Here is a 110,248-nt window from a genome sequence, read left to right as displayed (position 1 = left end):
GGGCCCGGCCACCGCCGGCGTGGCCAGCGGCACCAGCATCGGCTCGCCGTCCGGCAAGTCACCGAGCAGGCCTTGCGGGCTGGGGAAGATCAGGCGCATGGCGATGACGAACAGGATGATACCGCCGGCAATCGCCGTTGCCTCCCGCGACAGCCCGAGGCTGCTGAGGAATTTGTCACCAAAGGTGAGGAACAACAGCAGCAGACCGAGGGCGAACAGCAGCTCGCGCGCGGCGATCCACAGCCGCCTGCGTGGCTCGACGTTCTTCAATGCAGCGATGTAGATGGCGATATTGCCGAAAGGATCGGTGACCAAAAAGATCAGCACGGCGATGCTGAAGATGTCCATGGGTATCTCCGCTGACGAGTCTGCATAGTCTAGGGCCTGGCGGGGTCGCCTCGCGAGTCGGCAAGGCGGTCAGACTCGAGCGACCTTGTCGAAACAGACAACTTTATGACTCGTACGCCTGTATCGGTTCTGAAAACTACCATCCGCAAAAATGTATACAAAGCAGTAGCCATAATGACAACAAAATGTCTAAATTGACCGCACAAGAACAACAGCGAGTAGTTTTCCCATGACTTCCAGCCCCAACAGCACGCCCGCCACCCAGCGTCCTGAGGATGAGAATCTCGGTATCAGCGCAAACGTTGCTTATGGTTTGCAGCATGTCCTGACCATGTACGGCGGAATCGTCGCGGTGCCCCTGATCATCGGCCAGGCTGCCGGCTTGCTGCCCGCCGACATCGGCTTGTTGATCGCCGCATCGCTGTTCGCCGGAGGCTTGGCCACCCTCCTGCAAACCCTCGGCCTGCCCTTCTTCGGCTGTCAGTTGCCGCTGGTACAGGGGGTTTCCTTCGCCGGGGTGGCGACCATGATCGCGATCATCGGCGGCGATGGTGCCGGAGGCATACCGGTGGTGCTCGGCTCGGTGATCGCCGCCGCCTTGATCGGGCTGCTGATCACGCCCGTGTTCTCCCGCATCATCCAGTTCTTCCCACCGCTGGTGACCGGTATCGTCATCACCACCATCGGCCTGACGCTGATGCCGGTAGCGGCGCGCTGGGCCATGGGCGGTAACAGCAGTGCCGCGGATTTCGGCAGCATGGCCAACATCGGCCTGGCCGCCTTCACCCTGGCCACCGTGTTGTTGCTGAGCAAGGTCGGCAGCGCCAGCATCTCACGCCTGTCGATCCTGCTGGCAATGATCATCGGCACCCTGGTTGCCGTGGCCTTGGGCATGGCGGACTTCTCCCAGGTGCTGAACGGGCCACTGCTGGCCATGCCCGAACCTCTGCACTTTGGCATGCCGGTGTTCAAGGTCGCGGCGATCCTGTCGATGGTTATCGTGGTGATCGTGACCCTGGTGGAAACCTCGGCAGATATCCTCGCGGTCGGCGAGATCATCGGCACCAAGGTGGACGCCAAGCGCCTGGGCAACGGCTTGCGCGCCGACATGATCTCCAGCATGTTCGCCCCGCTGTTCGGCTCCTTCACCCAGAGTGCCTTCGCCCAGAACGTTGGCCTGGTGGCAGTGACCGGTGTGAAGAGTCGCTACGTGGTCGCTACCGCCGGCCTGATTCTGGTCACTCTCGGGCTGCTGCCGGTGATGGGGCGCCTGATCGCCGCCGTGCCGACCGCCGTGCTTGGCGGTGCCGGGGTCGTGCTGTTCGGCACCGTGGCCGCCAGCGGTATCCGCACCCTGGCCAAGGTCGATTACCGCAACAACATGAACCTGATCATCGTCGCCACCTCAATTGGTTTCGGCATGATCCCGATCGCCATGCCGGGCTTCTACCACCACTTCCCGGCCTGGTTCGAAACCATCTTCCACTCGGGTATCAGCTCGGCGGCGATCATGGCGATCCTGCTCAACCTGTTGTTCAACCACTTCACCACCGGCAACTCGGATCAGCAGTCGGTGTTCGTCGCCGGCACCGAGCGCAGCCTGCGCTATCACGACATTGCCGCCCTGCACGACGGCGACCATTTCATCGACGGCAAGCTGTATGACGCGCAGGGCAACGAGGTTCCATTGCAAGATGAGGACGACCATGCACCACGGGCACGGTCTGCCTCAACGGCGAGCCAGCGCTCGGCAAAAGCGACGTCCTAGGGATGATGGCGAGCCGCGGCATAAGCTGCGGGCTCAGACGGCCTGCTCGACTCGATTACGCCCGGCGCCCTTGGCGCGGTAAAGCGCCTGATCGGCGCGCTCGAACGTGACCTCGGCAGCCTCGTCATTGCGAAACTCGGCGATACCGGCTGACAAGGTGATGGTGACCGGCTCGCCCTTGAAGTGAAACGGGCACGCCTCGATCGCGGCCCGCAGCGTCTCCAGGAGCTGAAGACCGCCTTCCATCGGCGTGGCGGGAATCAGCAGAACGAACTCCTCACCACCGAAACGGGCGATGAAGTCGGTCTTGCGCAGGCGCCTGTTGAGCTCGCCGGCGATGATCTTCAGCACCCGATCACCCGCCAGATGACCGTAGCCATCGTTGATCCGCTTGAAGTGGTCGATATCCAGCACGGCCAACAACAGCTGACCGCCGTAGCGCTGGCGACGGGCCACTTCCAGGTCGAGGCGCTCGCTCCAGGCGGCACGATTGGGCAGGCCGGTGAGCGGGTCCAGCAAGGATTTCTGGCGCTGCTCCTCGATATGCTGACGAAACTGCTGCGCTTCCGTCTCCATCTCGGCGACACGCTTGACCAAACCCTGCAGCCGTTCGGCCACATCTTCCTCGCTGGTGTCACGCTGACGCTGATGCTTGCTGACACTCTGTAGCAAACCTTCCAGGCGCTGTTCCAACGCCTGCTTGAGCGATTCCAGGTCGGCCGCTTCCTGCACGCTGTTCTGCAGATCGCTGACCTGATCACGCAACTGCTGGTTGAAGCTGCGCGCACTCTCGGCCGAGGCGCTGTAACCCTCATGCGCCTGGCTGAGGGTTTCGATGAAGGCGGCCAGGCGCTCGTTGAGTTGCTTGAGGTAACCGGCGAACTCGCGCTGACCGCTGTCGGTGACGGCCAGCACCAGCACCGCCAGATCGTCCAGCACCGGCACCAGTTCGTACCAGTTGAGGTTGCCCTGCAGACGCAGGCGCAGCGCTTCACCCTGCGGCTGATGACGCGCCGGGAGCTCCAGCTCATCGAGCAGATTGCGCAAGCTGCTGGCGATATGCGGCGCCACGGCGCTGTAACCGGGCTCACTGCTGGGCAGGGAGAAAGGACCGTCGCCAACCTCCTCCTGCGGCACCAGACCCGGCGGCAACGGCAGGCTGTCGAGCACAGGCGAGGCATCGTGGACCTGGTGCTGGCCAACTGCCGCGGCAACCCCAGGTGCACTGGGAGGCAGTTCACTCGCTGAAAGCAAGGGCGCAGTCACAGGTGCCGGCGTTGGCGTTGGCGTTGGCGTTGGCGTTGGCGTTGGCGTTGGCGTTGGCGTTGGCGTTGGCGCAGATGCTGGCGGGGGCGTCTCGTCGATGGTAGCGCTTTCGGCGACACGACCCGACGAATCGTCGCTGGCGTCGCTGCTATCTGCGCGCGAACCGAACAAACGCTGCAACAGGCCCGGCTGCTCCTGCACGGGCACCTGCAGAACCTGCAGCGCCTGGCCCTGCAGGTTACTCAGCTGGCTGAGCACTGCCGGCAACAGATACTGATGGCTGGTGGCGTCCTGTAGCTGCTTGCCCAGTGATTTGAGGGCCTTGCGCACCTCGCGCGGCGGCTGCAGGCGCTGCAGTTGTTCGATCAAGGCCGCCAGCGCGGCGGCCGCTTCATCGGCACGCTGCTGGCGGCGCTGCTCGGAATCCAGCACGGCCCTTTCCAAACGCGGAATCAGGCCGTCCAGAGCGACGTCCATATCGTCACGCCGAAGGATCTCGCGCATCTCCTGCATGCACTGATCGACTGCCTTGTCGGCACCTTCGGCCGCCAGACTGCTGCGAACCAGGCCACGACGCAGCAGGTCCAGGCGCGATTCCCAACGGCGGTCGAGCTTTTCCTGCTGCTCCAGACGGCTCAGGTACTTGTCTTTCCAGCGTTGCGCGTCATCACTCATACGGCTTACTCGGGAAATGGCGTCTTCAGCATAGGCATTCGCGCGCCATTCTGTGCTTCCGGCAAGCGGATTTCCACGGCCACGGGAAGGTGGTCGGAAATCGGCTGACTGAGGACGTGGACGCGCCCCAGCTCGAGCTCGGAGCTGAGCAGAATATGATCGAGACAGCGTTGCGGGCGCCAGCTGGGAAAGGTCGCCTCGACCTGTGGAGCGAGCAGACCCAGATCGCGTAGCGGGGAATTCTCCAGCAGGTCGACTGCATGAGTGTTCATGTCGCCCATCAGCACCAGATGGCGAAACTCGCTGACGCGCTCGCGAATGTATGCCAGTTGCCGAGTACGAGTGCGGGCGCCCAGCGCCAGATGCATCATCACTACCCCCAGGGCATGTTCTCCCTCGCCCAGGCGCAGGATAATCGCACCCCGCCCAGGCGGCCCTGGCAGTGGATGATCTTCCAGCAAACTGGGACGCAAACGACTGAGGACGCCGTTGCTGTGCTGGGCCAAGCGCCCGAGGTTGCGGTTGAGCTGTTGATACCAGAAGGGAAAGGCGCCCTGCTGGGCCAGGTATTCGACCTGATTGACGTAGCCCGAACGCAGGCTGCCGCCATCGACCTCCTGCAAGGCCACCAGATCGAAATCGGCGAGCAGATCACCGATGCGCTGCAGATTGCCGGCGCGGCCGGCGTGGGGCAACAGGTGCTGCCAGCTGCGAGTCAGGTAGTGGTGATAGCGCTGGGTATTGATGCCGACCTGGACGTTGAAACTGAGCAGACGCAGCAAGCCGTCGGCTGGCCAGTCGGTATGGGGCGAACAGTGCGGGTTGATCTGTGGATCGCACAGACCAACCGCACGTGTCTTTCGCCAGCGGCGCAGCATGCTTGGCGCCTACTGCCGCCTAGAGCGCCTCGCGTTCCTTGCCGATCAGGTAGTCAGCAACCTGAAGGGCCTGCTGCGGGCCACCAGCCGAACCCAGGTCGAAGCGATACTTGCCACCGACGATCATGACCGGTACGCCAGTGACCTGGTAGGCCATGGCCAGCTTCTTGGCCTTTTCCATCTGGCCTTTGACGGCGAAGGAATTGAAGGTCTTGAGGAAGGCATCACGATCGACACCCTGAGTGGCGACGAAGTCGGCGAACTCTTCAGCCGAGGCCAGCTTCTTCCTCTCCTGGTGGATGGCGTTGAACACGGCGTCATGCACCTTGTCTTCGACCTTCATCATTTCCAGGGTAATGAACGCCTGGCCATGTACGTTCCAGATACCCCCGAACAGCGCCGGTACGCGAACGAAATTGACGTCTTCCGGCAGCTTCTCGACCCAGGGATTGAGGGTCGCCTCGAACTGATAGCAGTGCGGGCAGCCATACCAGAACAGCTCGACCACTTCGACCTTGCCAGGCTTGGACACCGGTACCGGGCTCTTCAGCTCGACGTACTGCTGGCCGGCCACCGGTTCGGCATGGGCAGTTAGGCCGAACAGGCTGCTGATCGCCAGAGCGGCGCCGAAAATCAGGTTACGCATGGGGGTACTCCTTGACTGGATAAGCGTCGCCCTAGTGGCGATTCGAAACTATGACCTGCTAGCGCTGGGCCGGTTCCGCCCATTGTAGCCATGACGCATATGAAAAAGGGCGGCCGAAGCCACCCTTTGTCTTGCCAAAAGCAACGGCGGTCTATCAGTGCAGACCCTGGATGAAGCTGGACACAGCTTCGATATCCTTGTTGCTCAGCTTGGCAGCGATGGAGCGCATGATCATTGCGTCACCGTCGTTGGTGCGGTTGCCTTCGCGGAAGTCGGTCAACTGCTTGGCCACGTACTGGGCATGCTGACCACCCAGGTGCGGGAAGCCTGCGGCAGCCAGGCCAGCGCCGTTGGGCGAGTGGCAACCGATGCAGGACGGCATGCCTTCTTCCAGCTTGCCACCGCGGAACAGCTCTTCACCGCGCTTGACCAGCTTGGGATCGGCAGCGCCGACGCTCATCTTCTGGCTAGCGAAATAGGCGGCGATATCGGCCATATCCTGATCACTGAGGTTGTCCAGAAGGCCGGTCATCTCGACGACCTGGCGATTGCCGGACTTGATGTCGTGCAGCTGCTTGAGCAAGTAACGCTCGCCCTGACCGGCCAGCTTGGGGAAGTTTGGCGCGGGGCTGTTGCCATCGGCACCATGGCAGGCACCACAGACAGCGACTTTGCCCTGACCGGCTTCGGCATCGCCCGCGGCCTGAGCCACGCCGGTGAGGCCCAGGGTCAACAGCAGACTCACGAGTACTTTGTTCATCAGCTAATCCAACTACGGCTAAGAGAGAAAGGGTTATCGGCCGGGCTTACTCATTCGGACATCAGTTTGATGACCGCCTGGTAATCCTCTGGCGTGCAGTCCATGCACATACCGCGCGGCGGCATGGCATTCAAACCATTGGTGACGCTCTGCACCAGTGTATCCATGCCCTTGGCCAGGCGCGGCTCCCATGCGGCTTTGTCGCCTTTCTTGGGTGCCATGGGAAGCTGGCCATTGTGGCAAACACCACAGGTGCGGTCGAATACAGCTTGCGCATCCTGAGCAGCATAGCCGTTGAAAGACAGGGCCATAACGGCAGCAGCGAGCAGCATTTTCTTCATCAGATCAACCTCATCAGGGGAGGAACGTCCTGCTTTCTATCGAGCAGAGATGTAATCGCTCCTGGCAATCGGGTCCTGCGGGTGGGACAAAGCGCACACAAAATCTGCGGCATTATATACTGGCAATGCTGAAACGGAAACGACGCCGCTTGCCGCGCCACCTGGCGTGCAGCAGGTGCGCGGAAATGTCGCAAGTCCTCGAACCACTGAACGGGATTCGAGGCTTCCACCGGATACCCCCATGCTCCCGAAGAATCCCATCATCGGTCTGTGCCAGCAGGCCAGCTTCCTCATCAGTGCCGCCAAGGTCGATCAGTGCCCCGAGGACAGCGGCCTGGAAGTCGCCTTCGCCGGCCGTTCCAACGCCGGCAAGTCGAGTGCGCTCAACACCCTGACCCACGCCAGCCTGGCACGCACCTCGAAGACGCCGGGACGCACGCAGCTGCTCAACTTCTTCCGCCTGGATGACGAGCGTCGCCTGGTCGACCTGCCCGGTTACGGCTATGCCAAGGTGCCCATCCCGCTCAAGCAGCACTGGCAGAAACATCTGGAAGCCTATCTGGGCAGCCGCGAGAGCCTGTGCGGCCTGGTGCTGATGATGGACATCCGCCATCCGCTGACCGAGTTCGACTGCATGATGCTGGACTGGTCGGTGGCCAGCGGCATGCCGCTGCATATCCTGCTGACCAAGGCCGACAAGCTGGCGTTCGGCGCGGCGAAGAACGCGCTGCTCAAGGTGCGTCAGGACATTCGCAAGCAGTGGGGCGAGGGCATCAGCATCCAGTTGTTCTCGGCGCCCAAACGCATGGGCGTGGAAGAGGCGCAGATGGTGCTGGCCGGCTGGCTGGATCTGTTGCCGGAAGAGGATGAGGAAGCCGCAGAGGAATAAGTCGTAGGGTGTGTTGTGCGCACAATGACCATTGGGAATAGTCGGTGCGCGCGCACCCTACGGAATCACAGCCATGTAGCCGGTGCAATCCGCCCCTCTCCCGCCCTTCGGGCACCCTCTCCCTGAGGGAGAGGGTCATCAGAATGCCGCTAGCGGCAGTTTTCTATAGGCAAAAAAAACCCCGAGCTTCGTATGGGGAGGGAGAAGTTCGGGGTTCAAGGTCTGAACCGCTAGGGCGGGGTTCAGATGTCTGCCAACACTTAACACAACAAAGGAGCATTGAAGGGCTTAACGGCCATTCATGAACTCTGACCGGGTGGATTTGCGGAAAGTTCATCGCCTTCTTAAAAACTATTTGCAATAAGAAAGCGCCGTTTGATTACCTGAAAACCCGACGCTAGAGCGGCCGCGGCTTTGCGCCGCGGCACAGGGCATCAGTGTGCCTCGTCCCAATTGGCACCAACGCCCACTTCCACCAGCAGTGGCACCTCCAGATCGGCAGCGCCGCTCATCAGGCTCTTGAGTTTGGCGCTGACCTCGTCGATCAGTTCCTCACGCACCTCCAGCACCAGTTCGTCGTGCACCTGCAGGATGATGCGCGCATCGATGCCGCTATCCTGCAACCAGCCATCCACGGCGATCATGGCGCGCTTGATGATGTCCGCTGCGGTGCCCTGCATCGGCGCGTTGATCGCCGCGCGCTCGGCGCCTTTGCGCATGGCCTGGTTCTGCGCATGGATCTCGGGCAGGTACAGGCGACGGCCGTAGACCGTCTCCACATAACCCTGCTCGGCGGCCTGGGCACGGGTGCGCTCCATGTAGGTCAGCACGCCCGGATAGCGGGCGAAGTAACGGTCGATGTAGGCCTGCGCCTCCTTGCGTTCGACATCGATCTGCTTGGCCAGGCCAAAGGCACTCATGCCGTAGATCAGGCCGAAGTTGATCGCCTTGGCCTTGCGCCGCTGATCGCTGCTCACCTCGTCCAGTGCCACGCCGAAGACCTCGGCGGCCGTGGCCTTGTGCACGTCCAGGTCATGGCGGAAAGCGTCCAGCAGACCTTCATCCTTGGCCAGGTGGGCCATGATCCGCAGCTCGATCTGCGAGTAGTCCGCCGCCATCAGCTTGTACCCCTTGGGCGCGACGAAGGCCTGGCGGATGCGTCGGCCTTCGGCGGTGCGGATCGGGATGTTCTGCAGGTTCGGGTCGCTCGACGACAGGCGGCCAGTGGCGGCCACAGCCTGGTGGTAGCTGGTGTGGATACGCCCGGTACGAGGGTTGATCTGCTCCGGCAGCTTGTCGGTGTAGGTACTCTTGAGCTTGCTCAGGGAGCGGTACTGCATCAGCACCTTGGGCAGTTCGAAGTCCTGCTCGGCCAGTTCAGCGAGCACCGCCTCGGCGGTGGAAGGCTGGCCCTTGGCGGTCTTGCTGATCACCGGGTAACCGAGTTTTTCGTAGAGGATCACGCCCAGTTGCTTGGGCGACGCCAGGTTGAACTCCTCGCCGGCGATCTCGAACGCCTTGCGCTCCAGCTCCACCAGCTTGTCGCCCAGCTCGACGCTCTGCTCGCCGAGCAGTTTGGCATCGACAAATGCGCCGTTGCGCTCGATACGCGCCAGCACCGGCACCAGAGGAATTTCGATGTCGCGCAGCACCTTCGCCAGTGACGGCACGGCTTCGAGCCGGCGCCACAGCTCCTGATGCAGACGCAGGGTCACGTCGGCGTCTTCGGCGGCGTAGGGGCCGGCCTGCTCCAGGGCAATCTGGTCGAAGGTCAGCTGCTTGGCGCCCTTGCCGGCGATATCCTCGAAGCGAATGGTGCTGTGGTTCAGGTACTTCAGCGCCAGGCTGTCCATGTCGTGGCGGGTGGCGGTCGAGTCCAGCACGTAGGATTCGAGCATGGTGTCGAAGGCCACGCCCTGCACGGCGATGGGCGTGCTGGCATTGGCCAGGACATTGATGTCGTACTTGGCATGCTGGCCGACCTTGGCCTTGGCCGGATCTTCGAGGATCGGCTTGAGCGCCTTGAGCACGGCATCACGGTCAAGCTGTTGCGGTACGCCCATATAGCTGTGGGCCAGCGGCACGTAGGCGGCCTCGCCGGCCTTGACCGCGAAGGACAGACCGACCAGTTGCGCCTGCTGCGCATCGACGCTGGTGGTCTCGCTGTCGAAGGCGATCAGCTCGGCCTGCTCCAGCTTCTTCAGCCAGGCGTCGAACTGCGCCTGCTCCAGCACCAGCTGATAGTCACCGGCGCTTGCCGGCGCAGGCTCAGGCGCCTCCTCGGCGGCTTCGCCAGCCGGCTCGGCGAACAGATCACCGGCCGGCGCAGCAGCCTTGGCTGCCAGCGATTTGTTCTGGCGCAGCAGATCGTCCAGCCAGTTCTTGAACTCCAGCAGGCCGTACAGCTCGACCAACGCTGCCTGATCCGGCTCACCCGGGTGCAGCGAGTCGATCTCGATATTCAGCGGCACGTCGGTCTTGATGGTCGCCAGCTGATAGGACAGGTAGGCCATCTCGCGATGTTCCTCGAGCTTGGCCGGCAAACCCTTGGCACCGCGGATCGGCAGCTCGGGCACCTTGTCGAGGTTGGCGTACAGCACATCGAGGCCGCCGCCGATGCCGACCAGCAGGCCGAGCGCGGTTTTTTCGCCGACGCCAGGCACGCCCGGGATGTTGTCGACCTTGTCCCCCATCAGGGCCAGGTAATCGATGATCAGCTCGGGACCGACACCGAATTTCTCCTTTACGCCACCTTCGTCATAGACGCTTCCGGTCATGGTGTTGACCAGCGTAACGTGCGGGCAGACCAGCTGCGCCATGTCCTTGTCGCCGGTAGAGATGACCACGTCGCGTTTTTCCGCGGCCGCCTGGCGTGCCAGGGTGCCGATCACGTCATCGGCCTCAACACCCTCCACACACAGCAGCGGCAGCCCCAGGGCGCGCACGCTGGCGTGCAGCGGCTCGACCTGAACACGCAACTCGTCCGGCATGGACGGGCGATTGGCCTTGTACTCGGCGAACAGCTCGTCACGGAAGGTGCCACCCTTGGCGTCGAAGACCACGGCAAAGGGGCTGTTCGGGTACTGCTTGCGCAGGCTCTTGAGCATGTTCAGCACACCCTTTACCGCTCCAGTGGGCAGGCCCTTGGAGGTGGTCAGCGGCGGCAGGGCGTGGAAGGCGCGGTACAGGTACGAGGAACCGTCGACCAGAACGAGGGGGGCTTGGCTCATGCGCGAGATCAACCTTTTCGGCGGGTGCAGCGGTAGAATGGCTGCATCGGTGAATATCAAGGAGCAAGGTTATCATGGGTACATTGAATCGCCTTTTGCTGGTCGGTCTGTTGGCCTGCGTCCCACTTGCCAGTCACGCCGAGGATCCGGTGTCCGCCGATCCAGACGTGACCATCCGCCAGGACGGCGATCGCACCATCCAGGAATACCGGGTCAATGGCTTTCTCTACGCCATCAAGGTCACTCCGAAGAACGGCAAACCCTATTTTCTGGTTCGCGCCGATGGCAGCGACGGCAACTTCATACGTTCGGACGATCCGGATATGTTGATCCCCTCATGGGAAATCTTTAGCTGGTAAGGCAATTAAGGTCTGATATGTCGGTATTCACCCCCCTGGAGCGTCATCAGCTCGAAGTTTTCCTGGCGCCTTATGGACTTGGCCGGTTGCGTGACTTCCAGGGCATTGCTGCAGGTAGCGAAAACAGCAACTTCTTCGTCAGCCTGGAGCAGGGCGAATACGTTCTGACCCTGGTCGAGCGCGGTCCGGTGGCCGACCTGCCATTCTTCATCGAGCTACTCGATGTGCTGCACGATGCCGGCCTGCCGGTGCCGTACGCCCTGCGCACGCAGGACGGCGAGGCACTGCGCAGCCTGGCCGAGAAACCGGCGCTGCTGCAGCCGCGGCTGTCCGGCAAGCATGTGCATGAAGCCAACGCACATCACTGCCAGGAGGTCGGCAATCTGCTGGCCCGCATCCACCTGGCGACGCGCGAACGACCAGTAGAGCGTCGCAGCGACCGTGGCCTGGAGTGGATGCTGGCCGAAGGTGCAAAGCAGGCACTGAAACTCGCGGACGAGGCATCGCCACTGCTACGCGCAGCCCTGGACGAGATTGCCGAGCTGAAGCCGCGCATCCTCGCCCTGCCACGCGCCAACCTGCATGCGGATCTGTTCCGTGACAACGTCCTGTTCGACGGCAATCACCTGGCCGGGGTGATCGATTTCTACAACGCGTGCTCCGGGCCGATGCTCTATGACCTGGCCATCACCCTGAACGACTGGTGCTCGCATGAAGACGGCAGCCTCGACGGCGCGCGCGCGCGCGCACTGCTCGGCGCCTATGCCGCGCAACGCCCCTTCAGTGCCGCCGAAGCCGAGTTGTGGCCGGCCATGCTGCGCGTGGCTTGCGTGCGCTTCTGGCTGTCGCGACTGATCGCTGCCGAATCCTTCGCCGGGCAGGAAGTGCTGATTCATGATCCGGGTGAATTCCAGCGACGCCTGGCACAGCGCCAGCAGGTCAACCTGCCCCTGCCGTTCGCACTGTAGGCTGGGCCACGCGTCACCGGTCCAGCGTGGCGTGCGCTGCGGTGGATGAAAAGAGCGTCATCCACCCTATGCAGCCTGAGGCTTACCGTTAGCGGCGAGGACCCGACCTCGCCGTCAGCTCCCCGAAACCAACCCCGGCAATTGCTCGGCCAGTTTGGCGTTGTTGATTGGCGCGCGGATGAAACCACGCTGCGTGCCATCCGGGCCAATGATCACCAGGTTGCCGCTGTGATCGACGGTGTAGTTTTCCTTGCTGGTATCGGCAGGGATGTAGGGGATGCTCACCGAATTGGCGAATTTCTGCAGGGTTTCCTCTTCGCCGGTCAGCCCCTTGAAGCCCGCACTGAAGAAGCCCAGGTACTTGCTCAGTTGCTCCGGGGTGTCGCGGTGCGGGTCGACGCTGACCATCACCACCTGCAGCCGCGCGCGGGTTTCCTCGGGCAGTTGAGTCTGCAACTGGCGCAACTGGGCGAGGGTGGCAGGGCAAATGTCCGGGCAGAAGGTATAGCCGAAGAACAGCAGCTTCCAGTCGCCCTTGAGCTGATCCACCGCGACTTCCTTGCCATCCTGGTCGATCAGGCTCAGCGCCGGCAGGCTGCGGCTTTGCGGCAGCAGGACGATGCCGGCATCGAGCAACGCCGCCGGGTCGCCCTGGCTCTTGCTGCTGAGCACCTTGTTGACGGTTAGCCCCAGCACGAGGGCCACGATAGCGACAAGAACGAAAACCGTTGTGTGGGTACGCGTCATGAAAAACCTTAGATATTCAGCAGCAGGTAGTGATCCGCCAGCAGCGCGATGAACAACAGGAACAGGTACCAGATACTGTACTTGAAGGTGTTGATCGCGGCGTGCGGTTTGCTGTCACGGTACAGCACCCAGGCCCAGTGCAGGAAGCGTCCGCCCAGCAACAGGGCACAGACCAGATACAACGGCCCGCTCATGTGAATGGCATAGGGCAGCAAGGTCACCGCAAACATGGCCAGGGTATAGAGCAGGATATGTACCTTGGTGTAGTGCTCACCGTGGGTCACCGGCAGCATGGGGATGTCGGCCTTGGCGTATTCCTCCTTGCGGTGAATGGCCAGGGCCCAGAAGTGTGGCGGCGTCCAGGCGAAGATGATCAACACCAGCAGCAGTGGCTCGGCACTCATGTGGCCGGTAACGGCTACCCAGCCCAGCAGCGGCGGAGCGGCGCCCGCCAGGCCACCGATCACGATGTTCTGCGGCGTGGCACGCTTGAGAAAGCCGGTGTAGATCACCGCATAACCGAGCAGCGAAGCGAGAGTCAGCCAGGCGGCCAACTGATTGGTGAACAGCAGCAGCAGGCTCATCCCGGCGATGGCCAGCAGCAGGGCAAAGGCCAGCGCCGCCACTGGCGAGACGCGCCCGGCAGTGACCGGACGCTTGTGCGTACGCGCCATGATCGAGTCGATACGACGGTCCACCACATGGTTCACCGCAGCCGCGGCGCCTGCGCACAAGCCGATGCCCAGGTTGCCGAACAGCAGCACGGTCCAGGGCACGCCAGCACGCGTGGCGAGGAACATGCCGACCAGCGAGGTGATCAGCATCAGCATCACCACCCGCGGCTTGGTCAGTTCCAGATAGTCACGCCAGGAGGCGTGTTCGGAGTGAGCTCGTAGCATGGTCGCCATGGCGTTTCTCCTTGATAAGTTATTTGCCGGCCTGCAGCAGCGCGTGGGTAGCGGTCACCGCACGCGTACCGATGCGATCGGATGCATCACGTGTCACCGCAGATACGGCCCTGAGCCGATAGTTGACCAGTACCATGGTCAGCAGCAGAGCCGCCCCACCAGCGTTGTGCGCCACCGCCACCAGCAGCGGCAGATGGAAGACCACGTTGCTGATGCCCAGGCTGACCTGCAGCGCCAGCGCCAGCACAAGCAGCCCGGCCAGACGCGGCAGCTTGGCGACGCGCAGCTGCCAGGCCAGCGCCAGCAATGCCACTGTGACCAGCAGCGCACCGAGGCGATGGCTCATGTGAATGGCCGTGCGCGCATCGCTGTCGAGCTGCCCGCCGAGGTAATTGGGGCCGATATGCTGGGTCAGATGAAAACCCTTGCCGAAATCCATGGCCGGCCACCATTCACCGTGGCAGGTGGGCAGGTCGACGCAGGCGACAGCGGCGTAATTGGAACTGACCCAGCCGCCGAGCACGATCTGCCCGATCACCAGCAGCAGGCAGGCGACTGCCAGCGCCCGCAGACGCCCCGGCAGCTGTAGCGGGGCGAAGCGTCCGGAGAGGCGCAAGGTGAGCAGGGTCAGCAAGCTCAGCGTGGCGAAGCCGCCGAGCAGGTGTGCGGTGACCACCTGCGGCCACAACTGCAGGGTGACCGTCCACATGCCGAACGCCCCTTGCAGGATCACCAGCGCGAGGATCGCCAACGGCAGCTTCAGCGGTTGCGCCGGGTCTTCGCGGCGACGCACGGCCTGGACGGCGATGGCCAGGATTACCAAGCCCAGAGCGCCGGCGAAGTAGCGATGGATCATCTCGTACCAGCCCTTGGCAACCTCAACGGGTGCCTCGGGAAAGCGCGCCTCGGCGATGGCCTGCTTGTGCTCGCTCATCGGCACACCGAGAAAGCCGTAGCAGCCTGGCCAGTCCGGGCAGCCCAGGCCGGCATGGGTCAGCCGGGTGTAGGCGCCCAGCAGCACCACCACCACGGTCAGGAGGGTCGCGAACAACGCTAGACGGTAACCAGGCTTGTGCATGTCGACTCCTTGGGCACGGGGCTTGACGCCCTGTCGTTATGGACAGGGCGCACGCTCAACCGATCAGGGAAATTTTCAGCAGGTAGCGCAGATCATCGAGAATGGCCTTGCCGTCGCTGCCGGCCGGATACCGCAGCACCAGATTGCCGTGCGGATCGACCAGCCACAGCTGCGCGCCCGGCACCGCCTCGGCGGCCTTGGCGTAGGCCTGAACATCCAGCTGGTAACGACCAAGCTGCGGGTACTCGCGCTTGAGCGTGGCGTCGTACTCGGCGCTCAGCGGCTCGGCCAGGGCCAGGCCATGGCTGGCCCGCGAGGTCTCGCGATTGAGGCCGATCTGGATCTGCCGCGCCAGGTAAACCAGTTGCTGACAGTCCGCCTCGCACGCGCCGGGAGTCGTCACCAGAATCTGCCACTGCGGCTCCACTTCGCCCTGCACGCCGAGATCGGCCAGGGTGCGACCATCGCCGATCAGCACACCGTGGTAATTGCGCGTCTCCGGCACCCAGAAGCGCCACTGGTACATAGCACTGGCCAGGAACATCGGGCCGATGGTGATGGCCAGAATCAGCAGAAGCTGCAAACGCCCCCGGCCCTTGCGGGGCGCCTCAGGCATGGCGATGGCTGGGTTCATGACGATGCTCCCGTGCATTGTGAATTCCGAGATAGATGAACAGACCGAGCAGTGCGCCAGCCAAGGCGAACCACTGCACGGCATAACCCAGATGCTTGCTGGGGCTCATGGCCACGATCGGCCAATCGACGCGATAGCTGGCAGGCCCCGGCTCCAGGCGTGTCTCGAAGGGTAGGCCGCCACGGCCCAACTGGTGCCACAGGCTATCGGCCTCGACCTGGGTAATCAGCCGCGGCCAGCCCTCCGAAGCCGCACCGGATCTCAGGTTCAGGCCGCCGGATGGCGGCACGTAGATCCAGGCATTGAGCTGCAACACGCCATCGGGTGTATCGAACTGCACAGGCGTGCGCCGATCCGGCCAGGGCAGCCAGCCACGATTGAGCAACACCCAGAGACCGCTGGCCTGATCGTAGAAGGGCTGCAGCAGCTCGACGCCGGCATGGCCGTCGCGGATGCGGCTATCCAGCAGCAGGCTGTGTTCGGGGTCGAACTGCCCGCGCAGGTGAACGCGGCGGTAGCCGGGGTCACGCAGCGGCTCGAGCTGTTCGAGGCTGATCGGCTCGGCCTGGCGCCGTGCCTCGAAACTGGCCAGCAGCTGGCGCTTTTCCTCGCCCCGCTGCAGCTGCCAGAAGCCCAGGCTCAGCAAGCCAGGCGTCAGCAGCAACACCAGAATGCTGGGCAGCCAGCCGGGACGAAAGCCGCTCATTGCGCGCCTCCGCGAACCACAGACGGGCTGGCTATACTGCGATGCATACCCACTCCCCCGGAGTCTCGCATGCTCAAGGCCGCGATCGTCCTCATGTTGCTGGCTACCATCGCCAGTCTGTTCAGCGGCCTGTTCTTCCTGGTCAAGGACGACAGCCGCAGTACCCGCGTGGTCAATGCACTGACAGTCCGTGTCGTGCTGACCACCATCACCGTCGCCCTGATCGCCTGGGGCTTCTACTCAGGGCAACTGGTGTCTCACGCCACCTGGTGAGGCTGCGCTACAGGACGTAAACGAAGACGAACAACCCCAGCCAGACCACGTCGACGAAGTGCCAGTACCAGGACGCGGCCTCGAAACCGAAGTGTTTCTCCGAATCGAAGTGGCCGCGCATGATGCGCACCAGCATCACCGTCAGAATCAGCGCCCCCATGGTCACGTGGGCACCGTGAAAGCCGGTGAGCATGAAGAAGGTTGCACCGTAGATGCCCGAGCCCAGGGTCAGACCCAGCTCGCTGTAGGCCTCGATATATTCCTCGACCTGGAAGAACAGGAACGCCACACCAAGCAAAATGGTGGCCGCCAGCCAGGCCTTGAGCGGGCCGCGCTTGTTCTTCTTCAGGGCATGGTGAGCGAAGGTCACGGTGACGCTCGATGACACCAGCAGGATGGTGTTGAGCAACGGCAGATGCCAGGGGTCGATCACCCCGCTGGGCGGCGGAAACAGCTTGGAGTCGGGGTTCTGCAACAGCGGCCAGCTGTATTCGAAACCTTCCCAGAGCATGTTGGCCACGCCCTTGTCGCCCTCGCCACCCAGCCAGGGGCCAGCCCAGGTACGGACGTAGAAGAGGGCGCCGAAGAAGGCTGCGAAGAACATCACCTCGGAGAAGATGAACCAGCTCATGCCCCAGCGGAACGAGCGATCCATCTGCGGGCTGTATAGGCCGCCGCGACTCTCCTTGATCACATTGCCGAACCAGCCGAACAGCATGTAGGCGAGGATCAGGCCGCCGACGAAGAAGATCAGCGGGCCATTGGAGTCCGCGCGATTGGCCGAGAGGTCATTGAACCAGGTACCGACGCCGAAGACGCTGACCAGCATCCCGAGGGTGGCGATGATCGGCCATTTGCTCTGGGCCGGAACGTAATAGTGCTCGTGACTCGACATTGTTGTTCTCCTTATGGAGCCTGTGCCACCGGCGGTTTGCGCGCGGTGATATCGAACAGCGTGTAGCCCAGTGTCAGATGCTTCACGTCTTGCGGCAGGTCGCGGTCGACGATGAAGCGCACCGGCATCTCGATGCGCTCACCCGGCTGCAGCACCTGCTGGGTAAAGCAGAAGCACTCGGTCTTGTGAAAGAACGCCGCTGCCTTCGAAGGCGAGATGCTGGGAATCGCCTGCGCGGTCATCGGGTGGTCGCTGGGGTTGTAGGCGACAAACAACATGTCGCGGGTCTCCCCTGGGTGAACCAACAACTCGTCGGCCTTGGGCGCGAACTCCCAGACCATCTCGGCAGAGTTGGTGGCGAGGAACTGCACGCGCACCTGGCGCACCTCGTCGATCACCTGCTCGCCCTGATAGGGCCCTGCGGTCTTGCCGTTGATCCCGAATACCCGGCACATGGCGTCATAGAACGGCGGCAGAACGAAGACGCCGAAACAGAACATCACCGCCACCACGATCAGCAGACGGGTAACCAGGCGACGCGTCGCGATGACCTCGCTCACGGCAGACCTCCTATTTCACTTCCGGCGGCGTGCTGAAGGTGTGATAGGGCGCCGGTGACGGCACCGTCCACTCCAGGCCTTCGGCACCGTCCCAGGGCTTGGCCGGAGCCGGTTTGCCGCCGCGGATGCACTTGATGACGATGAACAGGAACAGCAGCTGGGTCGCCCCGAACATGAAGGCGCCAATGCTGGAGACCATGTTGAAGTTGGCGAACATCAGGTTGTAGTCGGGAATACGCCGCGGCATGCCGGCCAGGCCGACGAAGTGCATCGGGAAGAACGCCAGGTTCATGCCGATGAAGCTCATCCAGAAATGCAGCTTGGCCAGGGTTTCGTCGTACATGTGCCCGGTCCACTTCGGCAGCCAGTAGTAGGCCGAGGCGAAGATGCCGAAGATCGCACCGGGCACCAGCACGTAGTGGAAGTGCGCCACCACGAAGTAGGTGTCGTGGTACTGGAAGTCCGACGGGGCGATGGCCAGCATCAACCCGGAAAATCCGCCAATGGTGAAGAGGATGACGAAGGCCACCGAGAACAGCATCGGCGCCTCGAAGGTCATCGAGCCCTGCCACATGGTGCTGGCCCAGTTGAACACCTTCACCCCGGTGGGCACGGCGATCAGCATGGTGGCGTACATGAAGAACAGCTCGCCGGTCAGCGGGATACCGACGGTGAACATGTGGTGCGCCCAGACGATGAACGACAGGAAAGCGATGGACGCGGTGGCATAGACCATCGAGGTGTAGCCGAACAGCGGCTTGCGCGCGAAGGCCGGGATAATCGAGCTGACCGCACCGAAGGCGGGCAGGATCATGATGTACACCTCGGGGTGGCCGAAGAACCAGAACACATGCTGGAACAGGACCGGATCACCACCACCAGCAGCATTGAAGAAGCTGGTGCCGAAGTGGATGTCCATCAGCATCATGGTCACGCAGCCAGCCAGTACCGGCATCACCGCGATCAGCAGGAAGGCGGTGATCAGCCAGGTCCAGACGAACAGCGGCATCTTCATCAGGGTCATGCCCGGGGCACGCAGGTTGAGGATGGTGGCGATCACGTTGATCGCCCCCATGATCGAACTGATGCCCATCAGGTGAATGGCGAAGATGAAGAAGGTAGTGCTCTCCGGCGCATAGGTCGTCGACAGCGGCGCATAGAAGGTCCAGCCGAAGTTCGGCCCGCCGCCCTCCATGAACAAGGTGCTGATCAACAGGCCGAAGGCCGCCGGCAGCAGCCAGAAGCTGAAGTTGTTCATGCGCGGTAGGGCCATGTCGGGCGCGCCGATCATCAGCGGGATCATCCAGTTGGCCAGGCCGACGAAGGCCGGCATCACCGCACCGAAGACCATGATCAGGCCGTGCATGGTGGTCATCTGGTTGAAGAATTCCGGCTGCACGATCTGCAGGCCCGGCTGGAACAGCTCGGCGCGGATGACCATGGCCATCGAGCCGCCCAGCAGGAACATGCAGAAGCTGAACCACAGGTACATCGTGCCGATGTCCTTGTGGTTGGTGGTCAGCACCCAGCGCATCAGGCCCTTGGCCGGGCCATGGTGGTGGTCAGTATGACCGTGGTCGATCACTGCACTCATGTCCTTACTCCTGCGCCTTGGAGAAATCGAGAATGTCCTTGGGCGTGACCATGTCACCGACACTGTTGCCCCAGGCGTTGCGCTCGTAGGTGATGATGGCGGCCAGGTCGACCGGCGACAGTTGCTTGCCGAACGCCGCCATGGAGGTGCCCGGCTTGCCGTGGAAGACGATGTTGATATGGCCTTCGGCCGGCCCGGTGGCGATGGACGAGCCCTTGAGTGCCGGGAACATCGGCGGCAGGCCCTCACCGGTGGGCTGGTGGCAGGCGGCGCAGGTGGTGTTGTAGGCCTTCTCGCCACGCGCCATCAGCTCTTCCATGGTCCATTCCTTGCTGGTCAGCTCGCGCTCGGCGGCAGCCGCCTGCTTGCGTTCGGCCAGCCAGGCAGCGAAGTCTTCCTTGGACTTGGCTTCTACCACCACGGGCATGAAGCCGTGATCCTTGCCGCACAATTCGGTGCACTGGCCGCGGTAGATGCCGGGCTCCTCGATGCGCGTCCAGGACTCGTTGATGAAACCGGGGATGGCATCCTTCTTCACCGCCAGCGCCGGCACCCACCAGGAGTGGATCACGTCGGCAGCGGTGATCAGAAAACGCACCTTGGTGCCCACCGGCACCACCAGCGGCTCATCCACTTCGAGCAGGTAATGTTCGCCCTTGGCTTCGCGGTTGTTGATCTGCGCGCGTGGCGTGGTCAGGTTGCTGAAGAACTCGACATCCTGACCCAGGTACTTGTAGTGCCACTTCCACTGATAGCCGGTGATCTGGATATCCAGCTCGGACTCGGTGGTGTCGTAGATATCGATCAGCGTCTTCGTTGCCGGAATCGCCATCACCACCAGAATCGCCAGCGGCACGACGGTCCAGAGAATCTCGACGGTGGTGCTTTCGTGAAAGTGCGCGGGTTTCTGGCCGGTGGAACGGCGGTGCAGGAGCATCGACCAGAACATGGCGCCGAAGACCAATATGCCGATCACGACACAGATCCAGAAAATGGTCATGTGCAGGTCGAACACGGAACGGCTGACGTCGGTTACACCGGGCGCCATGTTGACCGTCCATTGGGCATGCGCCGAGCCCATTGCCAGCCACAGCAGGAGGCCCATCCAGACTCGTGGATGTCGCATCATTGCGGGTTCCCCTTGATTGTTCTTGTTATCCCGCCGGCTGAGCCTGCGGCTAAGGGATCGACTGCCTCTTGGAGCTGGGTGCTGGCGCACGCTGCCTGAACATCCACTCCTGACTGCTGGCGACTACATGTCGAACCTTTCCGTGCCAAAGCTCGTCCGGTTCCATCAGGTACTGCCTTTCGAAATCGAGTATAGACGGCCACTTTCAGCCCGCAATGTGAGCAGGGCAGTCGTCAAGCCGGTTCGACGCCGATGGCAAAGGCCGCGCGCGGCGCGGGGTGTAGCCGTTCTGATACAGGTAGATATAGCGGACTCGCATAAGTACGAAAAAGTTATGACAATCGCGTCTTAGCCAGCCCGATCGGCCGGCTAAGGTTCACGTCCATGTCCTGATAGGTAGGAGCAGTCATGAACACCGCCGCGCTTCGTCAACTCATCGCTCAGGCTCGCCAGCAGGAAAGTGGCAGCCAGGCACTTACTCGCTTCCTGCAGACCCAACTGGATCGCCTGCACCCGTCCATTCGCCTGCCCGAGGCCGACGCGCCAGGGGCGCTGACCGCCTTCGTCATCGCCTATATCGAAGAAGTGCCGGACGTGCTCGACGCCGCCGCCGAAGTAGCACGCGAAGCGGGAATCGAGGCTGCGGTGAAACCCGTGCTGCAGATCGCCGAGTATTTCTTCCTGCAACCACCGGCCCTGATGGAGGGCCATGAAGGCCTCGAAGGCCTGCTCGATGAGGCCTATCTGGCGCATCGCCTGGTGGAGGAGGTCAACGACCGCTACATCGCTCACCTCGGCCAGCCACTGATCCCGCTGGATACCACCCGCGCCAACCTGATCGCGCACCAGTTGATCGGTGAACCCTTCGCCAACCAGCTCGACGAGGCGGTGCACCACGCACTGGCCGGTATGCTTGATGACGCCAGCTTCGACCAGCCCTCGGTGCAGGCCTATCGTGAGCACCTGGCCGCACCGGATACCGCATCTGCCTGGCAGCGCTGGCCCTGCCTGTCGCAACAGCTGGGCGTGGAGCTGCAGCTCAAGGCGTGATCAGCAGCAGGATCAGAGTCAAGGTCAGCAGCGAGCCGAGAGTGGAAAACAGGATCGCCCGCGAAACCAGCGCCGCCTGGCGCTGGTAATACTCGGCAAGCATGAATGGCCCGGTGCCGGTCGGCAGGGCGCTGAGCAGCAATGCGGCGTGCGCCCAGAACAGCGGCAGGTCGAGCAGCACGAAAGCGATGAACCAGGTCACCAGTGGCTGCAAAACCAGCTTGAGCGCCACCAATGGCCAGGCACCTTCGCTCGGCCCGCTCTGGCGCTGCGCCAGGAACAGCCCCAGCGACACCAGCGCACAGGGCACCGTGGCGGCGCCCAGCAAGCGGAGAAACTCGTCCAGCGCCGCCGGCATCTGCACGCCACCCACGGCCCAGGCGGCACCGAGCAACGGCGCGACCACCAACGGATTCTTCAGCAGCGCCATGACCACCTGAACGATGGCGCCGCCCAGACCCTTCTTGCTCTGCAGGCCTACCTCGATGCACACCACCGCCAGGCCGAACAGCACGCAAACCACCATCAGCGAGGCGATCAGGGCCGGCGCCATGCCGTCCTCGCCGAGCACCAGGACACACAACGGAATGCCGATGTAACCGGTATTGGCGTAACCGGCGCTGAGGCCATCGATGCTGGCGTCGACCAGGCTGCCGGTACTGCGCCAGCGATACACCAGCGTGACCAGAAACACCGCGAGCATGCCGCCGGTGAAGGCGAGCAGGAAACCGGGCTGCCAGATCTGCGCCCAGTCGGCCTTGGCCGTAAGGCTGAACAGCAAGGCCGGCAAACCGAGCCAGACCACGAAGCGGTTCATCTCCGATGCCGCAGTCGGCCCCAGGCGATTGCTTCGCCGGCATATGAAACCAACCAGAATCAGGCCGAAGATGGGTAGCAGGACATTGAGAACCGTGGACATCGAACCAGGCCAACGACAGGGGAGGACCGAGCCTAGGGGCGCTGGCCGCCGAGGGCAAGTCATGGGCTGTGATTCCGGCGTATCCAGCGGCGTCTAGCACTGACATGCTGGGTGAACCTAGCGCCGCCGAGAGCCTGACAGCCAGCCCAGACTCTGCTGCGCGTAGGCCATGCCGCGTTAAAAACAGACTGAGCGCCAGCCCAGGCTAGGCCCCGTCAAAAATGCTCATTTACAGCTCGTAAAGTCGAGCGCGACTCCGACCGATCCTCGCCTGCTTGATTCGCTGGCGCTCACCCTTCGGGCCAGCCCTTGGCTGTCACTCCCGCTGGTCGTTGCGCCTTGTATGGCTCCAGCTCGCGAGACTTTGAACAGGCTCTACGCATGCAAGCGCTGTTGAACGAAATTCTCGATGAAGTCCGCCCGCTGATCGGCCAGGGCAGGGTGGCCGATTACATCCCCGCACTGGCCAGTGTGGTGCCCGATCAGCTGGGCATCGCCGTGTATGGCAACGATGGTCAGTTACACGTTGCCGGCGATGCGCGCACGCCCTTCTCCATCCAGAGCGTTTCCAAGGTGTTCAGCCTGGTCCAGGCCATCGGTCACAGCGGCGAGAGCATCTGGCAACGGCTGGGACACGAACCGTCCGGGCAGCCGTTCAACTCGCTGGTGCAGCTCGAATTCGAGCGGGGCAAGCCGCGTAACCCGTTCATCAACGCCGGTGCCCTGGTGATCTGTGACATCAACCAGTCGCGTTACGCCGCGCCGGCACTGTCGATGCGCGATTTCGTCCGGCGCCTGTCGGGCAACCCCGAAGTGACGGTGGACAATCACGTTGCCGAATCCGAGTACCAGCACCGCGCCCGCAATGCCGCAGCGGCCTACCTGATGCAGTCGTTCGGAAATTTCCACAACGAGGTCGAGGCCGTGCTGCGCAGCTACTTCAGCTGCTGCGCGCTGCGCATGAGTTGCGTCGACCTGGCGCGCGCCTTCGGTTTCCTGGCCAACGAGGGTTTCTGCCAGCACAGCGGCGAACAGGTGCTGTCGCCGCGCCAGACCAAGCAGATCAACGCGATCATGGCCACCAGCGGGCTGTACGACGAAGCCGGCAACTTCGCCTATCGCGTCGGCCTGCCAGGCAAGAGCGGCGTCGGCGGCGGTATTGTCGCCGTAGTACCGGGGCAGTTCAGCGTCTGCGTGTGGTCTCCGGAGCTCAATGCGGCGGGTAACTCCCTGGCCGGCATCAAGGCACTGGAGCTGCTCAGCGAACGCATCGGCTGGTCGGTATTCTGATCCGATAGGGTATGGTCGCAGCAGGCCGTTGAAAAACGTAGGTGAGGCCGTTTTTGACGCAGTATTGCCAACGCAGGTAGTTGTTCAACAGCCAGCTAACCTGAAGACCAGGAGTGCCCATGTCGATGCCCGAATACCACATGTTCGCCGCTGCGCCCGCACCGGTCGCGCCGTTCTCCCATGCCTGCGAAGCCGATGGCTGGGTGTTCATCACCGGCCAGTTGCCCATCGACCCGGGCAACGAAGCGGCGCCGCTGCCCGAAGGCATCGAGGCGCAGACGCACAAGACCTTCGACAACCTGCTGGTGGTGCTCAGCGGCCTCGGCCTGGGCCTGGAAAACGTGGTGTCGGCGCGCGCGTTTCTCACCGATTTCCACGGCGATTACGCGCGTTTCAACGCGGTGTATGCCAGCTACTTCCCCGAAGACAAGCGCCCGGCGCGCACCTGCATCGGCACCACGGGCCTGGCACGCCATGCGCTGGTGGAGATCGACTTTATCGCGCGTCGGCCCTGAGGCCGACTACAGGATTTTGCGGTACTGCACGAAGCCCGAGCGCTCGCCGATGCGCTCGTACAGCAGCTTGGCCTGGCTGTTGCTCTCGTGAGTCAGCCAGTGCACCCGCGAACAGCCTGCGGCGTGTGCCTGCTCAAACACGTGCTGGATCAATTTGCGCCCGACACCGCCGCTACGCTCGCCCTTGGCGACGAACAGATCCTGCAGGTAGCAGTAGTCGCCACTGGTCCAGGTCGAGCGGTGGATGACCCAGTGCACCAGGCCGATGGCGCGGTCACCCTGCCAGGCCAAGGCAGCACCCATGGGTTCGCTAGGGTCGAGAAACCGCTGCCAGGTGGTGGCGCTGGCGTCGGCGGGGATTTCGGTCATGTAGAAGCGCTGGTAGCCCTGCCATAGCGGCAACCAGGCTTCGTGATCGGCAGCGACTACAGGGCGAATGTCGATACTCATCGTCCTTCCTCTGTTTGGGCAGGTGGATCAGTCGCTCATCTCACCACAGAGATCGCGCGCCAGCCAGTGCTCGACCTGTGCCTGCGGCAAACCGGCGCCGAGCAGGGCGAACAGCTTGCCCAGCGCAGCCTCACGGGTCATGCCACCGCAGGACACCAGACCGACCTCGGCCAGACGGCTGCCGGCCGCGTAGACGCCGAACTGCACATGTCCCTGCGCGCACTGGCTGATCGCCGCCAGCACCACGCCGCGCTGGTGCGCCTGGCGCAGCGCGCTCATCAACTGCGCATCGCCGGCCGGACCGGTGCCACTGCCATAGCACTCCAGCAGCAGGCCCTGCACACCGCTGTCGAACAGGGCTTGCAGATGCCCGGCCTGCACGGCCGGATGCAGCGGCAGCACCGCGAGATTGACCGCCTGACGCAGCTGGCGGAAGTCGATTTGTGCATCGACCGTGGCACGTTCCGCCTGGCGCTGACGCGGCAGTACCTGGAAGGCATCGAAGGCGTCGCTGCGCAACTTAGAACAGCGCGCGCCATGCAACAGCTGGCCGTTGAAGTAGAGGTGCACGCCTGGCGCCACACCGCGATACAAGGCGCGCATCGCGCCGAACAGGTTGGGCCAGGCATCGCCGCCAGCGACACCTGCCGGCTGCATGGCCCCTGTGAAGACTACCGGCACCTCGAGGCCGAGCAGCAGGAAACTCAGTGCTGCAGCGCTGTAGGCCAGGGTGTCGGTGCCATGCAGCACCAGCACGGCGTCGTGACCATGCGTCTGCACGGCGGTGACGATCTCGTCACGCAGCGTCAGCCAGTGGCCGGTGTTCATGTTGGCACTGTCGATCAGCGGCAGCAGCTCGCGAAAGTGCCACTGCGGCAGCTCGCTGGCATTCTCCTGGGCCTGTTGTGCGCGCATGCGCGCCTCGAAACCCGAAGCCGGCGCCAGGCCGTCTGCGCTCATCTGCATGCCGATGGTGCCGCCTGTGTACAGCACCAGGAGTTTTTCTGGGGTCGCCATGGACTCTCCTCGCATATCGCGGGCAAACGGGACGTTTGCAACGTCGCTTACGACTGCCCGAAGGATGGCCGCCAGAGATGGCAGGCCAAGAAAAAGGGGGCATCGCCCCCTCTTCCCATCTGAGTCAAATCAACGCTGGTAGGCGCGATCACCGATTTCTGCCGGATTGTCGGCGCTGCCTGGCTGGCTGCCCCATACGGCAGGGTCCAGGTCCAGGTCAGCGAACTGCTTGGCGTCGAACACCGGCGACTTCACACCCGCCTTGATCTGGTTATCGTAGTCGCGCATCAGGCGCACGCCCACCTTGAACAGCAGGGCCAGGGCAATCAGGTTGCAGATCGCCAGCAGACCCATGGTCACGTCCGCGAAGGCGAACACGGTGCCCAGGTCCTGCACCGAACCCCACAGCACCAGGCCAACCACCAGCACGCGGTAGATCATCACCGGGCCACGCTTCTGGCTGAAGAAGCCCAGGGCGTTCTCACCCAGGTAGTAGTTGTAGATCAGGGTGGTGAAGACGAACAGCAGCAGCGCCAGGCTGATGAACACGCGGCCCCACTCGCCGACCACGGCGGCAACGGCGCTCTGGGTCAGGACCACACCGGCCTGCTCCATGCCCGGCTGATAGACGCCCGACAGCAGGATGATCAGTGCGGTGCAGCTGCACAGGATCAGGGTGTCGATGAACACGCTGAGCGACTGCACTATGCCCTGCGCGGCCGGGTGCTTGACCTCGGCGACCGCGGCCACGTTCGGCGCGCTGCCCAGACCGGCTTCGTTGGAGAACAGACCGCGCTTGACGCCCATGATGATGGCCGCGCCGATACCGCCGGCGAAGGCCGGCTCGAGGCCGAACGCGCTGTTGAAGATCAGGCCGAAGGTAGCCGGTACTTCGCTGATGTTCATGCCGATCACCAGCAGCGCCATGGCGATGTAGGAGAACGCCATGACCGGTACCAGTACGTCGGCGAACTGGGCGATACGCTTGATGCCACCGAAGATGATCAGGCCGATCACCACGGTCAGGGCAATGCCACTGGCCAGGGTCGGGATACCGAAGGTGTCATGCAGGGAGCTGGCGACGGTGAACGACTGCACGGCGTTGAAACCGAAGCCGAAGGTCACCAGCAGCAGGATCGACACGACGATGCCCAGCCAACGCTGGCCAAGACCGTGCTGGATGTAGAAAGCCGGGCCACCACGGTAGCCGCCATCGGCTTCGCGACGCTTGTACAGCTGCGCCAGCGAGCACTCGAAGTAGCTGGTGGCCATGCCGACCAGGGCCACGACCCACATCCAGAAGATGGCGCCTGGGCCACCGAGCATGATCGCGACCGATACGCCGGCGATGTTACCGGCGCCGACGCGGCCGGCGACCGACAGCATCAGGGCCTGGAACGAGCTGAGCTGGCCCGGCTGGCGCTGGAAGGCTTCGCTGAAGATGCGGAACATGCTGCTGAAGTAGCGGAACTGAACGAAGCGCGAAGCGATGGTGAAGTACAGGCCGAGACCGATCAGCATCACGATCAGCAGCTTGCTCCAGATGAGGTCATTGAGAAGATCTAGCATGGAGGCTTTCTCTCTTGTTGTTCTGAATGGGAATGCGCCCCGAGGGCGGGTGGCGCAATCTTTGGTGAAGGCTCGGCGCGGGACAATTTCGCAGGTCGCGGCGATCTGATGCGAGTTGATGCTAGAATCGCGTCATTCGCATCAGCTGGAGCGGCCATATGTCCGATTCCCTCGGCGCCAACCTGAAACTGCTCTGCAGCCACTACCGCTCGATTGCCGAGGTCTGCCGCAAGCTGTCGATCAACCGCGCGCAGTTCAATCGCTACCTGGCCGGGCAGAGCCGACCGACCACGCACAACCTCAAACGCATCGGTGACTTCTTCGGTGTCGAGCCGTTCGAGCTGGCGATGCCCGCCGAGCAGTTCGCCCGCCTGATCGGCGCGCGCAGCGGCGATGCCCAGCAGCACAGTGGCAACGATCCACTGCTGGAGCTGTTCGCGCCGCTGCGCCGGCAGGCCAGCCCGATGGAGCGCTATTGCGGCTACTACTTCGAATACTCCAACTGCATGTCGGTACCGGGGCACGTGCTGCTGTCGCTGGTGCACCTGCGCGAGGAGCGCGGCAACTACCTGTTCGAGCGCCAGGAACGTCAGGAGCGCCAGGAAACCGCGCGCGGCGGCAGCGAGGACTGGGTACGCTGCCGCTACCTGGGTACAGCGTTTTTCCTGCAGGACCGCCTGTTTCTGGTGGACTACGAGTCGCTCACCGGCAACGAGATGAGCCAGACCATTCTGATCCCCAGCTTCAAGAGCCGCATCATTCGCCTCAACGGCATCAAGACCGGCGTCTCCAGCGGCGACCGCCGCACGCCGGCCTGCACCCGCGTGGTCTGGCAGTACCTGGGCAGCGAGATCAACCGGGTCAACGCCTATCGCCAGCTGATGCTCTACGCCCCCGACGACCCGCGCATCGACGACGACATCCGCGAACGCCTGGGCGGTGCACAGCTGCGTGATGGTCTGTTCGAGATGGAGTGAGTGCTTTCAGGTCGTTGAAAACGGCCTGCGTTCATCAAGAACAGCCTCGAAAAGCTCACATGCAACTCGCCAGCTCCGTTTTCTCGGCGCAGTGATTCACGCTTCTGGCCGTCACTGCCGCCGATCGCTGCGCCTGGTGTGGCCGGTTTTCCACCCATCTTTCATTCGCGCAGCGCCTCAAGGCGCTGCCGCTGCTGGCCTCGCTCGTCGAAGTTGTCCACAGCCAGCCAGTGCTCGAAGGCTGCACGGCAGGCCGGCCATTCACCGTCGATGATGGAGAACCAGGCGGTGTCTCGGTTACGCCCCTTGCGCACCATGTGCTGGCGGAACAGCCCCTCGTACGTAAAGCCGAAGCGTTCGGCGGCGCGCATGGAGCGGGCATTGGCCGCGTCGCACTTCCACTCCAGACGCCGGTAGCCAAGGTCGTCGAAGGCATGGCGCGCCAGCAGGTAGATCGCTTCGGTCGCACCCGCCGTGCGCTGCATGGGCGCACCGAAGGCGACATGACCAATCTCGATGCTGCCATCGGCCGCGGTGATGCGCAGGTAGCTGAACAGCCCCAGGGCGCGGCCCTCAGCCTGATCGATGACGGCATAGAACAGCGGATCGCGACTGTCGGCGTTGCCGCTCAGCCAGGCGTCGAAATCGCTACGCTCGATGAATGGGCCGTAGGGCAGATAATTCCACAGCGCCGGGTCCGGCCCCTGCAACGCGCGCCACAGATCATCGGCATGGCGCTCGACATCCAGCGCCTCGAGGCGCACGAAACGCCCCTGCAGCATGCGCTGGTCCGGTTGCGGACGGGGTTGCCATTGAGCGAGATCGGTGGTCATCAGAAGAGCTTCCTGTACTGGATGAAACCGGAGCGATCGCCGATGCGGTCATAGAGCATGCGGCCCCGGTAGTTGGTTTCCTGGGTCAACCAGTGCACGCGGCTGGCACCGGCTGCACGCGCCTCGCTGTACACGTGCTCGATCAGGGCACGACCGATGCCGCTACCGCGAATCTGCTCGGCGACATAGAGATCCTGCAGGTAACAGTAGTCGCCGGTGGTCCAGCAGCTGCGGTGGTAGATGAAGTGCACCAGGCCGACGGCCTCGCCATCCTGCCAGGCCAGCGCAGCGTGCATCGGCTCGGCCGGATCGAGAAAGCGCTGCCAGGTCACGGCGCTGGTTTCAGCCGGGATGTCAGCCTGATAGAAGCGCTGGTAAGCCTGCCAGAGCGGCAGCCAGACAGCATGGTCGTCGGCAGTTACAGGGCGAATGTCGAGCATTGGGCACTCCTCGTGTCTCAGTCGGTTGGATTCATCTGCTGGGCCAGCTCGCGGTCGCTGGCACGGGCCGACTCCGCCAGGCCCATACGCACGCTGGCCTGGTCACTGGCCGAACGGTTCTGGCTGAGCTTCCACTTGCCCTCGATGCGGCGGATCGGCAGGGCAAAGCCGACGATCGCGCGCAGCATGGCGTCGATGTAGTCGCCTGGTGCATCGCTGACCGCCCAGGGCTTGATGCGGCCCCGTTCATGGCGCTCGCTAAGACGGCTGACCAGTTGCAGCAGGCGCTCGGGGTCGTCGAACACCTCGGCCTGGCCCCAGGCATGCACGGCGATGTAGTTCCAGGTCGGCACCACCTTGCCGTGCTCGGCCTTGGCCGCGTACCAGCCGGGATGCACGTAGGCATCCGCACCGCTGAACACCACCAGGGCCTCGGCGCCGCTCGCCAGATCGCGCCAATGCGGATTGGCACGCGCGAAGTGGCCGTACAGGGTGCCGAACTCGCCCTCACCCGGCTCGAGCAGCAGTGGCAGATGGCTGGCGTGCAGGCCCTGTTCGCCACTGCTGGTCAGGACGCCCAGACCCGTGGCCTGAATCTGCGCCTGCAGGGTGAGCAGGTCGTCCTGACGGAAGGCGGCGGGGCAGTACATAGCGGTATCTCCTGGCGTGATGGGCTCATGCTAGGCAGGATATTGGCCTGATGTAAGATCCATTCCTGACGACTTTCATAGAGCCAATCCTTCGATCATGAACCGCTCGCCCGCCTTGCCATTCGATCTTTCCGGCATTCATCTGCAGCCCGGTCGGGGCCTGGCGCGCCAGCTCTACCAGGCACTGCGCGAGCGCATCCTCGACGGCCGCCTGGCGGGTGGCACACGCCTGCCTGCGAGCCGTGAGCTGGCCGCGCGGCTTGGCATCTCGCGCAACACCGTGACCCGTGCACTGGACCAGCTGTATGCCGAGGGCTACGTAGCCGGGCGGGTCGGCGATGGCACCTACGTCGCCGAACTGCCGCGCAGCCAGCCCGTGGTCAACGCCGCAGCCACGCCTACTGCCACCAGCCCGGCACTGCAGCTGGTGCACAGCCACCACCTGGCCACCCCCGCCGCGGGCGCACCGCGCGCCTTTCGCATCGGCGTACCCGCCTTCGATCTGTTCCCCTTTGAAACCTGGGCACGGCTGCAGGCGCGCTTCTGGCGCAAACCATCGCCAGCACGACTGGGCTACGGCGATCCAGCCGGTGACATGCAGCTGCGCGAGCTAATCGCCGCTTACCTGCGCAACAGCCGTGGCCTGACCTGCACGGCGCAGCAGGTACTGATTACCTGCGGCTCGCAGCAGGCCATCAGCCTCTGCGCCCAGTTGCTGGTGCAGCCCGGAGCGCGGGTGGCGCTGGAAAATCCTGGCTACCGCGCTGCCGGCCATGCCTTCGCGGTGGCGGGCGCGCAGCTGTGCGGCATCGCGGTGGATGGCGAAGGCCTGGATGTCGCCGCCCTGCAGCGTCTCAACGATTGCCGGCTGGCCTATGTCACGCCCGCGCACCAGTACCCCACCGGCGTGACCCTGTCGTTGCCGCGACGCCTGGCTCTGCTGGAGTGGGCCAAGCGCGTGGATGGCTGGATCATCGAGGACGACTACGACGGCGAGTACCGCTACAGCGGCACGCCGCTCGCGCCGCTGGCAGCGCTGGACGATCAGCAGCGGGTGATCTACGTCGGCACCTTCGGCAAGCTTGCCTTTCCGGCGCTACGCCTGGGCTATCTGGTGCTGCCGCCAGCGCTGGCCGAGCCCTTCGCCCGGCGCCAGGCACTGGAGCTGCGCCACCTGGAGGTCGGCACCCAGGCGGTGATGGCCGAATTCATTGCCGCCGGGCACTTCCAGCGCCATGTACGGCGCATGCGCCAGGTCGCTCGCAGTCGCCGCGATGCCTTGCTCAAGGCCTGGCCGCAGTCCATTCCAGGCTGCTCGCCGTTGCCGGCTGTGGAAGCGGGCCTGCACCTGAGCATCAAGGTCGCGACTCGCGCGCGTGAACATGAGCTGATCGCCGCAGCCCGTGCAGCCGACATCGAGATGAACCCCTTGAGCGACTATTGGCTGCCCGGTAGCGAAACGCCCGAGGATGCCCGCGCCGGATTGGTGCTGGGCTTTGCCGCAGTGCCGGAGGCGCAGATCGTCGAAGCGCTACAGCGGCTCCGACGCGCCTGGCGCTTGTAGCGCCTGGCCAAATCACGCGCAAAAAAAGGGATGGCCGAGGCCATCCCTGAAGGTCGAGGCTGGTGAAGGCCTCCTATGAAATTCGCTGCGCCAGGCTGTGGATAACCTGGCGCGGGAGACTCAGGCCGCGTTGTCGCTGTTGAACACATCGCGATCGAGTTCGTTCTCGCTACGCGCGATCAGCGTGGTGGTCATCAGGTCACCGGTGACGTTCACCGTGGTGCGTGCCATGTCGAGGATGCGGTCGATACCGGCGATCAGCGCCACACCTTCCAGCGGCAGGCCGACCGAGCTCAGCACCAGCCCCAGCATGATCAGGCCCGCGCCCGGGATGCCGGCAGTGCCTACCGACGCCAGCGTGGCGGTGAGGATGATGGTCAGGTACTGACCGGCACTCAGGTCGACGCCGAAGGCCTGGGCAATGAACAGCGCCAGCACGCCCTGGTAGATGGCGGTGCCGTCCATGTTGATGGTCGCGCCGACCGGCAGCACGAACCCGGCCACGCCTTGCGACACGCCGAGGTTCTTGCGCGCGCACTCGATGGACACCGGCAGCGTGCCGGAACTGCTCGAGGTGCTGAAGGCCACCGCCAGCGCCGGCGCGATACCGCGGAAGAAACGCAGCGGGCTGAGGCGCGCCAGGCCGCCGATCAGGCCACCGTAGATCACCAGCATGTGGGCGATGCTGGCCAGGTAGATCACCCCGATCACACCGGCCAGGGGCAACAGCACCTCGATGCCATGGGACGCCACCACCCCGGCAATCAGCGCGAACACGCCGATGGGCGCGAAGCGCATCACCAGGTCGGTGAGTTTGTAGAGCACCTCGGCCAGGCTGTCGAACAGGCGAATCGCCGGTGCCGCCTTCTCGCCGACCAGATTCATGCTCACGCCCAGGGCGATGGCAAAGACGATGATCTGCAGGATGTTGCCTTCGGCGAAGGCGGTTACCGGATTGGTCGGCACCAGACCCACCAGAATCTGTACCAGCGACGGCGCCTGCTTGGCCTCTTCGCTGCCGCTGGCGACCATGTGCATGCTCTCGCCGGGGCTGAACAGGGTGCCGAACGCCAGGCCGATGCTGACCGCGAAGGCGGTGGTGACCAGGTAGATGGCGATGGTCTTGACGCTGATGCGGCCGAGCTTGGCGCTGTCGCTCATGGCGGTGATGCCCGCTACCAGCGAGATGAACACCAGCGGCACGATAAGCATCTTGATCGCGTTGAGAAACAGCGCACCAACCGGCGCCAGCGCCTGGGCTGCGCCCTTGAACAGCATGCCGACGACAACACCGAGTACCAGGCCGGCGATGATCTGCTGCCAGAGGGGCACGCGCGCAAGGAAAGAAGGAGAAGGGGTGTTGCTCTGACTCATGTGGTTATCACCCGAATTGTCATTGTTGTGGGGTCCTCTACCCGACCTCGAGCACTACCACGCGGCCGGCCACAGGGCGTAAACAAAGGCGCCGCACTCGAATGAGGGCGGCGCCGATATAGCGGATTGAATCAGCTATGCAGCGGTACCAGGCGCGGAGCGATCATGTTTTCCGGGCGCAGGATGTCGGCCAGGGTGGCCTCATCCAGCAACTGCTCCTCGCGCACCAGCTCCAGCACACCACGACCACTTTCCAGTGCGACCTTGGCGATACGCGTGGCGTTCTCGTAGCCGATGTAGGGGTTGAGCGCGGTGATCAGGCCGATGGAGTTCTCCATCAGTGCGCGGCAATGCGCCTCGTTGGCCGTGATGCCGTCGATGCACAGCTCGCGCAGCATATCCATGGCGCGGGTCAGCAGGCGGATCGAGTCGAAGATCTTGTAGGCGATCAGCGGCTCCATGACGTTCAGCTGCAGTTGGCCACCTTCGGCCGCCATGGTCAGCGCCAGGTCGTTGCCGATCACTTCGAAGGCCACCTGATTGACCGCCTCGGGGATCACCGGGTTGACCTTGCCCGGCATGATCGAGCTGCCCGGCTGACGCGCCGGCAGGTTGATCTCGTTGATGCCGGTACGCGGGCCGCTGGAGAGCAGGCGCAGGTCGTTGCAGATCTTCGACAGCTTCACCGCGGTGCGCTTGAGCATGCCGGAGAACAGCACGAAGGCGCCCATGTCACTGGTGGCCTCGATCAGGTCGGCAGCCGGTTTGACCGGGTGACCGCTGATCACACCCAGGCGCTTGACCGCCAGGGCCTGGTATTTCGGGTCGGCGTTGATGCCAGTACCGATCGCGGTGCCGCCCAGGTTGACCTCGTGCAGCAGGGTCGGCGCGAGCATCTTCAGGTGCTGCAGGTCTTCACCGAGGGTCGTGGAGAAGGCCTGGAACTCCTGACCGAGGGTCATCGGCACGGCATCCTGCAGCTGGGTGCGGCCCATCTTCAGCACGTGGCCGAACTCCAGGCCCTTGGCTGCCAGCGACTGGATCAGCTTGTCCAGCGCGCTGAGCAGGCTCTCGTGGCCCAGCAGCAGGCCCAGGCGGATGGCGGTCGGGTAGGCGTCGTTGGTCGACTGCGCCATGTTCACGTCGTTGTTCGGGTGCAGGTGCTGGTACTGGCCCTTCTCATGCCCCATGGCCTCCAACGCAATATTCGCGATGACTTCATTCGCGTTCATATTGGTCGAGGTGCCGGCGCCGCCCTGGATCATGTCGACCACGAACTGATCGTGGAACTCGCCCTGGATGATGCGCGCACAGGCAGTGCTGATCGCCGTGTGCTTGGCCGCACTCAGGTGGCCCAGCTCGCGGTTGGCATCAGCCGAGGCCTGCTTGACCATGGCCAGGCCGATCACCAGTTTCGGGTAGTGCGACAGGGTCACACCGGACAGACGGAAGTTCTGCACCGCACGCAGGGTCTGAATACCGTAATAGGCTTCAGCCGGGATTTCGAGGGTGCCGAGCAGGTCTTTTTCGACGCGAACAGATGCAGCAGAGGACATGATGGCGATAGCTCTTGGGAAATACGGCGAGTGCCGCGATGCCCATAGAATATGGCCTCGTCCCGCTTTGCGACCAATGCCGTTACTTGCTGCCCCATGCACAATCGGCATAATGTGGATGTGACGCCCACTGCGCTCACAACGTATGAGGGTGGGTGGATGACGCTTCTTTGATCCACCGCGCCTGCGCAACCTTGCCCGGCCACGGAGACTCGATGAATCTGGAAACCAAATGGCTGGAAGACTTCATCGTCCTGGCCGCCACCCGCAGTTTCTCCCAGGCCGCCGACAAGCGCTTCGTCACGCAGCCGGCGTTCAGCCGGCGCATCCGCAGCCTGGAAGCCATGCTCGGGCTGACCCTGGTGGACCGCTCCTGCACCCCTGTCGAGCTGACCGAGTCGGGCCGGCTGTTCCTGGTCACGGCGCGCAGCATGGTGGAACAGCTCGGCGAGGTGGTGCGTCATCTGCACAACCTGGAGGGGCAGCGCGGCGAGGTGCTGTCGATCGCCGCTGCCCACTCGCTGACCCTGGGTTTCTTTCCCGAGTGGATCGCCCGCCTGCGCCGCGAGGGCTTGCCGCTGACCACCCGGCTGGTGGCCACCAACGTCGGCGAAGCGGTGCACTCGCTGCGTGAAGGCGCTTGCGACCTGATCCTCGCCTACTACGACCCCGATGCGGCCCTGCAGATGGACCCAGAGATCTTTCCCTCGCTGCACCTGGGCGCCACCTCGATGCTGCCGGTTTGCGCGGTGAGCGAGGCGGGCGCGCCGCTGTTCGATCTCGACGCCGGGCAGAGCGTGCCGCTGCTGGCCTACAGTGCTGGCGCCTTCCTCGGCCGCTCGGTCAACCTGCTGCTGCGCCAGCGTGCTCTGCGCTCGACCACCGTTTACGAAACCGCCATGGCCGACAGCCTCAAGAGCATGGCCCTGCAAGGCATGGGCGTGGCCTGGGTGCCGCGCCTGTCGGTCACCGCCGAGCTGGCGCGCGGCGAACTGGCAATCTGCGGTGGCGAACACTGGCAGATCCCACTGGAGATTCGCCTGTACCGCTGCGCCCTGGTGCGAAAGGCGGCGGTACGGCTACTGTGGCGCAAGCTGGAAGCGGGAAAATAGGCAGCAAAGAATCAGGGCCGTGTCCCGCCCCCGCTCACAGCTGACCTGCCGACAAGCCTGCGTCACAAGGCCGTCACTAGGGCGGCCCCACTACCACCTCGCTGATCTGCATGATCGGGCTCAGGTCGGTGTAATGGGCGATATCCGCAAGAATCTCCTGCGCATGGGGCGCGAAGCCGGCTTGAAAGGCCTCGATGGAGTCCGCATAGATATGACACATGCCGACGTAGGCGGGTGGATCGCCGGGCGAGCCACCGGCCAGCCCCCTGTCGACGGTGTAGAACAAGCACGCTTCACCCATTCTGGCCTTGACCAGCGGCATGTGCGTGTCGCGGTAATAGTCGTGGTCGAAACGCGACCCCGGCTGGTTGGGATACATCACACTGACCTTGATCATTCATCTCTCCTGAGTGCCCGTGTCACGCCTTGACTGCGTTTGCCTGGCGCGCCAGAAAAGATAGCTGAAGCGAGGAGGAGGCAGACTCATTTATCCACCACTGCGGCTCCGCTTGAGCAACTGCGCCGCGTGACTCAGCATGTCCAACCCGAGGCGGCCTTCACCCCGACGCCTGGCACTCTAGAGAAGACGATGGCATCAACAACAAGCGGTCTTCGGATCATTGCGGCAATAGAGGCCTTCAAAGGCCTTATTTCACTTGCAGTGGCGCTTGGTCTGCATGAGCTGGCCGGTCGCAATCTGCAGCAACTGGCCGAAACACTGGTCAGCCATGCGCACCTGAACCCGGCCAGCCACCTGCCCGGTATCTTCATGCACGCCGTGAGTTCGCTACCCGATATCGACCTGTCGCTACTGGCCATAGGCGCAGTCGCCTACGCCATCATTCGCCTGGTCGAAGCCTACGGGCTATGGAAAGGACTGGTCTGGACGGAGTGGTTCGCCTTGGCCAGCGGGGCGATCTATTTGCCGTTCGAGATCTATGAAATGGTGGTCCACACCAGCGCGCTGAGCGCTGCCGTGTTCGCACTCAACGTCATCGTGGTTGGCTATATGGCCTTTGTGTTGCGTAGCGAGCGGCAGGTACACCATACGGAGGACGCGACGACTTTGGCCGGAGCAGGCAAGGCCAACGAGCCGAGCGAGAATCGCTAGCCAGGCGTGTCGATGGCAAAGACCTGTAGGAGCGAATTCATTCGCGATAGGGTTTGGCTACGTGCTCGCCCCTGATCGCCAATGCAGGCTAGGCGCCCTCTTCGCTCCAGCCTGCTACCTGCTTCTGTAATCAAGGCGTCTTGCCGGGCTCTTGGGCATAGGCTTTCCAGAGGCTGGCATGGGGCGCGTTCTGTGCATCCCAGCGCACATGTGCCTGGATGATCTGTTGCGCCTGGGCGTCGTTGCCGGCCAGCTTGAGAATCTCCTCGGGTGTGCTGTCTCCCATGCCACTGAGAATGTGGCGCGTGGCACCACCGCTCTTGCTGCTGATGGACTCGGGTGGGTCGGTGAAGAAGAAGTCGACATGGGCGTCGAGCCAGCGCGGCGCACCGAGAACGCGCGGTTCTTCCTCGGCGGCATTGCCATATGAGGCTGTCCAGACAACCAGAGGGCTGGCGCCGGCAACGTTGTAGACGTAATGCAGCCCCGGGTTGCCCAGGTTGGGGGTGAAAGTCTCGATCAACTGTCCATCGGAGGTGCGGGCGCTCACCTGAGTGTCACGGGTGAACTCGGTCTTGAGCTCGGTGGACGAGTAGGGCCCGACAACCGCGCTCTGCTTGCCAATGTGTACCTGTACGCTAGTGCCCAGACCGTTGTAGACCGCGACCCTGGTATCCACGCCGGTCAAACTGCCAAAGCCGAGCACGGCGCCGACAATCAGCGCTGCAACCAGCAAACGCATGGTGGTGGCCAAGGCACCATCGGCGATCTGAAAGCGATCCCACCAATCCAGCTTCAACTGGCGCTTGCGCTCCTGCCCGGGCAGGAGCACGGCGTAGCGTTGCGGGGTGCGCGTAGGTGTTGGCGCCGCTTCGGGCTGGCTGTTCTGCCGCAGATGGCGCGCCAGTTCGGCTTCGCTGTGCAGCAACTGCTCCAGGGTGGCGCTGCACAGCCCTGACAACTGGGCGGCGAGGCTGTTGCCCCAGCCATCGATCACCTGCATCCATTCGTTGACGTTGTCGGTGCTCGCCTGGGGCAGGGTGAAGTCTTCCAGCGAGGCCGCCCAGGATTCGATACCCAGGCGCACCAGCAGGGGCTGATCGAGCAGCACGAGCTGTTTGTCCTGGTGGATGGTGGACATCACCCGATGCAGCTCGTTGGCCGTCTGCAGCAGGCGCTTGAGCTCGCGGGAGCTGACCTTGCCGTCGGCCAGCACCATCGAGGTCACATTGGCGAGCAAGCCCTGAGCATCGCGTAGATCGGCCAGACTGTGCTCCGCGTAATGCAGCACTTCGATCAGGCCGATCAAGTAGGTCGGCCAGCCATTGCCGAACTGCTCGGCTATGGCCAGATGGGTGGCCCGGCAGCGTCGATCATGACCGAGAATCGCCTGGCGCAGGGCTTCGGCCTCGTCGTTGACCTGCTCGATCAGGTGCGGCAGATCGCGGCGTGCAACGCTGTTGCCGCGAAACACTATGCTGCCGCCGGCCGCCTTGTAGACTTTGTCCCGCAGCGCCTGCAGCATGCCGCGCTCTTCTTCCAGGGCGCGCAGCTGGTTGAGCTGCTGGCTGAGGCTGAGCGGGTACAGTGCCTGCAGCGCGCCGTGTAGCTCGGTAATGGACGTCGAATCCTGATAGAGCTCGGCGGCTTGCTCGGCATGACGCGTCAGGCTGCGACCCAGATAGGCTCCCTGGTAGTCGGGGGCGTATTGCAGCATGTCGTAGCGGTCGGCCAGGTTGCGCAGGGATTCTTCCAGAGTAACGGGCTCAAGCTGCGCGCCGTGGAAGAAGTCACTGGTCAGGCGCTGGCGCAGCGCTGTCGGCTCGTCAAACAACACCCAGGCGCTACGCGCGTCGTGAGGAGCGGGCAGATACAGGCGCTTGGCATTTTCTTCGCGGTCGCTGTTGGCCGGGTGAGTCGACCACATCTGCGGCGGCTGGGCAAAACCAGAAACGAAGACGCGGTGCTGTTCCGGGGAAGGGCAGGAACGAGGTGGAACCTTGCCATAGCAGGGGTCGTTGAGAATCTGCGTGACCCGCTCGAGAACCTGGGTCTGGATGCTGAACAGATCCTGCACCGAGCGGCCCCGCTGGTATTCGCTGTTGGCGAAGGCCAGGGTGCGATCCCATGCCTCGTCGGCGGCTTGCAGCTTGTGCAGGGCATGCACCAGTTCGTCGCTGCCGGTCAGGGAAACCGCGACCAGGTCGGCCTGGAACTCCATCTGCCGTGACAAGGCGCGTTGCGCCAGCACCACTAGGCGGAACACGGTATCGAGCAGCGAACGAATCGACCAGACGATCAACGACAGCAGCCAGCCGATCCAGGCAACACGCAGGTCGAACTTCGACAGCACGCGCAGCAGCTTATCCAGCGCGTCACGTTTGGCGATGATGTGGGACGCGATCTGCTGGGCGATGTAGACCCAACTGCCGATGGCCATGGAGCGCTGAGCGAAGTGACCAAACTCGTGGGCCAGCACTGCTTTGAACTCACTCAAGGTGAGGATATTGACCAGGGGCAGGCCAATCTCCAGGTTCTTGCGCGAGGGAAACAGGAGGTTGAGGATCGACAGGTCATAGAACACAGCCGCATTGACCCGCGCCGATAGATACACGCGATGCGGCCGCGGTGCACCGGCCTCGTCAGCCAGCCGGTAGAGAAAGGCGAAGAGCTGTGGCTGCTCTTCAGGGCGCAGTTCGACGTGATTCGACGCACCACCGCGCTCCACGAAGAACAAGGCCTTGAGCATGAACACACAGAGAAAGGCGGAGCAGCCACCAACCAGAAAATGCACGATCGCGTCTTCACTGCCGGCCAGGCCGCTGCTGATCAGGCGCCAGGCGGTCCAGCCGAACCAGCCTGCCAAAGCAAAATACAGCGCGACGAACAAGGCCAGACTGCCGACGGCGAGCCAGGCTTGGCGTTTGTAGACGGAACTGGGGCGGGTCAGCGTTGCGGGCACATCGCTGGGCCCGGCGGGGTAGAGATCTTCCATATCGTGTCCTTGTCTCGAAGCCTGTTCGGCATTCAAGGGCGTCCATTGCACAGGGGGTTGCAGGGCGAGAGTTTTTACCAGTCGGATGCGATTCGTCCAGGGCCTGGTGTGACGCTCGACTTATTTTTGCATGGCCATTCATCGGCTGGCAGCTGAAGCACAGCGCAAAGCCAGAGGGTGAGCACAACGAAAAACGCGCACCTGCAGGTGCGCGCTCCGCTTCGGCCGAGTGCTTTTTCGAAGGCACCCACGCAGAGCGTGGGCACCATCGGTATGCTCGTGCTGGGTCTGTAGGAGCCGCTTCAGCCGCGAGCCGTTAGTGACGAATCACTTGCCCGACTTGATCGACGTCCACGCACGCGTACGTACGCGCTCGATCTTCTGCGGCAGCGGCTGCACTACATACAGCGATTTCTGCATCTCCGGGGTCGGAGTCAGATCGGGGTCGGCGGCGATTTCCTTGCTCACCAGTTCCATACCCGGCACGTTGGGGTTGGGGTAGCCGAGAAAATCGCTGATCGGCGCGATGACCTTGGGTTCGAGCAGGTGGTTGATGAAGGCAAGCGCCTCATCCTTGTTCTGCGCGCTCTTGGGGATGGCCCAGGTGTCGAACCAGATCGGCGCGCCTTCTTTCGGCAGGCGCCAGTTGATTTTCACGCCGTTACCGGCTTCCTTGGCGCGGTTGGCGAACTGGTAGAAGCTGCCCGAATAACCGATGGCCACGCAGATGTCGCCGTTGGCGATGTCGGTCATGTACTTGGCGGAGTGGAAATAGGCCACGTACGGACGCACTTTCAGCAGCAGTTCGGTGACCTTGTCATAGTCGGCCGGGTTGCTGCTGTTGGGGTCCAGGCCCAGGTAGTGCAGGGCGATGGGGATGATCTCGGTAGGCGAGTCGAGCATGGCCACGCCGCAGGATTTCAGCTTCTCCATGTACTCGGGCTTGAACACCAGGTCCCAGCTGTTGACCGGGGCGTCGTCGCCGAGTGCAGCCTTGACCTTGTCCGGGTTGTAGCCGATCAGCACGGTGCCGTACATGTAGGGCACGCCGTACTGGTTGCCCGGGTCGTTCTTCTCCAGCAGCTTGAGCAGCGCCGGATCGAGGTTCTTCCAGTTGGGAATCTTGGACTTGTCCAGCTTGGCGAAGACGCCGGCCTTGATCTGGGTTTCGAGGAACTGGTTGGAGGGGATCACCAGGTCATAGCCGGAGTTGCCGGTGAGCAACTTGGCCTCCAGCGCCTCGTTGGTCTCGAAGGTGTCCCAGGTGATCTGGATGCCGGACTCCTTCTGAAAGTCCTTGGGCACCGACGGCAGGATGTAGTCGGCCCAGTTGTACACACGCAGTTCCTTGGCCTGCACCGCAGCGCTGAGCAGGGTGGCGCCGCACAAGGCGGCGCCGAGCATCTGTTTGATGGCTTTCATCGTTTCACCCCTAAAGTGTCGTTGTTGGTCTTTGGGTTGGGTGGCCCGGAGCGCGTAGCTGACGCTCATCCGTCTACCGTGCGCATGACGGTGGACGAAACAAGCGTCGTCCACCCTACGCGCCGATCAGGCGCCTTCGAAGCCTTCCAGTACGTTGACCGCGTTGACGCCGATGGCCTCCACCGCGTAGCCGCCTTCCATGATGAACAGCGTTGGCAGGCACAGCGCGGCGATGCGCCGACCCATAGTCAGGTAGTCCGGGCTGTCGAGCTTGAACTGCGAGATCGGGTCTTCCATGTAGGTGTCCACACCCAGCGACACCACCACCACCTCGGCGCCGTATTCGACGATGCGTTGGCAGGCCCGCTCCAGCGCGGCGTTCCAGGTGTCCCAGGTGCTGCCCATGGGCAGTGGGTAATTGAAGTTGTAGCCCTCGCCCGCGCCTTCACCCAGTTCGTCGGCATAACCGAGGAAGAACGGGAATTCCTCGGTGGGGTCGCCGTGGATCGAGGCGAACAGCACGTCGCTACGCTGGTAGAAGATGTCCTGGGTGCCGTTGCCGTGGTGGTAGTCGACATCGAGGATGGCCACCTTCTTGCGCCCCTGGTCGAGGAAGGCCTGGGCGGCGATGGCAGCGTTGTTCAGGTAGCAATAGCCGCCCATCACGTCGCCAGCGGCGTGGTGGCCTGGCGGACGGCACAGGGCGAAGGCGCTGTGCGCGCCATTGGCGATCTCCTGCTGGGCGCTGAGCGCCACCTGTGCGGCGCTGTAGGCGGCCTGCCAGGTGCCAGCGGTGATCGGCGCTCCGCCGTCGAAGCTGTAGTAGCCGAGCTGGCCGTGCAGGTCATTGGGGATCATCCGCCGCAGGGTGCGCGCCGGCCAGGTGAACGGCAGCAGGTCGCCCTTGCCACCCTGTTCCTGCCAGCGCGCCCAGGCACTCTTGAAGAATTCCAGATAGGCCTTGCTGTGGATGCGTTCGATGGGCGCCAGGCCGAAATCCCTGGGCGCAAGGACGTCGCCGAGCTGGCGATCCTTGACCCGTTGCAGGATGTGGTCGGCGCGCTGCGGCTTCTCGAAGCAGGGCATCAGTTGCCCGTCGATCAGCTCGCATTTGCCGTGGTGCAGGTGGTGGTCGTCGCTGTAGTAGGTGAGCATGCAAAGCGCTCCAGGCTCGTTGTTGTGCCTGCATTGTTCGCTTGCTGCAGCTCACGGGAGAACGCTGACAACGGCCAAAAGGGGATCGAAATGGCCAAATTGCCCTGCCACCCCGATGCCCGACGGCAAGATGTAACGGGGTGTGAGCCTTAAGTTTTCGTTAAGCCAGCACGCTGAAGGTGACGGCACCGAACCCCATCAGGAGCCTCACCATGCGTCGTCTACTGCTCGTTCCCGCCCTGCTCGCCTGCGCCGCGCCGGCCTTCGCCAAGACCGAATGCACCACGGCCGACCGCTCCACCTGGCAAGACCCCGAGCAGTTCCAGGCCAAGCTGGTGGCCGATGGTTACAAGATCAACAAGTTCAAGGTCACCGACGGCAACTGCTACGAGATCTACGGCTTCGACAAGGAAGGCCGCAAGGTCGAGATCTATCACGACCCGGTCAGCGGCAAGGCCGTGAAGAGCGAGATCGAAGACTGATCGCAGCCCAGCGCCGGCCCTGGCGGCCGGCGCCTCGTGACGAGAGCGCCTCCATGCCCCTTTTTGCCCGAATCACGCTGGGCGGCCTGCTGCTGCTCGGCGCCGCGCCGCTGCTGGCAGACACCGACTGCGCCCGTCCCGACCGCAGCGCCTGGATGCCGGAGTCGCAGTTTCGCGAGCAGATGAAGCGCCAGGGCGTGCAGATCACCAAGTTCCGCATCACCCCCGGCCACTGCTACGAGATCTACGGCTTCGACGCCGCTGGGCACAAGCTGGAGGTCTACTACGACCCGGTCGACGCCCACCCGGTAGAAGAAGTCGCCACCTCGCGCCTGGCGCATCCCTGACGCACCGACCATGACCTCGACCTTCAAGACCTGCGCCCTGTTGCTGGGCGCGGCCACGCTGTTCGCCTGCGCCTGGTTCGGCGCCGCGCCCCATGCCCTGGCACCATTCGCCAACCAGCCGGCGCCACCTGCGAGCGATGCGACTCCGACCCTGGCCGCGCACTTCGCCTCCTCCGACCTGGAGGATTTCGTCCACTCCGCCTCGATCACTGGCCTGCCCGGCGGCGACCTGATGGCCGCCTGGTTCGCCGGCAGCCGTGAAGGCGCGGCTGACGTGCAGATCCGCGCCGCGCGCTACGATGCCGCCAGCGGCCAGTGGAGCGCCGAACGCGTACTGGCCAGCCGCGAGTCGACCCAGCGCGCGGTCGGCAAGCACATCCGCAAGCTGGGCAACCCGGTGATCAGCCTGGCGCCGGACAACCGCCTGTGGCTGTTCTACGTTTCGGTATCGCTCGGCGGCTGGGCCGGTAGCGCGGTCAACGCCATGGTCTCCGATGACCTCGGCAAGACCTGGTCGGCCCCCCGGCAGCTCGTCACCAGCCCCTTTCTCAACATCAGCACCCTGGTGCGCGCCGCGCCGGTGTTCCACGCCGACGGCAGCATCGGCCTGCCGGTGTACCACGAGTTCCTCGGCAAGTTTCCCGAGTACCTGCACCTGAGCGCGAGCGGCGAGGTACTGGGCAAGTACCGCATCGGCAAGGGCCGCTATTCCCTGCAGCCGACCGTGGTGGCGCTGGACGAGCGCCGGGCCGTGGCCCTGCTGCGCTATGCCGGCGAGCAGCACCATCGCGTGCTGGCCAGCTACAGCGAGGACGCCGGGCGTAGCTGGAGCCGGCCAGAGCCGGTGGAGCCGAGCAACCCCAACTCGTCCCTGGCGGCGGTCGGACGCCCCGACGGCAGCCTGCTGGTGGCGATGAACGACCTGGAGGACGGGCGCTTTCGCCTGACCCTCTACGCCACCGACGCCAAGCTGGGCAACTGGCGCACCCTCGGCGAGCTGGACGAGAGCCCCAATCCCTGGGGCGAGCCGATCGCGCCAGGCGACTTCCCCGCCGTGGTCAGCGAGAAGTTCCGCGCCAGCGGCGGCAAGCCCGAGCAGCAGGCGCAGTTCCTCGAACGGGTGACCGCGCGCATGTGTAGCGCCGAGGGCTGCACCTTCGACTACGAGTACCCCTACTTCGCCCGCGACCGTGAGGGCACCTATCACCTCGTTTATTCGTGGAACGACATGTTCATCAAGCACCTGGCCTTCAACGAAGCCTGGCTGTCGGAGCGCCGCCCGCATGACTGACTTCTGGCTGCCGCATCTGGCCTTCACCCTGCTCGCCTTCCTCGTGCTGGCCCCCTTTGGCCGCGGCCGCCCGCAGCAAGTGGTCAAGCTACTGACCTGCCTGCTGCTCAGCCTGGTGCCAGTGCAGGGCATCAGCCTGGCGCTGCAGTTGCGCACCTATATCGGCGACCTGTCGGTGCCCAGCCTGGTGCTGCTCGGCTGGGCGACCCTGTGCCGCTTCGGCGTGGCACCTGGCGGCGCCCGTGATCGTCTGGCCAGCCTGGCACTGTTCGCCGGCATGGCCGTGCTGCTCTACCCGGCGGCACTGGGCCTGAGCTACGCCGACCCCTACCAGCTCGGCTTCGAGCCACGGCCCATGCTGCTGGTGCTGGGCCTGCTGTGCGCGGTGCTGATCGTTCAGCGCAGTTGGCTCGGCGCCCTGGCGCTGGTGCTGGCGACCCTGGCCTTTGCCCTGCGCCTGGGCGCCTCGGAAAACTACTGGGATTACCTGATCGACCCCTACCTGGCCCTCTATAGCCTCGGCGCGCTGCTTCTGGCAGGCGGACGCTGGCTGCTGCTTCGTACAAGGAACCTCGCATGAGCTGGCTGAAATCGCGCCGCCTGCATTACCTGGCAGGCCTGACGGCGCTGCTGTTCGCGCTCTTCGCCGCCTTGCGTGGGGTGTTTCTGCTGGCCTTCTCCGCTGTCGACAGCATCGGCGACCCGGACGTGCTGCACACCCTTGGTATTGGCCTGCGCTTCGACCTGCGCCTGGCCCTGTTGCTGATGCTGCCGGCGGGCATCCTGCTGGCGCTGCCCAAACTGCGCCTCGCGCGCTTTCGCGCCGTGCGCTGGCTGCTGCGCGGCTACCTGCTGCTGGCCGTGGCGGCGCTGGGTCTGCTGTACATCCTCGACTTCGGCCACTACGCCTATCTGGGCGTGCGCCTCAACGCCACAGTGCTGCGCTTTGCCGACGATGCGCAGATATCCGCCGGCATGCTCTGGCAAACCTACCCGGTGCTGTGGATAACCCTCGCCTGGCTGGCCGGTGTGGTGCTGTGGGCCTGGGCGCTGCTGCGCCTGGAACGCGCCACCCTGGATCGAGCGCAGGTGCAACGGGTCGGCGTGCTGCCGGCCCTTGGCGGCGCGGCGCTGGTGAGCGTGCTGGTGTTCTTCGGTCTGCTCGGTCGCGCCAGCGCGCTGAATCTGGAGAACCCGGTGCCGCTGCGCTGGAGCGATGCCTTCTACAGCGGCAACAGCCAGGTGGGCGCACTCGGGATCAACCCGGCGCTGTTTCTCTTCGACACCCTCAAGCTCGAACCCGCCGCCTTCGACGAGGCCGCCACGCGTGAGCACTACGAGGTGGTCGCCGATTACCTGAGTGTCAGCGAACGTGATGCGCAAGGGCTGAACTTCTTCCGCCAGCAGCCGCTACAGCCCCACCGCATCCAGGCCGAGCGCCAGCCCAATGTGATTTTCGTCATGCTCGAATCCCTCGGCACCAGCGCCGTGGGTGCCTACGGCAATCCGCTGAACCCGACGCCGAATCTCGATCGTCTGGCCAAGGAGAGCTGGTTCTTCCGCCACTTCTACGTGCCGGTGACCGGCACCGCCAAAACAGTGTGGGCGAGCATCACCGGCATCCCCGACGTGTCGCGCCAGGAGACGGCCACGCGCAACCCGCTGATCGCCCGCCAACGCACGCTGATCAACGCGCTCGACGGCTACGAGAAGTTCTACATGATTGGCGGCAACGCCGGCTGGGCCAATATCAATGCGCTGATCCGCCAGAGCATCGACGACGTACAGCTCTATGAGGAACGCCACTGGCAGTCGCCGCAGGTGGACGTGTGGGGCATCTCCGACCTGGATTTCTTCAAGGAAAGCACGCGCATCTTGGGCGCCTTGCCCAAGGACAAACCCTTCTTCGCCTACCTTCAGACCTCCGGCAACCACCGCCCCTTCACCATCCCCAAAGACAACGACGGCTTCGAGGCGCTCGACCTGCCACTGGAACAGGTGCAGCAGGCCGGCTCGCGCAGCGTCGAGCAGTACAACGCCGTGCGTCTGCTGGACTTCAATATCGGTCGGCTGATGGAGCTGGCCAAGGAGCAGGGCTTCTACGACGACAGCATTTTTGTCTTCTTCGGCGACCACAACACCCGTATCAGCCAGATCCCGCACATGGCGCCGGCCTTCGAGCAACTGGGGCTGGAGAGCAACAACGTGCCGCTGTTGATTCACGCACCGAAATGGCTGGCGCCGCGCGAGTTCGATGAGGCCGTGGGCCTGGCCGACCTGCTGCCAAGCGTGGCCGGACTGGTCGGCGTGCCCTTCGACAACGGCGGCCTCGGTCGTGATCTGCAACTGCCCTCGCCGGAAGGCGAGCGTGTGGTACCGCTGGTGCTGCAGGAAGGCACCTTCCCGGTGATCGGCGCAGTGACCCGTGATTTCCTCGTGCAGATGCAACACGACGGCAGCGCGCCGACCCTGCACGACCTGCGCTCACCGACGCCGCGCGACAACGTCGCCGAACGTCACCCCGAGGAATTCCAGCGCCTGCTGGCGCTGAGCCGCGGCCTGCATGAAGCCGCACGCTTGCAGATGTACCGCAACGTACAGCCAGAGGAGTGAGCCCGCCTGTGGGAGGCGCTTCAGCGGCGAGCCTTTATCGCGGCTGAAGCCGCTCCCACGGTAATCGTCCGTAGCCCGAATACATCCGGGCTACGGACAGCAGTATCGCAACGTACAAGCGGAGAAATGAGCCCGACCTGTGGGAGGCGCTTCAGCGGCGAGCCTTTATCGCGGCTGAAGCCGCTCCTACGATGATCGTCCGTAATCCGAATACATCCGGGCTACGGGCAGCAGATGTACCGCAACGTGCAAGCAGAGAAATGAACCCGACCTGAAGGAGACACTTCAGCGGCGAGCTTTTATCGCGGCTGAAGCCGCTCCCACAGTGATCGCCGGTAACCCGGACTAAACCAGGGGAAAAGGTGTCGGATAGTCCCGGATTGCATCCGGGCTACGCGCGAAAGCGACTTGGCGGCACGCCGCTCCAGCGCTGGAAGGCATGACGGAAGCTGGCCGTCTCGCTGAAGCCAAGTACCTCGGCGATGCGACATACCGGCCATTGCTCCTCGCCGAGCAGCGTCTTGGCGCGCTCGAAGCGCAATTCGTCGAGCAGGCCCTGATAGCTGGTGCCCAGCTCCTGCAGGTGGCGACGCAGGGTACGCGGTGAGCAGTGCATCTGCTGCGCCAGATTCTCCAGTCCCGGCGGCTCGGCCATCTGCGCGGCGAGCAGCTGTCGCACGCGCTCCAGCCAGGCCTGACGGCTGCTGAATTCGGCATTCAGGCGGCGGCAACGCTCCACCATGTCGGCATGGGTGACGCTGTCGGCCAGCGGCAGGCGGCGCTCCAACAAGGCGGCGGGAAAGGCGAACGCATTGCGCGGCGCCTCGAAGTGCAGCGGACAGGGAAAGCTCTCGGTATAGCGCGCCGCATAACCTGGACGTAGGTGACGAAAGCAGGCCAGGCTCACGGGTAGCGGCTGGCCAAGCAACTCATCGCAGGTGAGCCTCATGGAGGCCAGGCACATTTCCACGTTGAAAGCTTCCAGCGCTGCGTGATCGCTGTAGTCGCTGGCACTTATCCAGGCCAGCTCCCCGTCTACCAACAGTTCCAGACGAAAATAGGTGCCGAGTAACGCCGGGTACCGCAACAGCAGACGCAGGGCGTCACCAAGGGTATCAGCGGACAGCGCGGCGTAACCGAGCAGCCCATAGGAGGAAACATGCAGGCTGCGCCCCAGCTCCAGCCCCATGTCTGCACGCAGGGCCAGGGCATTGGCGCAGACCTGCTGCTCCTGCACCCGAGTGATGCGTACGTCGGCATTGTCCAGATCAGCCGCACCAATCCCGCTCCCGGCCAGCAATCGCAGGCGCAGCTCGGGCTGGTCGGCGAAGCGTTGCAGGATCAGGGAAACCACGTGCAGGGTGGTCAGCGAGGCGTGCAGCATGATGCGTTCCATGGGTGCAAACGAGGAAAGGAACGCAAAAAATATGCCGCTGCCTTTAACAGGCAGCGTACAGAGCAGCTATCAGCAACGTCCGGCTGCCTTCAGCAAGGCATTGCAGGAGTTGCTGACTGGCTGGGCGGGCTGATCGTTGCCACCCATGGTGTTGCACAAGGCGTCCGATACTACCGGCCCCAGAACGGAGACGCTGCCTGTCACGTAGCAGGCATAGTTCTTACCGTCACGGGTTTTCACGTTGTAGTCAGTGCGAACACCGCCGTCGACGCGATTGCTGATGGTGAACTGATCCGGCGTCAGGCCCAAGGCCAGCGAAGTGCGCTGGCTCAGCACATTGTCGCTGACCGCCACCGAAGCACAACCGCTGACCAAGCCGGCGAGAAGGATGGGAGCGAACAGTTTGGTGTATTTCATAGTGACCCGTTGGTTTGCTAGTTGCAGGATAGGTTCAGCGCGGCCGGGGCCAATCTCGCCCCGGCGTCAGGCTCAGCGGTTACGCAGGATGGCGTTGATGAAGTCGCCCTGGTTGGCTTCATCCGAGCGAGTGGTGAACTGCAGTTGCCCATCCTGCTCGCGCAGTTTCATCGCCTCGCCGAAGCGGCAGTCGACGCCCTTGAGGGTCTTGGCCTCGGCCTTGTAGCGATCATCCTTGCCGCACAGGTAGGCCATCTGGTTGACCACCTCGCCACAGAAGCTCGGCACGCTGAGGCTCATCAGCTGCTCATCGCTGAGCGCGCTCCAGTCCACCTTGGTCGCCAGCGGGGTGCCGCAAGCCTTGCTGGCTTCGCCATCCGCTTCCTGCAGACGTGCGCTGTAGTCCGCCACACGCTGTTTGCGATCGAAGGCAGCCAGGCGCGCCTGCACGCCATCCTTTTCCTGCTTCTGGTAACTCGCGAGCAGCTCGGCCGGCTTGAGCGCCTTGCTCTTCTCTTCGTCGTAGCTGAGTTCGAAGCCCTGGGTGTTGGGCAGGTTGAGCTGGTAGCTCTCACCACCCCAGGCGCGGCGTTTGTTCAGCAGGTTGTAGTCGCGGCCATCGAGACGGATGCCGTAGTCGCGCTGCTCGTTGCCCAGCTCGCGGACCTCGGTGAGAAACACCACCTCGTCGAGCGGGTGGTTGATGCCGCGTACCTGCACCAGGGCCTGCTTGCCGTCGGCAGAAGGGGCCAGCGCCAGGCTGACGCCCTGGCCGGCATCGAAGACCTGCGGATGCTTGGCCAGATCCAGCGCAGCGGCTTGAAGGGAGAGCAGGGAAAGGGCAACGAGCGAAACGTACTGTTTCATGACGACACTTCCTTGTACGGATGAAGGGCGCACAGTATAGCCAGCGACCTGGCATCGATCTGTGCGCCCGTCCGCGTCCGTTCTGTAGGAAATCGGCTCGTCCGAGGCCCTTTTCGAATCAGAACTGCAGCACCACGCGCCCCTCGATCTGACCGCCACGCATCTGCTCGAAGATGCCGTTGATGTTATCGAGCGTGTCGCTGTGCACCGTGGCCTTGACCAGGCCTTCACCGGCGAAGTCCAGCGCTTCCTGCAGATCGGCACGGGTACCGACGATGGAGCCGGTAATCGTGATGGCCTTGAGCACCACGTCGAAGATCGGCGTCGGAAAGTCGCCCGGCGGCAAGCCGACCAGCGTCACGGTGCCATGCCGGCGCGCCATGCCGATGGCCTGGCCGAAGGCGGCGTTGGACACTGCGGTGACCAGCACGCCATGGGCGCCGCCGATATCGCGCTGCACCACCTCGGCCGGGTCTTCCTTGCGCGCGTTGATGGTCAGGCTGGCGCCGAGCTTGCGCGCCAGCTCCAGCTTGGCGTCGTCGACGTCCACTGCGATCACGTGCAGCCCCATGGCGCGGGCGTATTGCACGGCAACGTGGCCAAGGCCACCGATACCGGAGATGGCCACCCACTGGCCAGGGCGCGCCTGGGTTTGCTTGAGGCCCTTGTACACCGTCACCCCGGCGCAGAGGATCGGCGCGATCTCGAGGAAGTCGACATTTTTCGGCAGGATGCCGACGTAATTGGGGTCCGCCAATACGTATTCGGCATAGCCGCCATTGATCGAATAGCCGGTGTTCTGCTGGCTTGCGCAGAGGGTTTCCCAACCGGTCAGGCAGTGTTCGCAGCAGCCGCAGGCGGTATAGAGCCAGGGCACGCCGACGCGATCGCCTTCCTTCACACGGGTCACGCCGCTGCCGACCGCCGCCACGTAGCCAACCCCTTCGTGGCCTGGAATGAAGGGCAGGCTCGGTTTCACCGGCCAGTCGCCCTCAGCCGCGTGGAGGTCGGTATGGCATACCCCCGAGGCTTCGATCTTCACCAGAATCTGGCCGTGGCCTGGCAGAGGGACTTTTACCTCTTCGATACGCAGGGGTTCGCCGAAGGCGTGGACCACTGCAGCTTTCATGGTCTGGTTCATCACTGTTCCTCTTCCATGCGAGTGTCCGCCCAGTGTGTGCGCACAGCCCATGTGAGCATTGCTCCAGAGCAAGGTTTGCGCGGTTTTGCCTCACTGCCAGCGCCTGCATGACGAACGGTCATCGCCACTGCCCGACACCGCTGGCTTTGCGTTATACTGCGCGGCCTTCGGCCGGCAGCACCCGGCCAACGAATCATGACAAGCCACGCTGGCCCGCCCGCGTGGCTTGTTGGTTTTTGACGCGCCGCGAGGCGCCCGAGAGAAGAGGCACGACGATGAGCGCACTGGTTGGCGTGATCATGGGCTCCAAGTCCGATTGGTCCACCCTTAGCCACACCGCCGAAATGCTGGACAAGCTGGGCATTCCCCACGAGGTCAAGGTGGTCTCCGCCCACCGCACCCCGGACCTGCTGTTCCAGTACGCCGAAGAGGCAGAAGCACGCGGCATCCAGGTGATCATCGCCGGTGCTGGTGGTGCAGCCCACCTGCCGGGCATGTGCGCGGCCAAGACCCACCTGCCGGTGCTCGGCGTGCCGGTACAGTCGTCCATGCTCTCGGGCGTCGACTCGCTGCTGTCGATCGTGCAGATGCCGGCCGGTGTTCCGGTCGCCACCCTGGCCATCGGCAAGGCGGGCGCGGTCAACGCGGCGCTGCTGGCGGCCAGCATCCTCGGTCACCAGCACCCGCAGTTCCACGCGGCGCTGAAGCAGTTCCGCCAGGAGCAGACCGATACCGTGCTGAGCAACCCGGATCCGCGCGAGGCCTGAAGCCCATTCCATCAAGGGCTGCGACACGGCGCATTTGCACCCTGTCCGCTGCTCGGAATGCTCATTTACCGGCGTAAACTCCGCTTCCTGCGCTGCGGGCAGCGTTCAACTGCTTGGTCTCGCCACCTGCTGAAAAGGGGCTTTGTTATGAAAATCGGTGTGATCGGTGGCGGCCAGCTGGGCCGCATGATGGCCCTGGCGGGCACCCCGCTGGGCATGAACTTCGCTTTTCTCGACCCGGCGCCGGACGCCTGCGCGCAGGCGCTGGGCGAACATATCCGCGCCGACTACGGCGATCAGGATCACCTGCGCCAACTGGCCGATGAGGTCGACCTGGTGACCTTCGAGTTCGAGAGCGTGCCGGCGGAAACCGTGGCCTTCCTCTCGCAGTTCGTGCCGGTCTACCCGAGCGCTGAAGCCCTGCGCGTCGCCCGTGACCGCTGGTTCGAAAAATCCATGTTCCGCGAGCTGGGCATTCCCACTCCTGAGTTCGCCGACATTCAGTCGCAGGCCGATCTCGATGCCGCCGTGGCCAGTATCGGCCTGCCGGCGGTGATGAAGACCCGCACCCTGGGCTATGACGGCAAGGGTCAGAAGGTTCTGCGCAGGGCCGAAGACGTGACCGGTGCCTTCGCCGAACTGGGCAGCGTGCCGTGCATTCTCGAAGGCTTCGTGCCCTTCACCGGCGAAGTATCGCTGGTCGCCGTGCGCGCCCGTGACGGCGAAACACGCTTCTACCCGCTGGTACACAACACCCACGACAACGGCATCCTCGCCCTGTCCATCGCCAGCACCGATCACCCGCTGCAGGCGCTGGCCGAGGACTACGTCGGCCGCGTGCTGGACAAGCTCGACTACGTCGGCGTGCTGGCCTTCGAATTCTTCGAAGTCGACGGCGGCCTCAAGGCCAACGAGATCGCCCCGCGCGTACACAACTCCGGGCACTGGACCATCGAAGGTGCCGAGTGCAGCCAGTTCGAGAACCACCTGCGCGCCGTCGCCGGCCTGCCGCTGGGCTCGACGGCCAAGCTGGGCGAGAGCGCCATGCTCAACTTCATTGGCGAAGTACCGCCGGTAGACAAGGTGATCAGCATCGCCGATTGCCACCTGCACCACTACGGCAAAGCCTTCAAGGCCGGGCGCAAGGTCGGTCATGCCACCCTGCGCAGTGCCGATCGCGCCAGCCTCGATAGCGGCATCGCAGCCGTTCAGGCACTGATAGCAAAAGGCTAACCGGACAATTCGCAGCTAGACTCTTGAACGACGGTGGTCGCTCAAGAGCCTGGCCATGAAACTGCTCCTTTCCTTGCTGTCCTTGCTGTTCGCACTGACCTGCGTTGGCGATGATGTGCTGCGTGTCGACTTCCGTGAGCGGCCACCGGAAATGCGCGCAGTCGATGGCCTGCCCAGCGGCCCATTGATCAGCGTGCTGGAGACCGCGGCACACCGCATTGGCATAGACCTGCACTGGCGCGAAGCCCCCTTCCTGCGTAGCCTCGACGACCTGCGTTCAGGTCGCGTCGACCTGGTACCACGCGTTCTGCTCACCGAGCCACGCCGCCAGTACATTCACTTCCTGCCCAGTATCGGCAGCCAGCCGCTCAACGTACGCTTCATCGTGCACCCAGGCGAAGAGGCCAGACTGAGCCGCTACGACGATCTGTATGACTTGTCACTCGGCGTGAAGCGCGGCACGGCCTATTTCGAGCCGTTCGATAGCGATGACATGCTGGGCCGCGTCTATGCCAGCGACGATGCGCAACTGGCAGCGATGTTCCGCGCCGGGCGCCTGGACACCATCGCCGTGCTCGACATCGCGCCGATGGAGGCACAGTTCCAGGCGATGGATTTTCGCGACTACAGCTACGCTCACTACACCCACCAGCAGGTACTGGGTAATCACTTCGGTGCATCGCTCAAACGCTACCAGCGTGACCGCCGTAAACTCTACGACCGCCTGGGCGCGGAGCTCGAGCGCATGCGCGAGAATGGCGAGATCACCCTGATCTATCAGCGCTATGGGGTCAAACCACCGGACGAGGCGAACTGACACCTCACCGGCCTGTCCCATGCAGAGCCTGCCGCACAAGCGGCACTCATCAAGGAGACACGCCAATGGGCATAATCGGCACCATCTTCATCGGCCTGATCGTCGGTCTGATCGCACGTTTTCTCAAACCTGGGGATGACAGCATGGGCTGGATCATGACCATCCTGCTCGGCATCGGCGGCTCCATCGCGGCCACCTACGGCGGCCAGGCGCTGGGCATCTACCAGGCTGGTCAGGCTGCCGGTTTTATCGGCGCGGTGATCGGCGCCATCGTTCTGCTGGTAATCTACGGGGCAATCAAGAAGGGCTGACAGGCCCGGATCAGGAGCCGAAAGTTCGGCTCCTCGCTAACGCCGCCACGAGATGTCATACCCCATGCGCCACCTGCTGCTCGCCCTGCTCCTTTGTACCGGCCTGGCCCACGCCGAACTGCCGGAAACCGACTGGCTCGCCCTGATGCCCCCCGAGGATCGCAAAGCCCTGGAGGAGATGCCCGAGATCAGCCATGACAGCCCGGAAGGCGACAGCACCTTCTACAGCGAAGGCGGCCTGCGCCAGCAGGACAAGAACCTGCCGGCGGTGATGTACTCGGCCAAGACCGTCGCTGCACTCGACGGCAAGGCCATCCGCCTGGGTGGCTACCCGGTACCGCTGGAGAACGACGAGAAAGGCAACAGCACGCTGTTCTTCCTGGTGCCCTACCCGGGTGCCTGCATCCACGTTCCACCACCGCCACCGAACCAGCTGGTACTCGTGCGCTACCCCAAGGGCATCGTGCTCGACGACATCTACGCGCCCATCTGGGTCAGCGGCAAACTCAAGGTGGAAGCGATCAGCAACGACCTGGCCGACGCCGCCTATGCCATGGACGCCGGCGAAGTACGCCTGGTGACCGACGAAGACCTCTAACCGCCTCCATCCCCCCGCTAGGAGTTCCAGCATGAAAGCTGCTGCCCTGATGTTGCTGTGCCTGCTGTCCACCGCTGCACTGGCCATGGAGCCCGGCGAACGCCTGGCACCCTGGACGCTGCTGGATCAGTTCGACGCGCCCTACACCCTGAATGACGAAACCCGCATCCTGCTGGTCGCCCGCGACATGGACGGCGCCAAGCTGGTCAACGCTGCGCTGGAAGGCCAGCCAAAGGGTTATCTGGAGCAGCGTCAGGCGGTCTTCCTCGCCGATGTCAGCCGCATGCCCCGCATCATCGCCAGCCTCTTCGCCCTACCGAAGATGCGCGACTACAACTACCGCATCCTCCTCGATCGCGACGCCCGCATCGCCCCGCGCTACCCGGCGGGTGAGGGCGAGGTGCTGTGGTTGCAGCTGGAGGATGGCAGGCTGGCCCAGCAGCGCACCTATCGCGATGCGCAGGCGCTGCGCCAGGCACTGCAACAGGCAGACTAGCTCAGCGACTCGCTGGACAGACGCAACTCCAGGCTGTGCCGTTGCCTGGCCTGCAACTGCACGACGTCCTCCAGCAGGTTGGCCGTCTCGATGCACAGCATGTTCTGCCAGGCATCGTCAGGGAACTGCGACAGGCGTTTGGCCTTGTCGATCCAGGGATTCCACAACACCGCAGAACGTGAGCCACGGGCATCCAGGTGGATGCGCCGCTGCCAGGTAGGATCGATGATGCTCAGGCGCGCCGCCGTGTCGCGGTAGATGCGGTCGGTCTCGCCGGTGAACCCGACAGCCCCTTCCTGACGCAGCTCGCGCCAATCCTGCAGGGTGTCGATATAGCGGCAGCTCTGCAGGCCTTGCACCTCAACCTGGCGCACATCGCTGACGGCGAAGTAGGTGTGCAGGGCCTGGCTCAGCACCAGCGGGTGATCGCTGCGGTTCTCAGTCTCCAGGCGCAGCTGCAGATCGTCGCCCAGGCCGATTTCGAAGTGCACGCAGGCATCGCGCGGCCAACCCGGCAATGGTCGTTCGCGTGCGTCGAAGGCAAAGCGCAGCCTGACCCCGTCCTCCTCTTCGGCAATGCTCAGCAACTGCCAGTCCAGATTGCGTACCAGGCCATGGGCGGGGGCCTCGTCCAGCTGATAGTGCGCCTGCACCGCCTGCGGGTTGCGCCGCAGATCGCCGAACCAGGGCCAGCAGATGGGCACACCGCCACGCACGCTCTGGCCACGTCGATAGGCCGCATCGGGGCTCAACCAGATCAACGGCGGCTGGCCATCTTGCTGATAGCTGAGAATCTGCGCGCCTTGTTGGGCGACCAGCAGCTCGCTGTGCTGCGCCCGTATGCGCCAGCAGGTGAGCTGATCGAGCTCCACGCGTTCGACTTGGGTTTTGCTCATGAGGGCCTCTCGCTCCGTTGAGTAACGTCTATTTGAAGCATGCCATGCACATAAAGCAAAACGCCCGTCACAGGGACGGGCGTCTGCTCACTGCATGTTATGACCTATGGACCATAGACCTGTTCCGGCAGCCAAGTGATAAGCCCAGGGAAGATATAGGCGATCACCAGCAGCAGAATCTGGATCAGGATGAACGGCAACACACCCTTGTAGATGGTGCTGGTGGGAATGCTCGGGGGCGTCACGCCACGCAGGTAGAACAGCGCGAAACCGAATGGCGGCGTGAGGAAGGACGTCTGCAGGTTCAGCGCGATCATCACACCCAGCCAGATCGGGTCGAGCCCCATCGCCAGCAGCACCGGACCGACGATCGGCACCACCACGAAGGTGATCTCGATGAAGTCGAGGATGAAGCCGAGCAGGAAAATCACCAGCATCACCAGGAAGAATGCACCGAGCACACCGCCTGGCAACTGGGCGAACACGTCCTCGATCAGCACCTCACCACCGAAGCCGCGGAACACCAGGGAGAACAGCGAGGCACCGATCAGGATCATGAAGACCATGGCACTGATTTCGGTGGTGCCATAGGCCACTTCCTTGAGCTGACCGAAGTTCAGCTTGCTCTTGCTCAGCGCCAGCAGCATGGCACCCACAGCGCCCAGCGCGGCAGCTTCGGTCGGTGTGGCGTAGCCGGCGAGGATGGAGCCGAGTACCGCACCGATCAGGATCAGCGGCGGAATCAGCGCCTTGGCCAGCTTGCCCCATTCGATCGGACCGAGCTCTTCCTGCGGCAAAGCCGGCAGTTTCTTCGGCTGGAAGATCGCCACGAAGATGATGTAGGTGATGTACAGGCCGACCAGCAGCAGGCCGGGCAGCAGCGCCCCGACGAACAGGTCACCGACCGAAACGGTCTTCGGCGAGAAGATACCCATCTTCAGCTGCGCCTGCTGATAGGCGCTGGACATCACGTCCCCCAGCAGCACCAGCACGATCGACGGCGGAATGATCTGCCCCAGGGTACCGGTGGCCGCCAGGGTGCCGGTGGAGATGGCCGGATCGTAGCCGCGACGCAACATGGTCGGCAGCGCCAGCAGGCCCATGGTCACCACGGTGGCACCGACGATGCCGGTGGACGCGGCCAGCAACGCACCGACCACGCACACGGAAATCGCCAGGCCGCCACGCAGGGTGCCGAACAGACGCGACATGGACTCGAGCAGGTCCTCGGCCACCCGTGAACGTTCCAGCATCACCCCCATGAACACAAACAGCGGCACGGCGAGCATGGTCTGGTTGTTCATGATGCCGAACAGACGGTTCGGCAGGGCGCTCAGGTAGCCCGGGTCGAAGGTGCCGGTAACCACGCCGAGCGCGGCAAACAGCAGGGAAACGCCGGCCAGGGTGAACGCCACCGGAAAGCCGGCCATCAGGGCCGCACAGATGCTGATGAACAGCAGAATCGCCATCAACTCAGCCATGCTTCACCTCCGGAGCCGGCAGGCGACCGCTGAAGACGTAGAGTGCCTTGATCAGATTGGAAATACCTTGCATTACCAGGCTCACGACCAGCACCAGAATGATGCTTTTCTGCAGATAGACGAACTTGAGGCCGCCGGATTCGCTGGACGCTTCGAACGTCGACCAGGCGTTGCTGACGTAGTCCCAGCTGGCCCAGCCGAGAAACAGTGCCACCGGCAGGAGGAACAGCAGGTTACCGAGAATCTCGACCAGCGCCTGACGGCGGCCGCTGAACTTCTGGTAGAAAATGTCCACGCGCACGTGACCATTGCGCTGCAGCACCCAGGCCGCGGCGCCCATGAAGACCAGCGCGTGAGCGTAGAGCACCGCCTCCTGCAGGGCGGTCGCGCCGATACCGAAACCGTAACGCAGCACCACGACGATGGCGGTGCCGATGACCAGGAACACGGTCAGCCAGGCGCAAGCCTTACCAAACCAGGCGTTGATGGCATCGATCAGATATGCAAGAGCAAGGGGAAGTGAAGGCTTGTCGGACATAGTGAGTCCTTATCGTTATGAGTAGGAGACAGGACGGCAAACCGGTTGGCTACACGTCACGCCGCCCGCGTCCTTGTGGGCCGCAGGCCGGCGATTCTAGGCAGGCTACCGGTAATGCAGCAATGCCCGTACAACTTTAGTCGTAATAGCTAGGCTTGTAGGTCACGACACCCTATGTTATTCACGCCCGGTCTACCTTCGGCGATCCCGTGGTAAGACCAATACAACAAGAAGGAGCATTGCATGAAACGTCGCGACATACTCGCCGCAGCGGGCGTAGGCCTTGCAGCAACCGCACTGGCTGGCTGCAAAGAAGATTCCAAGAGCGCCGCCGCACCCCAAGAGGGTTCGAGTTCCCAGACCTTCACCTGGAAAATGGTTACCTCCTGGCCGAAGAACTTCCCGGGCGTCGGCGTGGGGGCCGAACGCTTCGCCAAGCTGGTCGATGAAATGAGTAACGGCCGCCTGAAGGTCAAGGTGTACGCAGCCGGCGAACTGGTACCAGCGCTGGAAGTGTTCGATGCAGTCTCTCGCGGCACCGCCGAGATGGGTCACGGCGCACCGTATTACTGGAAGGGCAAGGTACCGGCCGCACAGTTCTTCTGCGCTCTGCCGTTCGGCCCGAATGCTCAGGAAATGAACGCCTGGCTGCATTACGGTGGCGGCCAAGCCCTCTGGGAAGAGGTCTACAAGCCGTTCGGCGTGCTGCCGATGGCCTGCGGCAACACCGGCGTGCAGACTGCCGGCTGGTTCAACAAGGAAATGAACTCGGTCGACGACTTCAAGGGCCTGAAGATGCGTACCCCGGGCCTGGGCGGCGAAGTGCTGACCAAGATGGGCGGTACCGTGGTCAACATGCCGGCCGGCGAGATCTTCACCGCCATGCAGACCGGCGCCATCGACGCCACCGAGTGGATCGGTCCATACAACGACCTGGCCCTGGGCCTGCACAAAGCCGCCAAGTACTACTACACCCCGGGCTGGCAGGAGCCGAGCGTTCTGTTCGAACTGGACGTCAACCTCAAGGCCTGGGAAACCCTGCCGGCCGATCTCAAGGCCATCGTTCGCGCCGCCGCGCGTGACGTCAACGGCGACATGCTCGACGACTACAACGCGAAGAACATGGAAGCCCTGGAGCAGCTCAAGGCCGACGGTGTAGAAGTTCGCCGCCTGCCGGACGACGTGCTGGCGCGCCTCAAGGAAGTATCTGCTGAAGTGGTCGAGGCCAGCGCCGCAGCCGATCCGGCCGCAGCCAAGGTCTGGGAGCACCAGAAGGCCTATCTCGATCGTCTGTACGCCTACGCGGAAGTCGCCGACAAGGATATCTACAACATCCGCGGCTAAACCCGCAGCGCGCAAAGCAAAACGCCGGCTCTAAGCCGGCGTTTTCGTTGCTGCGCAGCCTGTCAGCCGCGACGCGGTGGTACCGGACGGGTACGACCGCTGCCATCGATGGCGACGAAGACGAAGACCGCCTCGGTGACCTTGCGCCATTCGTTGGACAATGGGTCGTCGCTCCACACTTCCACCATCATCTGAATCGAGCTGCGCCCCACTTCCAGCGTCTGGGTATAGAACGACAGCTGCGCTCCCACCGCCACCGGCACCAGGAAGGCCATGCGATCGATGGCCACGGTCGCCACGCGGCCAGCGGCAACCTTGTTGGCCATGGCCGTGCCGGCGAGATCCATCTGCGACACCAGCCAGCCGCCGTAGATATCACCGAAACCATTGGTCTCACGCGGCAACGCGGTGATCTGCAGAGCGAGGTCACCTTGGGGAATCGGGTCTTCCTGTTCGTAGTCGTTCATCGGTTCGAGACTCGCGGCGCGGTTGTTGTTCTGGGCGCGGAACCCGCAGGGCACACGGGTGCAGCGAGTATACCGACTGCGCGGTCGAGGGGCGACCACTGTGGTGGGCCGCAAAGCCCCGCGCTAGCTGCGTCCGTCGGGCAAAACGCACGACCGCGCAAGCCCCATTCGGGCAGTATGCCTGCCCCAGAATGCCATCAAAATAATGTAAGCCAATGATTTTAATGGCTTTTACATAAAGCAAAAGTCTGGCACGGGCGCTGCAATGTTCTCAGTGGGCAACCGGTCATGCGCCGGTCGCGATGCAAGAAAAGCAACAGACGGATATGCCAGCGACACGCGCCATCCGTCCTGCACGCAACAGGAGAACCGCCATGTGGACAGTCGCTCTGGTGCTCGCCACCTTGCCACTTCTGCTCAGCCTGACGCTCGCCAGCGTCGCGCTGCCAGGCCAGGCCCTGTGTGCAAACCGCAATACCGCAAAGCTGGAGCTGCCCACGGGCACCACGCCCCGGCCTGCGAACCCGAGCAACGCGCAAAACCCCTGGCCTGCCTGGGCCACTACCCACTGATCCACCAAGGAGAAACACCATGCTTAGTTGGGCAGTCACTTTCCTGATCATCGCCATCATCGCCGCTGTACTGGGCTTCGGTGGTATCGCCGGCACCGCTGCAGGTATCGCCAAGATTCTATTCGTGGTGTTCCTGGTGCTGTTCATCGTCTCGTTCATCATGGGCCGTCGCCCACGCATGTAGGGAGCCATAGATGCAGTCGATACACGCCATTGCCGCCGCCCTGCTGATGGGCGGCGCCCTGGTGGCTCAGGCCGCCGACCGTGACGCCAGCTTCCATCCAGGCGAATTGCTCACCAGCAATGCCGAGTACCGCGAAGCCTGGCAGGATCTGGTAGAGGATGAAGAACGCCTGCCGGAGTGGCTGATCAATCTCAGTGGATTGTCCACCCCCATGCAGGCCGTGGAGGCCGACAGTGATCGCTACCTGGTTGGCCAGATATGCGAAGCGCAGCGGTGTTTCGGGCAACGCGCCTATGTCGCTTTCGAATGGGAAGACGACGACGCCTATGCGCTATACGTGCAGGTACCGGATGGCCTGCCCGAGGATCGCGCCCCCAGTGAACACGCCAGCCTGCGCTGGCTGGGCGAGCCGGACGAGGAAGTCCAGCAGATGCTGATGGAACAGCTGCGCAGCGACCCGAACTGGTACTAGGGACGGAACCCGCTGCTCGAGGCAGCGAAGCGACCTGACCGCCGCACCGCCGGCTGACGGCAGTGTGCCAGGCGTCCCATGCGAAGGGACGACGCGTTATCATCCCCCGCCAGAACGACGAGGGGGTGCGGCATGCTCAATGGCCTGTGGCTGAGTTTTTTCCTGGTAGCAGCAGTCGCGGGTTTCTCCCGCTGGCTGATCGGCGACGACCCGGCAGTGTTCGCGGCCATGGTCGAGAGCCTGTTCGCCATGGCCAAGCTGTCGGTGGAAGTGATGGTGCTGCTGTTCGGCACCATGACCCTGTGGCTCGGCCTGCTGCGCATCGCCGAACGGGCCGGCCTGGTGGATGCCCTGGCACGCGCGCTGGGCCCATTGTTCGCGCGGCTGATGCCGGAAGTGCCACGCGGCCATCCGGCGCTGGGCCTGATCACCATGAACTTCGCCGCCAACGGCCTGGGCCTGGACAACGCGGCCACCCCCATCGGCCTCAAGGCCATGCGCAGCTTGCAGGAGCTCAACCCCAACAAGCTGGTGGCGAGCAATGCGCAGATTCTCTTTCTGGTACTCAACGCCTCATCGCTGACGCTGCTGCCGGTATCGATCTTCATGTACCGCGTGCAGCAGGGGGCGGAGGATCCGACCCTGATATTCCTGCCAATCCTGCTGGCCACCAGCGCCTCCAGCCTGGTCGGCCTGCTGTCGGTCGCGCTGATGCAGCGCCTGCGCCTGTGGGACCCGGTGGTGCTGGCGTACCTGATCCCCGGGGCGCTGCTGCTCGGCGGGTTCATGGCCCTGCTCGCCGGCCTCAGCGCCACCGCCCTGGCCGCGCTGTCCTCGCTGCTCGGCAACCTGACCTTGTTCGGCGTGATCCTGGCGTTCCTGGTGGTCGGCGCACTGCGCAAGGTCCAGGTCTACGAGCAGTTCATCGAAGGCGCGCGCGAGGGCTTTGATATCGCCAAGAGCCTGCTGCCGTATCTGGTGGCCATGCTCTGCGCCATCGGTGTGCTACGCGCGTCCGGGGCCCTGGAATTTGGCCTAGACGGCATCCGCTGGTTGGTGGAAACCTTCGGCTGGGACACGCGTTTCGTCGATGCCCTGCCCACCGCCCTGGTCAAGCCATTTTCCGGCAGCGCGGCACGCGCCATGCTGATCGAAACCATGCAGACCCATGGCGTGGACAGCTTCCCGGCGCTGGCCGCGGCAATCGTCCAGGGCAGCACGGAAACCACCTTCTACGTACTGGCCGTGTACTTCGGCGCGGTGGGTATCCAGCGTGCTCGCCACGCGGTCGGTTGTGCCCTGCTGGCGGAGCTGGCGGGGGTCATCGCCGCGATCAGCGTCACCTACTGGTTCTTCGGCTGAGCACTGGAGCTCAGTCAGCGCCGAAACCGAGCTTGTCGCCGGCCCAGGCCAGCACCGGATCGGTGTGCTGGTACGCTCGCAGTTGCCGCAGCTTGGGCGCGATGAACGCCTCAAAATCCTCGGCCTGCTCGAAGTACACCCCGGTGAAGATGGTGAACATCGACTTATTGCCCACCGTGGCATAGAACAGGTTGCCCACCGGCTCGCCGTCCTGGGTCAGCAGCTTGAGGCTGACGCGACTGGCCAACTCGGTCTCCAGCGGCAGATCCTGCTGCGCCAAGCCACTCTCACGCAGGCCGAACGAGGCGCCGAAGGTTTCGGCGTAGCTGGTCATCAAGGCATCACCGGCGCGCGGGTAGAGCGAGACGCCGCTGTACAGGTAGAACCAGTCGCTATCGCTACTCTCGAAACTGAGGTCGATGCTGCGCGCAGCGTAGGTCACCAGCTTTTCGTAGCGGCCATCCTGCGGTGCCTCGTAGGCGGCGAAATCCTCGCCACTGAGCAGCAGACGGCGCTCTTCGGCGACTGGCGGCCCGTTGTCGATACAGCCTGCGAGCGATAGCAGGCTGATCAGCAGCATGAGTCTGAACATGACATTCCTCCCTGAACTGGCGCATGCAGCTTGCCCGAATGCGCCGCACCCCGCCAGCGACAGCCATCGTCGCTGTGCGCGGTACCACAGCCTCGCTCAGTGCATCGACGCCTCAGCTACCGCTCAGGCGAAAACCGACCTTGAGCGTGACCTGGTAGTGCGCCACCTTGCCGTTCTCGATATGGCCGCGGGTGTCGACTACCTCGAACCAGTCCATGTTGTGTACGCTCTTGGCGCATTCGGCCAGGGCATTTTCGATGGCCTCCTCGATGCTGGTGGGGGACGAGCCGACGATCTCGATCTTCTTGTAAGTGTGGTGGCTGGACATGGAAGACTCCTGTGTCTTGAAGGTTCTTGTTCAGACTAGCCCGCCGCGCATAAGTGTCATCTGTATTGCCCTCACCCGAACGCCGATGGCGCGTGCTGGAAACCACAACGCAGGCTCCAGCACGCACGCTGACCTCAGAAGTCCAGCTGATAGCCAAGGGTGAAGGTGCGACCCCGCCCCTTGAAGTTGTAGTCATCGGCGATGCGCGCCGACTGCGAGTAGTAGCTGAAATAGTCCTCGTCGAGCAGGTTGTCGATGCCCAGCGACAGGCTGCCCACTGGCAGACGGCGGCTGACGCTGGCCGAGAGCAGGGCGTAGCCGTCGAAGTCCAGGCGCGGATCGTCGAAGCTGCGGCTGACGTAGTAGTTGTATTGCAGGTAGCTCGACCAGTCGTCGTTCCAGTTGGCCTGCCAGCCCAGGCTGTACTGATCCGGCGCGATGTTCAGGCCGGTCAGGCGCGTGTCCACCTTGCCGTCGTCATCCGTGTCGGACTTGCCCTGGCTGTGGGCGTAGCTGCCGCGCAGGCTGTGACGCTCGTTCAGGTGCCAGTTTCCGGTCAGCTCGTAGCCCTGGATCTCGACCCGTTCGCGGTTGGCGATGTAGTTGCCGTCGACGCTCACCGACAGGCGCTCGCCAAGATTGGAGAAGGACTCGTAGTAGCTCAGCTCCATGTCCACCCGCTCGAAGTTCAGGCGCAGACCTACTTCACGCGAGCGGGTGATGATCGGCTCCAGCTCCAACAGGCTCTCCACGTCCTGCCCCGGCTCGTCGAGGCCACGCAGCACACGGCCGATGTCGGGCATGCCGAAGCCTTCGGAGTAGCCGCCGTAGAGCTGCGCCCAGTCAGTGGCCTGGTAGGTGAAGCCATAGTTGCTCAGGGTCTTGCCGAACGACACCTTGCCGCCGCTGACGCTCACCCCACCGGCGTTGTTGGTGCCCCATACGGTATGAAAGTCATCCACATCCAGCTCGGCATGCTCGCGGCGCACACCGGCCATCAGGGTCAGCTTGTCGGTCAGGTGCAGGTCGCCCTGGAGGAAGCCGGCCTGGTTATCGTAGGTGGACGGCGGCACATAGCTGCGGCCGGTTTGCACCAGCACCTGCTCGCCCTTGTCGCGCAACAGGTCGACGCCACCACTCAGGTCCAGCAGCCCGTCGAACAGGCCTTTGCGGCGCAGGGTCAGCTTGCCGCCCCACTTTTCCGAATCGCTGCGACTTTGCTCCCACAGGGTGCCGACCGGGGCGATGTTCGGATCCTGGAACGAGCCCGAAAGCAGCGCGCCGAACTGACCGCGATAGCGCTGGTGATAAAGCTGCAGGTCGAGCACGTTGCCGTACAGGTCCTGGTTGCTGTAGCTGAAGCTGTACTGGCGGTTCTCGTTGAACGCCGGGTCGCCCTGCGGATCACCCTTGCGCGCCGTGGAGGGGATGCCTGCGGCGCGGTCGCCGAGCACCGGTACGTAGTCGTTGTTGCCCCGGAGCTCATAGTGGTTGGCGCTGAACTGCAGGTGCTGGACATCGTCGAGCCAGTAGCCGAGCTTGAACATCAGGTCGTGGTCGCGGGTGTCCTGAATCTCGCCGGGGTAGGCGACGCCGATCAGCTCGTCATTGGCGTCGTAGAAGGCGCCACGCTCCTGCCAGGTGGCGCCGAGCAGGGTTTCCCAGTCGCCCTGCTGGGCGCTGAGCCGGTAGTTCAGCTTGTAGCCCAGGCCGTCCTTGCTGAAACGATCATCGCTCTCCAGGCTGACCCCGGCGTGCTGGCTGATGCCGTTGCCTTCGGGGCGACGACTGATGAAGTTGACGATACCGCCAGTGGCGCCGCCGCCATGCTCGGCCGAGGCACCATGGATCACCTCGATGCGCTCGATCTGCGCCAGATCGATGGTGTAGCTGCTGCGCCCGTCGTTACGAATCGAACTGGCCTGCGGCACGCCGTCGACGAGAAACTGCGGGGTACGGCCACGCAGCGTTTCACCGGCGTTGGACATCTTCTGCCGGCTCGGCGAGTAGGACGGAATCAGGTTGCTCAGCACCTGGCCCGGATCGCTGCTCAGGGCCAGCTGCTGTTCGATCTGCTGGCGGTCGATGACCGTCACACGCTGGCTGGTCTCGCCCACGGCACTGTCACTGCGCAGGGTGCTGACGGTCATCGCGTCCAGCTGCAGCACATCGCTGCCCGTCTTACGCTGCGCCGGCAGCGCCTCGAGGCCATAGACCCCCTGCGCCTGACGCACCACGCGCAAGCCACTGCCTTGCAGCAGACGGGCGAAGCCTTCCTCGAGCGGATAGCTGCCCTGCAGGCCCGGGCTGCTGTGCCCCTGCAGCAGCCCGGCATCGAACGAGAGGGCGACGCCGGCCGCGCTGGCATACTGGTTGAGCGCCTCGGCCAGGGAGCCAGCGGGAATGTCGAAGGACTGCTGCTGTACGGCGGGCTCTGCTGATGCGGCACTGGCCACCGGCACCAGCAGTGACAGGGAGGAACAAAGCAGCACGGCCTGAATGGCGGCGCTCAGCGAATGCAGTTTGCAGCAAGGATGACGCATGGATTTCCCCTGAAGGTTGAAGGCCTGTAGCCGGTTTTTCAGGAGGGCCGCGCCAGTCGAGAAAAAAGTGCAAACAACACTGAATATATTTACCAGCTAGACCTTTGGCACCAGCGTCACCCAGTAATCGCTGCGCCGCACCACACGTAGCGGCAGGTTGTGTTCCAGCGCCGCCAGGGCACGATCGGTATCGGCCAAGGGGAAGCTGCCGGACACCTTCAACCCGGCCAGAGCCGGGTCGAGGCGCAGCACACCGTGGCGATAGCGCGCCAGTTCAGCGATTACCTCGCCCAGCGGCCGATCCAGCGCGAGCAGGCTGCCCTGCGTCCAGGCCGTCGTGGCAGCATCGTTGGCGCGTGGCGCTCCGAGTCGTTCGGCATCGAAGCGCAGCTGCTGCCCGGCGGCCAGCGTGTGCATGTCGTGCAGATGGTGCAAAGGCGCAACCTCCACGCGCTGCTGCAACACCGCGACCTGGCAATGGTGCGCGTCGCTGCGCACGCAGAAGCGCGCGCCATGGCTGCGCACCACGCCGTAGCGGGTTTCCAGCAGCAGCGGTCGCGCCTCATCGACGCTATCAAGCAGCGCCTCGCCACTGAGCAGACGCAACACCCGTCGCTGCCCGTCGGCATGCCACTGCGCGGCGCTGGCCGTGCCCAGCATCAGCCGGCTGCCGTCGCTCAGTTGCCACTGGCGGCGCTCGCCCACACCACTGCGGTAGTCGGCCAGCCAGTAGCGGCGGGTATCGCTGTGCCAGGCGAACCAGCCCAGCGGCAACGCCATTGCCACCAGAGCCAGGCTGCCGAGCAGGCGCCGACGGCCATGGTCGACGCCGCGCAGGGTGGATGATGCGATGGGGCCGGGCAGCAGCCCCAGCTGCTCGCGCAGTTTCTCGATCTGTTGCCAGGCCTGGCGATGCTGTTCGTCGGCGTCATACCAGCGCTGCCAGGCCTGCTGCTCGTCGGCATCGCTGGCGCCGGAGCACAGTCGCGCGTACCAGCCACTGGCGGCCTTGAGAGCGGCGCGCTGGGCCTCGGTCACGACTGCCAGCCCGCCTGCAGCAGACAGCAATGCTCCACGGCACGGGCCATGTAGTTGTTCACGCTGCGCAGGGAAACACCCAGGCGAGTGGCGATCTGCGCATAGGTCAGGCCGTCGAGCTGGGACAGTATGAACACCTCGCGCACCTTGTGGCCGAGGCCGGCGAGCATGCGATCGACCTCCATCAGCGCTTCCAGCAGCAGCGCCTGCTGCTCGGCGCTGGGCTGCTCGGCCTGTGGCTGGCTGACCAGTACCTCGAGGTAGGCCTGCTCCAGCGAGCGCCGGCGCAGAAAGTCGACCATCAAGCCGCGCGCCACGGTGGCCAGGTAATCACGCGGTTCGCGGATGCTTGCGGCATTGCCAGCACGCAGCAGGCGCACGAAGGTGTCCTGTGCCAGATCGGCGGCATCGCAACGGTTGCCCAGGCGCCGCCGCAGCCAGCCTTGCAGCCAGGGGTGATGATCACGGTAAAGGGTATGCAGCACCTGGGCTTCGGCAGGCATGGCGCGACTTCATATCAAATGACAATGAATTGCATTGTCATCTTTGCCGGGCCAATTTGGCAATCTTCCCGCCGCTTAACAGGCCGTTGCAAACCCAGACGACGACTGCATGGAGGCAGAGTGATGCAGGAAGCCAAAGCCGAGCTCGTTCTTCAACAGCCTGTTAGCGCCTCGACTCGTCCAGGCCGCCCAAACGGGCATTGATCCAGTTGACGCCATCCTCGACCCCGCCAAAGGGATACAGGTGCCAGCCGATGCGGCCCAGTTGCCGGCCACCCAGCCCAGCCTGCAACTGATCCCAGTAGCGCTCGGCGCCCACGCGCTGCATCAGGTTGGTCATCGACAATCCGTAGCGGCGCAGGATGGACGCGGAGGTCGCCACCCCGAACTGACGGGCGAAGCGCAGCAGCTTGCCGACATCCGCCGGGCCAGGTACGCCGATACGCACCGGGGTGTCGATGCCCTGCTGGCGCAGCTGCTCGATCCAGCGCACCACCGCCTCGGCATCGAAGCCGAACTGCGTGGTGATCTCCACCGCGCAGCCGGTTTCACGGAGAAAATCCAGCTTCCACTTCAGCGCGCGCATCAGCTCGCCGCTGTCGACCTTCGGGTGCCCTTCCGGGTAACCGGTGATCACCACCTGCTCGATGCCGTGGCGCTCCAGTACGCCGCTGGCCAGCAACGCCAGGGAATCCTGATACGGCCCGGCCGGCGTGGCCGGATCGCCGCCAACGAACATGAAGCGCTTCGGCGCGGCCTGAGCGACCAGCGCGCCGAGCAGTTCATCGCGGTCCGCCTCGGAGCGCAGTCGGCGTGAGGAAATGATCGGCACCGGCTCGGCGCCACAGGCCCGGATGACCTGCGCCGCACGGATGCGCTGGGCATGGTCCTCATTGCCGAGAAAGGCAATGTTGATCGGCGTGCCCGCCGGTATGGCCGCCCGCGCCTGCTCGACTTCGTGGATACCCTTGCCAGTGACCTCCAGCGTATAGGGGGCGAAACCGACTGAACTGTTGCACAGGTTGGACATTGGCGCCTCGTCTGAACCGGCCAGGCCGCTAAGCGGATGAAAGTCGCGTGATGCTAGCAAGCGACCTCGCACGCCACGTCGCTGGTAGCGTCGTGGCGTGCCGCAGAGGCGACCTGGCCGGTCAGTTCGGAGTTGGCGCCAGCTCCTTGGTCAACCAGTGCGCCAGGCGCTCGCTACGCGGGTCGGCGCGGCGCGTCCACAGCGCCAGGCAGCCGCTGGTCTCGACGAAGCCCCAGGGCGCGACCAGGCGAACGGCACGCAGGTCGTCGGCCACCAGCGTCTGCGGCGCGATGGCCACGCCGAGCCCGGCAGCTGCCGCCTCCAGCAGATAGTAGAGATGCTCGAAACCCTGGCCTTGCTGCAGCCGCTCGGCCGCCAGCCCCTGTGCCTGCGCCCACTGCGGCCAGGCCTGCGGGCGCGAGGTGGTGTGCAGCAGTGGCTCGGCATACAGCGCCTCGACACTGGCCGCGCGCAGTTGCCCATGGTTGGCGTAGCGCGGGCTGAGCACCGGGCCGATGCGCTCCGGCGCCAGCTCGAACACCTGCATGTCACTCGGCCAGGGCGGGTCGGCGAACAGCAGGGTGGCATCCACTTCGGCGCTGCGCGGATCCAATTCGCCCTGACTGGCCGACAGCTGCAAGCGCAGATCCGGCAGCTCGCGCTGCAGGCGATCCAGGCGCGGGATGAACCAGCGCGCCAGCAGGCTGCCCGAGCAGCCGAGGACGAAAGGGCGCTCCTGGGTTTCGCGGCGCAGCTCGGCGCAGACGCCATTCAGGCGCTCGAAACTCTCGGAGGTGACATCACGCAAGCGCAACCCGGCATCGGTGAGTTTCACGCCGCGCCCGTCCTTGTCGAACAGACTCAGGCCAAGGTGTTCTTCCAGCGCACGAATCTGCCGGCTGATGGCACCGTGGGTGACGTGCAACTCTTCACCCGCCTTGCTGATGCTCTGTAGGCGGGCTGAGGCCTCGAAGGCGCGCAGGGCGTTGAGCGGGGGCAGTTCTCGACTCATCAATACGTGACTTTTCCTGACATGTCTCTGCAATCTAATCGCTTTTCCCCGAATCGGCCAGAGGTAGAATGGCCCCATCACTCACTCGCCCTGCCAGCTACGCGCTGTCGACAAGGAGCACGCCATGACCTCATTTCGCACCGGCCCCGACGCCCGCGGCCTGTTCGGCCGCTTCGGCGGTCAGTTCGTCGCCGAAACCCTGATGCCGCTGATCAATTCGCTGGCCGCCGAATACGAGAAGGCCAAGGACGATCCGGCCTTCCTCGAAGAGCTGGCCTATTTCCAGCGCGACTACATCGGCCGCGCCAGCCCGCTGTATTACGCCGAACGTCTCTCCGAGCACTTCGGCGGAGCGAAGATCTACCTCAAGCGCGAAGACCTGAACCACACCGGCGCGCACAAGATCAACAACTGCATCGGCCAGATCCTCCTGGCCAAGCGCATGGGCAAGCAGCGCATCATCGCCGAGACCGGCGCTGGCATGCACGGTGTGGCCACTGCCACCGTGGCCGCGCGCTTCGGCATGCAGTGCGTGGTGTACATGGGCACCACCGACATCGATCGCCAGCAAGCCAACGTCTTCCGCATGAAGCTGCTCGGCGCCGAGGTGATCCCGGTCACCGCCGGCACCGGCACGCTCAAGGATGCGATGAACGAGGCCCTGCGCGACTGGGTGACCAACGTCCACAACACCTTCTACCTGATCGGCACTGCCGCAGGCCCGCATCCGTACCCGGCCATGGTGCGCGACTTCCAGTCGGTGATCGGCAATGAGGTGCGTGAGCAGATCCTGGCGAAGGAAGGGCGCCTGCCCGACTCGCTGGTGGCCTGCATCGGCGGCGGCTCCAATGCCATCGGCCTGTTCCACCCCTTCCTCGATGACAAAGACGTGCAGATCGTTGGCGTCGAGGCGGCCGGCCACGGCATCGACACCGGCAAGCATGCGGCGAGCATGGCCGGCGGCGCGCCGGGCGTGCTGCACGGCAACCGCACCTTCCTGCTGCAGGACGCGGACGGCCAGATCACCGATGCCCACTCGATTTCCGCCGGCCTCGACTACCCTGGCGTCGGCCCCGAGCACGCCTGGTTGCATGAGATCAAGCGTGTCGAGTACGTACCGATCAGCGATGACGAAGCGCTCGAAGCCTTCCACCACTGCTGCCGCCTGGAAGGCATTATCCCAGCCCTGGAAAGCGCCCATGCACTGGCCGAAGCCTTCAAACGCGCACCCAAGCTGCCCAAGGATCACCTGATGGTGGTCAACCTGTCCGGTCGTGGCGACAAGGACATGCAAACCGTGATGCACCACATGGGCGAACAGGAGAAACACGCATGAGCCGCCTGCACAACCGCTTCGCCGAACTCAAGGCGGAAAACCGCGCCGCGCTGGTCACCTTCATCACCGCCGGTGATCCCGACTACGCCACCTCGCTGGAAATCCTCAAGGGCCTGCCCGAAGCCGGCGCCGACGTGATCGAGCTGGGCATGCCCTTCACCGATCCGATGGCCGACGGCCCGGCCATCCAGCTCGCCAACATCCGCGCGCTGGACGGCAAGCAGAACATGCTGAAGACCCTGCAGATGGTTCGCGAATTTCGCGCCGGCAACCAGAGCACGCCGCTGGTGCTGATGGGCTACTACAACCCGATCTTCTGCTACGGCGTCGAGCGTTTCATCAGTGACGCCAAGGAAGCTGGCGTCGACGGCCTGATCGTGGTCGACCTGCCGCCGGAGCACAACGACGAGCTGTGCGAGCCGGCGCAGAGTGCAGGCATCGACTTCATCCGCCTGACCACGCCGACCACCGACGACGACCGCCTGCCCACCGTACTGGCCGGCAGCTCCGGTTTCGTCTACTACGTGTCGGTGGCCGGCGTCACCGGTGCCGGCGCGGCGACCATGGATCACGTCGAGCAAGCCGTGGCGCGCCTGCGTCGCCACACCGACCTGCCCGTGTGCATCGGCTTCGGCATCCGCACCCCCGAGCACGCCGCCGAAGTGGCCAAGCGCGCCGAGGGCGCGGTGGTCGGCTCGGCGCTGATCGACAAGATCGCCGAGGCGCAAAGCCCGCAGCAGGCCATCGACGGCGTACTCGGCCTGTGCCGCGAGCTGGCCGAGGGTGTGCGCAACGCGCGCCGCTGAGCAACGCAGGCCATACAAAAACCGCTGATGGCCTGGGCTGTCAGCGGTTTTTTGTTGCCCGACATCAGCCTCGGGCAGAAACAAAAACGCCCGCGTTGAAGCGGGCGTTTGCAGGCGAACCGGCGTTACTCCTGGCCGTACTGCTCCAGTTCGCTGTCGTCGTCCAGACCGTTCATACCTGGGCCACTGCCCATGGCGAAGGCCATGAACTCGGCGACGCTCATGGCCTTGCCGTTGAAGGTCACCTGGTCGTCCGCATAGGTCAGCGAGCCACGCAGGGCATTGCCGTCTTCCACCACCCACTGCGACGCCAGCGCCATGCCACTGAACATCTCGGTCATCATTTCCGCTTGCTGGGCGAGGGCTTGCGGGTCAACAGCGCCGCTGGCCGCGCCTTCCAGCGTGCCCTGCACCCTGGCCAGATCGCCGATCACCGCCTTGTCCAGCTTGAAATCGGCCTTCAGAGCGGCCAGCGCGCTTTGCGCCAGCTCCTGCGGGCTGCTGGCATCGTCTGCGGGTTTGCGCAGGTTGAACGACAGCGCGGCCTTACCCTGGCCGTTGGCAGTGTTCAGCGAGAACTCGTCCAGGGCCAGCACCGGGGCGCCTTCCAACAGGGCCAGGGTGAGGCCTTTGAATTCTTCCCCGATGTCGCTACCAGGCTCCTGCCCTTCCAGGCTGCTCAGCATCAGCTGGTTATAGGCGTCCTCGAGCGCCTTGAGCGCGGTCTCGTCGAGATGACGGGCGCTGAGGGCCAGCTTCACGCCGCCGACCTCTTGCTCCTGCACCAACACCCGGTCAATGCGATAGCCCATGCTCTGATCCAGGCTGCCACCGTTCTGGGTCAGGGCTTCCTCGATCACCGCGTCCTGCAGTTCGATCTGCATCTCTGGAGATGACTGGATCGTCATGCTCCTGATCGTGACTGAACTCGGGCCCAAGGCAAAGCCGCTGGCGTTTTTCTGCTTTTCAGCCTGCAGACTCAGGTCACGCATCTTCAGGCTGACCGGCCGGTCGTTGCTGCTCTCGGCAATGTCGAAATCGAATTCGGCCAGTTGCCCGCTGAGGCTGACGCGTTTTCTGTCAGCGGAAACGCTGATGTCCAGGCCCGCCGGGGAGGTACGCAGGGTGCCCTTGCTGTCGCTGTATTGCAGCGCAGCCAAGTCGATGCGGCCACTCTGGCTCTGGTCATAATTCAGCGCGACTTCACCCGTTAACGGCAATTTACCGCCGGCCGCTGCGAACAGCGGCGCGGTCAGCTCATTCTGCTCCAGGCTGAAGTGGCTCTGCGCCATGACCGGAGCGAGCTTGCCGGCAGCCAGCCGCGAGGGCGGAAACGGGCCATGCTCGAGTTTGTCGCTGAAGGCCAGGATCAGCGGCTCCTCATTGGGCCCGGTGGCAAAGCTGAAAGTGTAACGAGCACGGCTGGAAAAGACGCCCTGCTCGAATTCGACCATCTGAACCTGGGCCTTGAGGTGCGGCACCTCCTCGGCCAGCGAGGCATTGGCCTGGCTGACGGCGGCCTGCAGTTGCTGTTCGACCAGAGTGCCGGTGTACCAGGCGCCGGCAACGGAGACGCCGACGATAGCGAGGGGAATGGCAACGGCCAGGGTAGTCTTTTTCATGCTGAGTCCTTGCGTGTGTGGCCGTACGGGCGCGTCCTGTCGACCGATTATGCGTTGGGCGGCGGATGCTAGCAGGCGTATTGCTACCATTCCACAGGGCAGGGTGACGGTGATCACAGTTGCCGGCAATTGTCCCCGGGCGAGGCCGGCGCTACCTGGCAGACCAGGCGTCGGCCAGCGGCCGCGCCCGGCTGCTTTGCGACTCAGTGGTCCGAGCCAGCGCGCTTGAGCAGCTGCTTGCAGCGCTCGGACAGGTGGGTCACGCGCAGGTGCTTGCCGGCGCGCTCGTAGCGTTCACGCAGGGTCTTCAGCGCGGCGATGGCCGAGTAGTCGACGAAGCTCAGGTGACGACAGTCCAGGGTCACCTGCTGCGGATCGTCGGCCGGTTCGAACTGCGCCAGGAAGGTGGTGCAGGAGGCGAAGAACAAGGTGCCGTGCACGCGGTACAGCTTGCTGCCGTCGGCCTGCATATCGCTGTCGGCATACAGCTCGCGGGCGTGCTGCCAGGCGAAGTTGAGCGCGGCGATGACGATGCCGCAGAGCACGGCCGTGGCCAGGTCGGTGGCCACGGTGATGGCGGTCACCGCGATGATCACCAGCACGTCGTTGGCCGGCACCTTGCCGGCCACGCGCAGCGAGCCCCAGGCGAAGGTCTGCTGCGCCACCACGAACATCACCCCCACCAGCGCCGCCAGTGGAATACGCTCGATCAGCGGCGAGAGGAACAGCACGAAGAGCAGGATCATCACCCCGGCGACGACGCCAGACAGCCGCCCGCGCCCGCCAGAGCTGAGGTTGATCACGGTCTGGCCGATCATCGCGCAGCCGCCCATGCCGCCGAACAGGCCGGAGGTCATGTTGGCCACGCCGAGCGCCACGCACTCACGATCCGGGTGGCCGCGCGTGGCGGTGATCTCGTCGGTGAGGTTCAGCGTCAGCAGGGTTTCCAGCAGACCGACCATAGCCATCAGCACGGCGTAAGGGGCGATGATGACGAGGGTGTCCAGCGTCCAGGGAATGTCCGGCAGTACCAGGCTCGGCAGGCCGCCGGCGATATGCGCCATATCGCCGAGGGTGTGCGTCGGCAGATCCAGCAGGTAGACCATCGCGCCGATGCCAAGAATCGCCACCAGCGCCGGTGGCACCGCACGGGTCACACGCGGCAGCAGGTAGACGATGCACATGGTCAGCGCCACCAGACCGAGCATCAGGTACAGCGCCTTGCCCTGCAGCCAGTGGCCGTCGTGCTGGAAGTGCTCGAACTGGGCCAGGGCGATGATGATCGCCAGGCCGTTGACGAAGCCGAGCATCACCGAATGCGGCACCATGCGGATCAACTTGCCCAGGCGTAGCAGGCCGAACGCGAGCATGATCAGGCCACCGAGCAGCACCGTGGCCAGCAGGTACCGCACGCCGTGCTGCACCACCAGGGCGACGATCACCACCGCCATCGAGCCGGCGGCGCCGGAAATCATGCCGGGGCGGCCACCGAACAGGGCGGTGAGGGTACAGATGATGAAGGCGCCGTACAGGCCCATCAGCGGGTTGACCTGGGCCACCAGAGCGAAGGCGATGCACTCCGGTACCAGAGCGAAGGACGAGGTCAGGCCGGCCAGCAGGTCGGCGCGCAGGCGTGCAGGTTTCATGAGCAGGTGCAGATCGCTAAAGGGGCGCGCATGGTAACCCCCGTGTCCGCTGGCGGCCACCCGTCCTGCCCACTGGTCCCCGGTGAGCCTCTGCCGTAGGGTGGGCAACGCTGTTTTTGTCCACCTTCTGGCTCGCCAAGTGGTGGACGGGTGAAGCGTCGTCCACCCTACGCATGATGACCACAACGAAGAGGAGTCAGCCTGATGAGCAAGAACCTGCTGATTACCGGTGCCAGCCGCGGCATCGGTCGCGCCACTGCCTTGTTGGCAGCCGCTCAGGGCTGGACGGTCGGCATCAACTACCGCAGCGACCGCGCCGCCGCCGATGAGGTGGTGGCGCAGATCGAAGCCACGGGCGGCAAGGCCATCGCCATACGGGGCGACGTCGCCGAGGAAGACGATGTATTGCGTCTGTTCGAGGCCATGGACACGCTCGGCCCGCTGCACGCGCTGGTGATCAATGCCGGCATCGTCGCCCCACCCATGCCGCTGCTGGAGATGAGCGGCGAACGCTTGCAGCGCATGTTCGACGTCAACGTGCTGGGCAGCTACCTGACCGCGCGCGAAGGTGCCCGGCGCATGGCCCGCAGCCGTGGCGGCGAGGGCGGCTCGATGGTGCTGGTGTCATCGGTGGCAGCCAGTCTTGGCTCGCCCTTCGAGTACGTCGACTATGCCGGCGCCAAGGGCGCCATGGACGTGCTGACCCGCGGTCTGGCCAAGGAACTGGGCGGCGAGGGCGTACGGGTCAACGCCGTGCGGCCGGGGCTGATCGACACCGAGATCCACGCCAGCGGCGGCCAGCCGGATCGCGCCGAGCGCCTGGGCAAGGCCACGCCACTGGGTCGCGCCGGGCGTGCCGAAGAGGTCGCCGAGGCCATCGTCTGGCTGCTCGATGACAAGGCCAGCTATACCACCGGCGCCCTGATCGACATCGCCGGTGGACGTTGACCGAGTTGCCGGCACTGGCCGTGCTCGGCAGACTCTTGCTCGAAACTTCAGTAAATTTGCTGATGCCTGTGACTGAAGATCAACAATGAAGACCAGCCTGGAAGAAATGCTCGCCTTCGTCAGCGTGGTCGACTGCGGCTCGATCAGCGCCGCCGCCGAGCAGCTCGAACAAACCGCGTCCGGCGTCAGCCGTGCCCTCAGCCGGCTGGAGCAGAAGCTCGCCGTCACCCTGCTGCGCCGTACAACCCGGCGCCTGGAGCTGACCGAGGAGGGCGAGGTGTTCCTGACGCAGGCGCGGCGCATCCTGATCAGTGTCGAGCAAGCCGAGGAGCAGATGGCCCTGCGCCGCCAGGCACCGGCCGGGCGTCTGCGCATCAACACCGCCTCGCCCTTCATGCTGCATGTGATCGTGCCGCTGATCGGCGAGTTTCGTGCGCTCTACCCACAGATCGAGCTGGAGCTGAACAGCGACGACCGCATCATCGACCTGCTGGAGCGGCGTACCGACCTGGCCATCCGCATCGGCAACCTGCCGGACTCCAGCCTGCATGCACGGCCACTGTGCCACAGCCGCCGCCGCGTGCTGGCCAGCCCGGAGTACCTGCGCCAGCACGGTACCCCGACGCGCACCGAAGAGCTGGCCGGGCACGCCCTGATTGGCTTTACCGAGCCGGACAGCCTCAACGAATGGCCGCTGCGCCATGCCCTGGGCGAGCGCTGGCGCATTACCCCGAGCCTGCGCGCCTCCAGCGGCGACACTGTTCTCGAACTGGCCCTGGCCGGTGAAGGGCTGGTGTGCCTGTCGGACTTCATGACCGATGCCGACCGCGCCAGCGGCGCGCTAGTGGAGGTGCTGGCCGAGCAGCGCGTCGAGGTGCGCCAGCCGATCAATGCCGTGTACTACCGCAACACCGCGCTGGCCTCGCGCATCACCTGTTTTCTCGATTTCCTCAGCGAAAGGCTGGGCGGCCCGCGCTGACGCACCACGACTGAGAAAGATTGAGCGTAGCCCGGATGCAATCCGCGGCCTTGTGACTGTTGCCCCGGATTGCATCCGGGCTACACGACGGCGCAACGAAAAAGGGCGACTCATCGAGTCGCCCTTCGTGCATCGGTGCAGATCACTGCTTGGCCTGCAGGCTCCATTCGGCCAGCTTCTGCTGCTTGTAGCTCAGCGCAGCGGCCGGCACCGGAGTGACCTTGCCGGTTTCCATCCAGCGCTTGAGGCGGTTGGCGTCAGCCATGTGGGTGTACTTGCCGAAGGCGCCGAGCACCACGAAGGCCACCGGGCGATTGGCGATGGTGGTGGCCATCACCAGGCAGCGACCAGCGGCATTGGTGAAGCCGGTCTTGCTCAGGTTGATGTTCCAGTCGGCCTTGCGTACCAGCGCATTGGTGTTACGAAAACCCAATGTGTAATTCGGCTTGCGGAACGCGACCGTAGCCTCCGAGTCGGTGGTGAACTGATGGATCAGCGGATACTGAGCCGCCGCCTTGACCATCAGCGCCAGGTCACGAGCCGTGGAAACGTTCTCTTCGGACAGGCCGGTTGGTTCGACGAAGTGGCTGTGGTTCATACCCAGCGCCTTCGCCTTGGCGTTCATCGCCTTGATGAACGCAGCCTGGCCGCCCGGATAATGGTGGGCGAGGCTGGCAGCCGCGCGGTTCTCCGAAGACATCAACGCCAGGTGCAGCATGTCGCGGCGGCTGAGTTCACTGCCCACGCGCACACGGGAGAACACGCCCTGCATTTCCTTGGTGTCGCGGATGTTGACGGGCAGCATCTCATCAAGCGAAAGCTTGGCGTCGAGGGTCACCATGGCGGTCATCAGCTTGGTGACCGAGGCGATCGGCAGGCGCAGGTCAGGGTTGCTGGAATACAGCTCCTTGCCGGTCTTCAGGTCGATCAGCAGCGCACTACCGGCGGCCAGCTCCTGCTTGGACTGGGCCGGCGCGGCCTGGAGGTTCGAAACAACAAGGCTGCCGCACAGCAGCAGGCCCAAAATCGAATGACGGAGTTTCACGGTTCACTTCACCGGTTGTCTGAGAAAGCCGAGGAGACGGCGGCGTCCAGTATAGGGACTCCGCCTGCGCTCTTGCAGTATGGCCCGATCAAACGCTCGCTGCTGGCGAATCCAGCTCGGCCTGCAACCAGTCGACGAAACGCGCGGTCAGGCGCTGGCGGCGTTTGCGCTCGGGCAGCACCAGGTAATAGCCCAGTGCCGAATGTGCCTCGGCGTCCCCCAGACGACAGAGCAGTCCCTGGGCGAGAAGTTCATCCACCAGATGGCGCCAGCCGATGGCAACGCCTTGCCCGGCAATCGCCGCCTGGATCAGCAGAGTGTAATTGTCGAAACGCAGCGCGCCGGGCGTCGGCAAGCCGGCGATACCCAGGGCGCGGAATAGGCCATCCCAGTCGAACCAGCGTGAGCGGTGCTCCGGGCGCAGGTGCAGCAACGGCAGGTCAGCCAGCGCCGCGACCGGCAGGGGCGGCTGACGCTCGCCGAGCAGGCGCGGGCTGCACACCGGGAACACCTCCTCGCGAAACAGCAGGTGCGCCTCGCCGTGCTTGAAGCGGCCATCACCGAAACGGATCGCCACGTCGATGTCGCTGGACACGCTGCCCGGCTCGCGCTCACTGGTGATCAGGCTGACATCCACCTCCGGGTACAGCCGATTGAAGCGCTGCAGGCGCGGCATCAGCCAGTAGGCGGCGAAGGCAAAATCGGTGGCCACCTGCAATACCTCGTGCTGCTGCCGGGCGGTGACGGCGACGAGTCCGGCATCGAGGCTGGCCAGTCCTTCCTGCACGTGGGCCAGCAACAGCTCGCCGGCCTCGGTCAGGACGATGCCGCGGTAGACGCGATCGAACAGGCGCGTGGCCAGTTGCTGCTCCAGGCGCTTGATCTGCTGGCTGATGGCCGGCTGGCTGCTGCCCAGCTCGCTGGCGGCAGCGGTGAAACTCAGCTGGCGCGCCGCCGACTCGAACACCCGCAACGCGTCGAGCGACAGCCCATCGATAGCATTAAACATAAGCTCTGCTTATCCAAGGCATGTATTTCAGCCGGGTTTACCCCGCCACCGTTCTACCGGAATCATGGTGCCCGCACTGTCGCATAAACCAACAATATGGAATACCCGCCACCATGAAGCGCCCGAACATCCTCTTCATCATGGCCGACCAGATGGCCGCACCGATCCTGCCGCTGCACGATGCCGCCTCGCCGGTGCAGATGCCCAACCTGATGAAGCTGGCCGAACAGGCCGTGGTGTTCGACTCGGCCTACTGCAACAGCCCGCTCTGCGCCCCGTCGCGCTTCACCCTGGTCAGCGGCCGGCTGCCGTCGAAAATCGGCGCCTACGACAATGCCGCCGATTTCCCCGCCGACGTGCCGACCTACGCCCACTACCTGCGCCGTCTCGGCTACCGCACCGCGCTGTCGGGCAAGATGCACTTCTGCGGCCCCGACCAGCTGCACGGCTACGAGGAGCGCCTGACCAGCGACATCTACCCGGCCGACTATGGCTGGGCGGTGAACTGGGACGAGCCGGACGTGCGCGCCAGCTGGTACCACAACATGTCCTCGGTGCTGCAGGCCGGCCCCTGCGTGCGCAGCAACCAGCTGGATTTCGACGAGGAGGTGGTATTCAAGGCCCGCCAATACCTCTACGACCACGTGCGCCTGACGCCCGAACAACCGTTCTGCCTGACCGTGTCGATGACCCACCCGCACGACCCCTACACCATCCCCCGCGAATACTGGGATCGCTACGAGGGCGTGGACATCCCCCTGCCGCGCCAGTACATCGAACAGGCCGAGCAGGACCCGCACTCGCAGCGCCTGCTCAAGGTCATCGACCTGTGGGACAAACCGCTGCCCGAGGACAAGATCCGCGACGCCCGCCGCGCCTACTTCGGTGCCTGCAGCTACATCGACGACAACATCGGCAAGTTGCTGGGAACCCTGGAAGAATGCGGCCTGGCAGACGACACCCTGATCGTCTTCTCCGGCGACCATGGCGACATGCTTGGCGAGCGCGGCCTCTGGTACAAGATGCACTGGTTCGAGATGTCCGCCCGTGTGCCGCTGCTGGTACACGCGCCCAAGCGCTTCGCCGCGCAGCGTGTCAGTCAGTCGGTGTCGACCCTCGACCTGCTGCCGACGCTGGTGGAACTGGCTGGCGGCCAGGTCGATGCCGGCCTGGAGCTGGAGGGGCAATCGCTGCTGCCGCACCTCAAGGGCGAGGGCGGCCACGACGAGGTACTCGGCGAATACATGGCCGAAGGCACCGACAGCCCGCTGATGATGATCCGCCGTGGGCCGTGGAAGTTCGTCTACTCCGAACGCGACCCGCTGCTGCTGTTCAATCTCGACAGTGACCAGCAGGAGCGCCAGAACCTGGCCGACTGCAGCGAGCACAAGGGCATCCTCGCCGGCTTCATCGCCGAGGTTCGCGAGCGCTGGGACATCCCGGCCATTCACGCCGCCACCCTGGCCAGCCAGCGCCGCCGGCGCCTGGTGGCCGACGCCCTGAGCCAGGGCAAGCTGACCAGCTGGGATCACCAGCCCTGGGTCGACGCCAGTGAGCAATACATGCGCAACCACATCGACCTCGACGACCTGGAGCGCCGCGCGCGCTTTCCGCAGGTGTGAACCGTTACCGACTGCCGCCCCTAAAACAGAAGAAAAAAGGAGAGACGCCATGAACCGATTCAGCGTGCTACTGATCGCCGCCACGCTCACCAGTGCCGGCAACGCCTGGGCCGAAGATGCCGCCTGCGACACGGTCAAGCTGGGTGATCCGGGCTGGAGCGATATCGCCGTGACCAACGGCATCGCCAGCTTCCTGCTCGACGGCCTGGGCTACAAGGCGCAAAGCCAGACCCTGGCCGTACCGATCATCTTCGCCGGGCTGCAGAAGGGCCAGGTCGATGTGTTCCTCGGTAACTGGATGCCGGCGCAGCAGAGCAACTACGACAAGTTCGTCGCCAGTGGCGAGGTGGACAAGGTCGCGCAGAACCTGGAAGGCACCGAATACACCCTGGCGGTACCCACCTACGCCTATGAGGCCGGGGTGAAGACCTTCGCCGACCTCGACAAGCACGCCGACAAGTTCGGCAAGAAGCTCTACGGCATCGCCTCCGGCTCGCCGGCCAACGAGTCGATCAAGCAGATGATCGCCGCCGACGAATTCGGCCTCGGTGACTGGAAGCTGGTGGAGTCCAGCGAACAGGCGATGCTGGTACAGGTCGGCCGCGCGGTGAAGCGCGATCAGTTCGTGGTGTTCCTCGGCTGGACGCCGCACCCGATGAACGTGCAGTACGACATGAAGTACCTCAAGGGCGGCGAGAAGTATTTCGGCGACAGCGGCCAGGTCAACACCCTGGCGCGCAAGGGCTATGCCGCGCAGTGCCCGAATGTCGGCAAGCTGCTGAGCCAGCTGCGCTTCACCCAGGATATGGAGAACAGCATCATGGATCAGGTACTGAGCAAGCAGGCCAGCAACGACGCGGCGATCAAGGCCTGGCTCAAGGCCAACCCGCAGGTGCTCGATGGCTGGTTGCAGGGCGTGACCACCCGTGACGGCGGCGACGGACTGGCCGCAGTGAAGGCGCGGCTTTGAATTAACCGCTGCAAATGAGTAGGGTGGAGTCGCCTGCGGCCCACCCTCGACCCAAACCATGCGCCTACCTGACCAACAGACCCTGCTGCCGTTTCTACGCTGGTTGCCCGGCACCAGTCGCAAGACCTTCGGCAATGACCTGCTGGTGGGCCTGACCGGCGCCATCCTGGCCCTGCCACAGTCACTGGCCTACGCGCTGATTGCCGGCCTGCCGGCCGAATATGGCCTGTACGCCGCCATAGTGCCGGTGATCATCGCCTGCCTGTGGGGCTCGTCCTGGCACCTGATCTGCGGACCGACCGCGGCCATTTCCATCGTCCTGTTCACCAGCGTCAGCCCCATGGCACGCATGGGCAGCGACGAATTCATCGCCCTGATCCTGCTGCTGACCTTTCTCGCCGGGCTGTTCCAGTGGCTGCTCGGTTTGCTGCGCTTCGGCGCGCTGGTGAACTTCGTCTCGCAATCGGTGGTGCTCGGCTTCACCCTCGGCGCGGCATTGGTCATCGCCATCGGGCAGATGCCCAATCTGCTCGGCGTCGAGGTCGACAGCCAACCCACGGCATTGACCAGCCTGCTGCAGATCGGCCAGCACCTGCCGCAGGCGCACTGGCCCAGCGTGGCATTGGCGGCCTTCACCCTGCTGCTCAGCCTGGCCGTGCGCCGCCTGTGGCCGAAACTGCCCGCGCTGTTGATCGGCCTGGTCAGTGGCAGCCTGCTGGCCTGGTTGTTGCCGGCGCGTTTCGCCGATGAAATTGCCCTGGTGGCGCCCTTCGCCGGCGGCCTGCCGCCACTGACGATGCTCAATTTCGATCTCGACGATGTGCTGCGCCTGCTGCCGGCGGCAGTGGCCTGCGGCATGCTCGGGCTGGTCACCAGCCTGTCCATCGCCCGCGCACTGGCGGTCAAATCACACCAGTTCCTCGATGCCAACCAGGAAGTTCGCGCCCAAGGGCTGTCCAACATCATCGGCCCGTGGTTCTCCGGCTCGCTGTCGGCCGGCTCCTTCACCCGCTCGGCGCTGAACCTGCAGGCTGGCGCCCGTACGCCGCTGGCCGGGGTGTTCTCGGCGCTGCTGGTGGCGCTGTTCGCGGTGTTCGGGGCGGCGCTGCTGACACATATCCCGCTACCGGTGATGGCGGCCGGCATTCTGCTGATCTGCTGGGGCCTGGTGGATCTGCCGGCGATCCGCGCGTTGCGCCGGGTCAGCCGCTCTGAGTTCGCGGTGATGCTGCTGACCTTCGCCGCGACCCTGGTGCTGGAACTGCAGACGGCGATCTACGCTGGCGTGCTGGCCTCGCTGTTCTTCTACCTCAAGCGCACCTCGCAGCCGCGTGTGCGCCTGTGGCACGACGGCGACGACGAGGTGCTGCGCATCGACGGCTCGATCTTCTTCGGCGCCTGCCAGTACATCCAGCAGCTGCTGCAGCGTAGCCGCGGACAACGCCTGGTGATCGACGCGCGGCACATCAACTTCATCGACTACGCCGGGGTGGAAATGCTGCATCAGGAGGCGCGCCGCCTGCAGGGGCAACAGCGCAGCCTGGTGCTGCGCCAGGCACGCCCGCAGGTGGTGGAGGAAATCCTAAAACTCGAAGGCGCCGAGCACTGCCCGGTACAGTTCGAGGATTGAGCCAGGTAGCTCGCTCCAGCCATTACTCGTCTGCGAGCACGCTCAGATCCAGCGGACGCACCTGACCAAGCCACAGCGGCCAGTCGCGATGATCGCGCAGCTCGTCATCGGTGAGCGGGTGCACCAGCACGTTGAGGCCGTCGCGGTGCTGCATCAACCAGGGCACCAGTTCGCCGAACAGATCGGGACGAAAGGCCAGCTGACAACTCCAGTCCGGGTGCGGACCGACCAGGCGCTCGTGCATCCGCCCCATCTTCAATGGGAAACGCCGCGCGGCTTCTTCGCACAACGCCCGTGCCTGGTCGAGGGTGCCAGCGTCGAAGTAGACGTGGGCGTGATAGCCCCTGATCCTCGGCAGCGCGTCTTCACCCATGCGCGCTAGCCCGCCAGCTGACGGCGTAGCTCGGCCAGCACCGGCGCCGTGTCAGGACGCACGCCACGCCACAACTCGAACGCCTCGGCCGCTTGCTCGACCAGCATACCCAGACCGTCGAGGCAACGCGCCGCACCTTGTTCGGCGGCCCAGCGGTTGAAGGCGGTCGGTTCCTTGGCGTACATCATGTCGTAGCAGACCGTGTGACCGGGCTGGATCAGCCCCGGCGCGATCGGCGGCAGCTCACCGCCGAGGCTGGCCGAAGTGCCGTTGACGATCAGGTCCACCGGCGCATCGATCCAGTCGAAACCGGCCGCAACCAGCGGGCCGAGATCGGCGAATTCGCGCACCAGTTGTTCGGCCTTGGCCAGGGTACGGTTGGCGATCACCAGCACGGCTGGTTTCTGCGCCAGGAAGGGTTCGAGCACGCCGCGCACGGCGCCACCGGCACCGAGCAGCAGCACGCGCTTGCCGGCCAGGCTGAAGCCGGCGTTGTCCTGCAGGTCGCGGGTCAGGCCGGCGCCATCGGTGTTGTCGCCGAGCAGGCGACCGTCGGCCTGCTTCTTCAAGGTATTCACTGCGCCGGCGCGGCGAGCGCGCTCGGTCAGTTCATCGGCCAGGCGGAAGGCCTCTTCCTTGAACGGTACGGTGACGTTGCCACCCAGGCCGTCGACGAAGAACGCGCCGGCATTGCCGGTGAAATCGTCCAGTGGCGCCAGGCGCGCCTGGTAATCGAGCTGCTGGCCGGTCTGCTCGGCGAACAAGCGATGAATCAGCGGTGATTTGCTGTGGCTGATGGGGTTGCCGAAGACGCAGTAACGATCCATGGGAAATCCTGTTTGTGTAGGCGCCAGCTTGCTGGCGATTCGCTCTGCGGCCAGATCGCCCGCAAGCGGGCTCCTACAGGGAAATGGCGCCAATTCGTAGCCCGGATGAAATCCGGGAGCGGTCGCTAAATTACCCCGGATTGCATCCGGGCTACAGGATCATTACGTGACCGAAAGCCAGTCGCGGTCGGTGAGGAAGTACTCAGTCAGGCGCGCCTCCTCGCTACCCGGCTCAGGCTTCCAGTCGTAGCCCCAACGCACGTGCGGCGGCAGCGACATGAGAATCGACTCGGTGCGCCCACCCGATTGCAGGCCGAACAGGGTGCCGCGGTCGAACACCAGGTTGAACTCCACATAGCGGCCACGGCGGAAGGCCTGGAACTCGCGCTCGCGCTCGCCATATGGAGTGAGCTTGCGGCGCTGGACGATGGGCAGGTAGGCCTGGATGTAGGCATCGCCGATGGCGCGGATAAAGGCGAAGCAGGTGTCGAAATCCCATTCGTTGAGATCGTCGAAGAACAGCCCACCAATGCCGCGCGGCTCGCCACGGTGCTTGAGGTGGAAGTAGCGGTCGCACCAGGCCTTGTACTTCGCGTACACGTCGGCGCCGAACGGCGCACAGGCGTCATGCGCGACCTGGTGCCAGAACACGCAGTCTTCCTCGTTGGCGTAGTAGGGCGTCAGATCGAAGCCACCACCGAACCACCACACCGGCTCCTCGCCCTCCTTCTCGGCGCTGAAGAAGCGCACGTTGGCGTGCGAGGTCGGGACATGAGGGTTTTCCGGGTGGATCACCAGCGATACGCCGAGAGCCTGGAAGCCACGGCCGGCCAGTTCGGGACGGTGGGCGCTGGCCGAGGGCGGCAGGCTGTCACCGAACACATGAGAGAAATTCACCCCGCCTTTTTCGATCAGCGCGCCGTTCTCGATCACCCGCGTGCGCCCGCCACCGCCAGCCGGGCGCTGCCAGGCGTCCTCGGCGAACACAGCCTGGCCGTCTTCGGTTTGCAGGGCAGAGCAGATGCGGTCTTGCAGGTCGAGCAGGTAGGCCTTCACGGCCTCGGTACGGTCAGTCACGGCGGCACCTTGAACAGAGAGCAGGTCGAAATCGGCGGGCAGCATAGCATTCACCCAGGCACATCCGCAGTTGACGTCGGTCAATCGGGACGATTGGATAGGCTCTTTCGCCGCTTGCAGCGGCGCCGATCAGACAAGGAATCCGAGATGGCCAAGCGCATTCAGTTCAGCCAGCACGGCGGCAGCGACGTGCTGCAATACCATGACTACCAGCCCGCAGCACCAGGCCCGCGCGAGGTTCGTGTGGCAAACCGGGCTATCGGTCTGAACTTCATCGACACCTATTTCCGCAGCGGCCTGTATCAGCCACCCGCGCTGCCTTCGAGCCTGGGCACAGAAGGTGCTGGCGTGGTCGAGGCGCTCGGCAGCGAGGTCGAAGGCCTCGAAGTGGGTGATCGAGTGGCCTACGCCACCGGCCCGCTTGGCGCATACAGCGAGCTGCACGTGCTGCCCGCCGACAAGCTGGTGAAGCTGCCGGAGAGCATCAGTTTCGAGCAGGCCGCCGCGGTGATGCTCAAGGGCCTGACCGTGCAATACCTGCTGCGCCAGACCTACGAGCTCCAGGGCGGCGAAACCATCCTGTTTCACGCGGCTGCCGGCGGTGTCGGCTCCTTCGCCTGCCAGTGGGCCAAGGCGCTGGGCGTCAAGCTGATCGGTACCGTCAGTTCGGCGGAGAAGGCGGCGCGCGCCAAGGAACAGGGCGCCTGGGCAACCATCGACTACAGCCATGAGAACGTCGTGCAGCGCGTGCTGGAGCTGACCGACGGCGCCAAGTGCCCGGTGGTCTATGACGGCGTCGGCAAGGACACCTGGGAAACTTCGCTGGACTGTGTAGCGCCACGCGGCCTGCTGGTCAGCTTCGGCAACGCCTCGGGCGCCGTGACCGGGGTCAACCTGGGCATCCTGGCGCAAAAGGGTTCGCTGTACGTCACCCGCCCGACCCTGGCCGGCTATGCCACCAGCGCCCCGCGCCTGCAGGCCATGGCCGATGAGCTGTTCGGCATGATCGCCAGCGGCAAGCTGCAGGTGGAAATCAGCAATCGCTACGCGCTGAAAGATGCCGCCGCCGCCCAGGATGCACTGAGCGCACGGCAGACCACCGGCTCGACCATCCTGCTGCCGTGAACAGGCACTCAGAGTACTAAGACAGTCGCGGCTAAAGCCCCTCCCACAGTCGGGTCAGCTGGAGGGAGGCGCTTTAGCCGCGAGCTTTATGGCTCTTCAGGACGGGCGAATCACATCACCCGTGCGCAGATCGCGAATCAGACTGGGGTTCTTGCGTCCGCCCAGTGCGCCACCGAGCACCTTATCCAACTCCCCTGGAAAGTACTGCTCGACGCGCAGCCGCGAACGCGCCGACGGGCGCCCCGCCGGGTTGGCTGAGGTGGAGATCAGCGGCCCGGTGTAGCGGCATAGCGCGCGCACCAGCGGATGATCGCTGACGCGCAGGGCGACGGAGTCATGCATGCCAGTGACCCACTCGGGCAGGCGGTTCTGGTGTGGCACCAGCCAGGTGTTCGGGCCCGGCCAGCTGCCGGCCAGGCGTTCCTGCCAGACGTCCGGCAGGTCATCGAGCAGGAAGTCGAATTGCTCGATGTCATCGGCCACCAGGATCAGGCCTTTGTGCACGGGCCGTTCCTTGAGCGCCAGCAGGCGATCAACCGCTTCTTCGTTCCACGGATCGCAGCCCAGCCCCCAGACTGCCTCGGTCGGATAGGCAATCACGCCGCCCTCACGCACCACACGCGCCGTTTGCTGTATCTGCCAGTTGCCGGCCATCGCCTGTCTCCCAATGAATCGATGGGCCGCAGTCTATCCAAGCCAGTCGGGACATGCCACGGCCCCGGGCAGCTGTTCAGGTTCGGCTGCGTGCCAGCCAGTAGCCGGCCTCGTTGCACACCAGGCCATCGAGCTCCAGCTCGGTCAGCGCCGCCAGAACCTCTGCCAGTGGCCAGCCGCTGCTCTGCACCATTGCCTCGGTGCTGTGCGGCGCAGCATGCAGCAGGGCCAACAGTGGGTGCGAGGCCTCAGCGACCGGCATCTGCGCAGGAGAGGTAGCCGGTGCCTGCCAGCCACGCAAGGCTTCGAGAATATGCTCGATGCTTTCCACCAACGTGGCGCCATCTCGAATCAGCTGGTGGCAGCCGCGCGCCCCAGGATGGTGGATGGAGCCCGGAATGGCATAGACCTCACGCCCCTGTTCTGCGGCCAGCCTTGCGGTGATCAGCGAGCCGCTCGAGGGGCTGGCCTCGACCACCAGCACACCAAGAGACAGACCGCTGATGATCCGGTTGCGCCGGGGAAAGTTGCTCGCCTGCGGCGGACAATCCAGCGGCAGCTCGGAGACCAGTGCGCCGCCTTGCTCGATGATCTGCGCCGCCAGCCCCACATGGCGCCGTGGATACAGGCACTGCAAGCCCGTGCCCAGCACGGCCACGGTTTTACCGTTGCCTTCCAGCGCCCCCTGATGCGCAGCGCCGTCGATACCCAATGCCAGCCCGCTGGTGATGACGAAACCTCCGGCAGCGAGGCTACGGGCAAAGGCACGCGCGTTATCCAAGCCGGGCTGAGTAGCGCGCCGGCTGCCGACCATCGCCAGTTGCGGCGCATCCAGTACGCGTGGCTCACCGGCGACGAACAGCAGCGGCGGCGCATCCGCCAACTCGGCGAGCAAAGCCGGGTAAGCCGGATCGTCCCACATCAACACATGCTTATCTGGCGCGTCCAGCCACTGCAGCGTGGCACGCGCCCTGTCGCGGATTTCCGCACTGCGCCGAGGCTCGGCACAGGCGGCCGGCAGGCCCAGGGCACGCCAGGCACTGGCCGGCGCACTGAGCGCCGCCGAAGCACTGTCGAAAGCACTCAGGAGTTTGCGAAAACGCCGCGGCCCCAGCTCCGGCAGCAGATGCAGGCGCAGGCGGGCTTCAAGCTCGGCGGGGGAAAACGAGGAGGATGCAGACATGGCGACTCTTCCCTGATGAACCACGCCGCCATCCTGGCGGCCAGAAAGCACGAGCCCCGCATTCGCGGGGCTCGTCGGGTGTTACGGGTTGCGGACCTTGTCCATCACCGCAAGCTGGCGGCTGGCCTGCAATACCAGGCCGTAGCTGAGCTTGTCGTAGGTGCGGAACACCATGAGCAGGCCGGAACGCTCATCCGGGATCTTCACGTTTTCACCGGTGACGCGATCACGGACGGTTTCGCCAGTCCTGTAAACCGCCAGCACGTTGCCGATTTCCAGGCCGTCACGCGCCCCCTTGTTCAGGGTAACCACGTCGAACTGACCGATCTGGTTCACGCCACGCGGTACGTCGAGAATCACACCCTTGATCTCAGTAGCCGGCTCGCTGGGCATGAAAGTGGAGTTGATCGCACGCTCCTCGGTGGGGAACAGGCGGTCACCCAGACGTACTTCTTGCGTCGAGCGGCTCAGAATCAGCGTACCGATATCGCCTTCCTCGGCAACGATCTCGCCCGTACCGATGTCGTCGGCGTTGATACCCAGAAATTCTTTTGATTCTGGATCAACGTAAGTTTTGCCCTGACGGAAGATGCCGTAGACCGGATGCTCTTCATCAAACTTGCCGCGAGCATAGATGCGATCGCCGGCACCACTGACTACGCGCTCGGCATTGCCCGCGACGACATAGGGCTTGTCGTTGAACTCTTCCGGGGAATCGACGATGCGGTTGCTCAGCAGGAAGCTGTTGATCGCCTCCAGCGGGATGGTCGGGATTGCCTCGGCCATCGGCGTGCTGCGCACCTGCGGCGACAGCTTGATGGTACCGCGCGACTCGCCGCGGTTGAGCATCAGGCGCGGCTGGCCGTCGATGTAGACCAGGTTGAGGATGTCACCGGGGTAGATCAGGTGCGGATTGGCGACCTGCGGGTTGGCGTGCCAGATTTCCGGCCACTTCCACGGCTGACTGAGGAATTTGCCGGAGATATCCCAAAGGGTATCGCCCTTGACCACGGTATAACGGTCCGGATGACCGTCCTTGAGTTGCACTGCGGCCTGAGCCATGCAGGTCAGGACCATTCCGCCAGCTGCCAGGAGCAGGGCGAGTAGTGATTTCCTCATACGGTGAATCCCTTTATTATGTGCCTTCACGTAAAGCGCCCTAGCGCCGCGTGCCAAACCCGCTGATTACGCGGCGTGAAGCCGTTTTTCAATGCTGTTCATCATCTTAGCAGCGGATTTTGACTTTATTCTACAAGTGCATCACAAACGCATATGGCGATCCTGAATATCCTCGAGTTTCCTGATCCACGCCTGCGTACCATCGCCAAACCGGTGGACGTCGTGGACGACTCCATCCGTCAATTGGTCGACGACATGTTCGAGACCATGTATGACGCTCCCGGTATCGGCCTGGCCGCGACGCAGGTCAACGTGCACAAGCGCGTGGTGGTCATGGACCTGTCCGAGGACAAGTCCGAGCCGCGGGTTTTCATCAACCCCGAGTTCGAGTCATTGACCGAGGAGATGGACCAGTACCAGGAAGGCTGCCTGTCGGTGCCCGGCTTCTATGAGAACGTCGACCGCCCGCAGAAGGTCAAGATCAAGGCACTGGACCGTGATGGCCAGCCTTACGAGCTGATCGCCGAAGGCCTGCTGGCTGTGTGCATCCAGCACGAGTGCGATCACCTCAACGGCAAGCTGTTCGTCGACTACCTGTCCAGCCTCAAGCGCGACCGCATCAAGAAGAAGCTGGAAAAACAGCATCGTCAGCGCGCTTGAACCCGATGCCAGAAGGCTTGCTACGGCAAGCCTTTTTTATTTTAGCGAGCCCCCATGCCTGATTCATTGCGTATCGTCTTTGCCGGCACCCCGGAATTCGCCGCCGAGCACCTCAAGGCCCTGCTGGCCAGCCAGCACGAGATCATCGCCGTCTACACCCAGCCGGATCGCCCGGCAGGTCGCGGCCAGAAGCTGATGCCCAGCCCGGTCAAGCAGCTCGCCACCGCGCACGGCATCCCGGTCTACCAACCGGCCAGCCTGCGCAAGGAAGAGGCGCAGGCCGAACTGGCCGCGCTCAAGCCGGACCTGATGGTGGTGGTGGCCTACGGCCTGATCCTGCCGCAGGTGGTGCTCGACATCCCACGCCTGGGCTGTATCAACAGCCACGCATCCTTGCTGCCGCGCTGGCGTGGCGCCGCACCTATCCAGCGGGCGGTGCAGGCTGGCGACGCCGAGAGTGGCGTCACCGTGATGCAGATGGAAGCCGGCCTGGATACCGGACCGATGCTGCTCAAGGTGACCACCCCGATCAGCGCCAGCGACACCGGCGGCAGCCTGCACGACCGCCTCGCCCAGCTTGGCCCGCAGGCCGTGCTGCAGGCCATCGACGGCCTGGCCGCGGGTACGCTGAAAGGCGAAGTACAGGACGATGCGCTGGCCAACTACGCGCACAAGCTGAACAAGGAAGAAGCGCTTCTGGACTTCAGCCGCCCTGCCGTCGAACTGGAGCGCCTGATACGCGCCTTCCACCCCTGGCCGATCTGCCACACCACGCTCAGCGGCGATGCGCTGAAAGTCCATGCCGCCGAGATCGGGGAGGGCCAGGGCGCTCCAGGCAGCATTCTTGCCGCCGACAAACATGGCCTGACCGTGGCCTGTGGCGAGGGTGCGCTGCGCCTGACTCGCCTGCAGTTGCCTGGCGGCAAGCCGCTGGCCTTCAGTGATCTGTACAACAGCCGCCGCGAGCAGTTCGCCCCCGGCCTGGTACTCGGCCAATGAACCCACGCCTGGCCGCCGCCCGCGCCCTGACCGCCGTGCTCTCGGGCAAAGCCTCGCTGGGCAGCAGCCTGCCGCCGCAGTTGGACAAGGTCGAGCACCACGACCGCGCCCTGGCGCAGGATCTGGCCTTCGGCGCCGCACGCTGGCAGCCGCGCCTGCAACTGCTGGCCGAGAAGCTGCTGGAAAAGCCCTTCAAGGCTGCCGACAAAGACGTGGAGGCGCTGCTGCTGATCGGCCTCTACCAGCTACTGCACAGCCGCATCCCCGAACACGCCGCCATCGGCGAGACGGTCGGCTGCGCCGGTGCGCTGAAGAAGCCCTGGGCCAAGGGCCTGCTCAACGCCGTACTGCGCCGCGCCCAGCGCGAGCATGAAGCCCTGTTCGCCGAACTGGATCGCGACCCGGTGCTGCATACGGCCCATCCCCGCTGGCTGCAGAAGGCGCTCAAGGCGCATTGGCCCGAGCACTGGCAGGCCATCTGCGCCGCCAATAACGCCCATCCGCCGCTGATCCTGCGGGTCAATCGCCGTCACGGCAGCCGCGACGACTATCTAACAGAACTGCGCGATGCCGGGATCGGTGCCGAACCCTGCACCTTCAGCCGCGATGGCGTGCGCCTGCTGCAACCCTGCGACGTAACCAGCCTGCCGGGCTTCAAGGAAGGCCGCGTCAGCGTGCAGGACGAAGCCGCGCAGCTGGCCGCCGACCTGCTCGAACTGGCGCCCGGCCAACGCGTGCTAGATGCCTGCGCCGCCCCCGGCGGCAAGACCTGCCACCTGCTGGAAGTCGAGCCGGGGCTGGCCGAGGTGGTCGCTGTCGACCTGGAGGCCAAGCGCCTGACACGCGTGCGCGAGAACCTCGAGCGCCTGCACCTGCAGGCCACGCTGATCGCCGCCGACGGCCGCGACACCGCCGCCTGGTGGGACGGTAAGCCGTTTCAGCGCATTCTGCTCGACGCGCCCTGCTCGGCCACTGGGGTGATCCGCCGTCATCCGGACATCAAGCTGACCCGCCAGCCCGAGGATATTCCTGCCCTGGCCCAGTTGCAGGGCGAGCTGCTCGACGCCCTATGGCCAACCCTGGCGCCGGGCGGCATCCTGCTCTACGCCACCTGTTCGGTACTGCCGACGGAAAACAGCGAAACCATCGCCGCGTTTCTGGCCCGCACCGCAGATGCTCAGGAAGTCGCCATCGCCGGCGAGTTCGGCCTGCAGCCCGCCCATGGCCGCCAGTTGCTGCCGCAGCTGGACGGCCACGACGGCTTCTACTATGCCAAGCTGATAAAGACCGCTGTGACCAGCCACAGCTAACGGAGCGATCAGTGAAAATCATCATTCTCGGCGCCGGCCAGGTGGGCGGCACCCTGGCCGAACACCTCGCCAGCGAGGCCAACGACATTACCGTGGTCGACACTGACGGCGACCGCCTGCGCGACCTCGGCGACCGCCTGGATATCCGCACCGTGCAGGGCAAGGGCTCGTTTCCCACCGTACTGCGTCAGGCCGGCGCCGATGACGCCGACATGCTGGTGGCGGTGACCAACAGCGACGAAGTCAACATGATCGCCTGCCAGGTGGCCTACACCCTGTTCCATACGCCGACCAAGATCGCCCGGGTGCGCGAGGCCGCCTACCTGACCCGCGAAGCGCTGTTCGACAACGAGGCGATTCCGGTCGACGTGCTGATCAGCCCCGAGCAGGTGGTGACCAACTACATCAAGCGCCTGATTGAATACCCCGGCGCCTTGCAGGTGATCGACTTCGCCGAAGGCAAGGCCCAGCTGGTGGCGGTCAAGGCCTACTACGGCGGCCCGCTGGTCGGCCAGCAACTGCGCCAGCTGCGCCAGCACATGCCCAACGTCGACACCCGCGTGGCGGCCATCTTCCGCCGCAACCGGCCGATCATGCCCAAGGGTGATACCGTCATCGAGGCCGATGACGAAGTGTTCTTCATCGCCGCCAAGGCGCACATCCGCGCGGTGATGAGCGAGATGCGCCGCCTCGAGGACAGCTACAAGCGCGTGGTGATCGCCGGTGGCGGCAATATTGGCGAGCGCCTGGCCGAGGCCATCGAAAGCCGCTACCAGGTGAAGATCATCGAGATGAACCCGGCGCGCTGCCGCTACCTCTCGGAAAACCTCGACAGCGCCATCGTGCTGCAAGGCAGCGCCTCGGATCGCGACCTGCTGGTGGAGGAGAACATCAACGATGCCGACATCTTCCTCGCCCTGACCAACGACGACGAGGCCAACATCATGTCCTCGCTGCTGGCCAAGCGCCTCGGTGCGCGCAAGGTGATGACCATCATCAACAACCCGGCCTACGTCGACCTGGTGCAGGGCGGCGAGATCGACATCGCCATCAGCCCGCAGCTGGCCACCATCGGCACCCTGCTGACCCATGTGCGCCGTGGCGATATCGAGAGCGTGCACAGCCTGCGCCGTGGCGCGGCGGAAGCACTGGAGGTGATCGCCCACGGTGACGCCAAATCGAGCAAGGTCATCGGCCGCGCCATCGAAGACATCGCCCTGCCGCCGAGCACCACCATCGGCGCCATCATCCGCGACGAACAGGTGCTGATCGCCCATGACGACACGGTGATCGAGTCTGGCGACCACGTGATCCTGTTCCTGGTCGACAAGAAGTACATTCGCGACGTCGAGCGCCTGTTCCAGGCCGGCCTGACGTTTTTCTGAGTCCCGGATTTCATCCGGGCTACGACTGACCCTCTTCTAAAGATTTCAAAGTCTCGCGAGCTAGAGCAATGCAAGGCAAAAACAGGCGAGGACGCGGAGTGTACGAGCAGTACATGAGCAGTCCGAGCCTGTTTTTAACGCAGCAGTGCCGACGCGCAGCAGACTGGGAGCCGAGATGAGCACTGAGGCACTGGAAAAGATGTTGGCCAAGGGCATGGACAACGCCCTGCTGCGCTTCGGCCTGGGCAAGGCCCATCTCGATGGCGGCGACGCCGCCCAGGCGGCCGAACACCTGCAACGCTGCGTCGAGTTCGACCCGGCCTATTCCGCTGCCTGGAAGTTGCTGGGCAAGGCGCTGCAAGCAAGCGGCGACCATGACGGCGCACGCCAGGCCTGGCAGCAGGGCATCGCTGCGGCACAGGCCAAGGGCGACAAGCAGGCCGAGAAGGAAATGAACGTGTTCCTGCGCAAGCTGGACAAGCAGCGCTGATCGACAAAGCCCATCATGGACGTCGGCGCTCCGCTGCGAGCTATCGACGCACACCAACGTAGCCCGGATGCAATCCGGGGACAGGGGCCAGGCGGTCGCGGCTGAAGCCCCTCCCACGCGTGCTGTAGCGCTCTCTGCGCCAAGCACTTCGGCGACGCGTTCTTAATGTCGCCAAATGTGCGGGCGCAGGGAGCTTGCGGCTGAAGCGCAATACCGCTCAACCGCTCCTGCGGACTGCAGCGGCTTAGAGCACCTCGCTCGCCACCGCATCCACCGCCGCCTTGGCGATGCTCACCACTTCGTCGGCTTCAGCCTTGGTCAGCACCAGCGGCGGGGCGAAGCCGAGGATGTCGCCGTGCGGCATGGCGCGGGCGATCATGCCGCGCTCCAGGCAAGCCGCCGACACGCGCGGGCCGACCTTGAGCGATGCGTCGAAGGGCGTGCGCGCCTCTCGGTCGGCCATGAACTCCAGCGCGCCGAGCATACCGACACCACGGACTTCACCCACCAGCGGATGGCCTTCGAAGGTCTGGCGCAGTTGCTGGTTGAGGTAGGCGCCGACATCGGCGGCGTTGGCGGCGATATTTTCCTTCTCCAGGATATCCAGGTTGGCCAGCGCGGCAGCGGCGCAGATCGGGTGACCGGAATAGGTCCAGCCGTGGCCCATGGCGCCGTCGCGGCTCGATGCTTCTTCGATCACGTTCCACACCTTCTCGCCGACGATCACCGCCGACAACGGCGCATAGGCGCTGGTCAGGCCTTTGGCGGTGGTAATCAGATCCGGCTGCATGCCGAACATCTGACTGCCCATCGGCGTGCCCAAGCGACCGAAGGCGCAGACCACTTCGTCGGCGATCAGCAAGATGTCGTACTTGGCCAACACGGCCTGGATCGCCTGCCAGTAGCCTTTGGGCGGGACGATGATGCCGCCGGTGCCCATCACAGGCTCGCCAATGAAGGCCGCCACGGTGTCCGGCCCTTCGGCCAGGATCAGACGCTCCAGATCCTCGGCGCAATGGCGCACGAAGGCGGCTTCGTCCATGCCGGCCGGCGCCTTGTAGAAGTGCGGGCAGGCGGCGTGCTTGATGTCCGCTGCCGGCAGGTCGAAGTGCTGGTGGAAGCTAGCCAGGCCGGTGAGGCTGCCGGTCATGATCCCCGAGCCGTGATAACCGCGCTGGCGCGAGATGATCTTCTTCTTCGCCGGGCGACCGAGCACGTTGTTGTAGTAACGCACCAGCTTGATCTGGGTTTCGTTGGCGTCCGAGCCGGACAGGCCGTAGTAGACCTTCTTCATGCCCTTGGGCGCCCAGTCGATGATGCGCGCCGACAGCTCGATGATGGCCTCGGTCGAGTGGCCGACATAGGTGTGGTAGTAGGCCAGCTCCTTGGCCTGCTTGTAGATGGCCTCGGCCACCTCGGTGCGTCCGTAGCCGATGTTCACGCAGTACAGGCCGGCGAAGGCATCGAGCAGCTCGCGGCCTTCGTGATCGCAAATACGGATACCCGAGGCGCCAGTGATGATGCGGCCCTTGAGCGCGCCGCTGGCGTGGTCGTGAGCGTGGGTGGACGGGTGCATGAAGTGGGCACGGTCCTGCTCGAACAGGTTCTGGTAGTCGGTCATGGCGATCTCCATCTAATTCGCTGAGGTAGCGTTAAAGGTAATTCACACGCTCGAGGCAGGGACTGCCCCTCCCGCCTGCACTCCGGATCCTCAGGGGTAACGTTGGCCCTGATGATGAATGCAGAAGTACTTGGTTTCGACGAAGGGCTCGAAGCCGTCCGTGCCGCCCTCACGGCCGAGGCCGGAGGCTTTCATGCCACCGAAGGGGATCGGATGGCCGGTGAATTTGCTGCCGTTGACCGCGACCATGGCGTGGTCGAGGCGACGGATCAGTGGGTGGACGACATCCACGCGGTTGGAACAGATGTAGGCGGCCAGGCCGTATTCGGTGTCGTTGGCCATGGCCACGGCTTCGTCCAGGGTGTCGAAGGCACGCACGCCGGCAATGGGCGCGAAGTTTTCCTCGCGGTAGATGCGCATGGCCTCGGTGACATCGGCCAGCAGCGTCGGCTGCCAGAACCAGCCGCCGAGCGCATGCGGCTCGCCGCCGACCAGCAGGCGCGCGCCCTGTTCGATGGCGTCCGTGACCCGGGCGGCAGTCGAGTCCAGCGCCGCCTGGTGCATCAGCGGGCCGATCTGGTTGCGCTCATCCTGGCCGGGGCCGACACGCAGGCCGCGCACGGCCTTGGCGAAACGCTGCAGGAAATCCTCGTAGACGGGGCGCTCGACCAAAATACGGTTGGCCGCGCAGCAGTCCTGGCCGGAGGTCTGGAACTTGGCGTCCAACGTCACCTGCACGGCGTGATCCAGATCGGCATCGGCGCAGACGATCAGCGGCGCATTGCCGCCCAGCTCCAGCGCCACCTTCTTCACATCGCTGGCGGCGGCCTGCAGCACCAGCTTGCCGACGCGGGTCGAGCCGGTGAAGCTCACCGAGCGCACTCGCACGTCCTTGACCAGGGTTTCCATGGCCATCTGCGGCTCGCCCAGCACGACGTTGAACACGCCAGCCGGTAAGCCGGCTTCCTCAGCCAGTTGCGCCAGGGCAAAAGCGGAATAGGGCGTCTCGTGCGCCGGCTTGACCACCACGGTACAACCGGCAGCCAGGGCGGCGGCGGCCTTGCGGGTGATCATCGCGCTGGGGAAGTTCCAGGGCGTGAGCAGGGCGCAGACACCGACCGGCTCCTTCACCGTTCCGAGCTGGGCACCGGGGATATGGCTGGGAATGGTCTGACCGTAGAGCCGGCGCGCCTCCTCGGCGAACCAGGGGATGAAGCTGGCGGCGTAGCGGATCTCGCCCCGCGCCTCGGCCAGCGGCTTGCCCTGCTCCTGACTGAGGATGCGCGCCAGGTCTTCCTGATGCTGCAGGATCAGCTCGGCCCAGCGGCGCAGCAGACTCGCGCGGGCTTCCAGGCTCTGCTCGCGCCAGTCGGCGAAAGCACGCTGGGCGGCGTCCACCGCGGCGACGATCTGCGCCTGACCGAGCATCGGCACGTGGCCGATCACACTCTGGTCGGCAGGGTTGTGCACGGCGATGCTGGCGCCATCGTCACTGTGCAGCCAGTGGCCGTCGACATAGCACAGCGATTTGAACAGCAGGGGATGGTCGAGGGGCATGGCAATGTCTCCGGGCCGATGGGCATGGGAGACATGCTAGGGAAGGGCGGCTTGGCGTTTTTTCCAAGCCGGGCAGGTGCTACCGCAGTTTTTTCTGAAGGATCAGGGTGAACAGCGGATTTCTGAGGCGCCCGTCGCACCTCGGCGGTGGCACTCAGGCAGTCGCGGCTACGACTGCATGGATGCGGGAGGTAGAGCGAAGCAGGATGCCCGAGCCGAAAGCCCCTCCCACACTTGCCAGCGTGGGAGGCGCCTCAGCAGTGAGTGGGCTTCACGCCGTGGCAGTACGCGGCGGCAAAGCCCGCACGATGGCACTGAGCAGCATGCCGTACAGCGGCACGAAAAGGATCAGGCTGATGGCCAGCTTGATCACGTAATCCACCGTGGCGATCTCCACCCAGTTGGCGGCCATGAACGGATCGTCGCTGTGCCAGAAGGCCACCGAGAAGAACAGGAAGGTATCGAGCAGGTTGCCGAAAATAGTCGAGGCCGTCGGCGCAACCCACCACTGGCGCATCCTGCGCAGGCGGTCGAACACCTGGATATCGAGCAATTGGCCAAAGGCGTAGGCGAGGAAGCTGGCCAGGGCGATGCGGAAGACGAACAGATTGAATTCGCCCAGCGCCGCCAGGCCGCCGAACGCGCCTTCATGGAACAGCACGGAGACCACGTAGGAAGCCACCAGCGCCGGCAGCATCACCCGCGCGATCACCACGCGTGCGGCATGCTTACCGATCAGGCGCACGGTCAGATCGGTGGCCAGGAAGATGAACGGGAAGCTGAACGCACCCCAGGTGGTATGCCAGCCGAACAGGGTGATCGGCAGCTGCACCAGGTAGTTGCTGGCGATGATGATGAGGATATGGAAGGCGATCAGGCCGGCCAGCACGGGCCGACTGACCGACGCAGGAATCAGGGTCATGTCGATGTCCTTTTTCGTAGAGTGGGGTGAGGGAACCCACTGCTGCAGCCGACATGGCCGCAAGCGGCGCGCATTCTAGCGCGTTGTTGACCCGCAGGATAGGTTTTCCCACCTGAGGCCAGGCCGCCCGGATGAAAGGTTGCACCTTCGCAGGAATGACGCCTGCCCGAACCGAATTACCGTCGAGGCCGTGCTCGCAGGCTCAGGCCTGCGGCACCACCCGCTTGGCCAGCTGGAAATGGCGCTGCCAGTACGAGTTGTTGAGGAAGTCGATGCGCACGTTGCTGCCGCGACGCGGCGCGTGGACGAAGCGTCCCTCGCCGATGTAGATGGCGACGTGATCCACCGAGCGGCTGCGAATGCGGAAGAACAGCAGGTCACCCGGCTGCAGGTCACTACGTTTCACCGAGGGCGCATCCAGGCGCGACAGCGCGCGGGAGGTGCGCGGCAGTTCGAGGTCGTTCTGGGTCTTGAAGGCGTATTGCACCAGACCGCTGCAATCGAAGCCGTGACGCAGACTGGTGCCGCCCCAGCGGTACGGGGTGCCCAGCGCGCCGAGGGCGCGGTCGATCACTTCACTGGCCGGTTTGGGCGCGGCCGTTGGCGCGGTGGCAGGAATGGTATGGATACGAAAGGTGGCGGAGGCTTGGGTACAAATTCCCAGTAAAAGAGCGCCTCCCAGGCAAAATGACATAAAAAATTTATTCAAACCCAGTGACCCTGGTGATTGGCCTTTGTGCGGAAGCCCTTCCGAATCAAGGCATTGCATCGGAAACGGGCCTCCTTCCCATCCCGGTGACGGACCGCCTGAAAAAGCCTTTGGTTCATTTTCAACCGGGAGTAGTCGACGAACGGTTTGCCGATAAAGCCCGCATGTTGCCGACCAGTCGCGCCCATTTACGCCCCCAGGCTTGAGCCTGCCTGCCTCGGCCGCTAAGGTCAGGAACTGCCTAAACCGCAAAGGACTCGCGCATGAACCTGAAAACCACTCTGCTCGCGGCCTCGCTGTTGGCCATCAGCGTCGGCGCCCAGGCGCAGACCGACAGCGCCAGCTGCACCACGGTGACCCTGGCCGACCCCGGCTGGAGCGATATCGCCGTGACCAACGGTATCGCCAGCCTGCTGCTCGACGGCCTCGGCTACAAACCGCAGACCCGCACCCTGGCTGTGCCGATCATCTTCGCCGGACTGCAGAAAGGGCAGGTGGACGTGTTTCTCGGCAACTGGATGCCGGCCGGTCAGCACGACTATGACCGCTACGTGGCCAGCGGGCAGATCGACAAGGTGGTGGAGAACCTGGGCGGCACCGAATACACCCTCGCCGTGCCGACCTACGCGTACGAAGCCGGGGTGAAGGATTTCAACGACCTCAATAAATACGCCGATAAGTTCGGCAAGAAGATCTACGGCATCGGCTCCGGCTCGCCGGCCAACGACTACATTCGCCAGATGATCGAGGGCAACGAATTCAACCTCGGCGACTGGAAGCTGGTGGAGTCCAGCGAACAGGCGATGCTGGTACAGGTCGGCCGCGCGGTGAAGCGCGATCAGTTCGTGGTGTTCCTGGGCTGGACGCCGCACCCGATGAACGTGCAGTTCGACATGCAGTACCTCAAGGGTGGTGAGAAATTCTTTGGCAGCACCGGTTCGGTCAACACCCTGGCGCGCAAGGGCTACGCGGCTGAATGCCCGAACGTGGGCAAATTGCTGAGCAACCTGAAATTCACCCAGGCGATGGAGAACACCATCATGGACGACGTGCTCAACCGCAAGGTAGCCAACACCACGGCGATCAAGAACTGGATCAAGGCCAACCCGCAGGTGCTCGATGGCTGGCTGGAGGGCGTGAAAACCCGTGATGGCGGTGATGGGCTGGCGGCGGTGAAGGCCAAGCTCTAGTCGTCAAGCTCGGCGGGCGCGCCCGAGGTGTCCGCCTTGATGGTCTTGGTGACGATGTAGGTGAAGTAGCGCTCGATGCCCAGATCTTCCAGCAGCAGTTGATCGATGAAGCGCTGGTAGTGATCGACATCGCGGGCGCGGATCATCGCAATGTAGTCGACGCCGCCGCCGGTGGCGTAGCAGAAGCCCACCTCGGGGGCCTCGCTCGTACGCTGTTCAAAGCGGCGCATGTCCTGCGCGGTGTGGCGGGCCAGGGTGATTTCCACCAGCACCTGCTGGCTCCTGAACAGTGCCGCCCAGTCGATCTGCGCGCGGTAGCCCTTGATCAGCCCGGCCGCCTCCAGCTTGCGCACACGCTCCCAGGTCGGCGTCACCGACAGGTTGATCGCCTCGGCCAGGGCCGACTTGGTGATCCGCCCGTCCTCGGAAAGGATGCGCAGGATCTTCAGGTCATAGCGGTCGAGCTTGTGCATGGGTTTCTCGGTTGGCTAAGGGTTTAAAGATGTAGAAGCCAGATCGCGGCTAAAGCCCCTGCCACGAGACACTCAGACTATGGGTGGGGCTTTAGCCGCGACTGTTTCTAGCCCACCACCTCGGCGATGACCGCGAGGGTATCACCCCCTTTCACCAGGCCCGGAAAGTGCCGGGCAGCGAGCAGGCCGCTGCGTTTGGCGCGGTACTCTCTGGCCGGCTCGCCGGTGCGGCGCGCGCTGTGCACACGGGCGATTACCTCGCCTTTTTCCACCGTATCGCCAAGGTCGCGGCACATCTCCAGCAGGCCGTCATCCTCGCTGGCGACGAAGCAGTCGCCGTCGGGCATGTCGAGCATCACCGACTCGCCGGCTTCGATCTCGCCCTGCAGCAGGCCGAAATGGATCAGCAGGTTGCGCACGCCGCGCTCGGCGATGGCCAGGCTCTTCGCCGTGCTGCTGCCGCCGCCACCCAGTTCGGTGGTGACGAATACCTTGCCCTGCTCCTCGGCGGCGGTGTCGTACATACCCACCGCGTCCAGCTCCAGCATGCGCATGCAGTAGGGCGCCGCGAAGGCGCGCATGCCGGCGGCGCAGGCGGCGTCCTGGCTCTTGTCCGGCAGCATGTGGCAGGCGGCGAAGGGCAGAAAATCCAGGGTCTTGCCACCGGAGTGAATGTCCAGCACCACATCGGCCAGTGGCAACAGGGTGCGCTGGAAGTAGTCGGCGATCTTCTGCGTCACCGTGCCGTCCGGTTTGCCGGGGAAGCTGCGGTTGAGGTTGCCCTGGTCGATCGGTGAGGTACGGCTGCCGGCCTGCACCGCCGGGGTGTTCATGAACGGCACGATGATCACCCGGCCAGTGACGTCCTCAGCGCGCAGGCGCTGGGCCAGCTTGCTCAGGGCCAGCGGGCCTTCGTACTCGTCGCCATGATTGCCCCCGGTGAGCAGCGCGGTGGGGCCGTTGCCATTCTTCACCACGGTCAGCGGAATCATCACCGCGCCCCAGGCCGAATCGTCGCGGGAATAGGGCAGCTTGAGGAAGCCGTGTTGCACACCGTCACGGTCGAAATCGACCGTGGGGCTGATGGGGTTGTCGCGCAGTTGGGTCATGCTCGGGCCTTCAATATGAAACTCATTGTGGGAGGGGCTTTAGCCGCGACTGGAAAACTTCGCGGCTAAAGCGGATCGCCGCCCAGCCGCTCCTACAGGTGGAGCGGCAGCCGAGGATCAATCCTTCACGAACAGCTTGCGCGGCACGTCGCAGAAGGTTTCCACGCCGCCGTCGGTGATCAGGATCGACTCGGTGATTTCCAGCCCCCAGTCGTCCAGCCACAAGCCGGGCATGAAGTGGAAGGTCATCCCCGGTTGCAGCACGCTCTCGTCACTGGGGCGCAGGCTCATGGTGCGCTCGCCCCAGTCCGGCGGATAACTGACCCCGATGGGATAGCCGCAGCGGCTGTCCTTGTGGATGCCGAACTTCTCCAGCACCTTGAAGAAGGCGCGGGCGATATCGCCGGTGGTATTGCCCGGCTTGGCCGCTTCCAGGCCGGCGGCGATGCCTTCGACCACGGCCTTCTCGCCGTCGAGGAAATGCTGCGGCGGCTTGCCCAGGTAGATGGTGCGCGACAGCGGGCAGTGGTAGCGCTTGTAGCAGCCGGCGATCTCGAAGAAGGTACCGGCGCCGCTCTGCATCGGCGAGTCGTCCCAGGTCAGGTGCGGCGCACTGGCATCGGCGCCGGTGGGCAACAGCGGCACGATGGCCGGGTAGTCGCCACCGTGGCCGTCGGCACCGAGGATGCCAGTACGGTAGATCTCGGCGACCAGCTCGTTCTTGCGCAGGCCCGGCTCGATCTTGTCGAAGATCGCCGCGTGCATCTTCTCGACGATCTTCGCCGCGATGCGCATGTAGCCGATCTCGGTGGGCGACTTGATCGCCCGCTGCCAGTTGACCAACGCGGTGGTATCGACGAAGCGTGCGTTGGGCAGGTTGCGCTGCAGCGAGTCATAGGCGGCGGCGCTGAAGTAGTAGTTGTCCAGCTCGACACCGATGGTGAGCGTGTCCCAACCACGCGCGACAATGACCTCCTTGGACAGGTAGTCCATCGGGTGGCGCTCGGTGGACTGCACGTAATGATCGGGGTAGCCGACGATGTTGCTCTGCTTCATGAACACCGTGCGCTTGGCGCCGTTGGCGTCCTGGCCACGGCCATACCAGACCGGCTCGCCATCGAGCGCCAGCAGCACGCACTGGTGCACGTAGAACGACCAGCCGTCATAGCCGGTGAGCCAGGCCATGTTGGACGGGTCGGTGACGATCAATAGCTCGATGCCCCTGGCCTGCATGGCGCTGCGTGTCTTGGCCAGGCGCTGGGCATATTCCTCCCGGCTAAAGGGGAGGTTGACGACGATTTCGGACATGGATGAATCCCCGTGGTTTTTTCGGCTGTGGAAGGGGCTGTTGCCGCGATAAAGCCAGTCACGGCTGAAGCGGAGCGCCGCCCGGCCCCTCCCACAGGTTCATGAATCGAAGTTGAGGCCTTTACCGGCCTGCCGCGCACGCTGATAGGCAAGGCTGGCGATGGCGGTGTCCTGGGCGCCAGTGCCGGTCAGGTCGCACAGGGTGATTTGCTCGGGCGCGGTACGCCCCGGACGCTGGCCGGCAATGACCTGGCCGAGTTCGGCGAAGTCGGCGTCGGCAGCCACCAGGCCGGCGGCAATGGCGTGATGCAGCTCACCCAGCACGCGGGTCTGACTCAGACGGTCGGCGACATAGGTGTCGACCCGCGCCAGCACCGCCGGGGCGATCTCGTTCTTGTGCTCGGCATCCGAGCCCATGGCGGTGATGTGCAGGCCAGGGCGCAGGTGCTGCGGCTGGAGCAGCGGCTCGCGGCTCGGTGTGGTGGTGATGGCGATAGCGGCACCGTCCAGCGCCGCGTCGACGCTATCCACCGCGCGCGCATCGTCGAGTTCGGCGGCCATGGCGCGGGCCTTGGCCGGGTCGCGCGCCCAGATACGCACCTCGCTTACATCGCGCACCAGGCGTAGGGCCTGCAACTGCAGGCGCGCCTGCTCGCCGGCACCGAGGACGGCGACCACCCTGGCGTCTTCACGGGCCAGCCATTTGGCAGCGATGGCACCCGCGGCGGCGGTGCGCACGGCGGTGAGATAACCGTTGTCCAGCAGCAGCGCATCGGCCAGGCCGGTCTGCGCCGAGAACAGCATCATCAGGCCGTTGAGGCTGGGCAGGCCGAGCTTGGGGTTGTCGAAGAAACCGGGGCTGACCTTGATCGCGAAATGCGCCACACCGGGCAGGTAGGCGGTCTTCACGTCCACCTCGCCGTTATGCTCGGGCACGTCCAGACGCAGGATCGGCGGCATCGCCACGGCAGCGGTGGCGAGCAGGCGGAAGGCGTTTTCCACCACGGCAAGGCTGTCAGTGTCGAGGCCGACGCAATCGCGCAGGTCGGCCTGGTTGAGAATCAAGGTCTTGGCCATGGGAGTTCCTCAGGCGTCAGCGCCATTGAGCACGCGCAGGTGCTGGTCGATATCGATATTGCGGCCGCTGATCACCACCACCACCGGGCCGCGCGGCTCGATCAGGCCATCGAGCAGAGCGGCGATACCGACAGCGGCGGCGCCCTCGATTACCAGCCGCTCCTCGCGGTAGGCGTGGCGGATGCCACGGGCGATGGACGCCTCGTCGAGCAGATGAACCTGGTCACACAGCTCGCGGGTGATGGCGTAGGTGTAGCGGTTGTCCAGGCCGATGCCGCCGCCGAGTGAATCGGCCAGGGTCGGCAGTTCCTCCACCTCGACCGGCTCGCCGGCCTGCAAACTGGCGTGCATGGCGGCGCCCAGCTGCATGCTGATGCCGTGGGTGCGAATGGCCGGGCTGGCCGCCTTGATCGCCAGCGCCACGCCGGCGAACAGACCGCCGCCGGACAGCGGCACCAGTACTTCGCAAACGTCCGGGCACTGCTCGAGAATTTCCAGGCCCAGGCTGCCCTGGCCGGCGATCACGTGCGGGTGGTCGAACGGCGGGATGAATGCGGCGCCCTGCTCGCGGGCGATACGCAGCGCTTCGAGCTGAGCGTCGTCCTGACTGCGGCCGCTGATCACCACCTCGGCGCCCAGTTCACGAATCGCACGCACCTTGTTCTGCGGCACCAGTTCGGAGAGGCAGACGATGGCCTTCACGCCCAGCTGCGCGGCGGCGAAGGCCAGGGCGCGGCCGTGATTACCGGTGGACGCGGTGACCACGCCGCAGCGCTTGTGCTCGGCATCCAGCTGCGCCACCGCATTGCTCGCACCACGTAGCTTGAAACTGCCGGTGGCCTGCTGCGACTCCAGCTTCAGCCACACCGGCACGCCAGCCAGACGGCTCAGACTCGGCGAATGCTCCAGCGGTGTCTGACGCACCAGACCGGCGATACGCTGGCGGGCCTGAAGCAGATCATCGAAGTGGATGGAAGACATGGCGCACATTCCGTGAAGGTGTGCGACCGAGTGTATGAGCGGGAAATTGAGTGACCGAATGTACTAGGACGATTTTTTACTGGTGGGCTTCAAGAGGTGGACATCGGTGCGTTTGCGTAGGGTGCGCTGTGCGCACCGATGCAACGCGCAAGCACCGGTGCAAACCACTCCCGGATTTCATCCGGCTACAAGAGCCCTCTCCCGCAAGCGGGAGAGGGGGCTTAATCCGCTCGCCGTCGAGTCCGTGGGGTGGATCACGCTTTATCGATCAACCGAACCATCGATCCACCGTTGCGGTGGACGTGGAAAGCGACGTCCACCCTACAGCCACTTAGAAATCATGCACCTTCGGGTACTGCCCAAACACGTCGCGGACGATCTGCACGCCCTGGCGCATCTTCGCCTCGCTGCATTCGGCGCCGACGCACAGCCGCACCGCACGCGGCCTGGGCATGCCGGGCGGGACGAACGGATCGGGCAGGGTCAGTGCCACGTTACGCCGACGCAGCTCGCGCAGCAGACCGTCGGTTTCCCAGCCTTCGGGCACGCGCAGCCAGCTGTTGAGCGAATAGGGATGGTTGCCGATCAGGTGCTCGCCCAGCTCCTGCTCCACCAAAGCCTGCCGGTTGGCCAGCAACTGGCGCTGCAGCTGTACCAGCTCCTCGGCCTCGCCGGAGTCGATCCAGCGCGTGGCGATTTCACCCAGCAGCGACGGCGCCATCCAGCTGTTGACCCGCAGGATGCTCTCGGTGCGCAGCGCCAGGCGCTTGGGCATCACCAGGTAGCCGATGCGCAGGCCGGTGAGCACCGACTTGGTCATGCTGGTGCAGTAGAACGACAGTTCCGGCGCGTAATGACTGAGCGGCCGTGTGCTCTGCTGACCGGCCAGCAGCGGGCCGTAGACGTCGTCCTCGATGATGTACACGCCATAGCGGCGGGCGATCTCGGCAATCTCGCGGCGGCGCTCGTCGGGCATCAGCGCGCTGGTGGGGTTGTTCAGATTGGGCGTGCAGACCAGCGCGGTGATCCGTTCGTTGCCGCACATGTCCTCGAAGTGCTCGGGGTTCAGCCCGTAGCGATCCATCTCCAGGCCCTTGAGGGTGAAACCGAGCACCTGCGAGCTGCCGATGGCGCCGTGGTCGGTCAGGCCTTCGCAGAGCACCACGTCATCCGGGCCGGCCAGCGTCGCCAGGGCGAGGAAGATTCCGTGGGCCGCGCCGCTGGTCAGCAGCACGTCCTCGATACCCACGTCCATGCCCAGGCGCGCCAACCAGCGCACTGCGGACTCACGCTGGTGCTGCATGCCGGCAATCGGGCGGAAGGCGTGAATCCACGGCTGATCCGGCTCCTGCGCCAGTTCCAGGCAGGTCTGTCGCCACAGGCGGTCGTGGGCGTCGGTGTGCAGGATGCGCGCGTTGGAAAAGTCCATCAGCGCCTGCTCGCTACGATCGAGCATGCTGGTGGCCACACGCTCGCTGGTACGCCGCGAGACGAAGCTGCCACGGCCCACTTCGCAGCGCACGCGGCCCTGGCGCTCCAGCTCCTTGTAGGCGTTGGTCACGGTCTGCACGCTGATGCCCAAGGCGTCGGAGACCTGACGCTGCGGAGGCAACCGTTGGCCATCGATCAGGGTACCCTGTTCGATGTCGGCGGCGACCGCCTGGACCAGCAGCTTGTATTTCGATTCGCCCGGGCGAGCGTTGGCCAGGGCTTTCTTCCAGTTATGCATCGATGGTTCCCTGTGGCGACTGCATGCCAGCATCCCGCGTGAGGCATTGCGATTCAATTGTCCTAGTGCAATGCCGTAGCGAAAAAAGCCTTTGTATGCTCGGGCCAAGGGTGGAAAACAGTGCCTCGGCAACTCAGAACAACACCACCCGGCGCAGACCTGCTGCGCACCAACGCTCTTGATTTACCTGCCTCCTAACACAGCACGCCGCCGTTGGCGGACTACAAAAAAACAGGAGAACACCAAGATGAGTAGCGTTATTCCCTCCCGCTTCGGCCGCCTCGCGCTGGCCTGCGCCCTGCTCACCGGCCTCGCTGCCGGCGCCCAGGCCTCGACTCTGGACAAGGTCAAGGACAGCAGCAGCGTGCGCATCGGCTACGCCAACGAAACGCCCTTCGCCTACACCGCCCTCGACGGCAGCGTCACTGGCGAGTCGCCGGAGATCGTCAGGAAGATCTTCGAGCGCATGGGCGTCGAGAAGATCAACCCGGTGCTCACCGAGTGGGGCTCGCTGATCCCCGGGCTGCGCGCCAGCCGCTTCGACCTGATCGCCGCCGGCATGTACATCACCCCCGAGCGTTGCAAGCAGGTGCTGTTCACCGACCCGCACTACCAGCTGCCCGATACCTTGCTGGTGAAAACCGGCAACCCGAAAGACCTGCACAGCTACGACGACATCGCCAAGAGCGGGGCCAAGGTGGCGATCATGTCCGGCACGGTGAACCTGGGCTATGCCCGCAGCGCCGGCATCACCGATGAGCAGATCCTCCAGGTACCGGACACCACCGCGCAGCTGCAGGCCGTGCGCGCCGGCCGTGCCGATGCCGCAGTCGGCACCCAGCTGACCATGAAGGGCCTGGCCGACAAGGGCGGCGACGGCGTCGAAGCCATCGCCGAATTCAAGGACGACCCATCCCACACCGGCTACGGTGCGCTGGCCTTCCGCCCGGAAGACAAGGACCTGCGCGATGCGGTCAATGCCGAGCTGAAGAAATGGATCGGTAGCGAAGAGCACCTGGCCACGGTCAAACCCTTCGGCTTCGACCAGTCCAACATCACCGACAAGACCGCCGCCGAACTCTGCGGCCAGTAATGAACGGATCACGCCGCGCACCCCGGTGCGTGGCGCCTTTCCGTGCATAAAGCGGTAGACATTCATGACCGATCTTCTTCCCCTGCTGCTGCAAGGCGCCTGGGTCACCGTGCAAGTCACCTTCTGGGGCTCGCTGCTGGCCATCGTCAGCGCAGTCATTGCCGCCCTCGGCCGGCTGTCGCCGATTGGCCCGCTGCGCTGGCTGGCGATCACCTACATCGAGATCTTCCGCGGCACTTCGCTGCTGGTGCAGCTGTTCTGGCTGTATTTCGTGCTGCCGATGCCGCCGTTCAACGTCGAGATGAGCGCCTTCACCGTGGCCGTCGTCGGCCTCGGCCTGCACATCGGCGCCTATGGCGCGGAGGTGATGCGCGGCGCCATCCGCTCGGTGGCCAAGGGTCAGTACGAGGCCTGTACCGCGCTGAACATGCGCCCGTCCAAACGCTTCCTGCGCATCATCCTGCCGCAGGCGCTGCTGGCGGCGATTCCACCGGGTACCAACCTGCTGATCGAGTTGCTGAAGAACACCTCGCTGGTGTCGCTGATCACCCTGTCTGACCTGGCCTTCCGCGCCCGTCAGCTGGACCAGGCGACCTTCATGACCCTGGAGATCTTCGCCCTGGCCCTGCTGCTGTATTTCCTCATGGCCCAGGTGATCAACCTCGGCATGCGCCTGCTGGAAAGGCACCTGAGCCGTGGCCGGATGCGCGGAGGCCTGCAATGAACTTCTTCGACTGGAACTTCGCCCTGAGCATCCTCCCGGATCTGCTCAAGGCCTCGCTCAATACCCTGCTGATCACCTTCGCCGGCTTCGCCATCGCCATCGTCGTTGGCCTGCTGCTGGCCATCGCCCGGCGCAGCAGGCTCCTGTGGTTGTCCTGGCCGGTGGCCGGGCTGATCGAATTCATCCGCAGCACGCCGCTGCTGATCCAGGTGTATTTCCTGTTCTACGTATTCCCCAACTACGGGCTCAACCTCACTGCGCTGCAGGCGGGCATCCTCGGCATCGCCCTGCACTACGCCTGCTACACCGCCGAGGTGTACCGCGCCGGCCTCGACGCAGTGCCGCGCGGCCAGTGGGAGGCGGTGACGGCGCTGAACATGTCGCCACTGTCGGCGTATCGGCAGATCATCCTGCCGCAGGCGCTGCGACCAATCCTGCCGGCGCTGGGCAATTACCTGGTGGCCATGCTCAAGGACACTCCGGTGCTGTCGGCGATCACCGTGGTGGAGATCATGCAGCAAGCCAAGAACATCGGCTCGGAGAGCTTCCGCTACCTCGAGCCCATCACCATGGTCGGTATTTTCTTCCTGCTGCTGAGCCTGGCCCTGGCCTGGTGCGTGCGGCGCATGGAAGATCGCCTGGAGGTCACTGCCCGATGACCTTCCTAAGAGCCTGCTCAAAGGCTCGCGAGCTAGAGCAATGCAAGGCAAAAACGAGTGAGGAAGCGGAGTTTGCTGGAGCAAATGAGCATTCCGAACTCGTTTTTAACGCCGCAGTGCCGACGCACAGCAGCCTTTGACAGGCTCTTAACAATTCGCCAGCCGCTGCAGGAGTTTTTCATGACCCAGCCCATCGTCCGCTTCAGTGACGTGACCAAGCGTTACGGCAACCTTACCGTGCTCAACAAGCTCAACCTCGACGTCGCCCCCGGCGAGAAGGTGGCGATCATCGGCCCCAGCGGCTCGGGCAAGTCGACCCTGCTGCGTGCGCTGATGACCCTGGAGAGCATCGATGAAGGGGTGATCGCCGTCGATGACGAGCCGCTCACCCACATGCCCGGGCGCGATGGGCGCCTGGTGCCGGCCAGCGCCAGCCACCAGCGCAAGGTGCGCGGCAAGATCGGCATGGTGTTCCAGAGTTTCAACCTGTTC

General features: G+C 64.3%; 110 protein-coding genes (2 of these 110 running past the window's edge). 46 read left to right on the top strand and 64 right to left on the bottom strand.

The genetic code is table 11. The annotated features are described in order from the left end of the window. Positions 1–348: the 5' portion of a MarC family protein gene (locus PCLY_RS09095; RefSeq protein ID WP_061238967.1), read on the bottom strand. It extends 243 nt beyond the left edge of the window; only the first 348 of its 591 coding nucleotides appear in the window; the start codon lies at positions 346–348; its stop codon lies beyond the left edge, outside the window. Positions 349–577: 229 nt separating this feature from the next. Between PCLY_RS09095 and PCLY_RS09090 the strand changes: the two genes are divergently transcribed. Continuing rightward, positions 578–2,116 (top strand): nucleobase:cation symporter-2 family protein, encoded by a 1,539-nt coding sequence (locus PCLY_RS09090; protein ID WP_061238966.1) that lies wholly within the window; start codon positions 578–580, stop codon positions 2,114–2,116. 33 nt (positions 2,117–2,149) lie between these two features. Here PCLY_RS09090 and PCLY_RS09085 read toward each other — a convergent pair whose 3' ends face one another. From PCLY_RS09085 to PCLY_RS09065, 5 genes are all read right to left on the bottom strand, one after another. Further along, entirely contained in the window at positions 2,150–4,057 is a 1,908-nt protein-coding gene (locus tag PCLY_RS09085) for a GGDEF domain-containing protein (protein ID WP_061238965.1), read from the bottom strand. Positions 4,058–4,062: 5 nt separating this feature from the next. After that, positions 4,063–4,935, bottom strand: a complete 873-nt coding sequence (locus PCLY_RS09080) for an endonuclease/exonuclease/phosphatase family protein (protein WP_061238964.1) — start codon at positions 4,933–4,935, stop codon at positions 4,063–4,065. Positions 4,936–4,954: 19 nt separating this feature from the next. Continuing rightward, the gene (locus PCLY_RS09075) at positions 4,955–5,581 is read right to left on the bottom strand and encodes a thiol:disulfide interchange protein DsbA/DsbL (protein WP_061238963.1); all 627 of its coding nucleotides are present in this window, start codon (positions 5,579–5,581) and stop codon (positions 4,955–4,957) included. 154 nt (positions 5,582–5,735) lie between these two features. Then, complete coding sequence (locus PCLY_RS09070) at positions 5,736–6,341, bottom strand: c-type cytochrome (RefSeq protein ID WP_061238962.1); 606 nt, start codon at positions 6,339–6,341, stop codon at positions 5,736–5,738. A gap of 50 nt (positions 6,342–6,391) precedes the next feature. Next, positions 6,392–6,682 carry a c-type cytochrome gene (locus tag PCLY_RS09065; RefSeq protein WP_061238961.1) on the bottom strand — a complete coding sequence of 97 codons (291 nt, stop codon included), beginning with the start codon at positions 6,680–6,682 and terminating at the stop codon, positions 6,392–6,394. Between the two features lie 241 nt (positions 6,683–6,923). Here PCLY_RS09065 and yihA point away from each other — a divergent pair, with 241 nt between their 5' ends. Next, a complete protein-coding gene (gene yihA, locus PCLY_RS09060; RefSeq protein ID WP_061238960.1) occupies positions 6,924–7,571 on the top strand; it encodes a ribosome biogenesis GTP-binding protein YihA/YsxC in 648 nt (215 codons plus the stop codon). A 434-nt stretch (positions 7,572–8,005) separates the two neighbouring features. Here the strand turns inward: yihA and polA are convergent, their stop codons facing one another. Continuing rightward, positions 8,006–10,801: a DNA polymerase I gene (polA, locus tag PCLY_RS09055; protein WP_061238959.1), complete on the bottom strand. Its 2,796-nt coding sequence runs from the start codon at positions 10,799–10,801 to the stop codon at positions 8,006–8,008. Between the two features lie 74 nt (positions 10,802–10,875). On the opposite strand from polA, the gene PCLY_RS09050 reads away from it, so the two are divergent. Further along, positions 10,876–11,160 carry a DUF2782 domain-containing protein gene (locus PCLY_RS09050; RefSeq protein ID WP_061238958.1) on the top strand — a complete coding sequence of 95 codons (285 nt, stop codon included), beginning with the start codon at positions 10,876–10,878 and terminating at the stop codon, positions 11,158–11,160. 17 nt (positions 11,161–11,177) lie between these two features. Next, the gene (locus PCLY_RS09045; RefSeq protein ID WP_061238957.1) at positions 11,178–12,128 is read left to right on the top strand and encodes a homoserine kinase; all 951 of its coding nucleotides are present in this window, start codon (positions 11,178–11,180) and stop codon (positions 12,126–12,128) included. 114 nt (positions 12,129–12,242) lie between these two features. On the opposite strand, the gene PCLY_RS09040 is transcribed toward PCLY_RS09045, so the two are convergent. The 5 genes from PCLY_RS09040 to PCLY_RS09020 are packed head-to-tail and all read right to left on the bottom strand — an operon-like array spanning position 12,243 to position 16,201. Next, on the bottom strand, positions 12,243–12,875 hold the full coding sequence (locus PCLY_RS09040) for an SCO family protein (protein WP_061238956.1): 633 nt from the start codon (positions 12,873–12,875) through the stop codon (positions 12,243–12,245). Positions 12,876–12,883: 8 nt separating this feature from the next. Continuing rightward, a complete protein-coding gene (gene cyoE / locus PCLY_RS09035; protein WP_061238955.1) occupies positions 12,884–13,783 on the bottom strand; it encodes a heme o synthase in 900 nt (299 codons plus the stop codon). A gap of 19 nt (positions 13,784–13,802) precedes the next feature. Beyond that, positions 13,803–14,861: a COX15/CtaA family protein gene (locus PCLY_RS09030; protein ID WP_061238954.1), complete on the bottom strand. Its 1,059-nt coding sequence runs from the start codon at positions 14,859–14,861 to the stop codon at positions 13,803–13,805. Positions 14,862–14,916: 55 nt separating this feature from the next. After that, on the bottom strand, positions 14,917–15,495 hold the full coding sequence (locus PCLY_RS09025; protein ID WP_061238953.1) for a hypothetical protein: 579 nt from the start codon (positions 15,493–15,495) through the stop codon (positions 14,917–14,919). Continuing rightward, positions 15,470–16,201 (bottom strand): SURF1 family protein, encoded by a 732-nt coding sequence (locus PCLY_RS09020; protein WP_061238952.1) that lies wholly within the window; start codon positions 16,199–16,201, stop codon positions 15,470–15,472. Before PCLY_RS09020 ends, PCLY_RS09025 begins: the two co-directional genes overlap by 26 nt. A 69-nt stretch (positions 16,202–16,270) precedes the next feature. On the opposite strand from PCLY_RS09020, the gene PCLY_RS09015 reads away from it, so the two are divergent. Next, positions 16,271–16,474: a twin transmembrane helix small protein gene (locus PCLY_RS09015; RefSeq protein ID WP_061238951.1), complete on the top strand. Its 204-nt coding sequence runs from the start codon at positions 16,271–16,273 to the stop codon at positions 16,472–16,474. Between the two features lie 7 nt (positions 16,475–16,481). On the opposite strand, the gene PCLY_RS09010 is transcribed toward PCLY_RS09015, so the two are convergent. From PCLY_RS09010 to coxB, 4 genes are read right to left on the bottom strand one after another with little or no spacing between them, the layout of a single operon-like run. Further along, complete coding sequence (locus PCLY_RS09010; protein ID WP_061238950.1) at positions 16,482–17,369, bottom strand: cytochrome c oxidase subunit 3; 888 nt, start codon at positions 17,367–17,369, stop codon at positions 16,482–16,484. An 11-nt stretch (positions 17,370–17,380) separates the two neighbouring features. Next, positions 17,381–17,929, bottom strand: coding sequence for a cytochrome c oxidase assembly protein (locus PCLY_RS09005; protein WP_061238949.1), 549 nt, complete (start codon positions 17,927–17,929; stop codon positions 17,381–17,383). 10 nt (positions 17,930–17,939) lie between these two features. Further along, a complete protein-coding gene (ctaD, locus tag PCLY_RS09000; RefSeq protein ID WP_061238948.1) occupies positions 17,940–19,523 on the bottom strand; it encodes a cytochrome c oxidase subunit I in 1,584 nt (527 codons plus the stop codon). Positions 19,524–19,527: 4 nt separating this feature from the next. Beyond that, on the bottom strand, positions 19,528–20,652 hold the full coding sequence (gene coxB, locus PCLY_RS08995) for a cytochrome c oxidase subunit II (protein ID WP_197432162.1): 1,125 nt from the start codon (positions 20,650–20,652) through the stop codon (positions 19,528–19,530). Between the two features lie 408 nt (positions 20,653–21,060). On the opposite strand from coxB, the gene PCLY_RS08990 reads away from it, so the two are divergent. Beyond that, a complete protein-coding gene (locus tag PCLY_RS08990; protein WP_061238946.1) occupies positions 21,061–21,702 on the top strand; it encodes a hypothetical protein in 642 nt (213 codons plus the stop codon). Here the strand turns inward: PCLY_RS08990 and PCLY_RS08985 are convergent. Continuing rightward, complete coding sequence (locus PCLY_RS08985; RefSeq protein ID WP_061238945.1) at positions 21,692–22,621, bottom strand: AEC family transporter; 930 nt, start codon at positions 22,619–22,621, stop codon at positions 21,692–21,694. The two genes, PCLY_RS08990 and PCLY_RS08985, sit on opposite strands and share 11 nt — an antisense overlap. A gap of 381 nt (positions 22,622–23,002) precedes the next feature. On the opposite strand from PCLY_RS08985, the gene glsB reads away from it, so the two are divergent. Both glsB and PCLY_RS08975 read left to right on the top strand, forming a co-directional pair. Next, a complete protein-coding gene (gene glsB / locus PCLY_RS08980) occupies positions 23,003–23,911 on the top strand; it encodes a glutaminase B (RefSeq protein WP_061238944.1) in 909 nt (302 codons plus the stop codon). A gap of 119 nt (positions 23,912–24,030) precedes the next feature. Then, entirely contained in the window at positions 24,031–24,426 is a 396-nt protein-coding gene (locus tag PCLY_RS08975; protein WP_061238943.1) for a RidA family protein, read from the top strand. A gap of 6 nt (positions 24,427–24,432) precedes the next feature. On the opposite strand, the gene PCLY_RS08970 is transcribed toward PCLY_RS08975, so the two are convergent. The 3 genes from PCLY_RS08970 to PCLY_RS08960 form a co-directional block, all read right to left on the bottom strand. Continuing rightward, complete coding sequence (locus PCLY_RS08970; protein ID WP_061238942.1) at positions 24,433–24,876, bottom strand: GNAT family N-acetyltransferase; 444 nt, start codon at positions 24,874–24,876, stop codon at positions 24,433–24,435. A 27-nt stretch (positions 24,877–24,903) separates the two neighbouring features. Next, complete coding sequence (locus PCLY_RS08965) at positions 24,904–25,893, bottom strand: asparaginase (RefSeq protein ID WP_061238941.1); 990 nt, start codon at positions 25,891–25,893, stop codon at positions 24,904–24,906. A 129-nt stretch (positions 25,894–26,022) separates the two neighbouring features. Further along, a complete protein-coding gene (locus PCLY_RS08960) occupies positions 26,023–27,462 on the bottom strand; it encodes an alanine/glycine:cation symporter family protein (protein WP_061238940.1) in 1,440 nt (479 codons plus the stop codon). Positions 27,463–27,620: 158 nt separating this feature from the next. Between PCLY_RS08960 and PCLY_RS08955 the strand changes: the two genes are divergently transcribed. Next, on the top strand, positions 27,621–28,439 hold the full coding sequence (locus PCLY_RS08955) for a helix-turn-helix domain-containing protein (protein ID WP_061238939.1): 819 nt from the start codon (positions 27,621–27,623) through the stop codon (positions 28,437–28,439). 161 nt (positions 28,440–28,600) lie between these two features. Here PCLY_RS08955 and PCLY_RS08950 read toward each other — a convergent pair whose 3' ends face one another. The 3 genes from PCLY_RS08950 to PCLY_RS08940 are packed head-to-tail and all read right to left on the bottom strand — an operon-like array spanning position 28,601 to position 30,362. Beyond that, entirely contained in the window at positions 28,601–29,272 is a 672-nt protein-coding gene (locus PCLY_RS08950; protein ID WP_061238938.1) for a GNAT family N-acetyltransferase, read from the bottom strand. Further along, positions 29,272–29,712: a GNAT family N-acetyltransferase gene (locus PCLY_RS08945; RefSeq protein ID WP_061238937.1), complete on the bottom strand. Its 441-nt coding sequence runs from the start codon at positions 29,710–29,712 to the stop codon at positions 29,272–29,274. Before PCLY_RS08945 ends, PCLY_RS08950 begins: the two co-directional genes overlap by 1 nt. A 17-nt stretch (positions 29,713–29,729) precedes the next feature. Beyond that, positions 29,730–30,362, bottom strand: a complete 633-nt coding sequence (locus tag PCLY_RS08940; RefSeq protein WP_061238936.1) for an FMN-binding negative transcriptional regulator — start codon at positions 30,360–30,362, stop codon at positions 29,730–29,732. A gap of 97 nt (positions 30,363–30,459) precedes the next feature. Between PCLY_RS08940 and pdxR the strand changes: the two genes are divergently transcribed. Beyond that, positions 30,460–31,926, top strand: a complete 1,467-nt coding sequence (pdxR, locus tag PCLY_RS08935; protein WP_061238935.1) for a MocR-like pyridoxine biosynthesis transcription factor PdxR — start codon at positions 30,460–30,462, stop codon at positions 31,924–31,926. Between the two features lie 120 nt (positions 31,927–32,046). Here pdxR and PCLY_RS08930 read toward each other — a convergent pair whose 3' ends face one another. Beyond that, positions 32,047–33,300 carry a dicarboxylate/amino acid:cation symporter gene (locus PCLY_RS08930; RefSeq protein ID WP_061238934.1) on the bottom strand — a complete coding sequence of 418 codons (1,254 nt, stop codon included), beginning with the start codon at positions 33,298–33,300 and terminating at the stop codon, positions 32,047–32,049. 131 nt (positions 33,301–33,431) lie between these two features. Continuing rightward, positions 33,432–34,856, bottom strand: coding sequence for an aspartate ammonia-lyase (gene aspA, locus PCLY_RS08925; RefSeq protein WP_061238933.1), 1,425 nt, complete (start codon positions 34,854–34,856; stop codon positions 33,432–33,434). A 215-nt stretch (positions 34,857–35,071) separates the two neighbouring features. On the opposite strand from aspA, the gene PCLY_RS08920 reads away from it, so the two are divergent. After that, a complete protein-coding gene (locus PCLY_RS08920) occupies positions 35,072–35,968 on the top strand; it encodes a LysR substrate-binding domain-containing protein (RefSeq protein ID WP_061238932.1) in 897 nt (298 codons plus the stop codon). Between the two features lie 76 nt (positions 35,969–36,044). Here PCLY_RS08920 and PCLY_RS08915 read toward each other — a convergent pair whose 3' ends face one another. Next, the gene (locus PCLY_RS08915; RefSeq protein ID WP_061238931.1) at positions 36,045–36,365 is read right to left on the bottom strand and encodes an EthD family reductase; all 321 of its coding nucleotides are present in this window, start codon (positions 36,363–36,365) and stop codon (positions 36,045–36,047) included. Positions 36,366–36,494: 129 nt separating this feature from the next. Between PCLY_RS08915 and PCLY_RS08910 the strand changes: the two genes are divergently transcribed. Next, positions 36,495–37,079 (top strand): DUF2127 domain-containing protein, encoded by a 585-nt coding sequence (locus PCLY_RS08910; RefSeq protein WP_197432161.1) that lies wholly within the window; start codon positions 36,495–36,497, stop codon positions 37,077–37,079. A 130-nt stretch (positions 37,080–37,209) separates the two neighbouring features. Here the strand turns inward: PCLY_RS08910 and PCLY_RS08905 are convergent, their stop codons facing one another. From PCLY_RS08905 to PCLY_RS08895, 3 genes are all read right to left on the bottom strand, one after another. Beyond that, positions 37,210–40,074 carry a M48 family metallopeptidase gene (locus tag PCLY_RS08905; RefSeq protein WP_082768046.1) on the bottom strand — a complete coding sequence of 955 codons (2,865 nt, stop codon included), beginning with the start codon at positions 40,072–40,074 and terminating at the stop codon, positions 37,210–37,212. Between the two features lie 327 nt (positions 40,075–40,401). Beyond that, a complete protein-coding gene (locus PCLY_RS08900) occupies positions 40,402–41,496 on the bottom strand; it encodes a polyamine ABC transporter substrate-binding protein (RefSeq protein WP_061238929.1) in 1,095 nt (364 codons plus the stop codon). 126 nt (positions 41,497–41,622) lie between these two features. Next, the gene (locus PCLY_RS08895; RefSeq protein WP_061238928.1) at positions 41,623–42,651 is read right to left on the bottom strand and encodes a histone deacetylase family protein; all 1,029 of its coding nucleotides are present in this window, start codon (positions 42,649–42,651) and stop codon (positions 41,623–41,625) included. Positions 42,652–42,863: 212 nt separating this feature from the next. Between PCLY_RS08895 and PCLY_RS08890 the strand changes: the two genes are divergently transcribed. Genes PCLY_RS08890 through PCLY_RS08870 form a run of 5 tightly spaced genes read left to right on the top strand, consistent with a single transcriptional unit; the run spans position 42,864 to position 47,384 of the window. Beyond that, a complete protein-coding gene (locus tag PCLY_RS08890) occupies positions 42,864–43,133 on the top strand; it encodes a PepSY domain-containing protein (RefSeq protein WP_061238927.1) in 270 nt (89 codons plus the stop codon). Between the two features lie 53 nt (positions 43,134–43,186). Next, positions 43,187–43,480 (top strand): PepSY domain-containing protein, encoded by a 294-nt coding sequence (locus PCLY_RS08885; RefSeq protein ID WP_061238926.1) that lies wholly within the window; start codon positions 43,187–43,189, stop codon positions 43,478–43,480. Positions 43,481–43,490: 10 nt separating this feature from the next. After that, on the top strand, positions 43,491–44,771 hold the full coding sequence (locus PCLY_RS08880; protein ID WP_061238925.1) for a sialidase family protein: 1,281 nt from the start codon (positions 43,491–43,493) through the stop codon (positions 44,769–44,771). Next, the gene (locus tag PCLY_RS08875; protein ID WP_061238924.1) at positions 44,764–45,351 is read left to right on the top strand and encodes a hypothetical protein; all 588 of its coding nucleotides are present in this window, start codon (positions 44,764–44,766) and stop codon (positions 45,349–45,351) included. Before PCLY_RS08880 ends, PCLY_RS08875 begins: the two co-directional genes overlap by 8 nt. Next, positions 45,348–47,384 carry an LTA synthase family protein gene (locus tag PCLY_RS08870; RefSeq protein WP_061238923.1) on the top strand — a complete coding sequence of 679 codons (2,037 nt, stop codon included), beginning with the start codon at positions 45,348–45,350 and terminating at the stop codon, positions 47,382–47,384. Before PCLY_RS08875 ends, PCLY_RS08870 begins: the two co-directional genes overlap by 4 nt. A gap of 391 nt (positions 47,385–47,775) precedes the next feature. Here PCLY_RS08870 and PCLY_RS08865 read toward each other — a convergent pair whose 3' ends face one another. The 4 genes from PCLY_RS08865 to adhP all read right to left on the bottom strand — a co-directional run bounded on the left by PCLY_RS08865 (position 47,776) and on the right by adhP (position 51,205). Continuing rightward, positions 47,776–48,768 carry an AraC family transcriptional regulator gene (locus PCLY_RS08865; protein WP_061238922.1) on the bottom strand — a complete coding sequence of 331 codons (993 nt, stop codon included), beginning with the start codon at positions 48,766–48,768 and terminating at the stop codon, positions 47,776–47,778. Between the two features lie 81 nt (positions 48,769–48,849). Beyond that, positions 48,850–49,197, bottom strand: coding sequence for a hypothetical protein (locus tag PCLY_RS08860; RefSeq protein ID WP_061238921.1), 348 nt, complete (start codon positions 49,195–49,197; stop codon positions 48,850–48,852). A 72-nt stretch (positions 49,198–49,269) separates the two neighbouring features. After that, a complete protein-coding gene (locus PCLY_RS08855; protein WP_061238920.1) occupies positions 49,270–50,064 on the bottom strand; it encodes a hypothetical protein in 795 nt (264 codons plus the stop codon). A gap of 118 nt (positions 50,065–50,182) precedes the next feature. Further along, positions 50,183–51,205: an alcohol dehydrogenase AdhP gene (adhP, locus tag PCLY_RS08850; RefSeq protein ID WP_061238919.1), complete on the bottom strand. Its 1,023-nt coding sequence runs from the start codon at positions 51,203–51,205 to the stop codon at positions 50,183–50,185. A 275-nt stretch (positions 51,206–51,480) separates the two neighbouring features. On the opposite strand from adhP, the gene purE reads away from it, so the two are divergent. The 6 genes from purE to PCLY_RS08820 all read left to right on the top strand — a co-directional run bounded on the left by purE (position 51,481) and on the right by PCLY_RS08820 (position 55,427). Beyond that, positions 51,481–51,972 carry a 5-(carboxyamino)imidazole ribonucleotide mutase gene (purE, locus tag PCLY_RS08845; protein WP_061238918.1) on the top strand — a complete coding sequence of 164 codons (492 nt, stop codon included), beginning with the start codon at positions 51,481–51,483 and terminating at the stop codon, positions 51,970–51,972. Between the two features lie 147 nt (positions 51,973–52,119). Then, a complete protein-coding gene (locus PCLY_RS08840; protein WP_061238917.1) occupies positions 52,120–53,205 on the top strand; it encodes a 5-(carboxyamino)imidazole ribonucleotide synthase in 1,086 nt (361 codons plus the stop codon). Between the two features lie 55 nt (positions 53,206–53,260). Then, positions 53,261–54,022 carry a substrate-binding periplasmic protein gene (locus PCLY_RS08835; RefSeq protein ID WP_061238916.1) on the top strand — a complete coding sequence of 254 codons (762 nt, stop codon included), beginning with the start codon at positions 53,261–53,263 and terminating at the stop codon, positions 54,020–54,022. A 65-nt stretch (positions 54,023–54,087) separates the two neighbouring features. Next, on the top strand, positions 54,088–54,333 hold the full coding sequence (locus tag PCLY_RS08830) for a GlsB/YeaQ/YmgE family stress response membrane protein (protein ID WP_017676370.1): 246 nt from the start codon (positions 54,088–54,090) through the stop codon (positions 54,331–54,333). 64 nt (positions 54,334–54,397) lie between these two features. After that, positions 54,398–54,931, top strand: coding sequence for a DUF3299 domain-containing protein (locus PCLY_RS08825; protein WP_061238915.1), 534 nt, complete (start codon positions 54,398–54,400; stop codon positions 54,929–54,931). 31 nt (positions 54,932–54,962) lie between these two features. After that, the gene (locus tag PCLY_RS08820; RefSeq protein ID WP_061238914.1) at positions 54,963–55,427 is read left to right on the top strand and encodes a hypothetical protein; all 465 of its coding nucleotides are present in this window, start codon (positions 54,963–54,965) and stop codon (positions 55,425–55,427) included. On the opposite strand, the gene PCLY_RS08815 is transcribed toward PCLY_RS08820, so the two are convergent. From PCLY_RS08815 to PCLY_RS08805, 3 genes are all read right to left on the bottom strand, one after another. Beyond that, complete coding sequence (locus PCLY_RS08815) at positions 55,424–56,323, bottom strand: D-hexose-6-phosphate mutarotase (RefSeq protein ID WP_061238913.1); 900 nt, start codon at positions 56,321–56,323, stop codon at positions 55,424–55,426. The genes PCLY_RS08820 and PCLY_RS08815 overlap by 4 nt on opposite strands. A gap of 104 nt (positions 56,324–56,427) precedes the next feature. Beyond that, a complete protein-coding gene (locus PCLY_RS08810; RefSeq protein WP_061238912.1) occupies positions 56,428–57,804 on the bottom strand; it encodes a TRAP transporter large permease in 1,377 nt (458 codons plus the stop codon). Then, complete coding sequence (locus PCLY_RS08805; protein ID WP_061238911.1) at positions 57,797–58,342, bottom strand: TRAP transporter small permease subunit; 546 nt, start codon at positions 58,340–58,342, stop codon at positions 57,797–57,799. Before PCLY_RS08805 ends, PCLY_RS08810 begins: the two co-directional genes overlap by 8 nt. Positions 58,343–58,585: 243 nt before the next feature. On the opposite strand from PCLY_RS08805, the gene PCLY_RS08800 reads away from it, so the two are divergent. Then, positions 58,586–59,686, top strand: a complete 1,101-nt coding sequence (locus PCLY_RS08800; RefSeq protein ID WP_061238910.1) for a TRAP transporter substrate-binding protein — start codon at positions 58,586–58,588, stop codon at positions 59,684–59,686. A gap of 62 nt (positions 59,687–59,748) precedes the next feature. On the opposite strand, the gene PCLY_RS08795 is transcribed toward PCLY_RS08800, so the two are convergent. Beyond that, the gene (locus PCLY_RS08795) at positions 59,749–60,153 is read right to left on the bottom strand and encodes an acyl-CoA thioesterase (protein ID WP_061238909.1); all 405 of its coding nucleotides are present in this window, start codon (positions 60,151–60,153) and stop codon (positions 59,749–59,751) included. A gap of 374 nt (positions 60,154–60,527) precedes the next feature. Here PCLY_RS08795 and PCLY_RS08790 point away from each other — a divergent pair, with 374 nt between their 5' ends. From PCLY_RS08790 to PCLY_RS08780, 4 genes are all read left to right on the top strand, one after another. After that, positions 60,528–60,725, top strand: a complete 198-nt coding sequence (locus PCLY_RS08790; protein ID WP_061238908.1) for a hypothetical protein — start codon at positions 60,528–60,530, stop codon at positions 60,723–60,725. A gap of 19 nt (positions 60,726–60,744) precedes the next feature. After that, on the top strand, positions 60,745–60,909 hold the full coding sequence (locus PCLY_RS24435) for a DUF1328 domain-containing protein (protein ID WP_082768045.1): 165 nt from the start codon (positions 60,745–60,747) through the stop codon (positions 60,907–60,909). A gap of 10 nt (positions 60,910–60,919) precedes the next feature. Next, on the top strand, positions 60,920–61,381 hold the full coding sequence (locus tag PCLY_RS08785; protein WP_061238907.1) for an inhibitor of vertebrate lysozyme family protein: 462 nt from the start codon (positions 60,920–60,922) through the stop codon (positions 61,379–61,381). 132 nt (positions 61,382–61,513) lie between these two features. Continuing rightward, positions 61,514–62,743 carry a nucleoside recognition domain-containing protein gene (locus PCLY_RS08780; RefSeq protein WP_061238906.1) on the top strand — a complete coding sequence of 410 codons (1,230 nt, stop codon included), beginning with the start codon at positions 61,514–61,516 and terminating at the stop codon, positions 62,741–62,743. A 10-nt stretch (positions 62,744–62,753) separates the two neighbouring features. Here the strand turns inward: PCLY_RS08780 and PCLY_RS08775 are convergent, their stop codons facing one another. The 7 genes from PCLY_RS08775 to PCLY_RS08745 all read right to left on the bottom strand — a co-directional run bounded on the left by PCLY_RS08775 (position 62,754) and on the right by PCLY_RS08745 (position 69,789). Beyond that, positions 62,754–63,335 (bottom strand): hypothetical protein, encoded by a 582-nt coding sequence (locus PCLY_RS08775; protein WP_061238905.1) that lies wholly within the window; start codon positions 63,333–63,335, stop codon positions 62,754–62,756. Between the two features lie 112 nt (positions 63,336–63,447). Beyond that, entirely contained in the window at positions 63,448–63,663 is a 216-nt protein-coding gene (locus PCLY_RS08770) for a dodecin (RefSeq protein WP_061238904.1), read from the bottom strand. Between the two features lie 134 nt (positions 63,664–63,797). Continuing rightward, positions 63,798–66,206, bottom strand: coding sequence for a TonB-dependent receptor (locus tag PCLY_RS08765; RefSeq protein WP_061238903.1), 2,409 nt, complete (start codon positions 66,204–66,206; stop codon positions 63,798–63,800). Between the two features lie 96 nt (positions 66,207–66,302). Beyond that, positions 66,303–67,244, bottom strand: coding sequence for a FecR domain-containing protein (locus tag PCLY_RS08760; protein WP_061238902.1), 942 nt, complete (start codon positions 67,242–67,244; stop codon positions 66,303–66,305). After that, entirely contained in the window at positions 67,241–67,747 is a 507-nt protein-coding gene (locus tag PCLY_RS08755; protein ID WP_061238901.1) for a sigma-70 family RNA polymerase sigma factor, read from the bottom strand. The genes PCLY_RS08760 and PCLY_RS08755 overlap by 4 nt, the downstream gene beginning before the upstream one ends. 163 nt (positions 67,748–67,910) lie before the next feature. Beyond that, positions 67,911–68,777 (bottom strand): methylenetetrahydrofolate reductase, encoded by an 867-nt coding sequence (locus PCLY_RS08750; protein ID WP_061238900.1) that lies wholly within the window; start codon positions 68,775–68,777, stop codon positions 67,911–67,913. A gap of 121 nt (positions 68,778–68,898) precedes the next feature. After that, a complete protein-coding gene (locus PCLY_RS08745) occupies positions 68,899–69,789 on the bottom strand; it encodes a LysR family transcriptional regulator (protein WP_061238899.1) in 891 nt (296 codons plus the stop codon). 124 nt (positions 69,790–69,913) lie between these two features. Here PCLY_RS08745 and trpB point away from each other — a divergent pair, with 124 nt between their 5' ends. Continuing rightward, a complete protein-coding gene (gene trpB / locus PCLY_RS08740; RefSeq protein ID WP_061238898.1) occupies positions 69,914–71,125 on the top strand; it encodes a tryptophan synthase subunit beta in 1,212 nt (403 codons plus the stop codon). After that, positions 71,122–71,931 carry a tryptophan synthase subunit alpha gene (gene trpA, locus PCLY_RS08735; protein ID WP_061238897.1) on the top strand — a complete coding sequence of 270 codons (810 nt, stop codon included), beginning with the start codon at positions 71,122–71,124 and terminating at the stop codon, positions 71,929–71,931. Before trpB ends, trpA begins: the two co-directional genes overlap by 4 nt. Before the next feature lie 125 nt (positions 71,932–72,056). Here the strand turns inward: trpA and PCLY_RS08730 are convergent, their stop codons facing one another. Together PCLY_RS08730 and PCLY_RS08725 are read right to left on the bottom strand one after the other, a co-directional pair. Beyond that, the gene (locus PCLY_RS08730; RefSeq protein WP_061238896.1) at positions 72,057–73,553 is read right to left on the bottom strand and encodes a YdgA family protein; all 1,497 of its coding nucleotides are present in this window, start codon (positions 73,551–73,553) and stop codon (positions 72,057–72,059) included. Between the two features lie 203 nt (positions 73,554–73,756). Further along, positions 73,757–75,199 carry a SulP family inorganic anion transporter gene (locus tag PCLY_RS08725; protein ID WP_061238895.1) on the bottom strand — a complete coding sequence of 481 codons (1,443 nt, stop codon included), beginning with the start codon at positions 75,197–75,199 and terminating at the stop codon, positions 73,757–73,759. A gap of 204 nt (positions 75,200–75,403) precedes the next feature. Between PCLY_RS08725 and PCLY_RS08720 the strand changes: the two genes are divergently transcribed. After that, on the top strand, positions 75,404–76,147 hold the full coding sequence (locus PCLY_RS08720) for an SDR family oxidoreductase (RefSeq protein ID WP_061238894.1): 744 nt from the start codon (positions 75,404–75,406) through the stop codon (positions 76,145–76,147). Between the two features lie 85 nt (positions 76,148–76,232). Beyond that, positions 76,233–77,126 (top strand): LysR family transcriptional regulator, encoded by an 894-nt coding sequence (locus PCLY_RS08715; protein ID WP_061238893.1) that lies wholly within the window; start codon positions 76,233–76,235, stop codon positions 77,124–77,126. A 142-nt stretch (positions 77,127–77,268) separates the two neighbouring features. Here PCLY_RS08715 and pbpG read toward each other — a convergent pair whose 3' ends face one another. Then, a complete protein-coding gene (gene pbpG / locus PCLY_RS08710) occupies positions 77,269–78,171 on the bottom strand; it encodes a D-alanyl-D-alanine endopeptidase (RefSeq protein ID WP_061238892.1) in 903 nt (300 codons plus the stop codon). Positions 78,172–78,259: 88 nt separating this feature from the next. Then, entirely contained in the window at positions 78,260–79,180 is a 921-nt protein-coding gene (locus PCLY_RS08705; protein ID WP_061238891.1) for a choline sulfate utilization transcriptional regulator, read from the bottom strand. Positions 79,181–79,293: 113 nt separating this feature from the next. On the opposite strand from PCLY_RS08705, the gene betC reads away from it, so the two are divergent. Genes betC through PCLY_RS08690 form a run of 3 tightly spaced genes read left to right on the top strand, consistent with a single transcriptional unit; the run spans position 79,294 to position 83,402 of the window. Continuing rightward, entirely contained in the window at positions 79,294–80,802 is a 1,509-nt protein-coding gene (gene betC, locus PCLY_RS08700) for a choline-sulfatase (protein WP_061238890.1), read from the top strand. A 49-nt stretch (positions 80,803–80,851) separates the two neighbouring features. Beyond that, positions 80,852–81,772, top strand: coding sequence for a choline ABC transporter substrate-binding protein (gene choX, locus PCLY_RS08695; protein WP_061238889.1), 921 nt, complete (start codon positions 80,852–80,854; stop codon positions 81,770–81,772). Positions 81,773–81,830: 58 nt separating this feature from the next. After that, positions 81,831–83,402: a SulP family inorganic anion transporter gene (locus PCLY_RS08690; RefSeq protein WP_061238888.1), complete on the top strand. Its 1,572-nt coding sequence runs from the start codon at positions 81,831–81,833 to the stop codon at positions 83,400–83,402. A 22-nt stretch (positions 83,403–83,424) separates the two neighbouring features. Here PCLY_RS08690 and PCLY_RS08685 read toward each other — a convergent pair whose 3' ends face one another. From PCLY_RS08685 to hemF, 3 genes are all read right to left on the bottom strand, one after another. Next, entirely contained in the window at positions 83,425–83,775 is a 351-nt protein-coding gene (locus PCLY_RS08685) for a DOPA 4,5-dioxygenase family protein (RefSeq protein WP_061238887.1), read from the bottom strand. A 5-nt stretch (positions 83,776–83,780) separates the two neighbouring features. Beyond that, entirely contained in the window at positions 83,781–84,602 is an 822-nt protein-coding gene (aroE, locus tag PCLY_RS08680) for a shikimate dehydrogenase (protein ID WP_061238886.1), read from the bottom strand. Positions 84,603–84,764: 162 nt separating this feature from the next. After that, positions 84,765–85,679, bottom strand: a complete 915-nt coding sequence (hemF, locus tag PCLY_RS08675) for an oxygen-dependent coproporphyrinogen oxidase (RefSeq protein ID WP_061239000.1) — start codon at positions 85,677–85,679, stop codon at positions 84,765–84,767. 147 nt (positions 85,680–85,826) lie between these two features. Here hemF and PCLY_RS08670 point away from each other — a divergent pair, with 147 nt between their 5' ends. Continuing rightward, positions 85,827–86,804 carry an NADPH:quinone reductase gene (locus PCLY_RS08670; protein WP_061238885.1) on the top strand — a complete coding sequence of 326 codons (978 nt, stop codon included), beginning with the start codon at positions 85,827–85,829 and terminating at the stop codon, positions 86,802–86,804. A gap of 96 nt (positions 86,805–86,900) precedes the next feature. Here the strand turns inward: PCLY_RS08670 and tsaC are convergent, their stop codons facing one another. The 3 genes from tsaC to PCLY_RS08655 all read right to left on the bottom strand — a co-directional run bounded on the left by tsaC (position 86,901) and on the right by PCLY_RS08655 (position 89,760). Further along, complete coding sequence (gene tsaC / locus PCLY_RS08665; RefSeq protein ID WP_061238884.1) at positions 86,901–87,458, bottom strand: L-threonylcarbamoyladenylate synthase type 1 TsaC; 558 nt, start codon at positions 87,456–87,458, stop codon at positions 86,901–86,903. A 76-nt stretch (positions 87,459–87,534) separates the two neighbouring features. Beyond that, on the bottom strand, positions 87,535–88,641 hold the full coding sequence (dprA, locus tag PCLY_RS08660; RefSeq protein ID WP_061238883.1) for a DNA-processing protein DprA: 1,107 nt from the start codon (positions 88,639–88,641) through the stop codon (positions 87,535–87,537). Positions 88,642–88,722: 81 nt separating this feature from the next. Then, on the bottom strand, positions 88,723–89,760 hold the full coding sequence (locus tag PCLY_RS08655) for a LysM peptidoglycan-binding domain-containing protein (protein WP_061238882.1): 1,038 nt from the start codon (positions 89,758–89,760) through the stop codon (positions 88,723–88,725). Positions 89,761–89,913: 153 nt separating this feature from the next. Between PCLY_RS08655 and def the strand changes: the two genes are divergently transcribed. From def to PCLY_RS08630, 5 genes are all read left to right on the top strand, one after another. After that, entirely contained in the window at positions 89,914–90,420 is a 507-nt protein-coding gene (def, locus tag PCLY_RS08650; protein ID WP_061238881.1) for a peptide deformylase, read from the top strand. A gap of 54 nt (positions 90,421–90,474) precedes the next feature. Next, positions 90,475–91,419: a methionyl-tRNA formyltransferase gene (gene fmt / locus PCLY_RS08645; RefSeq protein WP_061238880.1), complete on the top strand. Its 945-nt coding sequence runs from the start codon at positions 90,475–90,477 to the stop codon at positions 91,417–91,419. After that, a complete protein-coding gene (rsmB, locus tag PCLY_RS08640; RefSeq protein WP_061238879.1) occupies positions 91,416–92,729 on the top strand; it encodes a 16S rRNA (cytosine(967)-C(5))-methyltransferase RsmB in 1,314 nt (437 codons plus the stop codon). The genes fmt and rsmB overlap by 4 nt, the downstream gene beginning before the upstream one ends. 11 nt (positions 92,730–92,740) lie before the next feature. Next, the gene (trkA, locus tag PCLY_RS08635; protein WP_061238878.1) at positions 92,741–94,114 is read left to right on the top strand and encodes a Trk system potassium transporter TrkA; all 1,374 of its coding nucleotides are present in this window, start codon (positions 92,741–92,743) and stop codon (positions 94,112–94,114) included. A gap of 175 nt (positions 94,115–94,289) precedes the next feature. After that, on the top strand, positions 94,290–94,604 hold the full coding sequence (locus tag PCLY_RS08630; RefSeq protein ID WP_061238877.1) for a tetratricopeptide repeat protein: 315 nt from the start codon (positions 94,290–94,292) through the stop codon (positions 94,602–94,604). Positions 94,605–94,848: 244 nt separating this feature from the next. On the opposite strand, the gene PCLY_RS08625 is transcribed toward PCLY_RS08630, so the two are convergent. The 4 genes from PCLY_RS08625 to PCLY_RS08610 form a co-directional block, all read right to left on the bottom strand. Further along, on the bottom strand, positions 94,849–96,225 hold the full coding sequence (locus PCLY_RS08625; protein WP_156458575.1) for an aspartate aminotransferase family protein: 1,377 nt from the start codon (positions 96,223–96,225) through the stop codon (positions 94,849–94,851). Between the two features lie 90 nt (positions 96,226–96,315). Next, the gene (locus PCLY_RS08620; protein ID WP_061238875.1) at positions 96,316–97,782 is read right to left on the bottom strand and encodes an NAD-dependent succinate-semialdehyde dehydrogenase; all 1,467 of its coding nucleotides are present in this window, start codon (positions 97,780–97,782) and stop codon (positions 96,316–96,318) included. Positions 97,783–98,053: 271 nt separating this feature from the next. Next, on the bottom strand, positions 98,054–98,704 hold the full coding sequence (locus PCLY_RS08615; RefSeq protein ID WP_061238874.1) for a 7-cyano-7-deazaguanine/7-aminomethyl-7-deazaguanine transporter: 651 nt from the start codon (positions 98,702–98,704) through the stop codon (positions 98,054–98,056). 202 nt (positions 98,705–98,906) lie between these two features. Next, positions 98,907–99,473 carry a C40 family peptidase gene (locus PCLY_RS08610; protein WP_061238873.1) on the bottom strand — a complete coding sequence of 189 codons (567 nt, stop codon included), beginning with the start codon at positions 99,471–99,473 and terminating at the stop codon, positions 98,907–98,909. Between the two features lie 203 nt (positions 99,474–99,676). On the opposite strand from PCLY_RS08610, the gene choX (PCLY_RS08605) reads away from it, so the two are divergent. Further along, positions 99,677–100,603 carry a choline ABC transporter substrate-binding protein gene (gene choX, locus PCLY_RS08605; RefSeq protein WP_061238872.1) on the top strand — a complete coding sequence of 309 codons (927 nt, stop codon included), beginning with the start codon at positions 99,677–99,679 and terminating at the stop codon, positions 100,601–100,603. Here the strand turns inward: choX (PCLY_RS08605) and PCLY_RS08600 are convergent. The 6 genes from PCLY_RS08600 to ehuR all read right to left on the bottom strand — a co-directional run bounded on the left by PCLY_RS08600 (position 100,600) and on the right by ehuR (position 107,280). After that, positions 100,600–101,076: an Lrp/AsnC family transcriptional regulator gene (locus PCLY_RS08600; protein WP_061238871.1), complete on the bottom strand. Its 477-nt coding sequence runs from the start codon at positions 101,074–101,076 to the stop codon at positions 100,600–100,602. The genes choX (PCLY_RS08605) and PCLY_RS08600 overlap by 4 nt on opposite strands. Before the next feature lie 107 nt (positions 101,077–101,183). Then, positions 101,184–102,185, bottom strand: a complete 1,002-nt coding sequence (gene doeB, locus PCLY_RS08595; protein ID WP_061238870.1) for a N(2)-acetyl-L-2,4-diaminobutanoate deacetylase DoeB — start codon at positions 102,183–102,185, stop codon at positions 101,184–101,186. Positions 102,186–102,302: 117 nt separating this feature from the next. Next, positions 102,303–103,493: an ectoine hydrolase DoeA gene (gene doeA, locus PCLY_RS08590; RefSeq protein WP_061238869.1), complete on the bottom strand. Its 1,191-nt coding sequence runs from the start codon at positions 103,491–103,493 to the stop codon at positions 102,303–102,305. 99 nt (positions 103,494–103,592) lie between these two features. Beyond that, entirely contained in the window at positions 103,593–104,570 is a 978-nt protein-coding gene (gene eutC / locus PCLY_RS08585; RefSeq protein ID WP_061238868.1) for an ectoine utilization protein EutC, read from the bottom strand. A 9-nt stretch (positions 104,571–104,579) separates the two neighbouring features. Continuing rightward, positions 104,580–105,551 (bottom strand): hydroxyectoine utilization dehydratase EutB, encoded by a 972-nt coding sequence (eutB, locus tag PCLY_RS08580; RefSeq protein WP_061238867.1) that lies wholly within the window; start codon positions 105,549–105,551, stop codon positions 104,580–104,582. 331 nt (positions 105,552–105,882) lie between these two features. Next, positions 105,883–107,280, bottom strand: coding sequence for a MocR-like ectoine utilization transcription factor EhuR (gene ehuR / locus PCLY_RS08575; protein ID WP_061238866.1), 1,398 nt, complete (start codon positions 107,278–107,280; stop codon positions 105,883–105,885). A gap of 247 nt (positions 107,281–107,527) precedes the next feature. On the opposite strand from ehuR, the gene ehuB reads away from it, so the two are divergent. The 4 genes from ehuB to ehuA all read left to right on the top strand — a co-directional run. After that, entirely contained in the window at positions 107,528–108,373 is an 846-nt protein-coding gene (gene ehuB, locus PCLY_RS08570; protein WP_061238865.1) for an ectoine/hydroxyectoine ABC transporter substrate-binding protein EhuB, read from the top strand. 64 nt (positions 108,374–108,437) lie between these two features. Continuing rightward, positions 108,438–109,097 (top strand): ectoine/hydroxyectoine ABC transporter permease subunit EhuC, encoded by a 660-nt coding sequence (gene ehuC, locus PCLY_RS08565; RefSeq protein WP_061238864.1) that lies wholly within the window; start codon positions 108,438–108,440, stop codon positions 109,095–109,097. Further along, the gene (gene ehuD, locus PCLY_RS08560; RefSeq protein WP_061238863.1) at positions 109,094–109,756 is read left to right on the top strand and encodes an ectoine/hydroxyectoine ABC transporter permease subunit EhuD; all 663 of its coding nucleotides are present in this window, start codon (positions 109,094–109,096) and stop codon (positions 109,754–109,756) included. Before ehuC ends, ehuD begins: the two co-directional genes overlap by 4 nt. A 180-nt stretch (positions 109,757–109,936) precedes the next feature. After that, positions 109,937–110,248, top strand: the 5' portion of a protein-coding gene (gene ehuA, locus PCLY_RS08555) for an ectoine/hydroxyectoine ABC transporter ATP-binding protein EhuA (protein ID WP_061238862.1). 468 nt of this gene lie beyond the right edge of the window; the window shows 312 of its 780 coding nt (coding positions 1–312); the start codon lies at positions 109,937–109,939; the stop codon falls past the right edge of the window.

Source organism: Ectopseudomonas composti, from assembly GCF_001567565.1.
GTDB lineage: Bacteria > Pseudomonadota > Gammaproteobacteria > Pseudomonadales > Pseudomonadaceae > Aquipseudomonas > Aquipseudomonas composti_A.
This window is presented reverse-complemented; position numbering and strand designations above follow the sequence as displayed.

What these genes read in the sequence shown, in the direction of transcription:
- PCLY_RS09090 (WP_061238966.1), top strand. Translation starts at nt 578, where the DNA reads ATGACTTCCAGCCCCAACAGCACGCCCGCCACCCAGCGTCCTGAGGAT.
- PCLY_RS09085 (WP_061238965.1), bottom strand. Translation starts at nt 4,057, where the DNA reads ATGAGTGATGACGCGCAACGCTGGAAAGACAAGTACCTGAGCCGTCTG.
- PCLY_RS09080 (WP_061238964.1), bottom strand. Translation starts at nt 4,935, where the DNA reads ATGCTGCGCCGCTGGCGAAAGACACGTGCGGTTGGTCTGTGCGATCCA.
- PCLY_RS09075 (WP_061238963.1), bottom strand. Translation starts at nt 5,581, where the DNA reads ATGCGTAACCTGATTTTCGGCGCCGCTCTGGCGATCAGCAGCCTGTTC.
- PCLY_RS09070 (WP_061238962.1), bottom strand. Translation starts at nt 6,341, where the DNA reads ATGAACAAAGTACTCGTGAGTCTGCTGTTGACCCTGGGCCTCACCGGC.
- PCLY_RS09065 (WP_061238961.1), bottom strand. Translation starts at nt 6,682, where the DNA reads ATGAAGAAAATGCTGCTCGCTGCTGCCGTTATGGCCCTGTCTTTCAAC.
- yihA (WP_061238960.1), top strand. Translation starts at nt 6,924, where the DNA reads ATGCTCCCGAAGAATCCCATCATCGGTCTGTGCCAGCAGGCCAGCTTC.
- polA (WP_061238959.1), bottom strand. Translation starts at nt 10,801, where the DNA reads ATGAGCCAAGCCCCCCTCGTTCTGGTCGACGGTTCCTCGTACCTGTAC.
- PCLY_RS09050 (WP_061238958.1), top strand. Translation starts at nt 10,876, where the DNA reads ATGGGTACATTGAATCGCCTTTTGCTGGTCGGTCTGTTGGCCTGCGTC.
- PCLY_RS09045 (WP_061238957.1), top strand. Translation starts at nt 11,178, where the DNA reads ATGTCGGTATTCACCCCCCTGGAGCGTCATCAGCTCGAAGTTTTCCTG.
- PCLY_RS09040 (WP_061238956.1), bottom strand. Translation starts at nt 12,875, where the DNA reads ATGACGCGTACCCACACAACGGTTTTCGTTCTTGTCGCTATCGTGGCC.
- cyoE (WP_061238955.1), bottom strand. Translation starts at nt 13,783, where the DNA reads ATGGCGACCATGCTACGAGCTCACTCCGAACACGCCTCCTGGCGTGAC.
- PCLY_RS09030 (WP_061238954.1), bottom strand. Translation starts at nt 14,861, where the DNA reads ATGCACAAGCCTGGTTACCGTCTAGCGTTGTTCGCGACCCTCCTGACC.
- PCLY_RS09025 (WP_061238953.1), bottom strand. Translation starts at nt 15,495, where the DNA reads ATGAACCCAGCCATCGCCATGCCTGAGGCGCCCCGCAAGGGCCGGGGG.
- PCLY_RS09020 (WP_061238952.1), bottom strand. Translation starts at nt 16,201, where the DNA reads ATGAGCGGCTTTCGTCCCGGCTGGCTGCCCAGCATTCTGGTGTTGCTG.
- PCLY_RS09015 (WP_061238951.1), top strand. Translation starts at nt 16,271, where the DNA reads ATGCTCAAGGCCGCGATCGTCCTCATGTTGCTGGCTACCATCGCCAGT.
- PCLY_RS09010 (WP_061238950.1), bottom strand. Translation starts at nt 17,369, where the DNA reads ATGTCGAGTCACGAGCACTATTACGTTCCGGCCCAGAGCAAATGGCCG.
- ctaD (WP_061238948.1), bottom strand. Translation starts at nt 19,523, where the DNA reads ATGAGTGCAGTGATCGACCACGGTCATACTGACCACCACCATGGCCCG.
- coxB (WP_197432162.1), bottom strand. Translation starts at nt 20,652, where the DNA reads ATGATGCGACATCCACGAGTCTGGATGGGCCTCCTGCTGTGGCTGGCA.
- PCLY_RS08990 (WP_061238946.1), top strand. Translation starts at nt 21,061, where the DNA reads ATGAACACCGCCGCGCTTCGTCAACTCATCGCTCAGGCTCGCCAGCAG.
- PCLY_RS08985 (WP_061238945.1), bottom strand. Translation starts at nt 22,621, where the DNA reads ATGTCCACGGTTCTCAATGTCCTGCTACCCATCTTCGGCCTGATTCTG.
- glsB (WP_061238944.1), top strand. Translation starts at nt 23,003, where the DNA reads ATGCAAGCGCTGTTGAACGAAATTCTCGATGAAGTCCGCCCGCTGATC.
- PCLY_RS08975 (WP_061238943.1), top strand. Translation starts at nt 24,031, where the DNA reads ATGTCGATGCCCGAATACCACATGTTCGCCGCTGCGCCCGCACCGGTC.
- PCLY_RS08970 (WP_061238942.1), bottom strand. Translation starts at nt 24,876, where the DNA reads ATGAGTATCGACATTCGCCCTGTAGTCGCTGCCGATCACGAAGCCTGG.
- PCLY_RS08965 (WP_061238941.1), bottom strand. Translation starts at nt 25,893, where the DNA reads ATGGCGACCCCAGAAAAACTCCTGGTGCTGTACACAGGCGGCACCATC.
- PCLY_RS08960 (WP_061238940.1), bottom strand. Translation starts at nt 27,462, where the DNA reads ATGCTAGATCTTCTCAATGACCTCATCTGGAGCAAGCTGCTGATCGTG.
- PCLY_RS08955 (WP_061238939.1), top strand. Translation starts at nt 27,621, where the DNA reads ATGTCCGATTCCCTCGGCGCCAACCTGAAACTGCTCTGCAGCCACTAC.
- PCLY_RS08950 (WP_061238938.1), bottom strand. Translation starts at nt 29,272, where the DNA reads ATGACCACCGATCTCGCTCAATGGCAACCCCGTCCGCAACCGGACCAG.
- PCLY_RS08945 (WP_061238937.1), bottom strand. Translation starts at nt 29,712, where the DNA reads ATGCTCGACATTCGCCCTGTAACTGCCGACGACCATGCTGTCTGGCTG.
- PCLY_RS08940 (WP_061238936.1), bottom strand. Translation starts at nt 30,362, where the DNA reads ATGTACTGCCCCGCCGCCTTCCGTCAGGACGACCTGCTCACCCTGCAG.
- pdxR (WP_061238935.1), top strand. Translation starts at nt 30,460, where the DNA reads ATGAACCGCTCGCCCGCCTTGCCATTCGATCTTTCCGGCATTCATCTG.
- PCLY_RS08930 (WP_061238934.1), bottom strand. Translation starts at nt 33,300, where the DNA reads ATGAGTCAGAGCAACACCCCTTCTCCTTCTTTCCTTGCGCGCGTGCCC.
- aspA (WP_061238933.1), bottom strand. Translation starts at nt 34,856, where the DNA reads ATGTCCTCTGCTGCATCTGTTCGCGTCGAAAAAGACCTGCTCGGCACC.
- PCLY_RS08920 (WP_061238932.1), top strand. Translation starts at nt 35,072, where the DNA reads ATGAATCTGGAAACCAAATGGCTGGAAGACTTCATCGTCCTGGCCGCC.
- PCLY_RS08915 (WP_061238931.1), bottom strand. Translation starts at nt 36,365, where the DNA reads ATGATCAAGGTCAGTGTGATGTATCCCAACCAGCCGGGGTCGCGTTTC.
- PCLY_RS08905 (WP_082768046.1), bottom strand. Translation starts at nt 40,074, where the DNA reads ATGGAAGATCTCTACCCCGCCGGGCCCAGCGATGTGCCCGCAACGCTG.
- PCLY_RS08900 (WP_061238929.1), bottom strand. Translation starts at nt 41,496, where the DNA reads ATGAAAGCCATCAAACAGATGCTCGGCGCCGCCTTGTGCGGCGCCACC.
- PCLY_RS08895 (WP_061238928.1), bottom strand. Translation starts at nt 42,651, where the DNA reads ATGCTCACCTACTACAGCGACGACCACCACCTGCACCACGGCAAATGC.
- PCLY_RS08890 (WP_061238927.1), top strand. Translation starts at nt 42,864, where the DNA reads ATGCGTCGTCTACTGCTCGTTCCCGCCCTGCTCGCCTGCGCCGCGCCG.
- PCLY_RS08885 (WP_061238926.1), top strand. Translation starts at nt 43,187, where the DNA reads ATGCCCCTTTTTGCCCGAATCACGCTGGGCGGCCTGCTGCTGCTCGGC.
- PCLY_RS08880 (WP_061238925.1), top strand. Translation starts at nt 43,491, where the DNA reads ATGACCTCGACCTTCAAGACCTGCGCCCTGTTGCTGGGCGCGGCCACG.
- PCLY_RS08875 (WP_061238924.1), top strand. Translation starts at nt 44,764, where the DNA reads ATGACTGACTTCTGGCTGCCGCATCTGGCCTTCACCCTGCTCGCCTTC.
- PCLY_RS08870 (WP_061238923.1), top strand. Translation starts at nt 45,348, where the DNA reads ATGAGCTGGCTGAAATCGCGCCGCCTGCATTACCTGGCAGGCCTGACG.
- PCLY_RS08865 (WP_061238922.1), bottom strand. Translation starts at nt 48,768, where the DNA reads ATGCTGCACGCCTCGCTGACCACCCTGCACGTGGTTTCCCTGATCCTG.
- PCLY_RS08860 (WP_061238921.1), bottom strand. Translation starts at nt 49,197, where the DNA reads ATGAAATACACCAAACTGTTCGCTCCCATCCTTCTCGCCGGCTTGGTC.
- PCLY_RS08855 (WP_061238920.1), bottom strand. Translation starts at nt 50,064, where the DNA reads ATGAAACAGTACGTTTCGCTCGTTGCCCTTTCCCTGCTCTCCCTTCAA.
- adhP (WP_061238919.1), bottom strand. Translation starts at nt 51,205, where the DNA reads ATGAACCAGACCATGAAAGCTGCAGTGGTCCACGCCTTCGGCGAACCC.
- purE (WP_061238918.1), top strand. Translation starts at nt 51,481, where the DNA reads ATGAGCGCACTGGTTGGCGTGATCATGGGCTCCAAGTCCGATTGGTCC.
- PCLY_RS08840 (WP_061238917.1), top strand. Translation starts at nt 52,120, where the DNA reads ATGAAAATCGGTGTGATCGGTGGCGGCCAGCTGGGCCGCATGATGGCC.
- PCLY_RS08835 (WP_061238916.1), top strand. Translation starts at nt 53,261, where the DNA reads ATGAAACTGCTCCTTTCCTTGCTGTCCTTGCTGTTCGCACTGACCTGC.
- PCLY_RS08830 (WP_017676370.1), top strand. Translation starts at nt 54,088, where the DNA reads ATGGGCATAATCGGCACCATCTTCATCGGCCTGATCGTCGGTCTGATC.
- PCLY_RS08825 (WP_061238915.1), top strand. Translation starts at nt 54,398, where the DNA reads ATGCGCCACCTGCTGCTCGCCCTGCTCCTTTGTACCGGCCTGGCCCAC.
- PCLY_RS08820 (WP_061238914.1), top strand. Translation starts at nt 54,963, where the DNA reads ATGAAAGCTGCTGCCCTGATGTTGCTGTGCCTGCTGTCCACCGCTGCA.
- PCLY_RS08815 (WP_061238913.1), bottom strand. Translation starts at nt 56,323, where the DNA reads ATGAGCAAAACCCAAGTCGAACGCGTGGAGCTCGATCAGCTCACCTGC.
- PCLY_RS08810 (WP_061238912.1), bottom strand. Translation starts at nt 57,804, where the DNA reads ATGGCTGAGTTGATGGCGATTCTGCTGTTCATCAGCATCTGTGCGGCC.
- PCLY_RS08805 (WP_061238911.1), bottom strand. Translation starts at nt 58,342, where the DNA reads ATGTCCGACAAGCCTTCACTTCCCCTTGCTCTTGCATATCTGATCGAT.
- PCLY_RS08800 (WP_061238910.1), top strand. Translation starts at nt 58,586, where the DNA reads ATGAAACGTCGCGACATACTCGCCGCAGCGGGCGTAGGCCTTGCAGCA.
- PCLY_RS08795 (WP_061238909.1), bottom strand. Translation starts at nt 60,153, where the DNA reads ATGAACGACTACGAACAGGAAGACCCGATTCCCCAAGGTGACCTCGCT.
- PCLY_RS08790 (WP_061238908.1), top strand. Translation starts at nt 60,528, where the DNA reads ATGTGGACAGTCGCTCTGGTGCTCGCCACCTTGCCACTTCTGCTCAGC.
- PCLY_RS24435 (WP_082768045.1), top strand. Translation starts at nt 60,745, where the DNA reads ATGCTTAGTTGGGCAGTCACTTTCCTGATCATCGCCATCATCGCCGCT.
- PCLY_RS08785 (WP_061238907.1), top strand. Translation starts at nt 60,920, where the DNA reads ATGCAGTCGATACACGCCATTGCCGCCGCCCTGCTGATGGGCGGCGCC.
- PCLY_RS08780 (WP_061238906.1), top strand. Translation starts at nt 61,514, where the DNA reads ATGCTCAATGGCCTGTGGCTGAGTTTTTTCCTGGTAGCAGCAGTCGCG.
- PCLY_RS08775 (WP_061238905.1), bottom strand. Translation starts at nt 63,335, where the DNA reads ATGTTCAGACTCATGCTGCTGATCAGCCTGCTATCGCTCGCAGGCTGT.
- PCLY_RS08770 (WP_061238904.1), bottom strand. Translation starts at nt 63,663, where the DNA reads ATGTCCAGCCACCACACTTACAAGAAGATCGAGATCGTCGGCTCGTCC.
- PCLY_RS08765 (WP_061238903.1), bottom strand. Translation starts at nt 66,206, where the DNA reads ATGCGTCATCCTTGCTGCAAACTGCATTCGCTGAGCGCCGCCATTCAG.
- PCLY_RS08755 (WP_061238901.1), bottom strand. Translation starts at nt 67,747, where the DNA reads ATGCCTGCCGAAGCCCAGGTGCTGCATACCCTTTACCGTGATCATCAC.
- PCLY_RS08750 (WP_061238900.1), bottom strand. Translation starts at nt 68,777, where the DNA reads ATGTCCAACCTGTGCAACAGTTCAGTCGGTTTCGCCCCCTATACGCTG.
- PCLY_RS08745 (WP_061238899.1), bottom strand. Translation starts at nt 69,789, where the DNA reads ATGAGTCGAGAACTGCCCCCGCTCAACGCCCTGCGCGCCTTCGAGGCC.
- trpB (WP_061238898.1), top strand. Translation starts at nt 69,914, where the DNA reads ATGACCTCATTTCGCACCGGCCCCGACGCCCGCGGCCTGTTCGGCCGC.
- trpA (WP_061238897.1), top strand. Translation starts at nt 71,122, where the DNA reads ATGAGCCGCCTGCACAACCGCTTCGCCGAACTCAAGGCGGAAAACCGC.
- PCLY_RS08730 (WP_061238896.1), bottom strand. Translation starts at nt 73,553, where the DNA reads ATGAAAAAGACTACCCTGGCCGTTGCCATTCCCCTCGCTATCGTCGGC.
- PCLY_RS08725 (WP_061238895.1), bottom strand. Translation starts at nt 75,199, where the DNA reads ATGAAACCTGCACGCCTGCGCGCCGACCTGCTGGCCGGCCTGACCTCG.
- PCLY_RS08720 (WP_061238894.1), top strand. Translation starts at nt 75,404, where the DNA reads ATGAGCAAGAACCTGCTGATTACCGGTGCCAGCCGCGGCATCGGTCGC.
- PCLY_RS08715 (WP_061238893.1), top strand. Translation starts at nt 76,233, where the DNA reads ATGAAGACCAGCCTGGAAGAAATGCTCGCCTTCGTCAGCGTGGTCGAC.
- PCLY_RS08705 (WP_061238891.1), bottom strand. Translation starts at nt 79,180, where the DNA reads ATGTTTAATGCTATCGATGGGCTGTCGCTCGACGCGTTGCGGGTGTTC.
- betC (WP_061238890.1), top strand. Translation starts at nt 79,294, where the DNA reads ATGAAGCGCCCGAACATCCTCTTCATCATGGCCGACCAGATGGCCGCA.
- choX (WP_061238889.1), top strand. Translation starts at nt 80,852, where the DNA reads ATGAACCGATTCAGCGTGCTACTGATCGCCGCCACGCTCACCAGTGCC.
- PCLY_RS08690 (WP_061238888.1), top strand. Translation starts at nt 81,831, where the DNA reads ATGCGCCTACCTGACCAACAGACCCTGCTGCCGTTTCTACGCTGGTTG.
- PCLY_RS08685 (WP_061238887.1), bottom strand. Translation starts at nt 83,775, where the DNA reads ATGGGTGAAGACGCGCTGCCGAGGATCAGGGGCTATCACGCCCACGTC.
- aroE (WP_061238886.1), bottom strand. Translation starts at nt 84,602, where the DNA reads ATGGATCGTTACTGCGTCTTCGGCAACCCCATCAGCCACAGCAAATCA.
- PCLY_RS08670 (WP_061238885.1), top strand. Translation starts at nt 85,827, where the DNA reads ATGGCCAAGCGCATTCAGTTCAGCCAGCACGGCGGCAGCGACGTGCTG.
- tsaC (WP_061238884.1), bottom strand. Translation starts at nt 87,458, where the DNA reads ATGGCCGGCAACTGGCAGATACAGCAAACGGCGCGTGTGGTGCGTGAG.
- dprA (WP_061238883.1), bottom strand. Translation starts at nt 88,641, where the DNA reads ATGTCTGCATCCTCCTCGTTTTCCCCCGCCGAGCTTGAAGCCCGCCTG.
- PCLY_RS08655 (WP_061238882.1), bottom strand. Translation starts at nt 89,760, where the DNA reads ATGAGGAAATCACTACTCGCCCTGCTCCTGGCAGCTGGCGGAATGGTC.
- def (WP_061238881.1), top strand. Translation starts at nt 89,914, where the DNA reads ATGGCGATCCTGAATATCCTCGAGTTTCCTGATCCACGCCTGCGTACC.
- fmt (WP_061238880.1), top strand. Translation starts at nt 90,475, where the DNA reads ATGCCTGATTCATTGCGTATCGTCTTTGCCGGCACCCCGGAATTCGCC.
- rsmB (WP_061238879.1), top strand. Translation starts at nt 91,416, where the DNA reads ATGAACCCACGCCTGGCCGCCGCCCGCGCCCTGACCGCCGTGCTCTCG.
- PCLY_RS08630 (WP_061238877.1), top strand. Translation starts at nt 94,290, where the DNA reads ATGAGCACTGAGGCACTGGAAAAGATGTTGGCCAAGGGCATGGACAAC.
- PCLY_RS08625 (WP_156458575.1), bottom strand. Translation starts at nt 96,225, where the DNA reads ATGACCGACTACCAGAACCTGTTCGAGCAGGACCGTGCCCACTTCATG.
- PCLY_RS08620 (WP_061238875.1), bottom strand. Translation starts at nt 97,782, where the DNA reads ATGCCCCTCGACCATCCCCTGCTGTTCAAATCGCTGTGCTATGTCGAC.
- PCLY_RS08615 (WP_061238874.1), bottom strand. Translation starts at nt 98,704, where the DNA reads ATGACCCTGATTCCTGCGTCGGTCAGTCGGCCCGTGCTGGCCGGCCTG.
- PCLY_RS08610 (WP_061238873.1), bottom strand. Translation starts at nt 99,473, where the DNA reads ATGCAATGCCTTGATTCGGAAGGGCTTCCGCACAAAGGCCAATCACCA.
- choX (WP_061238872.1), top strand. Translation starts at nt 99,677, where the DNA reads ATGAACCTGAAAACCACTCTGCTCGCGGCCTCGCTGTTGGCCATCAGC.
- PCLY_RS08600 (WP_061238871.1), bottom strand. Translation starts at nt 101,076, where the DNA reads ATGCACAAGCTCGACCGCTATGACCTGAAGATCCTGCGCATCCTTTCC.
- doeB (WP_061238870.1), bottom strand. Translation starts at nt 102,185, where the DNA reads ATGACCCAACTGCGCGACAACCCCATCAGCCCCACGGTCGATTTCGAC.
- doeA (WP_061238869.1), bottom strand. Translation starts at nt 103,493, where the DNA reads ATGTCCGAAATCGTCGTCAACCTCCCCTTTAGCCGGGAGGAATATGCC.
- eutC (WP_061238868.1), bottom strand. Translation starts at nt 104,570, where the DNA reads ATGGCCAAGACCTTGATTCTCAACCAGGCCGACCTGCGCGATTGCGTC.
- eutB (WP_061238867.1), bottom strand. Translation starts at nt 105,551, where the DNA reads ATGTCTTCCATCCACTTCGATGATCTGCTTCAGGCCCGCCAGCGTATC.
- ehuR (WP_061238866.1), bottom strand. Translation starts at nt 107,280, where the DNA reads ATGCATAACTGGAAGAAAGCCCTGGCCAACGCTCGCCCGGGCGAATCG.
- ehuB (WP_061238865.1), top strand. Translation starts at nt 107,528, where the DNA reads ATGAGTAGCGTTATTCCCTCCCGCTTCGGCCGCCTCGCGCTGGCCTGC.
- ehuC (WP_061238864.1), top strand. Translation starts at nt 108,438, where the DNA reads ATGACCGATCTTCTTCCCCTGCTGCTGCAAGGCGCCTGGGTCACCGTG.
- ehuD (WP_061238863.1), top strand. Translation starts at nt 109,094, where the DNA reads ATGAACTTCTTCGACTGGAACTTCGCCCTGAGCATCCTCCCGGATCTG.